The 115,343-nt window shown below is 40.2% G+C and carries 103 protein-coding genes and 5 tRNA genes (2 of these 108 only partly in view); 58 read left to right on the top strand and 50 right to left on the bottom strand.

Features of this window, described 5'->3' with window-relative positions; genetic code table 11:
* From mtnN to folE2, 3 genes are all read right to left on the bottom strand, one after another.
* Nucleotides 1–592, bottom strand: the 5' portion of a protein-coding gene (mtnN, locus tag CIK86_RS10615; protein WP_011327248.1) for a 5'-methylthioadenosine/S-adenosylhomocysteine nucleosidase. 116 nt of this gene lie to the left of the window's left edge; the window shows 592 of its 708 coding nt (coding positions 1–592); the start codon lies at nt 590–592; its stop codon lies beyond the left edge, outside the window.
* A gap of 107 nt (nt 593–699) precedes the next feature.
* Nucleotides 700–1,296 (bottom strand): DUF2726 domain-containing protein, encoded by a 597-nt coding sequence (locus CIK86_RS10610; RefSeq protein WP_011327249.1) that lies wholly within the window; start codon nt 1,294–1,296, stop codon nt 700–702.
* Between the two features lie 115 nt (nt 1,297–1,411).
* Nucleotides 1,412–2,332, bottom strand: a complete 921-nt coding sequence (gene folE2 / locus CIK86_RS10605) for a GTP cyclohydrolase FolE2 (protein ID WP_086993242.1) — start codon at nt 2,330–2,332, stop codon at nt 1,412–1,414.
* A gap of 213 nt (nt 2,333–2,545) precedes the next feature.
* Between folE2 and arcB the strand changes: the two genes are divergently transcribed.
* Nucleotides 2,546–4,864, top strand: coding sequence for an aerobic respiration two-component sensor histidine kinase ArcB (gene arcB / locus CIK86_RS10600; RefSeq protein ID WP_086993243.1), 2,319 nt, complete (start codon nt 2,546–2,548; stop codon nt 4,862–4,864).
* A 4-nt stretch (nt 4,865–4,868) separates the two neighbouring features.
* On the opposite strand, the gene arcA is transcribed toward arcB, so the two are convergent.
* From arcA to trmB, 3 genes are all read right to left on the bottom strand, one after another.
* Entirely contained in the window at nt 4,869–5,585 is a 717-nt protein-coding gene (arcA, locus tag CIK86_RS10595; RefSeq protein WP_011327252.1) for a two-component system response regulator ArcA, read from the bottom strand.
* Between the two features lie 760 nt (nt 5,586–6,345).
* Entirely contained in the window at nt 6,346–7,371 is a 1,026-nt protein-coding gene (locus CIK86_RS10590; RefSeq protein WP_011327253.1) for a methyltransferase, read from the bottom strand.
* An 89-nt stretch (nt 7,372–7,460) separates the two neighbouring features.
* A complete protein-coding gene (gene trmB / locus CIK86_RS10585) occupies nt 7,461–8,186 on the bottom strand; it encodes a tRNA (guanosine(46)-N7)-methyltransferase TrmB (protein ID WP_011327254.1) in 726 nt (241 codons plus the stop codon).
* Nucleotides 8,187–8,360: 174 nt separating this feature from the next.
* Between trmB and mutY the strand changes: the two genes are divergently transcribed.
* Together mutY and CIK86_RS10575 are read left to right on the top strand one after the other, a co-directional pair.
* On the top strand, nt 8,361–9,422 hold the full coding sequence (gene mutY, locus CIK86_RS10580) for an A/G-specific adenine glycosylase (protein WP_086993244.1): 1,062 nt from the start codon (nt 8,361–8,363) through the stop codon (nt 9,420–9,422).
* A gap of 34 nt (nt 9,423–9,456) precedes the next feature.
* The gene (locus tag CIK86_RS10575) at nt 9,457–9,729 is read left to right on the top strand and encodes an oxidative damage protection protein (RefSeq protein ID WP_011327256.1); all 273 of its coding nucleotides are present in this window, start codon (nt 9,457–9,459) and stop codon (nt 9,727–9,729) included.
* Between the two features lie 55 nt (nt 9,730–9,784).
* Here CIK86_RS10575 and CIK86_RS10570 read toward each other — a convergent pair whose 3' ends face one another.
* The gene (locus CIK86_RS10570; protein ID WP_086993245.1) at nt 9,785–12,568 is read right to left on the bottom strand and encodes a hybrid sensor histidine kinase/response regulator; all 2,784 of its coding nucleotides are present in this window, start codon (nt 12,566–12,568) and stop codon (nt 9,785–9,787) included.
* 329 nt (nt 12,569–12,897) lie between these two features.
* Here CIK86_RS10570 and CIK86_RS10565 point away from each other — a divergent pair.
* The 8 genes from CIK86_RS10565 (at nt 12,898) to CIK86_RS10530 (ending at nt 20,019) form a co-directional block, all read left to right on the top strand.
* Nucleotides 12,898–12,973: transfer RNA gene (locus CIK86_RS10565), tRNA-Phe, on the top strand.
* Nucleotides 12,974–13,045: 72 nt separating this feature from the next.
* Nucleotides 13,046–13,121, top strand: a tRNA-Thr gene (locus CIK86_RS10560).
* Nucleotides 13,122–13,425: 304 nt separating this feature from the next.
* A tRNA-Phe gene (locus tag CIK86_RS10555) sits at nt 13,426–13,501 on the top strand.
* Nucleotides 13,502–13,560: 59 nt separating this feature from the next.
* Nucleotides 13,561–13,636, top strand: a tRNA-Thr gene (locus CIK86_RS10550).
* Between the two features lie 202 nt (nt 13,637–13,838).
* Nucleotides 13,839–13,914, top strand: a tRNA-Phe gene (locus tag CIK86_RS10545).
* Nucleotides 13,915–14,229: 315 nt separating this feature from the next.
* Nucleotides 14,230–15,648 carry an efflux transporter outer membrane subunit gene (locus CIK86_RS10540; protein WP_086993246.1) on the top strand — a complete coding sequence of 473 codons (1,419 nt, stop codon included), beginning with the start codon at nt 14,230–14,232 and terminating at the stop codon, nt 15,646–15,648.
* Nucleotides 15,638–16,939: an efflux RND transporter periplasmic adaptor subunit gene (locus CIK86_RS10535; protein WP_086993247.1), complete on the top strand. Its 1,302-nt coding sequence runs from the start codon at nt 15,638–15,640 to the stop codon at nt 16,937–16,939. Before CIK86_RS10540 ends, CIK86_RS10535 begins: the two co-directional genes overlap by 11 nt.
* Nucleotides 16,936–20,019 carry an efflux RND transporter permease subunit gene (locus CIK86_RS10530; RefSeq protein ID WP_086993248.1) on the top strand — a complete coding sequence of 1,028 codons (3,084 nt, stop codon included), beginning with the start codon at nt 16,936–16,938 and terminating at the stop codon, nt 20,017–20,019. The genes CIK86_RS10535 and CIK86_RS10530 overlap by 4 nt, the downstream gene beginning before the upstream one ends.
* An 87-nt stretch (nt 20,020–20,106) precedes the next feature.
* On the opposite strand, the gene CIK86_RS10525 is transcribed toward CIK86_RS10530, so the two are convergent.
* Nucleotides 20,107–21,186 (bottom strand): mechanosensitive ion channel domain-containing protein, encoded by a 1,080-nt coding sequence (locus tag CIK86_RS10525; RefSeq protein WP_086993270.1) that lies wholly within the window; start codon nt 21,184–21,186, stop codon nt 20,107–20,109.
* 114 nt (nt 21,187–21,300) lie between these two features.
* Between CIK86_RS10525 and CIK86_RS10520 the strand changes: the two genes are divergently transcribed.
* On the top strand, nt 21,301–22,260 hold the full coding sequence (locus CIK86_RS10520; RefSeq protein WP_086993249.1) for a YihY/virulence factor BrkB family protein: 960 nt from the start codon (nt 21,301–21,303) through the stop codon (nt 22,258–22,260).
* A gap of 60 nt (nt 22,261–22,320) precedes the next feature.
* On the opposite strand, the gene CIK86_RS10515 is transcribed toward CIK86_RS10520, so the two are convergent.
* Complete coding sequence (locus tag CIK86_RS10515; protein WP_254910699.1) at nt 22,321–25,344, bottom strand: EAL domain-containing protein; 3,024 nt, start codon at nt 25,342–25,344, stop codon at nt 22,321–22,323.
* Between the two features lie 348 nt (nt 25,345–25,692).
* Between CIK86_RS10515 and CIK86_RS10510 the strand changes: the two genes are divergently transcribed.
* Entirely contained in the window at nt 25,693–26,535 is an 843-nt protein-coding gene (locus CIK86_RS10510; RefSeq protein ID WP_086993251.1) for a pirin family protein, read from the top strand.
* Nucleotides 26,536–26,638: 103 nt separating this feature from the next.
* Here CIK86_RS10510 and CIK86_RS10505 read toward each other — a convergent pair whose 3' ends face one another.
* The 3 genes from CIK86_RS10505 to CIK86_RS10495 are packed head-to-tail and all read right to left on the bottom strand — an operon-like array spanning nt 26,639 to nt 27,671.
* A complete protein-coding gene (locus tag CIK86_RS10505; protein WP_086993252.1) occupies nt 26,639–26,881 on the bottom strand; it encodes a hypothetical protein in 243 nt (80 codons plus the stop codon).
* Nucleotides 26,871–27,338, bottom strand: coding sequence for a hypothetical protein (locus tag CIK86_RS10500; RefSeq protein WP_086993253.1), 468 nt, complete (start codon nt 27,336–27,338; stop codon nt 26,871–26,873). Before CIK86_RS10500 ends, CIK86_RS10505 begins: the two co-directional genes overlap by 11 nt.
* A gap of 6 nt (nt 27,339–27,344) precedes the next feature.
* Nucleotides 27,345–27,671, bottom strand: coding sequence for a DUF883 domain-containing protein (locus CIK86_RS10495; RefSeq protein WP_086993254.1), 327 nt, complete (start codon nt 27,669–27,671; stop codon nt 27,345–27,347).
* A gap of 492 nt (nt 27,672–28,163) precedes the next feature.
* On the opposite strand from CIK86_RS10495, the gene mraZ reads away from it, so the two are divergent.
* The 16 genes from mraZ (at nt 28,164) to lpxC (ending at nt 45,910) form a co-directional block, all read left to right on the top strand.
* Nucleotides 28,164–28,622 (top strand): division/cell wall cluster transcriptional repressor MraZ, encoded by a 459-nt coding sequence (mraZ, locus tag CIK86_RS10490; RefSeq protein WP_011329161.1) that lies wholly within the window; start codon nt 28,164–28,166, stop codon nt 28,620–28,622.
* Nucleotides 28,623–28,650: 28 nt separating this feature from the next.
* Entirely contained in the window at nt 28,651–29,589 is a 939-nt protein-coding gene (rsmH, locus tag CIK86_RS10485; protein ID WP_058374125.1) for a 16S rRNA (cytosine(1402)-N(4))-methyltransferase RsmH, read from the top strand.
* Complete coding sequence (gene ftsL, locus CIK86_RS10480; RefSeq protein WP_086993255.1) at nt 29,586–29,912, top strand: cell division protein FtsL; 327 nt, start codon at nt 29,586–29,588, stop codon at nt 29,910–29,912. Before rsmH ends, ftsL begins: the two co-directional genes overlap by 4 nt.
* Entirely contained in the window at nt 29,909–31,726 is a 1,818-nt protein-coding gene (locus tag CIK86_RS10475; RefSeq protein ID WP_011329158.1) for a peptidoglycan glycosyltransferase FtsI, read from the top strand. The genes ftsL and CIK86_RS10475 overlap by 4 nt, the downstream gene beginning before the upstream one ends.
* On the top strand, nt 31,719–33,197 hold the full coding sequence (gene murE, locus CIK86_RS10470) for a UDP-N-acetylmuramoyl-L-alanyl-D-glutamate--2,6-diaminopimelate ligase (RefSeq protein ID WP_086993256.1): 1,479 nt from the start codon (nt 31,719–31,721) through the stop codon (nt 33,195–33,197). Before CIK86_RS10475 ends, murE begins: the two co-directional genes overlap by 8 nt.
* Entirely contained in the window at nt 33,194–34,576 is a 1,383-nt protein-coding gene (murF, locus tag CIK86_RS10465; RefSeq protein ID WP_011329156.1) for a UDP-N-acetylmuramoyl-tripeptide--D-alanyl-D-alanine ligase, read from the top strand. The genes murE and murF overlap by 4 nt, the downstream gene beginning before the upstream one ends.
* Complete coding sequence (mraY, locus tag CIK86_RS10460; protein WP_011329155.1) at nt 34,576–35,658, top strand: phospho-N-acetylmuramoyl-pentapeptide-transferase; 1,083 nt, start codon at nt 34,576–34,578, stop codon at nt 35,656–35,658. Before murF ends, mraY begins: the two co-directional genes overlap by 1 nt.
* On the top strand, nt 35,659–36,999 hold the full coding sequence (gene murD, locus CIK86_RS10455; protein ID WP_086993257.1) for a UDP-N-acetylmuramoyl-L-alanine--D-glutamate ligase: 1,341 nt from the start codon (nt 35,659–35,661) through the stop codon (nt 36,997–36,999). It begins immediately after the preceding gene.
* The gene (gene ftsW / locus CIK86_RS10450; RefSeq protein ID WP_041454565.1) at nt 36,996–38,171 is read left to right on the top strand and encodes a cell division protein FtsW; all 1,176 of its coding nucleotides are present in this window, start codon (nt 36,996–36,998) and stop codon (nt 38,169–38,171) included. The genes murD and ftsW overlap by 4 nt, the downstream gene beginning before the upstream one ends.
* A complete protein-coding gene (gene murG / locus CIK86_RS10445; protein WP_086993258.1) occupies nt 38,168–39,244 on the top strand; it encodes an undecaprenyldiphospho-muramoylpentapeptide beta-N-acetylglucosaminyltransferase in 1,077 nt (358 codons plus the stop codon). Before ftsW ends, murG begins: the two co-directional genes overlap by 4 nt.
* The gene (murC, locus tag CIK86_RS10440) at nt 39,245–40,696 is read left to right on the top strand and encodes a UDP-N-acetylmuramate--L-alanine ligase (protein ID WP_041454564.1); all 1,452 of its coding nucleotides are present in this window, start codon (nt 39,245–39,247) and stop codon (nt 40,694–40,696) included.
* Nucleotides 40,693–41,613 (top strand): D-alanine--D-alanine ligase, encoded by a 921-nt coding sequence (locus CIK86_RS10435; protein ID WP_011329150.1) that lies wholly within the window; start codon nt 40,693–40,695, stop codon nt 41,611–41,613. Before murC ends, CIK86_RS10435 begins: the two co-directional genes overlap by 4 nt.
* Nucleotide 41,614: 1 nt before the next feature.
* Complete coding sequence (locus CIK86_RS10430; protein WP_086993259.1) at nt 41,615–42,394, top strand: cell division protein FtsQ/DivIB; 780 nt, start codon at nt 41,615–41,617, stop codon at nt 42,392–42,394.
* Nucleotides 42,391–43,623 (top strand): cell division protein FtsA, encoded by a 1,233-nt coding sequence (gene ftsA, locus CIK86_RS10425; protein ID WP_011329148.1) that lies wholly within the window; start codon nt 42,391–42,393, stop codon nt 43,621–43,623. Before CIK86_RS10430 ends, ftsA begins: the two co-directional genes overlap by 4 nt.
* Before the next feature lie 21 nt (nt 43,624–43,644).
* Nucleotides 43,645–44,895: a cell division protein FtsZ gene (gene ftsZ, locus CIK86_RS10420; RefSeq protein WP_011329147.1), complete on the top strand. Its 1,251-nt coding sequence runs from the start codon at nt 43,645–43,647 to the stop codon at nt 44,893–44,895.
* Nucleotides 44,896–44,998: 103 nt separating this feature from the next.
* Nucleotides 44,999–45,910: a UDP-3-O-acyl-N-acetylglucosamine deacetylase gene (gene lpxC, locus CIK86_RS10415; protein WP_011329146.1), complete on the top strand. Its 912-nt coding sequence runs from the start codon at nt 44,999–45,001 to the stop codon at nt 45,908–45,910.
* Nucleotides 45,911–46,028: 118 nt separating this feature from the next.
* Here lpxC and yjjG read toward each other — a convergent pair whose 3' ends face one another.
* From yjjG to CIK86_RS10400, 3 genes are all read right to left on the bottom strand, one after another.
* Nucleotides 46,029–46,703: a pyrimidine 5'-nucleotidase gene (yjjG, locus tag CIK86_RS10410; protein ID WP_011329145.1), complete on the bottom strand. Its 675-nt coding sequence runs from the start codon at nt 46,701–46,703 to the stop codon at nt 46,029–46,031.
* Between the two features lie 14 nt (nt 46,704–46,717).
* Complete coding sequence (gene yjjX / locus CIK86_RS10405) at nt 46,718–47,263, bottom strand: inosine/xanthosine triphosphatase (RefSeq protein WP_011329144.1); 546 nt, start codon at nt 47,261–47,263, stop codon at nt 46,718–46,720.
* A gap of 76 nt (nt 47,264–47,339) precedes the next feature.
* Nucleotides 47,340–48,245, bottom strand: coding sequence for a phosphoribulokinase (locus tag CIK86_RS10400; protein WP_011329143.1), 906 nt, complete (start codon nt 48,243–48,245; stop codon nt 47,340–47,342).
* Between the two features lie 116 nt (nt 48,246–48,361).
* On the opposite strand from CIK86_RS10400, the gene CIK86_RS10395 reads away from it, so the two are divergent.
* Together CIK86_RS10395 and CIK86_RS10390 are read left to right on the top strand one after the other, a co-directional pair.
* Nucleotides 48,362–49,240 (top strand): hypothetical protein, encoded by an 879-nt coding sequence (locus CIK86_RS10395; protein ID WP_086993260.1) that lies wholly within the window; start codon nt 48,362–48,364, stop codon nt 49,238–49,240.
* A gap of 73 nt (nt 49,241–49,313) precedes the next feature.
* Nucleotides 49,314–49,679 carry a hypothetical protein gene (locus CIK86_RS10390; protein WP_011329141.1) on the top strand — a complete coding sequence of 122 codons (366 nt, stop codon included), beginning with the start codon at nt 49,314–49,316 and terminating at the stop codon, nt 49,677–49,679.
* Between the two features lie 246 nt (nt 49,680–49,925).
* Here the strand turns inward: CIK86_RS10390 and CIK86_RS10385 are convergent, their stop codons facing one another.
* From CIK86_RS10385 to CIK86_RS10360, 6 genes are all read right to left on the bottom strand, one after another.
* A complete protein-coding gene (locus CIK86_RS10385) occupies nt 49,926–52,499 on the bottom strand; it encodes a M1 family metallopeptidase (protein WP_086993261.1) in 2,574 nt (857 codons plus the stop codon).
* Between the two features lie 158 nt (nt 52,500–52,657).
* Entirely contained in the window at nt 52,658–53,338 is a 681-nt protein-coding gene (locus CIK86_RS10380; protein ID WP_086993262.1) for a hypothetical protein, read from the bottom strand.
* 167 nt (nt 53,339–53,505) lie between these two features.
* Nucleotides 53,506–53,856: a DUF2750 domain-containing protein gene (locus CIK86_RS10375; RefSeq protein WP_011329138.1), complete on the bottom strand. Its 351-nt coding sequence runs from the start codon at nt 53,854–53,856 to the stop codon at nt 53,506–53,508.
* Between the two features lie 17 nt (nt 53,857–53,873).
* Entirely contained in the window at nt 53,874–54,452 is a 579-nt protein-coding gene (locus CIK86_RS10370) for a glutathione S-transferase family protein (protein WP_011329137.1), read from the bottom strand.
* A gap of 60 nt (nt 54,453–54,512) precedes the next feature.
* Nucleotides 54,513–54,794 carry a peptidylprolyl isomerase gene (locus tag CIK86_RS10365; protein WP_011329136.1) on the bottom strand — a complete coding sequence of 94 codons (282 nt, stop codon included), beginning with the start codon at nt 54,792–54,794 and terminating at the stop codon, nt 54,513–54,515.
* 86 nt (nt 54,795–54,880) lie between these two features.
* On the bottom strand, nt 54,881–55,456 hold the full coding sequence (locus CIK86_RS10360) for a glutathione peroxidase (protein ID WP_011329135.1): 576 nt from the start codon (nt 55,454–55,456) through the stop codon (nt 54,881–54,883).
* Nucleotides 55,457–55,547: 91 nt separating this feature from the next.
* Between CIK86_RS10360 and CIK86_RS10355 the strand changes: the two genes are divergently transcribed.
* Complete coding sequence (locus CIK86_RS10355; protein ID WP_011329134.1) at nt 55,548–56,033, top strand: GNAT family N-acetyltransferase; 486 nt, start codon at nt 55,548–55,550, stop codon at nt 56,031–56,033.
* Nucleotides 56,034–56,075: 42 nt separating this feature from the next.
* On the opposite strand, the gene queG is transcribed toward CIK86_RS10355, so the two are convergent.
* The 4 genes from queG to CIK86_RS10335 all read right to left on the bottom strand — a co-directional run bounded on the left by queG (nt 56,076) and on the right by CIK86_RS10335 (nt 60,125).
* On the bottom strand, nt 56,076–57,209 hold the full coding sequence (gene queG / locus CIK86_RS10350) for a tRNA epoxyqueuosine(34) reductase QueG (protein ID WP_086993271.1): 1,134 nt from the start codon (nt 57,207–57,209) through the stop codon (nt 56,076–56,078).
* 115 nt (nt 57,210–57,324) lie between these two features.
* Complete coding sequence (locus CIK86_RS10345; RefSeq protein ID WP_086993263.1) at nt 57,325–58,545, bottom strand: methyl-accepting chemotaxis protein; 1,221 nt, start codon at nt 58,543–58,545, stop codon at nt 57,325–57,327.
* A 24-nt stretch (nt 58,546–58,569) separates the two neighbouring features.
* Nucleotides 58,570–59,262 carry a glycerophosphodiester phosphodiesterase family protein gene (locus tag CIK86_RS10340; RefSeq protein ID WP_086993264.1) on the bottom strand — a complete coding sequence of 231 codons (693 nt, stop codon included), beginning with the start codon at nt 59,260–59,262 and terminating at the stop codon, nt 58,570–58,572.
* Entirely contained in the window at nt 59,259–60,125 is an 867-nt protein-coding gene (locus CIK86_RS10335; protein WP_011329130.1) for a DMT family transporter, read from the bottom strand. The genes CIK86_RS10340 and CIK86_RS10335 overlap by 4 nt, the downstream gene beginning before the upstream one ends.
* A gap of 311 nt (nt 60,126–60,436) precedes the next feature.
* Here CIK86_RS10335 and CIK86_RS10330 point away from each other — a divergent pair, with 311 nt between their 5' ends.
* The 3 genes from CIK86_RS10330 to rlmB all read left to right on the top strand — a co-directional run bounded on the left by CIK86_RS10330 (nt 60,437) and on the right by rlmB (nt 64,648).
* Nucleotides 60,437–61,171, top strand: coding sequence for an enoyl-CoA hydratase/isomerase family protein (locus CIK86_RS10330; protein ID WP_086993265.1), 735 nt, complete (start codon nt 60,437–60,439; stop codon nt 61,169–61,171).
* 244 nt (nt 61,172–61,415) lie between these two features.
* Nucleotides 61,416–63,908: a ribonuclease R gene (rnr, locus tag CIK86_RS10325; protein ID WP_086993266.1), complete on the top strand. Its 2,493-nt coding sequence runs from the start codon at nt 61,416–61,418 to the stop codon at nt 63,906–63,908.
* Nucleotides 63,905–64,648, top strand: a complete 744-nt coding sequence (gene rlmB / locus CIK86_RS10320) for a 23S rRNA (guanosine(2251)-2'-O)-methyltransferase RlmB (RefSeq protein ID WP_011329127.1) — start codon at nt 63,905–63,907, stop codon at nt 64,646–64,648. Before rnr ends, rlmB begins: the two co-directional genes overlap by 4 nt.
* 194 nt (nt 64,649–64,842) lie before the next feature.
* Here the strand turns inward: rlmB and CIK86_RS10315 are convergent, their stop codons facing one another.
* Both CIK86_RS10315 and CIK86_RS10310 read right to left on the bottom strand, forming a co-directional pair.
* On the bottom strand, nt 64,843–66,999 hold the full coding sequence (locus tag CIK86_RS10315; protein WP_086993267.1) for a TonB-dependent receptor: 2,157 nt from the start codon (nt 66,997–66,999) through the stop codon (nt 64,843–64,845).
* Nucleotides 67,000–67,172: 173 nt separating this feature from the next.
* Nucleotides 67,173–68,018 (bottom strand): LysR family transcriptional regulator, encoded by an 846-nt coding sequence (locus tag CIK86_RS10310; protein ID WP_011329125.1) that lies wholly within the window; start codon nt 68,016–68,018, stop codon nt 67,173–67,175.
* A 127-nt stretch (nt 68,019–68,145) separates the two neighbouring features.
* Between CIK86_RS10310 and CIK86_RS10305 the strand changes: the two genes are divergently transcribed.
* The 5 genes from CIK86_RS10305 to CIK86_RS10285 all read left to right on the top strand — a co-directional run bounded on the left by CIK86_RS10305 (nt 68,146) and on the right by CIK86_RS10285 (nt 74,708).
* On the top strand, nt 68,146–68,745 hold the full coding sequence (locus CIK86_RS10305) for a hypothetical protein (protein WP_011329124.1): 600 nt from the start codon (nt 68,146–68,148) through the stop codon (nt 68,743–68,745).
* A gap of 157 nt (nt 68,746–68,902) precedes the next feature.
* A complete protein-coding gene (gcvT, locus tag CIK86_RS10300) occupies nt 68,903–69,985 on the top strand; it encodes a glycine cleavage system aminomethyltransferase GcvT (RefSeq protein WP_011329123.1) in 1,083 nt (360 codons plus the stop codon).
* Between the two features lie 59 nt (nt 69,986–70,044).
* Complete coding sequence (gene gcvH, locus CIK86_RS10295; RefSeq protein WP_011329122.1) at nt 70,045–70,434, top strand: glycine cleavage system protein GcvH; 390 nt, start codon at nt 70,045–70,047, stop codon at nt 70,432–70,434.
* Between the two features lie 164 nt (nt 70,435–70,598).
* Entirely contained in the window at nt 70,599–73,490 is a 2,892-nt protein-coding gene (gene gcvP / locus CIK86_RS10290; RefSeq protein ID WP_086993268.1) for an aminomethyl-transferring glycine dehydrogenase, read from the top strand.
* Nucleotides 73,491–74,237: 747 nt separating this feature from the next.
* Nucleotides 74,238–74,708 carry a hypothetical protein gene (locus CIK86_RS10285; RefSeq protein ID WP_086993269.1) on the top strand — a complete coding sequence of 157 codons (471 nt, stop codon included), beginning with the start codon at nt 74,238–74,240 and terminating at the stop codon, nt 74,706–74,708.
* A gap of 21 nt (nt 74,709–74,729) precedes the next feature.
* On the opposite strand, the gene CIK86_RS10280 is transcribed toward CIK86_RS10285, so the two are convergent.
* Genes CIK86_RS10280 through CIK86_RS10270 form a run of 3 tightly spaced genes read right to left on the bottom strand, consistent with a single transcriptional unit; the run spans nt 74,730 to nt 76,969 of the window.
* Entirely contained in the window at nt 74,730–76,274 is a 1,545-nt protein-coding gene (locus CIK86_RS10280; RefSeq protein ID WP_086960352.1) for an IS66 family transposase, read from the bottom strand.
* A 39-nt stretch (nt 76,275–76,313) separates the two neighbouring features.
* Entirely contained in the window at nt 76,314–76,667 is a 354-nt protein-coding gene (gene tnpB / locus CIK86_RS10275; RefSeq protein ID WP_254910727.1) for an IS66 family insertion sequence element accessory protein TnpB, read from the bottom strand.
* Entirely contained in the window at nt 76,664–76,969 is a 306-nt protein-coding gene (locus CIK86_RS10270; protein WP_013465796.1) for a hypothetical protein, read from the bottom strand. Before CIK86_RS10270 ends, tnpB begins: the two co-directional genes overlap by 4 nt.
* Nucleotides 76,970–77,131: 162 nt before the next feature.
* Between CIK86_RS10270 and CIK86_RS10265 the strand changes: the two genes are divergently transcribed.
* Genes CIK86_RS10265 through CIK86_RS10255 form a run of 3 tightly spaced genes read left to right on the top strand, consistent with a single transcriptional unit; the run spans nt 77,132 to nt 81,316 of the window.
* Nucleotides 77,132–79,309 (top strand): TonB-dependent receptor, encoded by a 2,178-nt coding sequence (locus CIK86_RS10265; RefSeq protein ID WP_086994449.1) that lies wholly within the window; start codon nt 77,132–77,134, stop codon nt 79,307–79,309.
* Between the two features lie 11 nt (nt 79,310–79,320).
* Nucleotides 79,321–79,878, top strand: a complete 558-nt coding sequence (locus tag CIK86_RS10260) for a hypothetical protein (RefSeq protein WP_086994452.1) — start codon at nt 79,321–79,323, stop codon at nt 79,876–79,878.
* Between the two features lies 1 nt (nt 79,879).
* On the top strand, nt 79,880–81,316 hold the full coding sequence (locus CIK86_RS10255) for a PepSY-associated TM helix domain-containing protein (protein WP_086994455.1): 1,437 nt from the start codon (nt 79,880–79,882) through the stop codon (nt 81,314–81,316).
* A 238-nt stretch (nt 81,317–81,554) separates the two neighbouring features.
* Here the strand turns inward: CIK86_RS10255 and CIK86_RS10250 are convergent, their stop codons facing one another.
* The gene (locus CIK86_RS10250; protein ID WP_086994458.1) at nt 81,555–81,896 is read right to left on the bottom strand and encodes a hypothetical protein; all 342 of its coding nucleotides are present in this window, start codon (nt 81,894–81,896) and stop codon (nt 81,555–81,557) included.
* Nucleotides 81,897–82,131: 235 nt separating this feature from the next.
* Between CIK86_RS10250 and CIK86_RS10245 the strand changes: the two genes are divergently transcribed.
* On the top strand, nt 82,132–83,106 hold the full coding sequence (locus CIK86_RS10245; RefSeq protein WP_086994461.1) for a transposase: 975 nt from the start codon (nt 82,132–82,134) through the stop codon (nt 83,104–83,106).
* A gap of 74 nt (nt 83,107–83,180) precedes the next feature.
* Here the strand turns inward: CIK86_RS10245 and CIK86_RS10240 are convergent, their stop codons facing one another.
* Nucleotides 83,181–83,552 (bottom strand): hypothetical protein, encoded by a 372-nt coding sequence (locus CIK86_RS10240; protein ID WP_086994464.1) that lies wholly within the window; start codon nt 83,550–83,552, stop codon nt 83,181–83,183.
* A gap of 433 nt (nt 83,553–83,985) precedes the next feature.
* Here CIK86_RS10240 and CIK86_RS10235 point away from each other — a divergent pair, with 433 nt between their 5' ends.
* Nucleotides 83,986–85,122 carry an ISAs1 family transposase gene (locus CIK86_RS10235; RefSeq protein WP_008466968.1) on the top strand — a complete coding sequence of 379 codons (1,137 nt, stop codon included), beginning with the start codon at nt 83,986–83,988 and terminating at the stop codon, nt 85,120–85,122.
* A gap of 186 nt (nt 85,123–85,308) precedes the next feature.
* Complete coding sequence (locus CIK86_RS10230; protein ID WP_086997747.1) at nt 85,309–85,923, top strand: ACP phosphodiesterase; 615 nt, start codon at nt 85,309–85,311, stop codon at nt 85,921–85,923.
* A 52-nt stretch (nt 85,924–85,975) separates the two neighbouring features.
* Here CIK86_RS10230 and CIK86_RS10225 read toward each other — a convergent pair whose 3' ends face one another.
* Nucleotides 85,976–86,284 (bottom strand): hypothetical protein, encoded by a 309-nt coding sequence (locus CIK86_RS10225; protein WP_011329115.1) that lies wholly within the window; start codon nt 86,282–86,284, stop codon nt 85,976–85,978.
* A gap of 366 nt (nt 86,285–86,650) precedes the next feature.
* Between CIK86_RS10225 and CIK86_RS10220 the strand changes: the two genes are divergently transcribed.
* Nucleotides 86,651–86,989, top strand: coding sequence for a YajD family HNH nuclease (locus CIK86_RS10220; RefSeq protein ID WP_086997751.1), 339 nt, complete (start codon nt 86,651–86,653; stop codon nt 86,987–86,989).
* 392 nt (nt 86,990–87,381) lie between these two features.
* On the opposite strand, the gene CIK86_RS10215 is transcribed toward CIK86_RS10220, so the two are convergent.
* From CIK86_RS10215 to CIK86_RS10205, 4 genes are all read right to left on the bottom strand, one after another.
* On the bottom strand, nt 87,382–88,143 hold the full coding sequence (locus tag CIK86_RS10215; protein ID WP_254910755.1) for a GGDEF domain-containing protein: 762 nt from the start codon (nt 88,141–88,143) through the stop codon (nt 87,382–87,384).
* 60 nt (nt 88,144–88,203) lie between these two features.
* Entirely contained in the window at nt 88,204–88,359 is a 156-nt protein-coding gene (locus tag CIK86_RS19390) for a hypothetical protein (protein ID WP_254910756.1), read from the bottom strand.
* Nucleotides 88,360–88,608: 249 nt separating this feature from the next.
* Nucleotides 88,609–88,935: an SMR family transporter gene (locus tag CIK86_RS10210; RefSeq protein ID WP_011329111.1), complete on the bottom strand. Its 327-nt coding sequence runs from the start codon at nt 88,933–88,935 to the stop codon at nt 88,609–88,611.
* Nucleotides 88,932–89,270, bottom strand: a complete 339-nt coding sequence (locus CIK86_RS10205) for an SMR family transporter (RefSeq protein ID WP_011329110.1) — start codon at nt 89,268–89,270, stop codon at nt 88,932–88,934. Before CIK86_RS10205 ends, CIK86_RS10210 begins: the two co-directional genes overlap by 4 nt.
* Before the next feature lie 101 nt (nt 89,271–89,371).
* Between CIK86_RS10205 and CIK86_RS10200 the strand changes: the two genes are divergently transcribed.
* Nucleotides 89,372–90,274, top strand: a complete 903-nt coding sequence (locus tag CIK86_RS10200; protein WP_011329109.1) for a LysR family transcriptional regulator — start codon at nt 89,372–89,374, stop codon at nt 90,272–90,274.
* Between the two features lie 173 nt (nt 90,275–90,447).
* Nucleotides 90,448–91,158: a VC0807 family protein gene (locus tag CIK86_RS10195; RefSeq protein WP_086997754.1), complete on the top strand. Its 711-nt coding sequence runs from the start codon at nt 90,448–90,450 to the stop codon at nt 91,156–91,158.
* A gap of 63 nt (nt 91,159–91,221) precedes the next feature.
* On the opposite strand, the gene CIK86_RS10190 is transcribed toward CIK86_RS10195, so the two are convergent.
* The 8 genes from CIK86_RS10190 to CIK86_RS10155 form a co-directional block, all read right to left on the bottom strand.
* On the bottom strand, nt 91,222–92,961 hold the full coding sequence (locus tag CIK86_RS10190) for a SulP family inorganic anion transporter (RefSeq protein WP_011329107.1): 1,740 nt from the start codon (nt 92,959–92,961) through the stop codon (nt 91,222–91,224).
* Nucleotides 92,962–93,114: 153 nt separating this feature from the next.
* Entirely contained in the window at nt 93,115–96,051 is a 2,937-nt protein-coding gene (locus CIK86_RS10185) for a TonB-dependent receptor (protein ID WP_086997757.1), read from the bottom strand.
* 850 nt (nt 96,052–96,901) lie between these two features.
* Nucleotides 96,902–97,417, bottom strand: a complete 516-nt coding sequence (gene dps, locus CIK86_RS10180; protein WP_086997760.1) for a DNA starvation/stationary phase protection protein Dps — start codon at nt 97,415–97,417, stop codon at nt 96,902–96,904.
* A 282-nt stretch (nt 97,418–97,699) separates the two neighbouring features.
* A complete protein-coding gene (gss, locus tag CIK86_RS10175; RefSeq protein ID WP_086997761.1) occupies nt 97,700–99,568 on the bottom strand; it encodes a bifunctional glutathionylspermidine amidase/synthase in 1,869 nt (622 codons plus the stop codon).
* Nucleotides 99,569–99,688: 120 nt separating this feature from the next.
* Nucleotides 99,689–100,285: a DUF6515 family protein gene (locus tag CIK86_RS10170; RefSeq protein WP_011329103.1), complete on the bottom strand. Its 597-nt coding sequence runs from the start codon at nt 100,283–100,285 to the stop codon at nt 99,689–99,691.
* 248 nt (nt 100,286–100,533) lie between these two features.
* A complete protein-coding gene (locus CIK86_RS10165; protein ID WP_086997764.1) occupies nt 100,534–101,877 on the bottom strand; it encodes a cation:dicarboxylase symporter family transporter in 1,344 nt (447 codons plus the stop codon).
* Between the two features lie 171 nt (nt 101,878–102,048).
* Nucleotides 102,049–102,411 carry a DUF1971 domain-containing protein gene (locus CIK86_RS10160; RefSeq protein WP_086997767.1) on the bottom strand — a complete coding sequence of 121 codons (363 nt, stop codon included), beginning with the start codon at nt 102,409–102,411 and terminating at the stop codon, nt 102,049–102,051.
* A gap of 40 nt (nt 102,412–102,451) precedes the next feature.
* Entirely contained in the window at nt 102,452–102,838 is a 387-nt protein-coding gene (locus CIK86_RS10155; RefSeq protein WP_011329099.1) for a lipoprotein, read from the bottom strand.
* Between the two features lie 187 nt (nt 102,839–103,025).
* Between CIK86_RS10155 and CIK86_RS10150 the strand changes: the two genes are divergently transcribed.
* A complete protein-coding gene (locus CIK86_RS10150) occupies nt 103,026–103,499 on the top strand; it encodes a VOC family protein (RefSeq protein ID WP_086997770.1) in 474 nt (157 codons plus the stop codon).
* 32 nt (nt 103,500–103,531) lie between these two features.
* Here the strand turns inward: CIK86_RS10150 and CIK86_RS10145 are convergent, their stop codons facing one another.
* The 3 genes from CIK86_RS10145 to CIK86_RS10135 form a co-directional block, all read right to left on the bottom strand.
* Entirely contained in the window at nt 103,532–104,407 is an 876-nt protein-coding gene (locus CIK86_RS10145; RefSeq protein WP_086997774.1) for an endo alpha-1,4 polygalactosaminidase, read from the bottom strand.
* Between the two features lie 88 nt (nt 104,408–104,495).
* Nucleotides 104,496–105,683 (bottom strand): GGDEF domain-containing protein, encoded by a 1,188-nt coding sequence (locus CIK86_RS10140; protein WP_254910757.1) that lies wholly within the window; start codon nt 105,681–105,683, stop codon nt 104,496–104,498.
* Between the two features lie 469 nt (nt 105,684–106,152).
* Nucleotides 106,153–107,295 (bottom strand): alkene reductase, encoded by a 1,143-nt coding sequence (locus CIK86_RS10135; protein ID WP_086997779.1) that lies wholly within the window; start codon nt 107,293–107,295, stop codon nt 106,153–106,155.
* Between the two features lie 118 nt (nt 107,296–107,413).
* On the opposite strand from CIK86_RS10135, the gene CIK86_RS10130 reads away from it, so the two are divergent.
* The gene (locus CIK86_RS10130; protein WP_217896495.1) at nt 107,414–108,331 is read left to right on the top strand and encodes a LysR family transcriptional regulator; all 918 of its coding nucleotides are present in this window, start codon (nt 107,414–107,416) and stop codon (nt 108,329–108,331) included.
* An 83-nt stretch (nt 108,332–108,414) separates the two neighbouring features.
* On the opposite strand, the gene CIK86_RS10125 is transcribed toward CIK86_RS10130, so the two are convergent.
* Nucleotides 108,415–109,686 carry a mechanosensitive ion channel domain-containing protein gene (locus CIK86_RS10125; protein ID WP_086997782.1) on the bottom strand — a complete coding sequence of 424 codons (1,272 nt, stop codon included), beginning with the start codon at nt 109,684–109,686 and terminating at the stop codon, nt 108,415–108,417.
* Between the two features lie 113 nt (nt 109,687–109,799).
* Nucleotides 109,800–111,683, bottom strand: coding sequence for a propionyl-CoA synthetase (locus CIK86_RS10120; RefSeq protein ID WP_086997785.1), 1,884 nt, complete (start codon nt 111,681–111,683; stop codon nt 109,800–109,802).
* 363 nt (nt 111,684–112,046) lie between these two features.
* Between CIK86_RS10120 and rpsF the strand changes: the two genes are divergently transcribed.
* The 7 genes from rpsF to CIK86_RS10085 form a co-directional block, all read left to right on the top strand.
* Nucleotides 112,047–112,388: a 30S ribosomal protein S6 gene (gene rpsF / locus CIK86_RS10115; protein WP_011329092.1), complete on the top strand. Its 342-nt coding sequence runs from the start codon at nt 112,047–112,049 to the stop codon at nt 112,386–112,388.
* 44 nt (nt 112,389–112,432) lie between these two features.
* Nucleotides 112,433–112,750 (top strand): primosomal replication protein N, encoded by a 318-nt coding sequence (priB, locus tag CIK86_RS10110; RefSeq protein WP_041454555.1) that lies wholly within the window; start codon nt 112,433–112,435, stop codon nt 112,748–112,750.
* Nucleotides 112,751–112,762: 12 nt separating this feature from the next.
* Nucleotides 112,763–112,990 carry a 30S ribosomal protein S18 gene (gene rpsR / locus CIK86_RS10105; RefSeq protein ID WP_002962753.1) on the top strand — a complete coding sequence of 76 codons (228 nt, stop codon included), beginning with the start codon at nt 112,763–112,765 and terminating at the stop codon, nt 112,988–112,990.
* A gap of 36 nt (nt 112,991–113,026) precedes the next feature.
* Entirely contained in the window at nt 113,027–113,479 is a 453-nt protein-coding gene (rplI, locus tag CIK86_RS10100) for a 50S ribosomal protein L9 (RefSeq protein ID WP_011329089.1), read from the top strand.
* A gap of 229 nt (nt 113,480–113,708) precedes the next feature.
* A complete protein-coding gene (locus tag CIK86_RS10095; protein WP_086997789.1) occupies nt 113,709–114,257 on the top strand; it encodes a sigma-70 family RNA polymerase sigma factor in 549 nt (182 codons plus the stop codon).
* Nucleotides 114,250–114,729 carry a hypothetical protein gene (locus CIK86_RS10090; protein WP_086997792.1) on the top strand — a complete coding sequence of 160 codons (480 nt, stop codon included), beginning with the start codon at nt 114,250–114,252 and terminating at the stop codon, nt 114,727–114,729. Before CIK86_RS10095 ends, CIK86_RS10090 begins: the two co-directional genes overlap by 8 nt.
* A gap of 9 nt (nt 114,730–114,738) precedes the next feature.
* Nucleotides 114,739–115,343, top strand: partial view of a DUF4097 family beta strand repeat-containing protein gene (locus CIK86_RS10085; protein WP_086997795.1) — the 5' portion only. 334 nt of this gene lie beyond the right edge of the window; the window shows 605 of its 939 coding nt (coding positions 1–605); it begins with the start codon at nt 114,739–114,741; the stop codon falls past the right edge of the window.

Here is a 115,343-nt window from a genome sequence, read left to right as displayed (position 1 = left end):
CTGACATCGAGCGAATAACCACAAACGGTGTATTAAGTGTATGACAGGTTTGCGCAATTGATGCCCCTTCCATTTCTACTGCAAGCATTGTAGGAAAGTCACTACGGGCTTTTTCAATGCGTATTGGGTCACACATAAATATGTCGCCGGTACAAATTAAACCAACTAAGGTTTTTACGTCACTAATTTGCGCAATAGTTTGCTCTGCGGCAGCCACTAATTTAGGGTGTGCTGCAAAACCTGCTGGCATTTGTGGTACTTGACCTATTTCGTAACCAAAGGCAGTTACATCAACATCATGATGACGAACTTCTGACGAAATAACTACATCGCCCACATTTAATGACGGATCAAAGCCGCCGGCAGAGCCGGTGTTAATTACGCAATCAGGGGCAAAGTTGTCAATAAGTAATGTAGTTGCAATAGTTGATGCTACTTTACCAATACCAGATTGAACCAATGTTACAGTGTTACCTGCTAATTCACCGGTATAAAAAGTAAAACCAGCTTTAGTTAAAGTTTGTGGATTTTGCATTGCTTCGCGCAAAATTTTAACTTCTGGCTCCATTGCGCCAATAATACCAACATTCATAGTGTTAAGTTCCTGAGTTTGAATGCGCTGATTATACGTGAAGTTAGCGCTAAAAAACAAAAAAGCGAGCAGTTTTACTTTGCTCGCTTTTTATTATGTTATTTACGTTAAATTTCGGCTAGTGCTGTAGAGTGCGCTTTAGCTTGAGAAGGTGATAGTACCGCTGGTTTTTGAACTCGGGTACGAATAGGGCGAGCTGTTTGCGTAGCCGCAGGTTTGCCAAGTTTAAACATAATAGCGTCGCGTACTTCACTTGGGCGATAGCCTGATTTTACTTTCATACGAATATGCGGGATGCCAGCGGCCTCTAATGCGCCATTAACAAACCAGTCGCGTTGTGCTTTATGGCCATCTTTATTGGCATTGTTTACTAAGTCTACGGCTGCCACTATGGTCATTTTTTCTTTATCGACTAGCACAAAATCAAGCTGTTTATTTTTAGCTTTAGCCATTGCTGCACGCTTAGACTTTGCCGATAAACCTTGTTTGCAATCAATCACGTCGATTAGTTTTACACGACTAACAATTTTATACTGATCGCCCACTGCGCGTTCTAATAAATTTAAAAAAGCACTTTCTACTTGAGTAAATACATTTTGCTTGCGGGTAAAAGGATAAGGGTTTCCGCCATCATCGTTAAACTTTGACGCAACAACAGAGGCCCCAACAACTAATACTAAAATTGATAATAAAGCGAATTCCATACGGTAACTCCATAACAACAAATTGACACTGCTTAAGTAAAGCAATTAACGTGCCTAAATTAGTTAGTTAAGTAGTATGTTTCCGTATGGATATTGAACACTGCAAAATAAGAACTTAAGCTCTATAACCGCCAGCAACGCCTTTAACTGCAATAGCGAGTGCGTCGTGCGCATGCAGCGATTCGTAATGATTTATTTGTAACCAGTAATCACTGTATTGCTGTGTTTCTAGTAGCGCTTTAATTTTACGAGCAGCATCCTCACAAAACATTAAATTTTGACCATTTAGGCGGGCAAACTCTTGTTCATCTTCACGTTTAACTGCCGCTTGTACTGGCGTTTTTAATTCATCTTCAATCGTGTTAATTAAATTAACTACGTCAAATTGAGTAATATTACTGTCGAGCTTTACTTTTACATTAGCAATTGAGCGCTGCGAGTGTGGGGTGGCTACAATACCTTGCGTAGTACCTAGCCATTCTAGTGCTTCTTTTTGACTGAGGGTTTCTTGACTGAATTTTTCGGCAAATGCATTTTGTATCAGCTGACGCGCAAGTGCCGCTGAACATGGGCAAGTTGATGAATAGGTTACATCAACACTTAGCTCGTAATTAATAACACCTTGTTCAATTGTGCTGGTTAATATAACAGGGTAGCTTTTCCAGCCAGCCTTGCCGCTTAATAACGATTTACGGCGCAGTGGTAATTCAAACTTAAATTCTATAAGTGCTTTATCACTTAAGCCTTCGTGGCTACTAATAAAAAAATCAAGCGCTTGAGCTAATGTTTGAGGATTAACTTGCTGCTCAGTAGAGAGCGTGTCGAGCGCTAAAAATAAGCGCGACATATGAATGCCTTTTGCATCTTCTTTGTGTAAGTTTACAAAAGCGCGGGCTTTAGCATTAACAGTAACTGGCGTTATGCCATGCGACTCAAAAATAAATGGCAGTTCAATTTCACCCATTCCCACCCAGTCTAATGTACCAGTTTGTAAGGCGGGAGCCGTGTTAGCTATATCGGGCATATTAGTTTGCATGGTGTGTTACTCGTTATTAGCAATAATAAAGCGCTGCATTTTACACTAAATAATTTATTGCTGGAATGATGAGTTGTAGCCAGCTAATGATTCAAACAATAAATATTAGAGTTTTTATCGCACAACATGAAAATAGCTGATAGAAAATGCTAAAATTAACCATAACATGCAATTTAAACCTTTTTGTAATTAAGCTAAGAGAAACACTGATATATGACCGATTCTTCTTTGAGCCCTTGGGCCCGAGTTCTTTCTAGTTTAATAACTCGGTTTGGTGAGTTTAAAACTGCAGCCATTTGCTATGCTTTGTTATTGGCAGTTTCGCTTGTTTTATCAAGTATGTTTTATTATGTTGCCGTTGGAGAAGTTAATCTTGTTGATATATTGGCAGTGGTATTTTTTACCTCTGTGGTATCGCCTCTGGTTATAAGCGTGCTAATAAATTCAATCAGGCAACTAGATGCCTCCTATGCATATTTAGACAGTGCGACAAAACAAGAAAAGCTACTCAATCAAACATTAAAAGATAATATAAATCGCTTAAATGTAGAAATTGATGAGCGTAAAATGGCGTTCCATGCCAAGCACCGGGCAATAGAAGAGCTAAGAAAAGAAATTGCTGAGCGTAAAAAAACACAACAAGAGCTTGCCCAGCAAAGTATGCTACAGCGCTCAATAGTAGACTCCTCCCCCGATTTATTTTATTACCGCGACAACAACGGTGTGTTTGCTGGCTGTAATAAAATGTTTGAAGAAGTAATGGGTAAAACCAGTGACGAATTAATCGGTAAGAGTGCTGAACAAATATTTCCTAATCAATTTTTATCTGAAGTTTTAAAAACCGATAAACAGGTAGAGCAAACTCATCAAGCATTAACTATAGATGTTCAATACGATGTGGGCGGCGAAACGCGTTGGTTTGAATTACGTAAATTGCCATTTATTAACGATAAAGGTGAGTACATAGGTTTACTTGCATTTGGCCGTGATATTACGAGTCGTAAAGAGGCTGCAGAAGCACTTGAAACAGCCTACAAAGATAAAGGTAAGTTTATTGCCACTTTGAGCCATGAGTTGCGTACACCACTTAATGGCATTGTTGGTTTAACACGTATGTTGCTAGATACAGAGCTTAATAAACAGCAGCGTAGTTGGTGTAATACGGTGTTTTCGAGTGCCGAAACACTAGGTAATATATTTAACGACATTATAGATTTAGACAAAATAGACAGAGAGCAGTTAGATATTGCAACTAATGCTATAAACGTATCTGACTTTATTAATGATGTGGTTAACTTTGCAGGCCTAATTGCTGAACAAAAAGATCTTTCTTTTGATATTAAACGCTTAGGCATGCTAGATATTTATGCGCAACTAGATCCAACCCGACTTCGCCAAGTTGTTTGGAACTTAATAAATAATGCGGTTAAATTTACTCATAAGGGCAGTGTAACCCTCACCTGTATTCGTGAAAATCGAGATGATGGCCCTTGGCTTACCATGAAAATATCAGACACCGGAGAAGGCATACCAGCCGAACAGCTCTCTCGTATTTTTGATATGTATTATAAAGCGCCAGATCTTAAAGGCACCAATGCTATTGGTTCTGGCATTGGCTTAGCAGTAACCAAAGCCTTAGTTGATGCAATGCAGGGGATTATTTCGGTTAATAGTACCGAAGGCGAGGGGAGCTGCTTTATAGTAGAAATACCGTTAATTTTATGTAGCGCACCCACTGAGAATAGTTATGTAGGACGCAGCTTAAATATACTGTTAGTAGAAGATGTGCCGTTAAATGCCGAAATTGCGACTAACTTACTTGAACAGCGTGGTCATGAAGTTATTTGGGCTGAGACCGGCGAAGATGCATTGTCTTTTGTAGAAACTGAAGACGATTTAGATTTGATCTTACTTGATATGCAGTTACCCGATATAAACGGTGATGAAGTAGCAAGGCAAATAAGAGCCGATAGCCATTTTGATAAATTACCTATTGTAGCGCTTACCGCAAATGTGCGCAGTGCAGAGCAAGAGCTAGAGGGGATTTCAATCCAAGGAGCGCTCGCTAAGCCTATCAATACGGTAAAACTAGATAAAATATTAGCTGATTTATTTGGTATAAAACAAACAAGAAGTAATGAGCCACAATTAAAAGTAAGTGCAGCAGCGCTTGCTGACATTAATGCACATTTACTTGATGTTGAAACTATAGAAGACTTTGTAAACTCAATGGGTTTGGTGGTGTTTAAACGCAGTAGTCAGTTATTTGAAAAACTCAACCCCCAGTATCAGCAAGAGTTACTTACCTCGTTAAACTCAGGCGACAGAGAAGAATATAAATCAGTTGCACATAAGCTTAAAGGTGCTGCGGGATCTGTAGGCTTAAATGATGTGCAATTGCATGCAAAAGTAATGGAGTATGGTGCGCTGGATGAATCTGACGAGGTATTAAAGCAGTGGTTAGATGTTTTAGCAGACAAAATAAATGAAGGACAACATGCCCTTCATTTATTCTTACAGCAATTAGAGTAACTAATTAGCTGTCGATTTTACCAATGAAGCGATAACCTTCACCATGAATGGTGCTGATCAACTCAGTTGTTGAGTTGTCGCTTTCAAAGTGCTTACGAATACGACGAATTGTAACATCAACTGTTCTATCGTTTGCACGTAGCTCACGGCCAGTCATGTGTTTAATTAATTGCTCACGGCTAAAAATACGACCTGGAGAGTCAAGCATTAAACGCAGTGCTCTGTATTCGCCTTTAGGTAGACGTTTTGCGTCTCCACCTGGAGAAGTAAGACAGCGACTGTTTTCGTCAAGTTCCCAACCGTTAAACGTAATTACACCATTTGTTTCAAGTGCAGACTCTTCACCACCTAGGGCAGTACGAGTAATTAAATTACGCGCACGAATAGTTAATTCGCGAGGATTAAACGGTTTAGTAATATAGTCATCAGCACCAATTTCTAGGCCTAAAATACGATCTACATCATTGTCACGGCCTGTTAAGAAAATAAGACCGACTTTGCGTTTTTGGCGTAACTCACGTGCTAAAATTAGCCCGTTTTTACCCGGTAGATTGATATCCATAACTACAAGATTGACGTCGTCATTATTTGTAAGCTTATCATGCATGTCATCGCCATCAATGGCTTCAATAACTTTGTAACCTTCAGCTTCAAATAAACTAACGAGGTTTAGTCTAGTTACGTCTTCATCCTCTACTATCAGAATGACTGGCGTTTGCATTTTTAATTAACCTTTTGGTGTGTTTTATTTATAAAAAAAACCGGTATAGTTTTATAAACCGATTACTAAAAGAGTATAGGATTATATCTAATTGTTAACAAGTAAAAACAATTAGAGAAAAACAGCAGGATCCGCACAGCCTACTTAAAAGGTATAGAGTAAAGCTACTGTTTAATTGATCTTTAAAATTGGATGCATATTTTGAATTATTAAAGTCAAAGCCATTTCCCTTTAGTAATTGATACATCCATCAATCAGGTAAAGATACTTAAAATAATCAGACTAATTCAAAACGAAATTATATCACTTTCCAACCTTTCATCAATGTATGTGATATCTTAAAAGCATTAAAGTTCAGAAAATATTTAACTTTAAGCAGTTAATTCACTAAATAATATAGTTGAATAACGAATGCTCTATTAATGAGGTCATAAAGTTAAAATTCAAGAGCATGCTTATAATTAATCAGTACGTTGTTTAAGCTGTGGTGTTGTTGGTGAGTGTCGTTTTTACTTTGACTATAAAAGCTGTCTTACGCTCAGAGTTTACTTGGATATTACTTAACAGGTTTGCCAGCAGATAGACGGCTTGAAATAGTTCTCGTACCTTATCCTTATTTATTTGTTATAAAAAGGTCAAATACTTGATTTTACTATTCCCCTCAATATTTTGACTATTATTGCTAAGCGGTAAAAATTCAGGAGGGTAATTAATTTTATAAATAAGTTTGAGCACGTGAGGTGCTCAAACATGAGCATTATTAACTGCTGTAAACGGCAAACTTATTATTTTTAAACACGGTTTGATAGTTATCAAATTGTGCTTCTAAAATTGGCGGGTATTTTAAAAAGCTATTAGCAACAATATTTAACTTACCTGCTTTAGTTAGGTGCTGTTTAGCATTGGCTAAAAAGGTTTCAGCCACTGTGTAGTCGGTTGCAATACCGGTATGAAAAGGTGGGTTACTAATAATAAGATCGAACTTACCTGTAATGTTAGTAAGTCCATCACTTAAGAGGGCTTCGCCTTTAATGTTATTAAGCTTAAGGGTTTGCGTTGTTGCATAGATTGCCAAAGCGCTCACATCACTACAAACAAAGCTCAATGCCGGATTTTGCAGCCCTAAATAAGTTGCAATTAAGCCAGCGCCACAACCAAAATCGAGCACAGTACCTTGCTTAATAAGCGGAGCGTTTTCAAGCAATATTTTAGTGCCAACATCTAAATTACCGTGATTAAATACCCCAGGAATACTGATAGCGGTAAATTCGCTATCGGCCACACTGACCGTAAATGGCTTATGATAATCGCTAATATTAAACTGACTAAGTTGTTTAAGCTCTGCAAATGAATATAAAACACAGTGCTTTGCTGAGTCTATTTTATTACTAAAATTAGCTTTATCAGTAAGCTGTTTTTCTATTGATTTAACACCACTCTTATTTTCGCCAACCACCAGTAACTCAGCATCTGCTGTAATTACTGCGCGTATATTATCAAGCGCCATAAGAACTTCAGGTTTTGATTTTGGATAGTAAAGAATCACTAAATCAAAGTCGTTACCGCTAATACAGTGGTTTACACATACATCAACGCCGGGTGTATTTTTGGCAAATTCGCCATTAGCATGATTGTAGCTAAAGGCGGTTATTTTACTCTCAGGGTTGCGCTTTTTAAGCTCGGCTAAAAAGCCATCTTGAACAAAGTTGACCACCAATATAGATTTCCCAACTAACTTTTCGCTATTGCGAAGTAACAGTAGGCTTGGATTGGTTAATACGCTCATAAATGGCTTTACCTTACAGATTATATAATTTACAGAGTTATGTACTTAACCTAAATGTAGGTTAAGGTATTTATTATCCGAAATACAGATTACTTAGTGCGTTCAAACATTAAATCCCACACACCATGACCTAAACGATGGCCGCGTTGCTCAAACTTGGTTAACGGGCGTAAATCAGGGCGTGGTACGTAGTCGTTTGTTGTTGACTGGTTTTTAAAGCCAGGCGCAGCTTGCATTACTTCAAGCATATGCTCAGCATAATTTTCCCAGTCGGTAGCCATATGAAAAACACCGCCCATTTTTAACTGTGAACGTAATTTTTCAACAAACTCGCCTTGTACAATACGGCGTTTATGGTGACGCTTTTTATGCCAAGGATCAGGGAAAAACAATTGTAAGGTTGTTAAACTTTCATCTGCTATACAATCGGCTAAAACTTCAACCGCATCGTGTTCAAAAATACGCAGATTAGTAATACCCGCTTCATCAGCATCCATTAAACAAGCACCAACGCCTGGGCGGTGTACTTCTATGCCAATAAAGTTTAAATGCGGGGCATTTTTTGCCATTTCAACCAGTGATTTGCCCATACCAAAACCAATTTCTAGCACTACATCATTGTTATTGCCAAAAACTTCGCTTAAATCAAGCATGCCATTTTTATGCTCTAAGCCCATTATTGGCCAGCATTTTTCGATAGCGGCAGCTTGGCCTTTGGTTAAACGACCTTCGCGCTTTACAAAACTACGAATAGTGCGGATATACTTACCTTCTTGCTTTGCTTGCTCAAGATTAGTGTTACTTGATTCACTCATATTATTGGCCTGACAAAAATAACTGGTTTAAAAAATGGTTGCGTATTATCCCTGACCAAGCCATGGATAACAAGCTCTAGCTGATTTTACTAGGTGTATAGAGGCGCTATAGCTTGATCTTTTCACTAACTGCAATAAACTGAGCCGCCATTGAGCATACGTAAAAAGTAAACTATTTTGGATTTAAATAAACAGCAGTCTGATTGGTTTTCTAACCAAGTGGTTGATTGGTATCACCTTCATGGTAGAAAAACGCTGCCGTGGCAGTTAGCAAAAACACCCTATAAAGTATGGGTGTCTGAAGTGATGTTACAACAAACTCAAGTAGTGACCGTTATCCCTTATTTTGAAAGGTTTATGCAAAGCTTTCCCGATATTATTGCTTTAGCTAACGCCGATGAAGATCAGGTGCTGCATCACTGGACTGGTTTAGGGTATTACGCAAGGGCACGTAACTTACATAAAACAGCTAAAGTAGTTCGTGACAAGTATCAGGGGCAGTTTCCTACAACGCTTGAAGAGGTTATTGATTTACCCGGAATAGGGCGCTCTACAGCCGGTGCAGTGTTATCACTTTCACTTGGGCAGCATCACCCCATACTCGATGGTAATGTTAAACGAGTATTAGCCCGTTTTTTTATGATTGAAGGCTGGTATGGTGTTAAAAAAGTCGAAAGCCAACTTTGGCATTTGAGCGAGCAGCTAACGCCTAAAAATAACGTAACCGAGTTTAATCAAGCTATGATGGATTTAGGCTCTAGCTTATGTTCGCGTAGTCGTTTTGACTGCCCTGCATGTCCGTTAAGTAGCCGCTGTGGTGCATTTAAAACGCAGCAGGTAAAAACATTCCCACACTCAAAACCTAAAAAAGCAGTGCCGAAAAAAAGCTGCCATCAGTTAATTATTAAACATGATGATAAAGTGCTCATGGAAAAACGGCCTAACTCAGGAATATGGGGCGGGTTGTTTGGCTTTTTTGAGTTTAATGAATTGAGCGAACTAGAGGTGTTTATAGCGCAGCAAGGGCTAACAGCTGACTTAGTGGCGCTTGAACCCTTTACCCATATATTTTCGCACTTTGAACTTACTATTAATCCACATGTGCTAAATGTAGTACAAATTCCAGATGTAATTAACGACCGACAATTAGTTTGGTACCCACTAGATCAGTCAATTGAGGTGGGTTTAGCAGCACCAACTAAAAAGTTGGTTAAACAAATTGCACCAATAGGTTAGACTTGTTTATAACTATCGCTAAAGAGAATTAATTATGGCACGTACAGTATTTTGTCAAAAGTTACAAAAAGAAGCTGAAGGGCTTGGATTTCAATTATATCCTGGCGAAATAGGCGAAAAAATCTTTAACAATATCTCTAAAGAGGCTTGGGCGCAGTGGCAGCACAAGCAAACAATGCTGATTAACGAAAAACATTTAAATATGATGGACCCAGAGCATCGTAGCTTTTTAGAGCAGCAAATGGTTGGTTTTTTGTTTGAAAACAAAGAAGTAGAAATTGAAGGCTACAAACCACCAGAAAAGTAATTGTTATGTGGTAATAAAAAAGGGCTAAATAGCCCTTTTTTATTACCTAAATTAATTAACACGGCTGCTCTTGCAGCTCGGCATTTTTAATCTGCTCTTTTAAAAATTGAGCGGCTTTAGAATATTCAATTTCTAATTGATCTCTTAAATCAATTAATTTATCGCTGTTTAGCTCATCTGTTTTACATTGCTCTTCAAACACTACCGCCAGTTCAGCTACGCGATGCGCCCCAATGGTTTTAGATATTGACTTTAATTGATGACACCCCTCAATAATGTCACTAATGTCACTAATGTTACTTTGCATAACACCAAAGTTAATCGACTTTATTAGTTCTTGGCTTTGCTCTAAATACATTTTAAAAAAGCGGATTTTTTTCGCGTCATCGCCATTAATGTATTTAGCTACTGAATCCATATCTATTGGCATTGCTGGCTTTTGATGTGGTATGTCTATGCTCTTGTGATTACTTTTTTCATTCCAGCGTATTAGTGTATTTTCTAAAACGTTAAGCTCAACAGGCTTAGTAATAAAGTCGTTAATACCAACAGCTAAACAGCGTTCTTTTTCACCTTTTAAAGAGTTGGCTGTCACGGCTATTATATAAGGCTGTGAAATAACCGAACCTAGCATTTCGGCCTCATTGCGGATTTTTTCGACCATATCGTAGCCCGACATTATCGGCATATGTAAATCGGTTAAAATGAGCGAATAGTTACCTTTTCGCCACATATTAATCCCTTCCTCACCGTTATTAGCTACTTCAACACCGTAACCTAAGATGTGCAGTTGATCAGTTATAACTTGCTGATTCAAAATGTTATCTTCAACTAACAAAATAAGCTTGTTAGCGGCTAAAGCTTGCTCTGTAGTTAAATAGTTGTCGTATGCTATGGTTTTTTTAATGTGCTTAGGCTGATGTAAACCTGCAGCTACAAGTATTGATAGCATAAAGTTAGACTTACATAATGGCGTTGCGTTAATATAAAAAATATTTTTATGATTAATAGCTGCATCATCTAGCTTGCTTAAAACGACAACCTGCTGATTATTATCCTCTAAAGAGTAAAGTAAACGCCTTAAAAATGCATTTATGCTGTCCATATTATCAATACCATCAACAACCCAAATGATATCTTTAGCATCGTGCAGAGACTCAATTTCTTGCTCGTTATGCACATAGGTTATTTTAGCGCCCATAAATGATAAGTAACGATAGATTACTTTTTCACGGTCAACATTATTGCTTACTACAACAATATGCCTGCCATCTAAGCTATTTTTATGTGCGAACTTAATTTTTCCTGAGGTACTAAATGGCAGTTCTACAGTGAACTCACTGCCTATACCAATATTACTATTAACCGATATAGTACCTAACATTAACTCGGTTAAACTTTTACAAATTGACAAGCCAAGGCCGGTTCCACCGTATTCTCTGGTTATTGAGCTTTCCGCTTGAATAAACGGATTAAATATTTCTCTTAATTGCGCTTGGCTCATGCCTTTACCATTATCGGTTACACAAAAACGTAAAGTGAAGTGCTCTGCAGTGTTGTGAGCTACCTCTACAGATATATTAACCTGCCCCTTATGCGATTCAGTTGTACTCGTAAACTTAATCGCATTACTGCATAGGTTATATAGTATCTGACGTACTCGAGTGTTATCACCAATAAGGTTAATAGGGATATCAGGAGCAATTGATAGGTTTAAATCGAGATCGCGGTGCTTGGCTATAGAAGAAAGTACGCGCACCACCTCTTCAATCGTATCGGTGACAGAAAATGGGATAGGGTCAATATTAAGTTTACCAGCTTCAATTTTAGAAAAATCTAAAATGTCGTCCAAAATACTCAGTAAAGAAAATGCAGATTCACGAATAATAGTACTAAGACGATATTGTGAGCCGTCTAAATTTGTTTGGCGCAGTAAATCTATAGTCCCTATAACGCCATTCATAGGGGTTCTAATTTCATGGCTCATAGTCGCTAAAAAGGTTGTTTTAGTTTCACTCGCTTTTTGCGCATTTAAAGTTTCTTTTTCAAGTGCAAGGGTTCGAGTTTGCACTTCAATTTCGAGATTGTTTTGCAGTTTTTGTAATTCTTTTTGAGTTTTTTCATTCTCAGATAAAGCTGCATGTACTTTTTTTAATAAAAAATTAATATTTAGTGCAATCACATTCAAGCCATTGCCTAACTGTTCATTTACAGTGCTGTTAAAATTACTGCTATCAGTTATAGCCTGTAATTCTTCGCTGAGTAAGCCCGTACTCTTACGTAAACGGTTATTAATATATTGATTTAATAGCAGCGCTAATACAAATAATGTAATAACCGCTATACAAGCCATAAAATAGGCGCTCAATAATGACGTTTGTTTAGTTAATGTAGGTGGGGATTTTTTTTGCTTTAAAATAAGCTCGCCAATAGGTTGATCGTTAAGCGTTAAAACCTTATGCAGTACACCTTGATCAACTAAGTGCTCGTTAAGTTTAATAGCAGCAATTGCAGGTTTGTTAGTGCTATACACTAGCTCAGTTTGTGCTGTAGCGCTAAAGCGATAGAGCGTGTATTCAAAATTGTCACTAAATATAGAGGTAAGTTCAAGCAGCTCTTGCACTTTACCTTGTCCGTAAATGGTTAAAGCGTCGACAAGAGGTGCTTCTAGCTTGTTAGCCAGTGAAGTAATATCAATAAGCGGTGTGCTTTTTTTAGTACTTGCTTCACTTTGAGAATAAAGTGAAAAGGCAATTATAAATAGTATGGTTATAATTACATTACTTAATAAAAAAAGAGGTAACAAACCTTTTATCACTGAAGAGAACTTACTCTGCATGGATTTTTCCTAATTGGTATATTAATAACACGGTAAGCCTTTACTGTGCTTTGGGATAAACAAAATAAGTGAAAATAACTCGCGGCAACTTTAACATAGTTTAGATTAAAATCATGGTGCTACTTTTTTGTAGTATAAATGAGCAGTGTTAATTAAAAAAGACCCGGGTTGCATAAAAACCGTGCAAACAGTTATAAAGAATGAAAAAAAAGTTGACTTGTAACAGCAAAACTCGTTTAATACGCCGCACGCCCAGATAGCTCAGTCGGTAGAGCTCAGTGGGAATTGTATTGAAAATCTTTGTAAAGGGTTTTATTAAACCGAGTATTGCCCAGATAGCTCAGTCGGTAGAGCAGAGGATTGAAAATCCTCGTGTCCGTGGTTCGATTCCGCGTCTGGGCACCATTATTAAATAATAGTGTTTGAAATCAAAGATATTAAACAGTATTATACGTGCCTTAGCACACAGTTTTGTGTGCCGACTTAGCTCAGCTGGTAGAGCAACTGACTTGTAATCAGTAGGTCAACCGTTCGACTCGGTTAGTCGGCACCATTTATAATGTAATTTGAATAAGGGAAGCTGTAATCAGTAGTCTGTTCAAGTTACCCGCCGACTCGGTTAGTCGGCACCATTTATAATGTAATTTGAATAAGGGAAGCTGTAATCAGTAGTCTGTTCAAGTTACCCGCCGACTCGGTTAGTCGGCACCATTTATAATGTAATTTGAATAAGGGAAACTGTAATCAGTAGTCTGTTCAAGTTACCCGTCGACTCGGTTAGTCGGCACCATTTATTTACTAAATTAGTTTAGTAAAAAGTTAGCTTAGAAAATTTAGTTAACTCGCACAGTTTATGTGCCTCGATAGCTCAGTCGGTAGAGCAGAGGATTGAAAATCCTCGTGTCCGTGGTTCGATTCCGCGTCGAGGCACCATTTATTAAAAGTTATCAATCTTTAAAATTGATAAAGTGCCTTAGCACACAGTTTTGTGTGCCGACTTAGCTCAGCTGGTAGAGCAACTGACTTGTAATCAGTAGGTCAACCGTTCGACTCGGTTAGTCGGCACCATTTATAATGTAATTTGGAAAGAAAGCTGTAATCAGTAGTCTGTTCAAGTTACCCGTCGACTCGGTTAGTCGGCACCATTTATAATGTAATTTGGAAAGAAAGCTGTAATCAGTAGTCTGTTCAAGTTACCCGTCGGCTCGGTTAGTCGGCACCATTTATAAAAGTTAAATGTAAACATCACAATTAACAGCACAGTCTATGTGCCTCGATAGCTCAGTCGGTAGAGCAGAGGATTGAAAATCCTCGTGTCCGTGGTTCGATTCCGCGTCGAGGCACCATTTATTAAAAAACCTCACATTTGTGAGGTTTTTTTGTTTCTACGGCATTATTTTTCCCAGCAGGCCATTCTATACAGCTTAAAATTGTTCCAGACTAATTTTAAGCTTATCAGTACACTACTTAGCAACCCCCTTAGTGATACAAACCACTTATAGTTACTTTCAACTTTCTTAATGATCATTAATGTCGAAATAGAGTATAAATAGTTATCCGATAGTTTATGGCTAATTATGTAATGTTATGTAAAGTAAGTTGAGCGTTTTAGTTCAAAGTGCTTGAATTACATTATAAATAGCAGTAATTCAGGTTTAATTATGATTTGGCAACAATACCAGCCAACTTTATTGGCACTCAGTATTGTGCTGCTCAGCGGCTGTGCGAGCAATATAAATTCACAGCAGCGCGAACAAGCACCTAACAATGTACCGCAGCAATGGCAACAAAAAACCTCTGCGCCGGTATTACACGTACAGCAGCAATGGCTTACACAATTACAAAATCCACAGCTGAATAAGCTTGTGGAGCAGGCACTTAAAAATAACCAGCAGCTTTTACAAAGTAGTTACGATGTAGCGATCCAAAAGCAGCAGTTAATTGTGTCGGGCGCTGCGTTGTGGCCAACTCTGGACTTATCTGCGCGTACTAGCCGTAGTAAAAATAACCGCCCAATTAGTTATAATAATGCAAGTTCAGTGAGCTTGAATTTAGGTTACGAAGTTGATTTATGGGGCAAGCTGTCAGATTCTAATCGCCAAGCTAATTTAAACTACTTAGCGCAACAGGCGCGCTTTGAACAAGCCAAACAACAGCTAGTTGCCGATGTAGTAAAGGGCTGGTTTGATGTAGTAACCGCAAAGCAATTACTTGATTTATATAAGCGCCGTGAAGCCAATGCTTTGCAAAATCTTGATATTATAGAGTCAGGTTATCGTCAAGGATTAAACGAAGCTCTCGATGTTTATTTAGCTCGCAACGAGCTAAATAATGAGCGTTCACGTATTGCTACTCAGCAAGCTAGCTTATTAACTACAGCAAGAGTACTTGAGCGTTTATTGGGAGATTATCCGAAAGGAATTATCTCGGCAAATAATGACCTACCAGTTATCAATACCGACATTCCACTAGGTTTACCCTCAGAGTTAATTACCCGAAAGCCAACATTACGTGCAAATTGGTATCAGCTTTTAGCAAGTGATGCAAACTTGGCTTATGCCCACAAGCAACGTTTTCCAAGTTTAAATTTAACGGCAAGTTTAAGTGATACTACTGATAGAGTAAGCGATTTGTTTTCGCCATCTAGCCTAGCATGGTCATTACTTGGCAGTATTTCAGCGCCTATTTTTAATGGTGGCCGGTTAAAAGCGAATGAAGAAATTGCGCGTTTAAATAGCCAAAAACAAGAGCAGCAGTATTTACAAACACTTTACGATGCTTTTAGCGACGTAGAAAATGCGATTACGCTACAGCAATCACTTAAAGCGCAATATACAAGCACGCTAGAAGCACAAGAAAATGCCCTTGCTGCCGAGCAATTATCGTTTGAGCAATATCAAAGTGGCTTGGTTAGCTACACTACAGTGCTTGATGCACAAGGGCGCTCGTTCGATGCTCAAAGCTCCTTAATTAGTATTAAAAATCAATTGATAGCAAACCGAGTTAATTTACACCTTGCCCTTGGTGGCGATTTTGCAAACACTTCAACCGAACTACAGAGTAATAGCAATGAAAACTAAAATAGCAAAAATTATTATTCCAATCGCGGTTATTATCGCCACTATTTTAATCGTCATGTTTATTAAAGGTAACCCGCCAGAAGCTAATCGCTTTGGTGCACCACCAAAAGCATCAATTAACGTAGCAGTTCAAATGTTGCAGCCGCAAAATTATCAAGTGATGGTAGACAGCTACGGCACAGTAAAACCACGCACACAAAGCTTATTAGTTGCTCAAGCATCGGGTTTAATTATAAATATAAGCGATGACTTTAGAGAAGGTGGTTTTTTTAAAAAAGGTGCGGTACTAATCCAACTCGACGATAGAGACTATCAAGCAGAGGTTAAATCGGCACAGGCTAACTTATTAACAGCAAAGCAAGGCCTTTTAGAAGAACAAGCCCGCGGGCAGCAGGCTATTACAGATTGGCAGCGTTTAGGTAATGATAAACCTGCAAGTAGCTTGGTGCTACGTGAGCCACAATTAGCTGCAGCACAAGCACAAGTATTATCGGCGCAAGCAACACTTGAAAAAGCCAAGTTAAACTTAGAACGTACCCAAATAATAGCGCCTTTTGCAGGACGAGTACTTAGTCGTAATGTAGATTTAGGCCAAGTTGTTAGCAACAATACTCAGCTCGCTACTATTTACGCAATAGACAGCGTAGAGATTCGGTTGCCAATAAAAAACAAAGACCTACCTTTTATTAATTTACCTGAGCAGTACCGCGACGGTGCTAAAAACCAGGCCGGATCCGTGATTAAATTTAGCTCTGATTTAGTTGGTGAGCAAACATGGCAAGGGCAGTTGGCGCGTACCGAAGGTGCTATTGATGAAAGTGCACAGCAACTCTACGTGGTTGCTAAAATTAATGACCCTTATAAAGCAACACAAAGTAATCAATACCCAATAAAAATAGGGCAATACGTTAAAGCGCAGATCACCGGAAAAACAGTTTCTGATGCACTTATTATTGCAAATAGCACTATTTATCAGGGGTCTTACGTTTATATTGTTGAGCAGGGAGTATTAAAGCGTAAAGATATAACGCTTGCATGGCAAAATGCCGCTTTTGCAATGATAAAAACCGGCTTAAAAGCAGGTGATAAACTTGTTATTACGCCACTGGGGCAAGTTAGTTCGGGTACACAAGTGAATATTTTAGGCGAAGATAATAAAGCGACTAAACCACAAAGTGTGAAGCAACGCCCAACAGCAGAGCAATTAGCACAACAAGCAAAAGAGCAGGGCATTAGTGTTGCAGAGCTAGTAAAAAAACGTCGCGCAGCAAAGCAAGGAGATAAACCATGATTGCTTGGTTTACCAAAAACCATGTTGCTGCCAATTTATTGTTAGTAACTTTGTTGCTGTCTGGGCTGTTTAGTTTATCGACGAAAATACCGATCGAAGTATTTCCTTCTTTTGAAACCGATATGATCAGCATTCGGGTTAGTTTACGTGGCGCGACGCCAGAGGATGTTGAGCAAGGTGTCACTATACGTATAGAAGAGTCTGTACAAGATTTAGAAGGCATAAAGAAAATATTTAGTCGCTCATCTGAAGGCTCAAGCTCTGTGACTGTTGAAGTGGAAAGCGGCTACGATCCTCGAGAACTGCTCGCTGATATAAAAAGCCGTGTTGATGCTATTAACACCTTCCCTGGAGATGCAGAAAAACCTATCGTTGCTCTAGCTGAGCGAAAACGAGAGGTTATAGCGGTAACTGTATCTAGCGATTATGGCGAAAAAGAAACTCGTGAGTATGCAGAGCAAGTACGCGATCAAATATTACGTTTACCCAGTGTAACGCAGGTTGAGTTAAGTGGCGTACGCGACAATGAACTGGCCATTGAAGTAAGCCAAGATACCTTGCGCCAATATGACTTAACACTGGCGCAAATTTCTAATGCGGTTGCCAACTCAAGCTCAGACATTTCTGCAGGTAACTTAAAAACCCAAGGTGGCGATGTACTTATTAGCTCAAAAGGGCAAGCATACCGAAAGGACGAATTTGCCAGCATAGTGGTTAAAAACCAAAGCGACGGTACTATTATTCGCTTAGGTGATATAGCCACAATTAATGACGATTTTGAAGAAACCCCAGTGCGCACTCGCTTTAACGGTAAACAAGCCGCTTTTATCGACGTATACCGAATAGGCCCACAAAGCGCAATTACAGTTGCCGATGAAGTAAAAGCCTATATAAATGCCCAGCAACCTTCATTGCCGCAAGGTTTTGCATTAAGTTATTGGGATGACGACTCAGAGCTAGTTAAAAGCCGTATTGCCACGCTCACCACTAACGCCTTACAAGGCGGTATTTTAGTGCTGGCACTGCTAACCTTATTTTTACGCCCAGCTATCGCATTTTGGGTGTTTATTGGTATTCCGGTGTCGTTTATGGGGGCATTTATTGCTATGCCTATTTTTGGCGTAACCCTTAATGTAATGAGCTTGTTTGGTTTTATTTTAGTACTCGGTATTGTGGTTGATGATGCCATAGTCACCGGCGAGAACGTTTACACCCATTTAAAAACAGCCGAATCGGGCGAACAGGCTGCCATATTAGGCACCCAAGAAGTAGCAACGCCAGTAACTTTTGGTGTATTAACCACGGTAGCGGCTTTTTTGCCATTAGCCTTTATTGAAGGTGCACGCGGGGCATTATTTGCACAAATTCCGGTGGTGGTTATTCCGGTATTATTATTTTCTTTAATTGAGTCTAAATTTGTTTTACCTGCACATTTAAAATACATAAAACTACGTCATCAAAAAGGTAAGCAGTCAAAATTTGATCTGCTACAGCAACGTTTTGCTGATGGCTTTGAAAGCGCTATTTTAAAATATTATCAGCCTATTCTTAATTTAGCTCTGCGCCATAAACTGGCAACGGTAAGCTTATTTGTTGGCGTATTTTTAATTATTTTAACTATGATCACCAGTGGTTGGACTAAGTTTGTATTTTTTCCACGTATTCCCAGCGAAACCGTACGGGTAAATTTAACCCTACCTGCTGGCACACCGTTTGAAGTAACTAATAAGTACGTGATCGATATGTCGCAAAAAGCGCAGCAATTACAAGACAAATACCGTGACCCTGATACGGGTGAAAGCGTTATTTTAAATATTTTAGCAACAACGGGCGGACGCGGCGGAGTATCTAACTCAGGCGCAGTACGCTTTGAAATTACCCCAGTTGAAAAACGTGATTCAGATATTGGCTCACGCGAGCTTGCCAGTGAATGGCGCGAATTAATTGGCGTTATTCCCGGCGCTGAAAGCCTCACCTTTAGAGCCGAAATTGGTCGTAGTTCAGATCCAATAGATGTACAACTTAGCGGTACATCGTTAAAGGTTTTACAAGATGTGGCAGATCATATTAAAACGCGTTTATCGACCTACCCAACCGTATTCGATATTGCCGATAGTATGTCTGATGGTAAAGAAGAGCTGCAAATAGAGCTTACTGAACAAGGCTTAGCGCTGGGTTTAAACCGAGTTAATGTAGCAGGGCAAGTGCGTAACTCGTTTTTTGGCTCGCAAGTACAAAGGATCCAACGCGGGCGAGACGATGTTCGCGTAATGGTACGTTTGCCTATTGATGAAAGACGCTCGGTTGCCGACTTGAAAAATATACTCATAAACACACCTGCCGGTGGCTCAGTGCCTTTATCGCATGTGGCTATTTTAATTACAGGGCAAAGCCCGTCTACTATCAATCGAATCGATCGCTACCGTACTTTAAATGTGACCGCCGATATAGAAAAAAGCAACACTAACATGACCATACTCCAAGCTGATTTATCCCAGTATTTGGATGAGCTAATGCAGCAATACCCAGGAGTTGATTATGCATTAGAAGGAGAAGCAAAAGAGCAAAGAGAGTCGTTTGGTTCACTTGCTTGGGCGTTAGTATTTGTATTTTTTATTATTTATGCGCTATTAGCGATACCGTTTAAATCGTATTTACAGCCATTAATAGTAATGAGTGTTATACCCTTTGGCATGATAGGCGCTGTAGTAGGGCATTGGATCATGGGAATGGAATTAACCATTATGAGCTTGCTTGGCATGCTAGCATTAATTGGCGTAGTGGTTAATGACTCGCTGGTATTAGTTGACTATATTAATAAAAAACGCACAGAAGGGATTGAATTAATTGAGGTAGTTAAACTTGCTGGCGCGTCACGTTTTCGCCCAGTTATGCTAACTAGCTTAACCACTTTTATAGGATTAATGCCGTTATTATTTGAAAAAGCGACTCAAGCGCAATTTTTAATTCCTATGGCTGTGAGCTTAGGCTTTGGAATTATATTCGCCACCTTCATTACTTTATTGCTAGTACCGGTAAATTATATGCTTATGGAGCGTTTTCAGGGTTGGTTTAAGTAATTACTTCTAATCATTAATCGTCAAAGAGCAGGGATAAAAAGTTGTATAGTTAAAATAGGATTCATTTTCGTATGTGATATTTTTTAACTATATAATATTTTTACCTTGCTCGGGATCGCGGGATTGATCGGCCTGCTCGCGTATTTCATCGGTGTCGCTACTTACGTCATCTAAGTTCTTAGTTTGAGTCTGTGTTTCTGATACTTTTTTAGTTGGCGCTATAGGCTCACTTTTTTCTGGGGTTACAGCTTCAAGGTTAGGATCGCTAAGTATAATGCGTTCTCTGGCATCGTCTGGCATGCTGATGTTATGACTAGTAAATTCGTTTACTAATTCTCGCATTAGCTGTGAGGCCACTTTAGCGGTACTGAACTGCTCGCTATTAACCCAAAAAAATAACGTAAAGTTAATTGTTGATGAGCCTAGGTTTTTAATTAATACCTGCGCAGGTGGATCGGTTAATACTGCGTTTTGTTGGTTTGCAATTGTGAGGGCTAGGGTTTGTGCGCTGCGTATATCGTTATCATACCCTATGCCTATTTCTACTTTGCCGCGCATTTTAGGGTTGGCAGTGAGGTTTTTAATAATATTTTTGTACACAGTGGCATTAGGTATTTGAATATGGTTACCGTCGTAGTCAACTAAAGTGGTTGCGCGAGCGGTTACTTTTTTAACTATGCCGAGGCGGCCTTCTACCTCAATTACATCATCTATTTTAAAAGGGCGTTGTATGCTTAATAATAAACTAGCTATAAAATTTTCGGCAATATCTCTAAATGCAAAACCGAGAATAAGCCCTATCAAACCTGTGCCACTCATTATAGCTACGGCAAACTGTGTCAGCCCAGCTAAACGTAAAAATAAGTAAATACCCAATAGTAGGATTAAAATACTTATACTTCGCCTTATAACCAAATGTATAAGTGCACTATCGGTTAAATATTCAATAGGTTTAATTAATAGGCGTGATAACGGCCTGGCAAGGATGTAACTTATTACAACTATAATAATCCCTAAAAATAGGGTGGGTAAGGTTTGCACTACTACATGTAGGAATTGCGTGCTTTGCTCTTGTAAAAACGCCCACGACAATACATCGGCTTTAATGCTTGGAGTAGCAGGGGCTGCATTAACTGCAGTTATAATGTTATTTAAAGCACTGAGCATGGGTGTTATCCGTGTTAAATCATCTTTATAAACAATAATAGCAAGTTTAATACCAAGCGCATTGGTGTTGGCAAACATTTTGCTCTCTTACTGCTATATAACAAAGGAGTTAAAATGAGCGATGTAAAACGTGGTCAAGATGCACAGCAACCAGTAAATATTCCGTTGCTTGGTTGGTGGGATATTACTAAGCGTATTTTTACTCAAATGAGTCGTGATAATTTATCGTTAGTGGCCGCTGGCGTGGCATTTTATGCGTTACTGGCTATTTTTCCAGCGCTTGCTGCACTTGTATCTATTTATGCCTATTTTGCATCACCTACAGATATAGGGGCGCATTTAAGTCAGGTAATTGAGCTGCTACCAGAGAGTACCGGAGAGTTAATTTTGTCGCAAATAGCCAGTATCGCCCAAAGCTCAAGTACTAGCTTGAGTTTGAGCGCAATTGGCACATTAATATTAACTATTTGGAGTAGTTCAAAGGGCAGCCAAGCATTAATTACAGCCTGTAATATAAGTTATCAGGAATATGAAAAACGCTCATTTTTTAAAGCGCAACTTGTACGCTTTCTGTTTTCGATTGGCGCTATTGTAGTGGCTATTTTTGCGCTGTTAATTATTGGTATTTTACCGGTAGTACTTAATTTAGTGGGATTAAAAGAAAATATAGATTTACTCATCACGTTTATTTCATGGCCATTATTAGCATTTACTTTTAACTTTGCCTTAGTGCTTTTATACCGTTACGCGCCGCATCGTAAACCTACTAAATGGCGTTGGATCACCTTAGGATCTGTTATTGCGACAATTTTATGGATAGTCGCTTCAATTGGTTTTTCATTTTATGTATCGAAATTTGCCAGTTATAACGAAACTTATGGCTCGTTAGGTGGGGTGGTTATTATGCTGATGTGGCTATACATTAGTGCTTATATTGTAATTTTAGGGGCGACAATTAATGCTGCCTCAGAGCAACAAACTGCAATAGATAGTACAATAGGCCCAGATAAAAAAAGAGGTGAGCGCGGAGCCTATGTTGCCGATCATCTTGATGTGAAAGAGCTTAATAGGTAAGTAACTTTACAAGTACTCATAATAGAGTACTTGGGTAATGTTTGGTGCCTAACGCTGTGGTTATTTTAGTGCAATGATTTGGCTTGTGGTTAGTAAGCTCATAAACTGCTCTTTAGGTAAGGGTTTTGAAAATAAATAGCCCTGCCCATAGTCGCAACCAGCTTCAAGTAACAGTTGCATTTGCTGCTTGGTTTCTATTCCTTCAGCAATTACTTTTAACCCTAACTGATGCGCCATAACGATAATGGTTTCGCACAATACCAGCTCCTGGCTACCTTTATTAATGTTATCAACAAAGCGTTTATCTATTTTAAGGTAGTCGGTATCCATTTCTTGTAAGTAGGCGAGAGAAGAGTAACCGGTGCCAAAATCATCAAGGGCTAATTGCATTCCCGACTGAACCAGTGCCTTTAAACGGCTTTGTGTTAAAGCCTCAGGGTTGACCATTAAGCCTTCTGTTATTTCAGCAACAATTGATGATGCAGGCAGGTTTGCTGCATTAAGCATAGCTCCCCACTCATCTATCCCGCTATCTGGGGTAGATAGCTGTATTGGCGATACATTAACGCTCAGCTGAAAATCATTGGTTATGTGTGCTTTTATATCATTGAGTGTTTGTAATGCTTGGGAGAAAACAAATTGCCCAAGTATATTTATTTGTCGGGTTTCCTCAGCTAACGGAATAAAGTCAGCAGGGCTTATTAAGCCTTTTTCAGGGTGACGCCAACGAATTAATCCTTCAGCTTTGTGTACGTGCAAGTCTTTTAGGCAGACGATAGGTTGATAAAACAATTCAAACTGCTCAAGCTCTATTGCTGTTCGTAATTCTTTAAGTAGCAGCATGCGCATTTGCGCTTTTTCGCGCATGTCATGGGAGAAAAATTCAAAGCCATTACGGCCATTAACTTTTGCTTTATACATTGCTTGATCGGCTGCTTTGAGTAACTGCTCAGTATTTTCGCCATCATTAGGGGCTGAGGCAATACCTATACTGGCACTAATAAACAACTCTTCGTTTTCAATATAAATAGCCGATGACAAGCTAAGTAAAATATTTTCAGCTATTTGCTTTATATGCTGTTCTTTTATTTTACTAAATACGATTACAAATTCGTCGCCGCCAATGCGGGCAACAAACTCGGCATTTTTTGCTGACTCTAAAATACGCTGCGACACAAATTTAAGTAAAGCATCACCATAATGGTGCCCTAAAGTGTCGTTAACGTCTTTAAAGTGATCTATGTCGAGCAACATAATAACCAGTTGCTCGGCATTATTTTCTACACGCGTAAAACATTCATTTAAACGTTTTTTTAACTCTAATCGATTCGGTAAGTCAGTAAGGTGATCAAAGTGAGCTTGTTTCCAAATAAGCGCATCGGCTTGTTTTTTTTCTGTTAAGTCTGTAAATATGGCTATACGACGAACCGGCATGTTATTGTCATCATACACAGTATCTATAGTTAACCATTCCACGTAAAGCTCACCATTTTTACGGCGATTAATAATTTCTCCCTGCCAACGCCCCGTGCTTGTTAGTTCTGCCCACAGAGCCTGATAAAATGTCTTATCGTGCTTGTCAGAGGACAAAACACTGATCGTTTTATTAATTACTTCTTCTTTAGAAAAAAGCGTGGTTTTACTAAAAGCAGGGTTAACATCGAATATAATGCCATTTTCATCGGTTATAGCCATTCCTTCACTACTGTTACCGTACACAAGCGCCGCTAAGTGTAGGGCTTCTTCATTTTGTTTGCGCTGGGTTATATCGCGTAGCACTACTACAAACTCATGGTTAGTTTGCATTGGGTTTATTCTGGCTTCAAAGTTTTTAATATCAGTTTGGCTTTGCAAGGTAAACTCTAAGTTATTTGAGTTATTTGAAGTTGAAGTAGGGAGGTTATTGAGAATTAACTGTGCATTACGCTCAGTAACAAAACTAGCTAAAGTTAAGTTGTTTACCGATTGCGTAACACCAGGAATATTAAATGAGCCCCCAATATTAGAAACCTCACCTTTGTTGTTAATCTTTAAGTAACTATCTGGCAGTGCACTTAATAAACTGGTTAACTCATCGTGTTTATTTTTAAGGTTAGCCTCAGTAGCTAAGCGAGTTTCAGCCATTATTTTAAAGCGTTGATATAAAACCTTGAGCTCGGGGCTGTTAGGAGTATCATTTTGCTCAGATGGCATAACGCCATTTGCTAAGCTGTCGGTTGCTTTAGTTAGATGATTAATAGGTGTAAAAATACTTACTTTTAGTAGTTTGTAGGCAATAAATGTTAGCAGTAATAAAAAGGTTATAAATACAGTTAAAGAGATTATAAAGTTATGATTTATTTGTGCTAAAACATCGGTGACGGGTAAACCAATATAAATATCTAAGTTGTTATTATGTGGATCGTTATAAAGAGTTGAGCGAGAAAAAATACGGGTAACACCTTGCTCATCTGTAATAAAATGAGAATCAGCCTGCATCGACTCCACATAATTTTGGGCAATGCTATTACCTATTAAAGCAGTGTTTTTGGGGTAGTGAGCTAAAATTTTAGTGTTAGAGTCAACAATGGCAACTAACGATCCATCAGGTAAGTTAATTTCATTTATTGCTGCATTCCACCAATCTAAGGCAATTACTATGACAATAACGCCTTTGGTAACCCCAGTGGTATTTTTTAACGACAGCGCAAAATTCACCGTTGTTGTTTGTAAACTTCGATCTAGCTGAAAATAGCCTACAGATAACATGTCGCTATTTAATGCATTTTTAAAATAATCTCTATCTGCAATATTTATATTTGTTACTTGCCCCGATGTGACGCAACTAACATTCCCCTGCAAGTCAATCATGCCAATATTAGCAACATTATTGTAGAGTGACTTAAATAGCTCAAAATAGTTAGGACAGGTGGTTAGCAGCTCATCATGCTTGCTTTCTTGTTGTGCGATATAGCGCGCTAAACGCTCAATATCATCAAGCATATTTTTTTGTTGTAATGAAAAACGGTTGGCAATATTGGTTGCTTGTAGCTCACTTTGCTTAATTGAATAGTTACGTTCTAGTAATAACGTAAAAATGATCACAGCGACCCCAGGAATGCTAAATAAAATAAGCAAACGGTACAGCTGATTTTTAAGTGAAGTGGTAAAAATAATAATGCCTTAATAGAGATTTACGCCAAAAATAATTGTAGCTAACTTTTTGTTTAATAACCATATAAATAATAAGGATTAAAGTGTTACTTATTAAACAAAAATCAGCTGTAATAACTACTTTAACAGCAAGTCATTTTATAACGGTTATAGCAAACTGTAATGTTTTAGAATAAAAACTAAAATTCGTTTAAAAAGAATAAATGGTACGAATTAAACATATATACGTAAATTTTCAGTGTGATTAAATAGTGTTATCTACTTTATTGGAGCAATAAAATGAAAGTAATTAAACAACTAAGTGCGCACGCAACCCAAGATGGTGATGGCGTTAATATTAGTAGAATTCCCGGTTTTGATGGCAAGCACCTAGATCCCTTTTTAATGATTGACGAACTAAAGTCAGATAATAAAAACGATTACATTGGCGGTTTTCCTGCGCATCCTCATCGTGGTATGGAAACCTTTACCTATATTATTAAAGGTGGCTTTGAACACCGTGACCAAATGGGTAATAAAAAGGCCATAAAAGCAGGCGATGTACAATGGATGAGTACAGGTAAAGGGGTAATGCACAGTGAAATGCCATTGGCAGATGCCAATGAAGGGTTACATGGTTTTCAGATATGGATCAATATGCCCAGTGCAGAAAAAATGCGCGCACCAATTTACCAAGATACAACAGCGCACCCTGCGCCAGTTGCCACCAATGATAATGGGGTAACACTCAAAGCATTGGCAGGCACATGGCAGTTTGCCGATCAGGCTTTAACATCAAGCCTACAAACGCTCGCTGCAAATGCCGCTTTAGCTGATGTAACTTTACCTGCAGGACAGCGTTTTGAGTTGCCACCACTGAGCCAGCAAAAAGTGATGCTATATATTCATACCGGTTCGTTAACTACGCAAGCAGGTAACGTTATTGCAGCAAAACAGCTGTTAATACTAGAACCAGGGAGTGACATTGACTTATATACAGAGCAAGGAGCAGGTGTGCTTATTTTAGCTGGTGATGAGCTTCAACAACCAATTGCTCACATGGGGCCATTTGTAATGACCACTGAAGCCGAAATTCAGCAAGCTATTCGTGATTATCAAAACGGTGAGTTTGGTAATATTTAGAATCGCCGATTTATGATCAATGATCAATTAAGCCGCTTAACAAAGGCTAAAGCTATCAATTAGTGCTGCGCTATTATTTATTGCGCGGCACTGGTTTTATCCATTAAGCTAATAATCTTGCTAGCCAAGCATATTTTTTGATTAAACCAGATTTAGTACTACTAGCCTGCACAACAGCACCGGCTAAAAATGCGCTTGAAATACCAACTTTGGTAACTGCAAAGCGTTTTAATCTGTACTTAAACGCCATGTGATGTTGGCGTTTTAATTCACTTTGTAAGTCCATTTGTTTACTAAGATTATTGACTGCTTTGTTTGGCGAATGAATTAAAAAGTTAACCAGCATTGTTATCTCCCTGAAGGTTAAATAACTGTTTTAAGCTACGTAATGTTTTACTAAAGCCAATTTTGTTACTTAAATAAATAGCACTTTTCCAAAGCCAAATTAAGCCTATAACTTGTAGTAAAGTTGCGGTCGCTATACTTAACCATACTGAGGCAAATAACTCATAAACTCCAAAGCCAATTGCGCCCAATAAACCAATCCACAACAAAATTAAACCGCTGGCAAAACAACCCAAAAGTATAGTAATTAGCGCAATTGATCTGAGCGACAAATGCCACTCAGCTTTTGCTAATTGTTTGGTAAGCTTGCCTTGCGTTTTGTAGTCATCCTTAATTTGCTCAGAATAGGCTAAAAGCTTAGCAATATGATCTTGCCAATCTTCCTTTTGGCTCGCGTCTTGGGCCGTTTGATTTTGAGCGTCACCATCCTTGGTCGCTGTTGTTTGTGGATTATTCATCATTGTTTACTTACGACGAAACAATGCAGTTACTAGCATACCTGCAGCAAACGCGATCCCAGCTGTTGCTAATGGATTTTCTGCGGCAAGAGTGCGTGTTTTAGAGGTGTATTCACCTAGCTTTTCACGGGCAATGAGTTGCTTTTCACTCAGTGTTTCAGCAGAGCTAGTTGCCCCTTTTCTTACGCTGCTCTCTGCTACGGCTGCTTTACTAGAAAGTGCATCTACTGCGTCGTGTGCAGCCGATGTTGCTTTTTCTGTAAAGGGTGCTTCGTTAATTTCAGGTTTAGTCGCTGTAGTTGTTGATGTTTTAGTATTTGTTGCAGTAGCCATAATCAATCCTTAATAAAAATAAAGTTAAAAAATTTATTGGTAAGTATATAGCAGCAATGATCAAACCAACTTTATAATAATTTTAACTATATGATTTATATTGATATATGTGATTTACGGTTGGCCAGCTTTAACTTGAGTCGTAACAATTGCCATATAATTGAGTAAATTTTACAAATGGCTAAATCATGCCTTAAAATTTGTAATTGTTCACTGGTTATTCAGTAAGCAAAAAGTGTAAACGAAAGGTTACTTAAAATGATAAGAAAAAATCTCACCACGAATTCCATTTTTTCCCACTTAATTCAATCGCTTTACGCTAAGCCTTATTTTTTCTAGCTTTGAGACGCGTTAAAGGAAGCCTGATTACTTGACAAAAAGCCTTGTCAAGCCCTAAACTGGAGCACTGTGGTAAAAAGTGGTTTATAGTGGATCAAAATGGATCGGGTTAATCAAAAGTGTTGATTAAAACAATTTTAAAGTAGGCTTTTTATGTTTCGTGGCGCAAGTTCGCTGAGTTTGGATGATAAAGGACGTTTTGCGGTACCCACTAAGTACCGAGACGATCTATTGTCTGAAGATCAGGGAACGGTTATTTGCACCGTCGCATTAAATGAGCCGTGTTTATGGTTATATCCATTGGCACAATGGCAAGAAATAGAAAGCCGCCTAGCAAAAATATCTAATATGAACCCACGAGCCCGTCGTATGCAGCGCATGTTGCTGGGTAATGCTACTGAATATCAACTTGATAAAAATGGCCGGATTTTGCTAGCGCCTTCGTTGCGCGCCCATGCAGATCTTGGCAAAAAAATCATGCTAGTTGGTTTAATGAATAAATTTGAAATATGGGATGAAGCGCGTTGGCATCAGCAAATGCGCCAAGATACAGAGCTTGAAAGGCTTGGTGATTTTGAACCACACCCAGATTTAGATAATTTCACACTCTAACGGCACAATAAAAGGCAAACAATAGCTAATGACAGCACAATTTGAACACGTATCCGTGCTTATGGACGAAACCATAGATGCACTTGCAATTAAGCCAGACGGTATATACATGGATGGCACTTTTGGACGTGGCGGTCATTCAGGTCAAATATTAGCGCGCCTTGGTAGTGAAGGTCGCCTACAGGCCATAGATCAAGATCCACAAGCAATTAAATCGGCTGAAAAATTTGCAGATGATCCACGCTTTGCAATTGCTCATACACGCTTTTCAAACCTATACGATGTGGCTGAGCAAAACGATCTGATTGGCAAAGTTGATGGCATTTTACTTGATATTGGCGTGTCGTCGCCACAGCTTGACGATGCACTGCGTGGCTTTAGCTTTATGAAAGATGGCCCGCTGGATATGCGCATGGATCCAACCACTGGGCGCAGTGCTGCACAGTGGCTGGCCGAAGCTGAACTTGACGATATTACCCATGTTATTAAAAAACTAGGTGAAGAAAAGTTTGGCAAACGCATTGCGCACAAAGTGCTTGAAGTTCGCGAACATACGCCAATTACCACTACTAAGCAGCTTGCCGACTTGGTAGATGAAGCGGTACCGGTTAAAGATAAATTTAAACATCCAGCTACACGTACTTTTCAAGCTATTCGCATTTATATAAATAGTGAATTAGAAGAAATTCAAACAGCATTACAATCTGCGATTAAAGTTCTTAAGCCAGGTGGTCGCTTAGTTGTTATTTCGTTTCACTCTTTAGAAGACCGTATTGTAAAACAGTTTATTAGAAAGCAAAGTCGTGGCGAGGCGCTGCCTCGAGGCTTGCCTTTAACTGACGCACAAATAAATCAAAATTTAACACTAAAAGCTGTGGGTAAAGCCATTAAGCCAAGCGCTGCAGAAGTAGAGCGTAACCCACGTTCACGTAGCTCTGTACTTAGGATTGCGCAGAGGCTGGGATGAGGAAAAAAGCGAGCTATCGTCAACCTAATTTATTTTTTGAAATAATTAAAGGCCTAGGTGCTAATAAGCTTACCTCGGCCTTATTGGTTGTGATACTCGCTTCTAGTTTAACTTTGGTGCAAATAACGCACCTTGCGCGAGGGCAACTTATCGAGCAAGACTCGTTACTGCAACAACGCGACGAATTAGATTTAGAGTGGCGTTACTTATTAGTAGAAGAAGAGTTTTACTCTCAGCATGCACGCATTGAAGAAGTTGCTATATCGCAGTTAAAAATGAAACGGCCAACCAGCCAAGATGAGCAGGTGATAATACTACAATGAGAACTCGCGGCAAAAAACCGGTTAATAATTTAATCACATGGCGCTTTACTTTAGTTTGCGCAGTGGTGTTTTTAGTGTTTGTAACACTGGTAGCCCGTGCTGCTTATTTGCAAATATTAGAACCAGATAAAGCCCGCTCAGAAAGCGATAAGCGTACCGTGCGAGTTGAAAAACTGCATGTACAACGAGGCATGATATTTGACCGCAATGGTAAAGAATTAGCGGTAAGTGTACCTGTAGTGAGTGTGTATGCAGACCCCAAAGCACTGCACAAATCATTGGTATCTAAAGTACTAAGGCAAGCACGTAAAAATGGTGAAGATCACCAAGCATTAGCAGAAAATACTGCTGAGCTAGATAAGCGTACTGCACTTTATTATAAAAACGATTTGCGCTGGCGTGAGCTTGCCGATGTTTTACGTTTAGAACCTAAAAAAATAAACTCACGCTTGCTAAACGATCCAACGCGCCGCTTTGTATATTTAAAGCGTCAAGTAACCCCCGCAGTGGCAAATTACATTGGTGATTTACGCCTACCAGGCATTCATTTACTCGACGAGTCAAAACGCTATTATCCCGCAGGCGAAGTAACTGCGCATATTATTGGCTTCACAAATATTGATGGTAAGGGGATTGAAGGCATAGAAAAGCTTTACGAAAATGCCCTTACAGGTGAAGAAGGCCGTCGTACAATTCGTAAAGACGCCCAAGGCCGTGAAGTTGCAGTACTTGACGAGCGAGAGCGTGTAGAGCCCGAAAGCATTCACTTAAGTATTGATCAGCGTATTCAAGGTATTGCTTACAAAGCGCTAAAATCGGCAGTGCTTACTTATAAAGCCACATCTGGCTCTGCCATGGTGGTAGATGTTAAAACCGGCGAAGTATTGGCTATGGTAAATAGCCCATCGTTTAATCCTAATAATTTAAATGACGCTGCCCCGCATAAGCGCCGTAACCGTGCTATTACAGATTTGTTTGAACCAGGTTCAACCGTTAAGCCTCTAGCCATTTTAGCTGGGCTAGACTACGGCGCAATTAAGGCCGATGACACCATTGACACCTACCCAGGTTGGATGCGATTAGGCGGCAGCTTAGTACAAGATACCCGTAACCACGGTGAGATGACGCTGCGCGAAATTTTAAAATATTCCTCAAATATGGGCGTTGCTAAAGTAACTCAGTTGGTACCCAAAGATTATTTAGTGGGATTATTTCAAAAGGTAGGATTTGGATCGGATTCTGGCACCGGTATGGTGGGTGAAAGCAGTGGGTTGTTTTATCCAAATCGCCGTTGGTCTGACTTCGAAATTGCTACATTATCATTTGGTTATGCTATTGCGGTAAGTACCGCGCAAATGGCACGTTTTTACACCATGTTAGGCGCAGGCGGAATTAATCGGCCATTAACCATTTTAAAGCAAGATGACATCCCTGAGGGGGAGCGTGTTTTTAAACAGAAAGACGTAGAAGCGGTTGTACACATGATGGAAAGTGTATTTGAAAAAGACGGTACAGCGCGCAGAATTAACGTAGATGGTTATCGAGCTGCTGGTAAAACAGGTACTTCTAAAAAAGCAGCTGTTGGTGGCTACGGTGACGAATATGTAGGCTACTTTGCCGGTATTGCACCTGCAAGTAATCCTAGATTAGCAGTGGTAGTGATGATTAACGAACCCGGCGGCGATGTGTACTATGGAGGTGCCACTGCTGGCCCTGCATTTGCAGAAATCGTCTCTAACGCATTAAGAATATTAAACGTAGCGCCCGATAAGGAAGAGGTAGCGTACGTAAAAGGTAAAGAGAACGATGCGTGATTTAAAAGCAATTTTAAAATATATAGAGATAGATGCCCCCTCGCAGCAGGTAGGGCACCTACGCCTTGATAGCCGGGAAGTAACGCCCGGTGATGTATTTGTGGCAATTAAAGGTCATCAATTAGATGGCGGACAATTTATTGCGAAGGCAATTGAAAATGGCGCGGTTGCAATTATTGCCGACAGATTATGCGAATTTGAAACTAGTTTTGAGCCACTTTACTTAGTGTCAGAGCTGACTAAAAAGCTCCCTGAGCTGGCGAGTCGCTTTTACCAGCAGCCAAGCCACATGCTTGATTTAATTGGTGTGACAGGTACAAACGGTAAATCGACCACCACGGCTATGATCGCTCATTTAGCGCAGTTTTGTAACAGCCAGTCGGCCATTATTGGCACCTTAGGCTATGGTCATCCAGATAATCTAACACCACTAATAAATACCACGCCATCGTCGGTTGATTTACAACGAATTTTAAATGATTTAAAGCAGCAAAATACCAAGCTAGTGGCGATGGAAGTGTCATCCCACGGATTAGTACAGCAGCGGGTTGCACAGTGTCAATTTAAAGCGGCGGTATTTACTAATTTATCGCGCGATCACCTCGACTACCATGGTGACATGGCGCGTTATGGTGATGCTAAGCTAATGTTGTTTAAAGACTTTGAGCCTGAACTTGTGGTTCTTAATCAAGATGATGGACAAACAGATCAGTGGCTCGAAAAATACAGCTTTAACAGTTTAGTGTGTTACGGGCGAAAAAACTTACCACCTAAAAATGCACAGTTTGTGTACTTTTCAGACGTTACTTATTCAGCGCAAGGCATAGCAGCACAATTAACTACAAGCTGGGGCGATATTGCTATAAAGTCGCCGTTATTTGGCGAATTTAATTTATATAATTTAACTGCGGCACTTGCAACTTTATTGGGGCTAGGTTATCCGCTAGCACAATTAATTGTAGGCTGTGCGCAATTGCAACCGGTAGCCGGACGCATGCAAGCATTTAGCGCCAAAGGCAAGCCAACCTGTATTGTTGATTACGCTCACACACCCGAGGCGCTTGCGCTTGCGCTGCAAGCATTACAGCAGCATGTACCTGGTGGAGTAAGTTGTGTATTTGGTTGTGGTGGCGACCGCGATAAAGGCAAGCGGGCATTAATGGCACAAGCGGCAGAGCAAAATGCGGATAAGGTTATTATTACCAGTGATAATCCACGTTCAGAAAATCCTGACGCCATTATTGCCGATGTAGCACAAGGTTTAGCGCAGCCAACAAAAGCTTATTTAGAGGCCGATAGAGCAACAGCTATTAGTTACGCTATAAGCAATGCCAAAGCAGACGAGGTTATTCTTATTGCTGGTAAAGGCCATGAAGACTATCAAATAATAGGTGATCAGCGCATCGATTTTTGCGATCGCCGTTACGTACAACAACAACTAAAAAAAGCAGTAAGAGGGACTCAAGCATGATCCCGATGGATTTTGATTGGCTAGCTAACGTGCTAGCAACCGATTATCAAGGTGATAATCAACCAGTGCTAAATATAAATACAGATACTCGCAGCATTTGCAGTGGTGAAGTGTTTTTAGCACTAAAAGGGCCAAATTTTGATGGTCATAAATTTATTGCCCAAGCAAAACAAAATGGCGCGATTGGCGTTATTGTGCAGCACAAAGTTGATGTTGATATTCCACAGTTTATAGTTGCCGATACCCGTTTAGCATTGGGAATTATAGGCGGCGCAGTAATGGCGCAAGTAGCCCCTAAAACTATTGCCATTACTGGCAGCGTTGGCAAAACCACAGTAAAAGAAATGTGCGCTGCAATTTTATCTGTGCATGGCGATGTACTAGCTACTAAAGGTAATTTTAATAACGATATTGGCGTACCGCTAACCTTATTACGCTTAGAGCCGCAACACCGTTTTGCCGTTATAGAGTTGGGTGCAAATCATTTAGGTGAAATTGCTTATACCACCGCTATGACCAAACCCGATGTTGCCGTGGTATGTAATGTAGCCGCCGCTCACTTAGAAGGTTTTGGCAGCTTAATGGGTGTGGCTAAAGCCAAAGGCGAAATTTTTGATGGGCTTAAAGATGATGGCGTTGCCATTGTTAATTGCGACAGTGAGTTTAGCCAATATTGGCTAGATAAACTCGATGGCCGTAAAGTAACGCGTTTTTCGAGCAGTGAAAAACTCGATATTTGGGCTGAAAATATTAGCCTAGATGAAAATGCTCGCGCTAGCTTTACCCTATGCACTAAAAATGCACAAATACCGGTTAAGCTTGCGCTACCAGGTAAGCATAATATTAGTAATGCACTTATTGCAGCAGCACTAACCAGTGAGTTTGATGTCACTCTTGAGGATATTGCCAATGCGCTGGCAACCATGGGGGATGTAAAAGGCCGCGTTAATTTAATTAATGTTTCTGACTTATTAACTGTGGTTGATGATACCTATAACGCCAATGTTAAATCGGTTAAAGCCGCCATTGATTTACTAAGTGACATGCAAGGGCATCGTATTTTAGCACTGGGCGACATGGGTGAACTTGGCGAAGAAGCACGTCAATATCATCAAGAAGTAGGCGAATATGCATTAGAGCAAGGCATCAATGAGCTGTTTACTTTAGGTGTATTAAGTCGCTATGCCAGTGATGTGTATGGCCTGCCAAATAGACACTTTTCAAACCGTGAGCAAATGCTGCAACAAATTCAAACAAGTATTAAAAAAGTAGATAAAAAAACCACCATAGTCGTGAAAGGATCACGCAGTTCTCGCATGGAGCTTTTAGTAACCGATTTAGTTAATGGCCAGCAACAAGCCATCAATGGAGTATTTTAATGTTAGTTTGGCTGGCAGAGTATTTAACCCAATATTACACGGGCTTTAATGTTTTTTCGTACTTAACCCTACGTGCGATTTTAGGGATTTTAACCGCATTAATGATGTCGCTTTATTTAGGGCCTAAGTTAATTCGCGCTTTGCAACGTATGCAAATAGGGCAAACAGTGCGCGATGACGGTCCACAATCGCATTTATCAAAATCGGGAACACCTACTATGGGTGGCTTACTGATTTTAGCGGCTATTTTTACCAGTACCTTATTATGGGCCGATTTATCAAATAAATATGTTTGGGCAACGTTATTTGTTATTGGCTCGTTAGGAGTGGTTGGCTTTGTGGATGACTACCGAAAAGTTATTCGTAAAGACCCTAAAGGTTTAATTGCTAAGTGGAAGTATTTTTGGCAATCAGTTATAGCCTTAGTTGTTGCTTGTGCATTATTTTTTACCAGCACTCAAGCCAATGAAACTTCGTTAGTTGTACCATTTTTTAAAGATGTATTACCGCAACTAGGCTTGTTTTACATTGTTATTACCTACTTTGCGTTAGTAGGAACATCAAACGCGGTAAACCTTACCGATGGACTTGATGGCCTTGCCATAGTACCCACTATTTTAGTGGCAGCAGCACTGGCAATTATTGCTTACTTAACTGGTAATGTGAATTTTTCGAATTACTTACATATTCCATATTTACCGCTGGCCAGTGAGCTTGTTGTGGTATGTACCGCAATAGTAGGCGCAGGGCTGGGCTTTTTATGGTTTAACACTTACCCAGCGCAAGTATTTATGGGCGATGTAGGCTCATTAGCATTAGGCGGTGCATTGGGTATTATTGCCGTATTAGTTCGCCAAGAGTTACTGCTTATTATTATGGGGGGAGTATTTGTAATGGAAGCCTTGTCGGTTATTTTACAAGTAGGCTCATATAAATTACGCGGGCAACGAATTTTTAGAATGGCGCCTATCCATCATCATTACGAATTAAAAGGTTGGCCAGAGCCGCGGGTTATTGTGCGCTTTTGGATTATTTCAATCGTGCTAGTGTTAGCTGGCCTTGCGACGTTAAAGATTCGATAAATGCGATACTTAAGTGAGATAAAAAACAAACAAATAACAGTGCTCGGACTCGGTGTAACCGGTCTGGGCATTGTGCGTTTTTTAGTGTCTCAGGGTTTAACACCAACCGTGGTTGATAGCCGAATAAACCCACCGGGAATTGATTGGCTAAAACAAAATACGCCAACCTTAACTACCCGTTTTGGTGATTTGGACAGTGCCGATCTTTGCGCCAGCGATATGATCATTATTAGCCCAGGCCTTAGCTTAACAATTCCAGCAATTGCTAAAGCTATAAACGCAGGCGTTGAAGTGATTGGTGATGTTGAGTTGTTTGCCCGTATTAATACTAAACCTGTGGTTGCTGTTACGGGATCTAATGGTAAATCCACAGTAGTCACACTGGCGCAGCAGGTATTACTTGCTGCTGGTTATAAAGCAGCATTAGGTGGCAACATTGGCACCGCAGTGCTTGATTTACTACAAAGTGATTTAAGTAACAACGACGTTGATGTGTACGTATTGGAGTTGTCTAGTTTTCAGCTAGATACCACAACAAGTTTACAGCCAATTAGCGCCACCGTGCTGAATGTTTCAGAGGATCACCTCGATCGTTACGCCAGTTATCAAGCTTATATAGATTCCAAGCTGAGTATTTATAATAACGCAGCTTTAGTGATAACCAATGCAGACGACGAAGCCACGCATAGTAAAGTAAAATCCCAATTAAGTTTTGGTGCTAACCAGGGCGATTACAGCCTTGGCGAATATCAGCAACAAACATATTTTATGCAGGCTAATAAAGCCTTTTTACCAGTAACTAGCTTGGCGGTAGTCGGCAAGCACAATTATTTAAATGCTCTTGCGGTAATGGCGCTACTTAGCCCGTTTAATATTAGTAAAGCACAATACAGTACAGCATTTAGCCAATTCAATGGCCTTGCACATCGCTGTCAGTTTGTTGCTGAACGTGCTGGAGTTAAATACTTTAATGACTCTAAAGCCACTAATGTGGGGGCTACTATTGCTGCAATAGATAGCCTTGCAACTAATGGCCAACAATTAATAGTTATTGCTGGTGGGGATGCAAAAGGAGCCGATTTAAACGCCCTTACACCTTACTTACAGCAGCATGTTAAAGCGCTAATTTGCTTTGGAAAAGATGCCAAAGATTTAATGGCATTAACCAATAAAAGCCATTTAACCAATAATATGAGCGAAGCGGTAACACTGGCTAAGCAATTAAGCGAGCCCGGTAATATTGTGTTACTTGCCCCAGCTTGTGCCAGTATTGATATGTACAATAACTACATGCAACGCGGCGATGACTTTATACAATGTGTTATGGCGGAACAGCCATGATGGCCTTTGCCGATATTAAAGAAGCACTAACGCCCAAGCCTTCGGCGCAGCTCTACGATGTACCATTATTGTATTGCATGCTGATGTTAATGGGGGTGGGTTTTGTCATGGTTACCAGTGCATCTATGCCTACAGCAGACAGATTATTTGGTAATATTTATCATTTTACTATTCGGCACGGTATATTTTTAGCTTTGTCGTTTTGTTTATTTTGGATCACCACTTCAGTGCCTATGAGCTGGTGGAAAAAAGCGAATCCGTACTTGTTGTTAGTGGGTTTAGGCTTATTACTTATAGTGCTTATTGTTGGCCGAGAAGTAAACGGTTCAACTCGTTGGATACCCATAGGGCCGTTTAACATTCAGGCATCTGAGCTGGCTAAGCTATTCTTTTTTAGTTATATATCAGGTTATTTGGTGCGTAAACGTAGCGAAGTCCAAGAAAACATAAAAGGTTTTATTAAGCCAATACTAGTATTTGCGGCTTATGCAGGATTAATTTTAATGCAGCCTGACTTAGGTACTGTGGTCGTTATGTTTGTAACTACCGTGGGTTTATTGTTTTTAGCTGGTGCCAAACTTTGGCAGTTTTTTGTATTAATTCTAACCGGTGTTGCCTTGGTTATCGGGCTAATAGTGCTAGAACCATACCGTATGGCGCGGGTTATTGGCTTTTTAGAGCCGTGGGACGATCCATTTGGCAAAGGGTATCAGTTAGTGCAATCGTTAATGGCTTACAGTCAAGGTGATTGGTTTGGCCAAGGCCTAGGTAACAGCGTACAAAAGCTACAATACTTACCCGAGGCGCATACCGATTTTATTTTTGCGGTAATAGCCGAAGAGCTTGGTTTTGTTGGTGTATCGAGCATATTAATAGTATTAGGCACCTTAGTGTTTAGAGCCTTACTAATTGGCCAAAATGCGCTTAAAAATGGTAAAGAATACGAAGGCTATTTAGCGTTGGCAATAGGTATTTGGTTTGCTTTTCAAACCATGGTGAACGTAGGCGCAAGTGCGGGTATTTTACCTACTAAAGGGTTAACACTGCCGTTTATTTCTTACGGTGGGTCGAGTTTACTCATGATGACAATTGCTGCTGGTATTTTATTACGTGTTGATTTTGAAACTAAAATGGCGACCAAACAAGCCACGTCAGGTGGAGCTAAGCGATGAGTAAAAAGTGTGTTGTAGTTGCCGGTGGTACTGGCGGACATATATTTCCGGGTATTGCTGTGGCCGACTACTTAAAGCAGCAAGGCTGGCAAGTAAGTTGGATAGGCACTCCCGATAGAATGGAAGCAACGGTTGTTCCTAAGCATAATATTGATATTAATTTTATTAATGTAAAAGGCGTACGTGGTAACGGAATAAAGCGTCTTATTAAAGCCCCATTCATGGTGCTTAATGCAATATTACAAGCGCGTAAGGTATTGAAAAGCGAAAAGCCCGATGTGGTACTCGCTATGGGCGGTTATGTAACTGGCCCAACAGGTATTGCAGCTAAAAGTTTAGGTATTCCGCTGGTGATTCATGAGCAAAACGCCATTGCCGGTATGAGCAATAAGTGGCTTGCTAAGTTTGCTAATCGGGTATTGGCGGCTTTTCCAAGTGCATTTGCTACAGGGCAAGCCGAGTTAGTTGGTAATCCAGTGCGAGAAAGCGTGGCAAATATTGCAGTGCGAGAAGTATCAAGCCCAATTAATATTTTAGTGGTAGGCGGCTCATTAGGAGCGCAAGTACTTAATACAACTTTGCCTGCTGCGTTTGCAGAGCTGGGTAATACCAATGCTATAAGTGTTTGGCACCAAACGGGTAAAGGGCACTTAGGCAGTGTTGAAGCTGCTTATAAGTCGCATAAATTTAGCACTGAAAATACAAAAGTAGCTGAATTTATAGATGATATAGACACAGCTTACGGCTGGGCTGATATTGTTATTTGCCGCTCGGGCGCGCTCACTGTGAGTGAAATTGCCGCTGCTGGTAAAATGGCAGTGTTTGTACCTTTTCCGCATGCGGTGGACGACCATCAAACAGCTAACGCACAGTATTTAGTTGTGGCAAATGGTGCATTACTAATGCCACAAGGGCAGTTTAATCAACAATCAATTGTTGCGCTTTTAAGCCCATATTTAGCTAAACCTTCATTAATTAAAGAAATGGCGGCAAATGCAAAACAGCAAGCCATTTTAGATGCCACAGCAAGCGTAGCTATGCACTGTGAGCAAGTAACCAATAAGAGAGCATAAGTGAAACAAACGTCAATAAGAGAGCAATATACACGACCAGCAATGCGTCGCATTGAAACCATCCACTTTGTTGGTATTGGCGGCGCAGGCATGGGCGGCATTGCCGAAGTACTCGCGTTTGAAGGTTATAGGATTACCGGTTCAGACATTGCGCACAGCGCTATGACAGACAGGTTAATTAAAGCCGGTGCAGAGGTGTTTATTGGGCATCACGAAAATAACGTAAAAGATGCCAATGTAGTGGTTGTTTCCAGTGCTATTGATGAAACAAATCCAGAAATTATAGCCGCAAAGGCCGCAAGAGTACCTGTGGTACGCCGCGCCGAAATGCTCGCTGAGCTAATGCGCTTTCGCCATGGTATAGCTATTGCGGGTACACACGGTAAAACTACAACAACCAGTTTAATTGCCAGTATTTATGCACAAGCTGGCCTTGATCCAACATTTATAATTGGTGGCTTGTTAAATAGTGCCGGCAGCAATGCAAAAGTAGGTAAAAGCGACTTTTTAATCGCCGAAGCGGATGAAAGCGATGCCTCATTTTTACACTTACAGCCAATGGTATCGGTGATCACTAATATTGAAGAAGATCACATGGAAACCTATGGCGGCAGCCTAGAAAAAATGAAAGACACTTATGTGGACTTTATTCATAACCTGCCGTTTTATGGCTTAGCTGTAGTGTGTATTGACTCTGAAGTCGCGAGCGAGCTTATACCGCGTTTTGGTCGCCCAGTGATTACTTATGGCGAGTCGAGCGATGCGGATTATCGCATGAGCGACTTTAGCCAGTCGGCAAACACGTGCAAGTTTACGGTAACCAATAAACAAGGCGAGAGCTTAACCGCAACGCTAAATATGCCAGGCAAGCATAATGCACTTAATGCCACTGCAGCTATAGCGGTAGCAAAAGATCAAAATATTGCTAATTTCGCTATTTTAGAAGCATTGCAAAAATTTGAAGGTATTGGCCGACGTTTTCAGCACTACGGTGAATTTGAAAACGAACGTGGCAGCGTAATGTTAGTTGACGATTATGGGCATCATCCGTCAGAAGTGGCCGCCACTATTACCGCTGCTCGTGAAGGCTGGCCAGATAAGCGTTTAGTTATGGTGTATCAACCTCATCGCTTTACTCGTACTCGCGACTTGTACGAAGATTTTGTAAAGGTATTAGCCGAGGTTGATCAGTTGTTACTACTCGATGTATACAGTGCTGGCGAAGAGCCAATTGTAGGCGCAGATAGTAAAAGCTTATGCCGTAGTTTACGCCAGCGCGGTAAAGAGCCCCGCCACGTAGCTAATAGCGCAGAGCTGGCAAGCGTATTAGCCGATTGCTTACAAAATAACGATTTAGTATTAACCCAAGGGGCTGGCAACATAGGGCAATTAGTAAAAACCTTAGCCGCTACGGGTATGTCGATAGAAAAACTTAAACAAGGTGAAGTATGACACAGTTAAATACGCAGTTTGGTAAAGTAGCGGTGCTGTTAGGGGGTAACTCAGCAGAGCGTGAAGTGTCATTAAGATCAGGACAAGCGGTATTAAATGCATTGCAAAATCATGGCATAAACGCCATTGCCTTTGACCCAAAAGAGCGCCCGTTATGGGAGCTAAATGAGTTAGCAATTGATAGAGTGTTCATTGCACTGCATGGTCGTGGTGGCGAAGACGGTACAGTGCAAGGTGCGCTTGAATTTATGAACCTGCCGTATACTGGCAGTAACGTACTAGGCTCAGCGCTGGCTATGGATAAAGTGCGTTGTAAGCATTTATTTAAATCGGCAGGGTTAAGTACCGCTCCTTATACCGTGGTTGATGCCAAAAAAGGCTTTGATGCAGCGGCAATAATGCAGCAATTTAAAAAAGTGATGGTAAAGCCGTCACACGAAGGCTCAAGTATTGGTATGGCACAAGCAAGCACGCCACAAGAGCTTGAAGATGCACTGAGTAATGCGTTTAAGTTTGATAGCCAAGTGCTAGTTGAGCAGTGGATCAGTGGCCGCGAATTTACCATAACGGTATTAGGCGATGAAGTGTTGCCAGTAATCGAAATGACAACCCCCAATGGTTTTTATGATTACCAAGCTAAATATCAAGCAACCACCACGCAGTATCATTGCCCGGCAGATTTATCGCCTGCAGATACCGAGCACTTACAAGCAATGGCACTCGATGCATTTGATTTAGTAGGTGCTAGCGGCTGGGGACGCGTAGATGCAATGCAAGATCAGCAAGGTAATTTTTACTTATTAGAAGTAAATACAGTACCCGGTATGACCGAAAAGTCGCTTGTACCTATGGCGGCAAAAGCACATGGTGCAAGTTTTGAGCAATTAGTTGTTCGCATTTTGGAGCAAACACTTTAATATGCATCCCCTTTTAGAAAAAACGCTACAAATCAAACCGCAACTAAACTGGTCGCTGATTTTTGGGGTGAGTTTTTTTCTAGCTGTAGTAATCGGCTTAGTGCAAATTACCACAGGTGTATCGGATTGGTTGGTAGAAAATAAAGATGCCCAAATTAAGCATTTAACTGTGCAGGGTAATCCTAAATATACCGACGAAATCGCTATTATTAGAGCGATTAAAAAAGCAGATTTAACTAGCTTTTTTGACCTTAATGTAAAGCATGTACAGCAATTGGTACAAGATTTACCTTGGGTTGCAAGTGTATCGGTGCGTAAACAATGGCCCGACACACTGCAAGTTTATGTAGTTGAGCACCGCGCTGTTGCGCATTGGAATAGTGACTTGTTACTTAATCAAAACGGCGATGCATTTGAAGCTAAAAGTAATAAGTTAAGTAAAAACTTACCTCAACTATATGGCCCAGAGGGCAGTGAGCAAGAAGCATGGATTGCGTTTCAGCAATTTGACGAAATGCTAAAAGTAAACGCATTAACGTTAAAAAGTTTAGCGTTATCGGAGCGTTTCTCATGGCAGTTGTGGCTAGATAATGGAGTGCGCTTAAATTTAGGGCGCAAAGATAAAGCTAAGCGTGTACAGCGTTTTATAGACGTTTATCCACGCATGGAAAAGCGTGCAGATGCTCAAATAGATGCAATCGATTTACGCTACGATACTGGCCTTGCAGTCAGCTTTAAGCCATTGCAAGAAGAACAATTACAAAATAAGAGTAAGGCATGACTAAGTCAGCAGAAAGAAACCTAGTGATTGGATTAGACGTTGGCACCTCAAAAGTGATTGCAACGGTAGGTGAAATCACCGCAGACAACAAACTCAGTATTGTTGGTGTAGGCACGCAAATATCCCGAGGTATGGATAAAGGCGGCGTAAACGATTTAAACTTAGTATCTGAGTCTATTCGCCGAGCCATAGACGAGGCCGAATTAATGGCTGATTGTCGTATTAGCTCAGTGTACCTTGGTATCTCTGGCAAGCACATACAGTGCCAAAACGAAAGCGGTGTAGTAGCAATTAACAACACCGAAGTAACCGATGAAGACATTGAAAATGTGATTCATATTGCTCGCTCTGTGCCTATTTCAGCAGAGCGCAAAATGCTGCATGCGTTACCACAAGAATACAGTATCGACATGCAAGAAGGGATTAAAAACCCACTTGGTATGAGCGGCGTACGTATGGAAGCACGTGCTCACATTATTACGTGCTCAAACGATATGGCAAAAAATATCGAAAAATGTGTACAGCGTTGTGGGCTTGAAGTTGACCAACTTATTTTTACTGCACTTGCCTCATGTTACTCGGTACTGACCGATGATGAAAAAGAGCTGGGAGTAGCAGTACTTGATATTGGTGGTGGCACTATGGATATCACTATATACATTAATGGTGCACTGCGTCACTCAGCGGTTATTCCGGTGGCGGGTAACCAAGTAACTGGCGATATAGCAAAAATATTTCGCACACCTATATCACATGCAGAGGCACTCAAAGTACAATACGCCTGTGCTAGTAGCCAAATGGCCAGTAATGAAGACACCATAGAAGTACCGAGTGTAGGCGGACGCCCAGCTAGATTAATGTCACGTCATACATTATCGGAAGTGGTAGAGCCAAGATTTAGAGAATTATTTGAATTAGCGATGGAAGAAATTCGTCGCTCAGGGTTAGAAGACCAAATTGCAGCAGGTCTCGTTATCACAGGCGGAACTGCTAAAATGGCCGGCGCAATGGAAGTAGCAGAAGATATTTTCCAAATGCCGGTAAGAATAGGCAAACCAATTGGGATAGTTGGTTTGACAGACTATGTGGACGATCCTTCGTACGCAACCGCTGTTGGTTTGTTACAATACGGGCGTACCATGCAATCAATGAATGCACAAAAGTTGAAAGCAGAAGGGAATAATAATTTATGGAGCCGCATTACTAAGTGGTTCCAAGGCGAGTTTTAGTACTCAAGTCGGAGAGTAAACATGTTTGATATGATGGAACAACATAGCGAAGAAGCTGTAATAAAAGTAATTGGCGTGGGCGGCGGCGGCGGTAACGCTGTTGAGCACATGGTAAAACAGCAAATTGAAGGCGTATGCTTTATTGCTGCTAATACAGACGCACAAGCATTACGTAACTCAGCAGCGCACGTTACTGTACAATTAGGCACGCAAATAACCTCTGGGTTAGGAGCCGGTGCAAACCCAGAAATAGGTCGTCAATCAGCTGAAGAAGATGCTGATACAATTCGTGCCAGCCTTGAAGGTGCCGACATGGTATTTATTGCAGCAGGTATGGGCGGCGGTACTGGTACTGGTGCAGCGCCTGTAGTGGCAAAAATTGCAAAAGAGCTTGGTATTTTAACCGTAGCAGTAGTTACACGTCCTTTTGACTTTGAAGGTAAAAAGCGAGCTGCAGCTGCTGAACAAGGCATTAATGAATTGTCAGAAATTGTAGATTCACTTATTACAATTCCAAACAATAAACTGCTTAAAGTTTTAGGAAAAGGGACTACACTTTTAGATGCCTTCGCTAAAGCTAACGACGTATTATTTGGTGCGGTTCAGGGTATTGCAGAGTTAATTACTCGCTCTGGTCTGATCAACGTGGATTTCGCCGACGTACGTACAGTAATGTCAGCAATGGGTCCTGCAATGATGGGTACTGCGTCTGCATCAGGTCCTGATCGTGCACAAGAAGCAGCAGAAGCGGCTATCTCAAGCCCATTACTTGAAGACGTAGATTTAACAGGTGCTAAAGGTATCTTGGTTAATATTACTGCGGGTATGGACATTGCGATTGAAGAATTTGAGATTGTTGGTAACCACGTAAAAGCATTGGCATCAGAAAACGCTACTGTGGTTGTAGGTGCAGTAATTGACCCTGAAATGACCGATGAATTACGTGTAACTGTAGTTGCAACTGGCTTAGGTGGCGATCGTCGTCCGCAGTTTGGCATTGTTGATAATGGCTTTAAAAAAGCATCAGGTTCTGATGTAGCCAGCACTTCAAACCAAAGTAGCAGCATGTACGTACCAAGCTTTGCAAGCCAAGGCACAAGCGCTGAAGAAAACACAGCAAAGACGCAAGTTGAAAGTGACGAAAAAACAACTTCATCTAGTGCTAACAAAAGCACAACGAGTGCTGCAGCGCCAAGTAACAAAAAATCAGATAAGTCAGAAGGCGGAGATTATTTTGATATTCCTGCTTTTTTACGTAAACAAGCTGATTAATATAAACAGTATTTCGTTTGAAATGTGAACGAATATTGCAATTGCGGCGTATTTATGTTAGTATCCGCCGTCTAACTGTAACTGAATTTAAGTGAGCGAACCTATGATTAAACAGCGAACGATTGCACAAGTAGTCAAAGCCATAGGAATTGGACTTCATAAAGGTGAGAAGGTCACAATAACTCTCCGACCTGCGAGCGCAAATACTGGGATTGTATTTCGTCGTGTCGACCTTGATCCGGTTGTTGATTTTGAAACAACACCTGAAGCCGTTGGTGATACGCAATTATGTACCTGTTTAATTAACAAAGATGGTGTTCGCTTATCAACTACTGAGCATCTTATTGCCGCTGTTGCTGCAATGGGTATTGATAATCTAATTGTAGAATTAGATAGCTCAGAAGTGCCAATAATGGATGGTAGTGCATTACCATTCATTTATTTGTTACAAAAAGGCGGTATTGAAGAGCAAAATGCAGCAAAACGCTTTATTCGTATTAAAGAAAAAGTACGTATTGAAGAAGGCGATAAATGGGCCGAGTTAGAACCGTATGACGGTTTTCATATCGACTTTGAAATTGCCTTTGATCACCCAGCTATCAATGAAAGTCGCCAACGTATTGGTTTAGATATTACGACGAAAAGCTTTATTGAAGAAATTAGCCGTGCACGTACTTTTGGTTTTATGAAAGACATTGAATATATGCATGCTAACAACCTAGCATTAGGTGGCAGCATGGATAGCGCAGTAGTACTTGATGAGTTTAAAGTGTTAAATCCAAACGGTTTACGCTACAGCGATGAGTTTGTTAAGCATAAGATATTAGACTGTGTTGGTGACATGTTTATGACAGGTCATAACATTTTAGGTAAAGTAACTGCATTTAAATCGGGTCACGATTTAAATAATAAATTACTACGTAAATTAATGGCTACTGAGTCAGCATGGGAGTGGGCAACCTTTGAAACGCCTGTAACGATGCCTGCACCCGGCCTTGAATTAGCGCCAGCCTAATTTATTGCTCACACAGTTATAAAAAATGACGCTAATTAGCGTCATTTTTTTTGCCTATTGAAAATACTTTAAGTGCGTAGCTACCTACAGCTCTAAAATACTTTAAGTGCGTAGCTACCTACAGCTCTAAAATACTTTGTAACTGCTTCAAATGAGTAACGGTATAGGTAGGCTTTATACCCTCGGGCAACTGCTCGTTTGGGTGTTGTAACCAGCAGGTATCAATCCCCGCATTATTACCGCCTAAAATATCGCTTGTGGCAGTATCGCCAACCATTAATATTTGGCTTTTATCTGGGTTACCCATTAATTCAAAGGTATGGTCAAAAATAGCTTTATTAGGCTTAGCTATGCCCACTAATTCAGAAATGACTAACCATTCAAACATATCTTTTAAACCAGTATGCTCAAGGCGCACGGTTTGTAAACGTGCAAAACCATTAGTAATAATACCCAACTTAGCGTGCGGCTTAAGTTTATTTAACAGCTCTATGGCACCGGGTAGCGGCTCGCATATTTCTGCCATAGCATCTAAAAATGCATCATTAAGCTCTTTTGCTGGCACATTTAGTTTAGTAGCCCATTCGCTAAAGCGAGTAACCTGCAAGTAGTCGGCACTAATGTCGCCATTTTGGTAATCAACCCATAGTTGCTTATTGGTTTTTTGATAATGAAGATAGTCGGCTTGGCTAAAATCTACGTTATATGTTTTAAACATGCGAGTCATGCCCGCTAAAATATCAAATCTAAACAAGGTTTCGTCTGCATCAAACAGCACGTAACTGTATTTCATTAAACTTCCTAAAATTAATTTGTTTGGCAATAAAGCGCTGAATGTAAAAAAGGTGCCATGGCCAAAGTAAGTGCCTGAGTATAGGTACTTTCACGGGTGGCGTGGTTATTAGTGAGTAAACCAATAGCGCCGCCTTGCTGCTTTATATTGGTGGTATTAAAAGCCTTATCCATAACATCGCCAAGCTCTGCACCATTAAGTAATGCGTTATACAGTATTTGCGGCAAAGGTAGGTTGCTACTGCGTCCTACAACTTGATTTACCGCGTTATCGATAACTACATAGGCAAAGGTTGCGGCACCGTAACTAAATTGCTCTGCACCGCCTTCCATGGCCACATAATAGTGGGCTTGGTAGTGCTCTTTGCAGTAATTCACTCGGTTTTGCGCGCCAATGCGAGTTTGTTCTTCACCAATAGGTTGATCAGGCACACCCGAGGGAGCATTTACACCTTGGCAGTCAATGTCACGCTCTGGAAAATACATGCTAAAAATACACTTAGCAGCATTTATTTTTACTGGGTTTTTAGAGCCCACGATAACTTTTAATGGTTGCGACATGCTGATCTCACTTTAAGCAAAATCAGCAGTGTACGTGAGTTGGCTTTAACAAAAAAGGGCTGTGGGTTATCCAATATCAAATAGGTAAATCCAGTGGTGCTAGGTTTTCTAATGCTCGTTTTTTTAAAATAATATCTTTAATGAGTGGGGTAAGTACCAACTCCATTGCCAAGCCCATTTTACCGCCAGGCACTACCAAGGTATTAATACGCGACATAAAGCTACCTTGGATCATCTGTAAATAGTACGGAAAATCGACATCTTCAATGCCCCTAAAGCGGATCACCACAAAGCTTTCATCGAGTGATGGAATGTCTTTTGCGCTGAACGGGTTAGAGGTATCTACGGTAGGGACTCGTTGAAAGTTAATATGGGTGCGTGAAAATTGTGGAGTAATATGGTTAATATAATCGTCCATACTGCGCACTATAGATCCCATTACCGCTTCGCGTGAGTGACCACGATCAGAGGTGTCGCGGATCAGCTTTTGGATCCACTCAAGGTTGATAATGGGCACCATACCAATAAGTAAATCTACATGTTTTGCTACATCCACATTGTGCTCTTGATCTACAACAGCGCCATGCAATCCTTCGTAAAATAATAAATCGGTATTTTGCTCTAGGTTTTGCCACGGAGTAAATGTGCCAGGCAATTGGTTGTAAGGCACCGCTTCGTCAAAGGTATGTAAATAACGACGCAGTTTACCTTGGCCGGTTTCACCGTAGCTATCAAATAGGGTTTCTAGTAAACCAAAGTCGTTGGCTTCGCGGCCAAAGTAGCTAATATGTTTGCCTTCTTGTTGCGCGTCACGTACTTTTTTTTCCATTTCAGGGCGAGTGTAACGATGAAAGCTATCCCCTTCGATAAAAGCCGCACTAATGTTAAGGCTACGAAAAATATGTTTAATTGCATTCGTGGTGGTAGTTGTCCCCGCACCTGAAGAGCCGGTTATTGCAATAATAGGATGTTTAGCTGACATATTAATTCTCTTTTATAAGACCCGGTTAGTTATAAAGATGTTGCTGGTCTAGGTCAAGTGACGTAATCAGCAAATAACGTTATCATGGGGTGCTTAAAAATAAAACGAGATAGAGCATGAAATTTTTAAAACCACTACTAGGGTTGTTTTCAATAAGCGCTTTAACGCTCTCAGTAGCACAGGCAAGTATGCCCAAAAGCCAAGTATTATTAGCCGATTTAAATACTCCTTATGGCCTGCAAGTTACTATTGTGAGCGACAGTGATAGTTATAATAATCAGCCTCATATACACAATAATGGTGTTTACTTTACCCATGAAGTATTAAGTATTGAGCAAAGCCAAACCGATATTGCTTACTACGACTTTGCAACAAAACAAATTATTAATATAACCAATACGCCAGTAAGCGAATACTCACCTACCGTAATGCCAAATAAACAAAGCTTATCGGCAATTGTGGTAGAGGCCAATGGCAAGCAAAAGCTATGGCAATATCCGCTTGATAGCGAAGTTGCAGCAAGTCGTATTTTTGACTGGATAGAGCCAGTGGGATATCACGCATGGGGTATAAATAACGATTTAGTAATGTTTATTTTAGGTGAGCCACATACATTACAATATAGCTTGGTTGCAGCGGCAAAAGGGCAAGTTGTGGCAAAAAACATTGGTCGTACGCTTATTTACAATCATACAATGGCGCAGTTTATATTTAGTTACACCCAAAATGAGCAACATATTGTAGCGCGTTTTAACCCACAAACTAAGCAGGTAGAAAACTTACTTAGATTGCCGCTACAAGTACAAGACTTTATCTTAAAAGACGACAGTACGCTGGCTTATGCGCTTAACAACCGTGTTTACCAACGTAACCTTAGTGGCAATAACACTGTATCGCAATGGCTGGATTTAACACCCTATTGCCATACCAATATTACCCGTATGAGTTATAACAACGACAAACTTGCTTTTGTTTGTGATGTAGCTGAGGACTAATTTAAATAAATTCAGACTTTATAATGCGTATGCGTTAAGGTTATGCGCAAATTTAACTAATAGGGATTACAACGTGGCTTATAGTGCAGACGAGCTTACTGAGCAGCTAATTAAATTAGAGTGTAGAAGTAATTTTAAAATAAAGAATATTGCCGAATACATGTTAGTTAATTCAAAAGAAGCGTTTTACACGCACAGTGAAGGCGGCAAAGGTAAAATTATAATTCGCCCAGCATTTGAAGTGTTTAGTGATGATTTTACCGATATTGATGGGGTAGTGCGTACTCAGGGTTATTTTCATAGTAGCGAAATGACGCGTTTTCCTACGCGCATTTATAAAAGTGCACAGCCGATTCATTATGGTGTCGCGTTTAAAATAAACTCTGAGCAAGCAGCAAAAGATTTTATTGCTAAACTAACGATGATTTTAGGTGGGTAATAGTAAAGGTTTATAAGTCAGCTTTCAGGCTTCAGATTTAACAAAATATCGGCCAAGCTGGGTTTAGGTTATAAGTAGGCAAGGCAGTATACCGCGCTTTTTTAAAGCCTGGTAAATTTAACACCACAGCGCAAAATGCTAGGTATTAGTAAAAAACAAACCAAGCTCGCAGTAAATTATTAGCTACGAAGCTTGGTTTTGTTATCAGCTCTAGGCTCTAAAATAAAACCTAGAACCCTAATATAGCTACTTACCTTTTAAGAAGTTATTAACCGATTCAAGCTCACGATTTTTCAGTGCAATACAATCATTAGTGCTTTCTTCTAGTTTACTTAAAGTACGAGCGTAACCTGGTATTTCAGCTAACTTAGTATTAAAGAAGCTTTGTGTTGTGGCAAAGCTATTTGCATCACAATTTGCAGTTGTAAAATACGGTAGGTTAGGGATAAAAAACGGCGGTAAGCTTGCTGTTACTTTATCGTAATTACTGTAAACCCAGTCAATAAACAGCGCTTGGCGCTCATCAGTATAGCTTTGTCCTGCTAAAATAGTGCGCATGTCGGATGCGGTTACTTCATCTGTTAAGCTGTAAGCCAATACTGCTTTTTGCAGTGCAGGTTTTGCAAAGTAGCCCATAGCCGAGAGCATATTAGTACGTACTTGTGGATCTTTGGTGGTTTTAAAGGTTGCCATAAATTGATCAAGCAACGCTTTATCGCCGTTAAAAGCAGCTAAAGTTAAATAAGTACCTGCTAAGTACGGGTCTACTTTTTGTGGATCGTTTAAATAAACCTGAGTTTGCTGTTTTGCTTTATTGATCACATTTTGATCTTCGCCATCAAAACCTAAACGCGATACAACCGCAGCTCGAAGTTGTGAAATAGCGCCATCTTCACCTACTTTTGCCTCTAAGCCGTATTTCTTAGCCGCAGGGGTTACTGCACCACGAATAAATTTAGGCCATAAGTCTTTATTGCTATCGTCTTTAAAGGTGCGTTGTTGCGATACTAAATAGCCCAGCGCGGTATTAGCAACGCGAGGGTGGCTGTCGCTTATAAATACTTCAAGCGTTTGCATTAACTTAGCGGCCGATATAACACCAGCATCAAGTAGTGCATCGGTAGCAGATAATAACGCTAAACGTTCGCGGTCATCTAGCTTGTCAGCAGCATTGTCGATAAGCGCACTAAACTGTGCATCGTCCATCACCCAGCGGTAATAACCCAATGCGCCTTGATCGGGATAAATCCACTCGGGTGCAAAATCTAAATCTAGCGTTTGGCTTTGTTTATTAAGTAATACGTTCGCTGTTTTTACTTTATCGCCCGCGCCATATTTAATTGCAACAGGCACATTCCATAATTGCTCAGGCGCATCAACACCGGCATTTACAAAGCGACTTTGCGATATAGTTATTTTACTACCTTGCTGAGCTACTTTAATCAGTGGGTAGGAAGATTGCTCAATAAACGATTTTAAAACACTCGCTACATCTTTATTAGAAGCTTTGCCAAGTGCTTGCCATAAATCGGCAGCTTCGGCATTTTTATAGGAAAATTCTTTTAAGTAATTTTGAATACCTTTTTGAAAGGCCTCCTCACCTATCCAGTTTTCAACCATAGCAAGTACCGAGCTACCTTTGCTATAAGCAAGGCCTAAACCATCCATAATATCGGCTTCGGTTTTAATTGGTTTACGAATTGGTTTAGTACTCAAACGTGCATCAAGTGGCATAACGTTATTTTGTGGTAAATCTAGGTGCGATTCAAATTCAGGGTTTAGTTGCTTGGTAATTTTTGCCGCCATCCAACTAGCAAACGCTTCGTTTAACCATAAATCGTTCCACCACTTCATAGTGACTAAGTTACCGTACCATTGGTGTGCAAGTTCGTGAGCAATAATAGACACATTGCGTTGTTTTTTACTGCGCGTAGCGGCAGCTAAATCAACCAATAAAATATCTTCTCGGTAGGTTACAAGTCCTGAGTTTTCCATGGCACCAAACGGAAATTCAGGTACAGCCACCGAATCTAGTTTTTGATACACATAAGGAATACCAAAATACGCCTCAAGTGCGCCTAGTACTTTTGGCATGTTTTCTTTTGCGTACTGGGCTAAATGAATTTTACCTTGTGGGGTAATTACGCGCCCTGGCACCGACATACCTTCAACATTAAGCTCTTCAAAAGGGCCCACAGCCATTGCTACTAAATAAGAAGGAATAGGCGGTGTTTTATCAAAAAAGTGGGTGGTCATGTCGCCATTTACTGTAGTTTTAAGCTCAGGTGTATTGGCATATACTTTTTGTGAGGTAGGCGCGGTAATAGTGAGCTGAAATGGAATTTTGTAGCTTGGCTCGTCAAACACCGGAAATGCACGGCGCGCATCACTCATTTCAAACTGAGTAAATAAGTAAGGTGTACCTTGATCTAATGTTTTATATAGCCCAACACTTTGGCGATTATATGGCGCTGAAAAATCAATTTTTAAGGTGTATTTACCCGGCTGAATTTGCTCATCACAGCTAAATTTTACTTTACCGGTTTTGAGCATTTCGCTGTTTAAGTCACAATTTTGCTCGCCAAGTAATTGTGCCATTTTAGTTGCGTAAGCCACGCCGTTTAGTTCTATGTAGTTAGTTGGCTTGAGTACTTCTAAAATAATTTCAGTCATTCCAGTAAAGGTATCTTGGCTTGGATCGAGTGTTAACGACACTGATTGACTGCTTGGTTTTGCGAGTTTTTCAATTACGAATTCGTTAGCATTTGCTGCGTTAATCGCGAATGCAACACTTACGGTTAAGAGGCTTTTAAGAAACATAGTATCCCTAGTTTATTATTGTTATAAATGACTAAAGCAGACAGCGTTACCACGCTACTTCAATAGAAACGGTATTATATGCGGATATCCTAGCAGCTTTCTTTTATGGAGTAATCGAATAACCCCGGATTTGGACGAGTAAAGAGTAACAAAGTTTGTCAGTGACTATCGCGATTGATAAAGCGCTGCCAATGCAGTTGTGAGTTAATAACGCGAATTTGCCCAATTATGCTATTTAACACTGCTACATTGCTATAATTTGGGTGTGGGTATTCGTTAAAGCCCATTAAATAATTAAACGCGTCTTTAGAGTTGGCTTGCAGTGCATAAATACGTACTTGCTGCTCAAAGTTAAGCCGCAGGCTACTTATAGCGGTTTTCATTCCGAGTTGGTCAATGTTTGGAATTGCACATTTTTGTAAGTAACCAGCGCGCTCGCCTTCGCCGCTAAACCAAATGCGAACTTTTTCGCTGTAGCGACCGGTTTTAGTTGGCAAGTCGAACATTAATCGCTGTTGGTTTTGGCTTTTTATAAATGCTAAATAGTCGTTAAAGCCAGCATTAATTAGCGCTTGATGTACAGGAATAAGTCGCGGTTTTATTTTTCCGTGGGTATGAAAACTAAAACATAAAATGTTTTGCTCAACAGTTAAGTCATCAAGTGTTAAACAGCCTATTTCGTCACTATAAGCGCCCGTATAGTAAGCAATTAATGGCAACCAAAAATGCCAATGTTTTGCTTGTTCACGCACCACGCGCATATCGCCATAAATATAGCCAGTGTAAAGTGTGTGCAGCTCCATAGCTGAAAAAGGACGGCGACCAAGATGGGTTTTCAACGGTGTACCTTGAAAATAATGACAAAATACATTTTATACCCAAAACATAGCAAGATGCGAGTATGTTTTGGGTATAAATACTTATACCTAATTAATTAAAACAAAAAAGCCAACTAGCACGAATGCAGTTGGCTTTTTTTATGCTTTATTAATTAAGCTATAGTGAATTATTCACTTAATGCGCGTGCTAAACCTACTGGTTCAATTTCTACGCATACTTGGTCGTCATTCCAGTTAAGGCCAACTAAAGCATTGTCTTCGTTTAGGTCTTCAACCCATTCATCTAAAAATTCATCAAGGCCAATTTCTACTGGGCTGTACTCTTTCCACTCGTCTTTACACTGAGCTTTAGCAGCCGCTTCGCTTTCCCAAAGTAGTAATACGTCAGTCTCGTCAAATTGATTTGAATCACACACTACAAAGCCATTATCTTCTGCACCTAGTGCCCAAATTACTTCGCTCATACGTACTTTTTCAACAAAGTTGACTAGTTCTGATTCAATCTCGATATCGCTCATGTGTTTACCTTTTTAAATTAATGACTAGGACTGGTATTTATTGCTGCTTGGCGTTGGCCATATTGCTCATAAAAAGCAACAAGCGCTGAATGCTGACTAATGTCGGTTAGTTCACGAAAGCAAATCCAATCAAGCAGGCAGTATAAACTGATGTTGAGGTATTCACAGCCTTTAAATTCATCATCAGTTAAATGATCATTTAAAAAGTGTAATGTTTCAACAATACGTTCGTTTTGCAAATTAAAAAATAACGCATCACTTTGCGTATCAAAACCAGAGCGCTGGCATAAAAGCATTTCCACTAAAGAGTCATTACAGGCATTAATAGTGGTAAGTAAGTGCTCTTGCGGCCAAGTTAATTTTGGCTGTGCTGTTTTTTCAAGTAAATAACGCAGTATTGAGTTTGAATCACTAAGGGTTAAATTGCCATCTACGAGAATAGGGATTTTGCGTGCTGGGTTTTTGCTCACCATAGTTGGGCGATCTTGCGCTGAAAAAATATCCAGATTAATAAACTCTAAATCACAGTTATTTTCCAGCGCCCATATTCTAATACGGCGTACATAAGGCGAGGTAACAGAACCAAATAGTTGCATAATTACTCCATAAAAAAGCCGCATAAGCGGCTTTTTTCAAAATTTACAGTACAGAATAAGTTACTCTGAACGGCTGGTTACTTCAAGTAAATGGTAACCAAACTGTGTTTGTACTGGGCCTTGTACTTGATTAATTGGCGCAGAGAACACCACTTTATCAAACTCTGGCACCATCATACCTGGGCCAAACTCACCAAGAGCACCGCCATCTTGACCTGAAGGACAGTTAGAGTGTGCTTTTGCTAACACAGCAAAGTCTTCACCTTGTTCAATTTTTTCTTTTAAATCTAAACACTGTGCTTCACTATCTACTAATATATGTCTTGCGCTTGCCACTGTCATAAAATCTCCTAATAATTAATCTGGTTGTTTTTTAATCATACTAACGTGTATTTTAGTTAGTTTAAACTAATTGTAACGGTTTTAACCTAGTTAATAGCTAATGTCGCTTCAATTGCTGCAGTTAGTTTTTCTGATTCGGGGGCTACTTTACTGTTAAAGCGCGTAATTGTTTTACGATCAGCAGACACTAAATACTTATAAAAATTCCAATTAGGTGAGCTGGTTTGGCTATTTAAGTGTTTAAAAATAGGGTTTGCATCGCTGCCGCGCACTGCGCTGGTGGCAAACATAGTGAAAGTAACCCCGTAATTAACAAAGCAGACTTTGGCGGTGTCTTGCTCGTTGTTTTCTTCTTGAAAAAAATCATCAGAAGGAAATCCCAATACCACTAAGCCTTGATCTTTATATTTATTATAAACCGCTTCAAGCCCTGCAAATTGCGGCGTAAAGCCACAGTTACTCGCTGTATTAACAATTAGCAGCGGTTGGTTTTCAAATTGGCATAAGTTAACAAACTCTTTTGAGCGTAGTTTACGCAAAGTAACGTTAGTAAAGTCTTGGCAGTTATTTTGTTTTTTAATGGGGTGCTCAGCCGTGCTTTGCGCTTGAGCTAATGTGGGTAAAAGTAACGCCATTAATGCTAATAATATTATTTTTATCATTTTTAATGCCTAAAGTTAAAAGGTTACATATTGTTTATAGTCTCAATGATACGCTAATATAAACGCAACTGATCAACCTTATCTAGACCTTATGACAATCCGTTTAGCACGCCCAGAAGATTTAAAAACTATAGTCGCAATTTATAACGAAACCATTGCCAGCAGAATGGTTACCGCCGATACCGAAGAGGTAAGCGTTACCGACAAGCAAGCTTGGTTTGATAGTCACACTTCTCAGCGGCCAATTTATGTATATTCTGAAAATGACCAAGTGTTAGCATGGCTTAGTTATAAACCGTTTTATGGGCGCGTAGCTTACGAAGGCACGGTAGAAATAAGTATTTATATTACCGCTAAAGCACAAGGCAAAGGTTTAGGTAAAACACTGATGGAGTTTGCCCAAACGCAAGCTAAGCAACTTAATATTAAAGTGCTGCTAGGGTTCATTTTTAGTCATAATTTACCCAGTATTAAACTATTTAAACACTTTAATTTTAGTGTGTGGGGCGAGTTACCACAGGTGGCCATTATGGATAATAACCCTTACAGCTTAACTATTTTTGGTAAGCACTTATAACCGTAGCGATTAATTAAAAGTGCTTACTCCACACCTAAACATTTAAGCGTCGCGGGGTAGGCCTTTTTCAACAATTCTGATAAGCCTTGCGGTTTTACGCAGTATAGTACCTTGCTTATTGCGTTGCTGTTGCAGCGCCCAATTTATATGCTCTAAAACCAGTTCACTGCAAGCTAAGCTTTTATCTTCTAGGGCATGAATAATGCTAGGGCTAAATTCAGCATTACCTAAGCCTACAGCCAAATTACGCAACCAACGCTCGTGGCCAATACGACGAATAGGGCTGCCTTCGGTGTTTTTTAAAAAAGTGGCTTCATCCCAAGCAAACAGCTCAAGCAGGTCTTTATCTTTTAATTGAATGCGCGGATGAAAATCATTTTCGTCGGTAAGTTGGCCATAACGATTCCACGGGCAAACTAATTGGCAGTCGTCACAACCATAAACGCGGTTACCTAATAATGTTCGGTATTGCTCTGGAATAGGGCCTTGTAGCTCAATGGTTAAGTACGATATACACTTACGTGCATCTACCACGTAGGGCTCAACAATAGCGCCAGTTGGGCATAGTGTTATGCAGGCTACGCATTTACCACAGCCTTCAAAGGTGTTTTCTGCATCTATGGGCAGCGGTAAATCAACAAATAACTCACCTAAAAAAAACCAAGAACCGGCTTCTTTATTAATAAGTAATGAGTGTTTACCGCGCCAGCCCAAGCCTGCTTTTTCAGCAAGTTGGCGCTCAAGTACCGGGGCTGAGTCGACAAAAGGCCTAAAACCGTATTCGCCAATTTCGAGCTCTATTTTTTGGCCTAATTTTTTTAAGCGATTACGCATTAATTTATGGTAGTCGCGGCCAAGAGCATAGCGACTTATATACGCTTTTTCTGAGTTTTTAAGGGTTTTGGCAAAACCTGCATCGGGGGGCAGGTAATTCATTTTTACTGAAATAACACGCTGCGTTCCGGGCACTAACTCAGCAGGGCGAGCGCGTTTCATACCATGAGCGGCCATGTAATCCATATTGCCATGGTAGCCGGCGTCGAGCCAGCGTTGCAGCTGCGTTTCATGCTTGCTTAAGTCTATATCAGTAATGCCTACTTCGCTAAAGCCAAGCTCTTGTCCCCACGCTTTAATTTGTTGGGCAAGGTTTTTATAATCAGGAACTGCGTCGCTCACATGCATCACACGGTTAAATAAATAGCTGGGTAATTTAACATATTTAGCTTATGGGTAAAACGCTTGTTATACCCATAAGCTTGTTAGCAAATACCTATTTTTAATAAAATAGGTATTACTGCACAAAGCGTTTTAGTTGTTGTTGTGTTTGTTGGCTGAGGGTTTGTGATTGTTGGCAATCATTAAGTGCTGTATCTATGGTTTGTTTGGCTTGCTCGCCAAGCGCTACAATATGCTCTACCGATTGGTGGGTTTGATTTTGTGTTTGCTCAAGTAAGTGCACAGCCTCGGCAATTTGTTGTAACTGTTGCTGGTTATGCTCAAATTCAGTAAGCATATTAGTAAAACCATTAGAAGTACTATTAATTGATTTTTGCGCATTGTGTGAGTGAGTAATTAATTGCTCTGACTCTTTATTTGTTTCGTTTACTAGCTCGTTCATTTGGTTTATAAAATCACTAATTTGCCGCGTTGCACCACTTACCTTAATTGAAAGAGTACGCACTTCATCGGCAACTACCGCAAAACCACGTCCCGCATCACCGGCTCTTGCTGCTTCAATGGCGGCATTTAGGGCTAGTAGATTGGTTTGATCAGAAAACTCTTCCACCATTTTTAAAATGCTACGAATGTTTTCACTGTTTTCTTTTAAGCCTGAAATAGTTGCCGAAAAGCCGGTTAGCATATCGGTTATTAATTTTACTTGTTGCACTAAGGCCGACAACTCTGTTGCCGAAAGCTTAACAAAATTTAAATGCTCACTATTTATTTTATGCACGCTGTCGGTATTGCTTACTATATTTTGTAAGCTCTGCGCTATTTGGTTGCTGGCATTTATAATGGTATGGCTTAAATGTATTTGTTGTCCGCTTAATTGATCAGTATGTTGCATAGACTGAGTTACTTGCGCGGTACTTTGCACGCCTGCTTGGGCGCTATTGTAGGTTGTGTTTAGTAGCTGATTTAAATGCTCAGTAAAAAGATTGTATTGCTCGCTTAGTTCACGAAACTCATCATAAGTAAAATGGGGTAACTTTGCCGATAAGTCTGCATCTTGCTGGTTTATATTTATTAGCGTGTCGCGCATTGCCTTTACTGGGCGCACCATTAAAAATCGCATATAAAATAGGGTGAAAATAAAGCCAGCCACAATCACTAAAGCTAATGCCCAAAATACCCCAGTACTTTGTTGGTTTAGGGTTAAGCTTTCATACAGCCAAAATAAAGTAATAGCCTGAAATAAAAATACAAAACTTAAATTACCCACAATTTTGCGCGTTAAGGTAAAAAAAAGTGTTTTTTCTAAAAAATTATAAATTCGCATATAGCTACTCATTATGTACAGACCATTTGGTTATTATTAATCACCTAAGTAAGCTTTAGTTTGTGCCGGATAATTTGTAAAAATACCATCCACACCTAAATCTAGCATCAGCTTTATATCTTGTTGTTTGTCTACAGTGTACGCATAAATTATTAAACCACGTTGTTTTGCATCATCTACAAAGGCTTTATTTATAAAGTTTTTATCTACATGAACACTGTACGCGCTTAAGTCTTCAGCAAACTTTGCATAATTAATTGGTATAGATGACGTTAGTGCACCCATTTTTAGCCAAGGTAAGCGTTTTTTTAACCAGGCTAGTTGATGATGATCGAACGACGACACTAAAATGTTATCTGCTGATATGCGTTTTTCTGTAATGTTTTTTTCAACTTGAGCTGCAAACTGTTCAAGATTAAAAGTATGTTTTAGCTCTAAATTTAAGAGTGTTTGATTATTATTCCAATCAAAAAGTTGCTGTAAAGTTGGTACTTTTTCGCCATTACCAGCATTGAGTTGCATAATGTGAGCAGCAGTAAAGTTACACACTTTACCTACGCCGTTAGTGGTTCTATCAAGCCAAGTGTCGTGAATGATCATGTAATCATCAAGTGCGCTTTGTACATCTACTTCAATGCCGTCAACGCCTATTTGTAAGGCCGCCATAATGGCGCTTTGGGTGTTCTCTGGAAAGTGCCCACTGGCACCGCGATGGGCAAATACTTTCATTGGCGTGATTTCCGTGCAATAGACCAAGTTTCAAAACAAGCAGCGCTAACAATTAATGCACCACCAATAAAAGTGGCGATAGAGGGGCGCTCATGCAAAATAATAATAGCTAATAATGTGCCGTAAAGTGGCTGAAGGCAAGCAATTAGCCCCGCAGTTGCCGCCGATAAATGCTTTAAACTGGCAGCAAATAATGAGTGTGGAGCTGCGGTAAATATAACTCCCGCAACTAAAATAAGCACCAAATCGTGATTAGTGGTCGCATAAATAGGCACTTCAATAAACGCGCAAAGCATTAGGCTGGCAACCAAGGTTTGATAAAACATGGTTTGCGGGCCACCGTATTGATTAAAATAGCGCTTATGAATGATATTACGAATGGCAAAAAAGAACGCCGAAATAACCCCAGTGATCACCCCAAGTGTTACATCATTCCCTAAATTTGCATTAGGTATTAATAAATAAATGCCGATTAACACTACCGCCGCACTAATAATATCTTTTGCTTTGGGCTTACTTTTATGAAAAAACGGTTCTAAAAACACGGTTATTACCGGGTAGCTAAAAAAAGCCAACATACCAATGGTGATCCCAGCAAGTTGCATTCCCGCAAAATAAGTTACCCAATGTATGCCTACTGCCACACCGAGTAACAGGGCAATTAAGTAATCTTTACCTTGGTTTAGCTTAATCGGTTTTTTTTGCATGCCGAGCAAAATAAAAATAGCGATGCCGGCTATGGCTGCACGATACACGGTAATGTCGAGTGCATTTAAACCAATTAACTTTGCAAATAGCGCAGTGCCGCCAAAGAGTAATACGGCAATGTGTAGGTAAATTAAACTTTGCTGTTGCGACTGCATGTTATTTCCTTATGTTGGCTCATCTAAATATTGCAGACAATGGTTAAGATGAATTTTTGATTTTTCGTGACAAATGTAAGCAAAGTTAGCTGTATTTAAGGTAATGTAACTAAAATCGAATTTACTTTTAATATTCGTTTAGCTTACACTCGTTAGTAGGTTACTGCGTTTAAAATTGATAAATACAGGAATTAAACGTTTATTTGTAAAGTTGTGCGTAAAAACACTAAACCAAGCTTGAGTGTATTAATAACAAAAACGCGCTGCTGAAACAGCATTAATAATTAAAATAATGAAAAATGAGGGAATAAATGACACGTTTTATAGCAATAAAAACCGAAGAAAGCACGGCCGTTTTAACCATGAATACCCCCGAAAACCGCCATAATCCAGAGTTTTTGGCTGAGTTTAATCAGCATCTTGATCAAATAGAAGCCGATAAAAATATTAAGTCGGTGGTGCTTACATCTAACAGTGAAAAAAATTGGTCATTGGGAATCGATCTAGAGTGGATGGCTAATACGAGTAATACCCCAGAAACAATTGCCGGCTTTATGAGCGATGTAACCGCGTTATTAAAACGCATTGTTACGTTTCCTATGCCGATTATTGCCGCGTTAAACGGCCATACTTTTGGTAATGGTGCAGTATTGGCCTGCGCTTGTGATTTTAGGCTAATGAAATCTGATAAAGGATTTTTTTGTTTTCCTGAAGTCGATGTGATGGTGCCATTTTTACCCTCAATGTTTCCTATTATTAATAAAGCTATTCCACAAGCCTTTTTTAACCGTTTAGCTATGTCGGGTATGCGAGTAGGGGCACAAGAGTTATTAGATAACAAAGTAGTAGAAGCTATTTTTGCCGATGAAGCTCAATTACAAGCAGGTGCGCTGGGCTTTGCACAACAGTTTAATAAAAACCGTTGGATTTACGCTCAAAATAAAACCCAAATGAATAAACAAATAGTGTTAACCATGGAAACAGAAGATCCGATCTTTATCGATAATATCAGTAAATTGTTATGGAAAAATTTACAGCAAAAATAATTCTAACTTAGCGTCAAACAGGCCTTAATGAGTTTGTTTGAACTACTAATTTTAGTTACTAATTTTAACTTATAGCAGAATAAACCCGCCACAAAATTAAGGGCGGGTTAAGCCCGGTTAGGCTAAGTTTTTAAATACAAAAAGTAAGGTAAAAGTGCTTTATTAAAAGTTTAATAGCTTTTACCTGTCTCATTTTAGCTATATGGGTTAAAATACCTACATAACCAAACTAACAAGATAGTGAATGTCAAACCAAGATCCAAATCTCAGTCGAGAACAAGAAAAGTACGAAAACCCAGTCCCTAGCCGTGAGTTTATACTTACTCACCTTCAAGAGCGTTCAAAACCTGCTAACTATGCACAGTTATGTGAAGAACTAGCGGTAAACGATGAAGAACGGCAAATCGCATTTAAACGCCGCCTTCGTGCTATGGAACGTGACGGCCAGCTGTATTTTAATAAGCATAAATGTTACGCCCTAATTGACGAAGCCGGTTTAACTAAAGGCAAAGTAGTAGGCCACAGAGACGGTTTTGGCTTTTTAGAAGTTGAAGGCGAGAATAAAGATTGGTTTATTGCTAAGCACCAAATGAATATGGTGTTGCATGGCGACATTGTACTTGCTAAAGGCACTAAACGTGGCTCTGGCTCAAAATGCGATGCACGTATTATAAAAGTACTTACCAACGAGCGAGCGCCTATTGTTGGTCGCTATTTTGTTGAGCATGGTATTGCCGTTGTGGTTGCCGAAGATCCGCGTATTACCCAAGACATAATGATTTTACCGGGAAGCGAAAACGGCGCGCGTCATAACCAAATGGTGCAAGTTAAAATAACGCAAAACCCCACCCGAAATATGAACGCGGTAGGTAAAGTAATTGACGTACTTGGCGAGCATTTAGCCCCAGGTATGGAAATAGAAGTTGCCCTGCGTAACCACGATATTCCGCACGTTTGGCCTGAAGAAGTTGAAGCGCAAGTAGCCCACCTTGGCGAATTTGTTGACGAGGCTGACAAGCAAAACCGCGTAGATTTACGCGACCTACCTTTAGTAACCATAGATGGCGAAGACGCACGCGACTTTGATGATGCCGTTTATTGTGAGCCTAAAAAGTCAGGTGGTTGGCGTTTATGGGTTGCCATTGCCGATGTATCGCATTACGTAGGTATGAACACCCCGCTAAACAAAGAAGCCATAGAGCGCGGTAACTCAGTGTATTTTCCTGAGCAAGTAATTCCTATGCTGCCTAAAGTATTGTCTAACGGCTTATGTTCGCTTAACCCTGAAGTTGACCGCTTATGTATGGTTGCCGAAATGACAGTGTCAGATTCGGGCAAGCTTTCGGGTTATAAGTTTTACGAGGCGATAATGAATTCGCATGCACGTTTAACTTACACCAAAGTAAATGCCATTTTACAAAACGATGAAAAACTACGTAAAGAATATGCGCATGTAGTGCCACATTTAACCGATTTACAGCAAATGTATTTAGCGCTTAAATCGGCTCGCCAAGAGCGTGGTGCAATTGAGTTTGAAACTCTCGAAACTCGTTTTGTATTTAACGCACAGCGTAAAATAGAATCGATAGTGCCGGTTATTCGTAACGATGCGCACAAACTCATTGAAGAATGTATGATTTTAGCCAACGTATCGGCGGCTAAATTACTTGAAAAACACGAAGCCAGCACGCTATTTCGTGTGCATGACGAGCCAGATAGCGAAAAACTAGGTAACTTTACTAAGTTTTTAGGCGAACTTGGTATTGAGAGCACGTTAAGCGACGAGCCAACACCTAAAGAAATTACTCAAGTGCTAGCTCGTTTAGGCGATCGCCCAGAAGCAGAGCTTATTCAAACCATGCTGCTGCGCTCAATGAAGCAAGCTGTGTATCAACCAGATAACATAGGCCACTTTGGTTTAGCTTTATCTGCTTATGCGCACTTTACTTCACCAATTCGTCGTTACCCCGACTTAGTAGTGCATCGTGCTATAAAAGCGGTACTAAAAGCACAAGGCCAACATACTTCAGGCGAATACGCATACACAGATGACGAAGTAGATAAGTTAGGTGAGCAGTGTTCTACCACAGAGCGCCGCGCCGACGATGCTACTCGCGAAGTAGCCGATTGGTTAAAATGTGAGTTTATGCAAGATCACGTTGGCACTGAGTTTGATGGTGTTATTTCATCGGTAACCAATTTTGGTTTATTCATTCGTTTAGATGATTTGCAAATTGATGGCCTTATTCATGTTGCCAACTTAGGCAATGAATTTTTTGCCCATGATGCCGCAAAACATTGTTTAATAGGCGAGCAAACGCACAAAGTATATCGCCTTGGCGATAAAGTAACGGTAAGTGTTGCATCGGTTAGCTTAGAAGACAGACGCATAAACTTAACCCTTAAAGGCGATAAAGCGCAAGACCGATACACGCGCCGCCGTGGGCCAAAAGGCACTGATAAATCTGAGCATGCACCTGCGAGTGTACGTTCACAGTTAAAAGCAGGCAAAGTACCGGGTAAAAAATCGCATGGCGATGAAAAACCTAAAGGTAAAAAAAGGCCAGCAAGCAAAGATAAAGGTAAACCTGCAAATAAGTCGGCAACTAAACCAGCAGACAAAAAAGCAGTAGATGCCACAGCAAATAAAAAACCGAAAAAAAAGGCCGTTAAAAAGCCTAAAAGAGTAGGCAAAAATGCCCGCAAACGTAATACCCCAGGAGCAGAAAATACGTGAGTAATGAATTAATTTTTGGTTTTCATTCTGTTGAAGCGATTTTAGCAAGCGAACCAGAGCGTTTTGTAGAAATTTACGCGCTTAAAGGGCGTGACGATAAACGCTCAACCCCGATTATTGATGAAGCACTTAAATTTGGTATTTCAGTACAGTACATGCAACGCAAAGCCCTTGATAGCAAATCAAAAGGCGAGCAGCATCAAGGTATTATTGCCAACGTAAAAGCAGCACCAACGTTTAACGAAAAAGATCTTGATGCGATTATTGCACGTGAAGATACTCCATTTTTGTTAGTGCTTGATGGCATTACTGATCCGCATAACTTAGGTGCATGTTTACGTAGTGCCGACGCCGCTGGAGTACATGCTGTAATTGTACCTAAAGATCGCTCAGCTAAGCTTAACGGCACAGCGCGTAAAGTTGCCTGTGGCGCAGCCGAAACAGTACCGCTTATTCAGGTTACTAACCTTGCACGTACATTGCGCGAAATTAAAGACGCTGGTGTTTGGGTTGTAGGCACTGCAGGCGAAACCGATAACCACGTATTTGATGCCAGCTTAACAGGGCCAATGGCTATTGTTATGGGTGCCGAAGGCGAAGGCATGCGCCGTTTAACCCGCGAACATTGCGACTTGTTAGTTAAAATACCTATGGCGGGAACGGTTTCAAGCTTAAACGTATCGGTAGCCACAGGTATTTGTTTATTTGAAGTATTACGCCAACGTAGCGTTAATAACTAAGTTATTAACTGGCTCGTTTAAGCAATAAAAAAACCGAGGTTGAAAATTCAACCTCGGTTTTTTTGTGTTCGTAATTTAATGCGGTTGTTATAAACGGTTCAATAACAAGGCAATAATTTAGATGTGTAGTGTTTCCTGCATAAAAAATTATTACCGCTGTTAGTGAGCCGTTTAACCAGCTTAAAGCTTAAAGCTTAAAAGCTGTAAGTGTAGCCCAACTGTAGGGTACGAGGCTTACCTGGTTGGATACCGCCATTAGCACGATTAGCAATGTAGGTTTTATCAAACAAGTTATCAACGCTTAAGTATACTTTTTGATTGTCGTCGATGCGGTATTTAGCGGCTAAATCCCATACCACACGGCTATTAATAGCATTTAAGCCAGAGTCGGTTAAATCTGCATGTGAGTCAGATACATAGCGCAGTTGGCTGTGTACAACAAATGCTGATAATTCAGCACCCATAGAGAGTGCTACTTGGTTTTTTGGCACGTAAGGCATAGCGTCGCCTTTTTCTACTGTGCCCCAAATTTCTGAATCAAAAGTGTTTTTAAATTCAGAATCTGTGTAGGTGTAAGTTAACTTAACCGGGAACATAACAGTATCGGTGTTAAAAGTATGGCCTGCACTAAATTCAACGCCAGAAACAGCTACTTCACCATAGTTATATTGATCGCCAATGTTCTCATCGCTACACCCTACAGCGGCAGTACAATTACCGTGCATGTTGTCGTAATCAGAATAAAATGCAATAATTTCACCATTAATACCGCTTACGTTATAGCGTGAACCAAATTCAATATTTACACTTTTTTCTTCTTCTTGGTCGGCATTACCCGGCGCGGCTGGTGCATAACCTTGTTGAATACCAGCAAGTAGAGTGATGTTGTCGTTTACTGTGTAAGTTGCACCGAGTGACGGCACTAAAATATCAGTGTCGTTCGACACATTTTTAGTTAAACCATTGCTGCGTGTAGGATCCGACTTTGCCCACTCTTCACGGGTAATCGTAATGTCTTCGAAGCGCAGGCCTGCACTGATCACTAATGCATCTAGCGTCCATTCGTCTTGAATAAATAAAGTACGTGCAGTGGCACTATCTACGCGGTTACTGTCTGAGCCCGGAACTCCGCGCTCTGTCAGTGTCATGCTTAAGTCTTGATTAAGCGTGTACTCGTCTTGCCACTGAAAGCGATCCATTTCGTCTTCATGGTAACGCATACCCACAGTTATATAGTGATTGCCAGCAGGAATATGCAGCTCAGACTGAATACCTTTAGCTTGGTAGTCGCGGTTATTTGCTTTTATAGCAATGCCTTCAATACCTTGTGCGGTAGGGTTGGCTTCAAATTCGCTGTACTGCTCAAGGTAGCTTTCGCTTACTTTACTGGCTTTATACCAGTTACGATGAAAGTCGTTTAAATATGCCGTAGCAAGTAGTTCGTAACCTGCACCAAAGCGATATGCATAGTTAAGTTGATAAGCATTGTGACGGGTATTCATTTCATCATTTTGCGATGCCGCATAACGACGGTATGGCGTTGCTTGGTAATCTGCATCGGTTAAGCCCATGTAAGTTTCGTCAGATGTTTCGTCTGAATACTTAATTTTTAGCTCAAGGTTATGCGCGTCATTTTTACCAAATGTATGGCCTAACTTTAATAGTAAATCAGTTTTTTCAAAGCCGGTGTTGTCATCGCCAACTGGCAAGTCTTTAAACCCATCTGCGCCGTAGGTAAATACTTCAATTAAACCCGCGGTATTGTTTTTTTCTTTGGCAAAATAAGCATGGCCTTTATAGTAGCCATCGCTACCTAGGGCAGCATCAAGCATACCTGTTGAGCTATTAGGCTCGGTTGGTAAGCTGCGCGATAATAAGTTTAAAACGCCACCTGTGGTACGTGGACCATATTTAACCGATGCAGCACCTTTTAATACTTCAATAGACTCCATGCGCCCCATAGTAGGGAAGTAATAAGCCGAAGGAGCCGAGTAAGGCGCAGGTGCTACAAGTACACCATCTTCCATTACTGATATTTTGTCGTTACGACCAGTGCCAGTTCCGCGCATACCTATATTAGGGCGCAGGCCGTAGCCGTCTTCTTCTTGTACGTAAACACCCGGTACAGAGGCTAAAACACGAGAAATGTCGGTAAATTCAAACTTTTGCAGCTCAGCATCCGAAATAAACGTTGCAGAGCCCGGAATATCGTTAATAGCTTGTTGTGAGCCTATAACTGTAATTTGTTCAAAGTTACGCTCTACCTTACCCATATCTTTTGCCATTGCAGTTGCACTAATAGACAAGGCAACCGCAGTTGCAAGGGTAGATACTAAAAACTTATGTGCCATTGAGACTATCCTAAATTGGGTCAATTAACTAAATTGGCGCAATTTAAACACGTTAACGAATGAGAATCAATGTTATTCAGAGTTTGCATATGTAAGTTTTTATAACTAAAAATCTTTATATATATAACTTTTAATATATGAAGATTTGTTAGCTAGTATGTGTATAAAGCAGGTTAGCCTAAGCGAAGCTTAATAAATTCGGCCAATTTAAAAACGGCGTTTTCTGGCTCACTGGCCGTTTTTACTAAGCTAATGCCAATATCACCCAAGGATGGTAAAAATTTGGTTTTAAGTTGATAATTTAGCTCGTTAGGTACAGTACTTTTAGCTAGCACTGTAATGCCTAACCCTTCTTTTAGCGCAGCAATAAGCCCGGTTAAATCGGCGTTGCTATACACAATACGATACTTTATTCCCGACCTTTCTAGCGCCTCTATAGCTCGGCGTCTGTAAATACACCCCTCGGGAGCGGTAACCAAAGTAACAGTGTCGTTTTGTGCCAGCGACAAGTCGCCCACCCATACCAGCTGATCTTGCTTAAAAATAGGAAATTGCTCCGAATCGAGCTGCTCGTTGAGTGCCAGTACTAAATCAAACTGATCTTGGCGTTCTTGCGATAATAAATGCTTACTTAAACGCGATTTAACTTCCAGTGATACTTCAGGGTATAAAGCTACAAAGTCGCCAATAATAGAGGGTAAAATACGCGCTGCAAATTCGCTTGGAATACCCAAACGTACTCGGCCGGTAATACTTTCTGAGGTAAATAGCTGCAAAATGGCATCGTTGTGTTGCATCATTTGTTTAGCCATTGGCAATAATAGCTCGCCATATTGATTAAGTACTTGGCGTTGGCCTTGTTTTTTAAATAATTTATAACCGAGCAAATCTTCTAAGCGCTTTATTTGCAGGCTAACCGCAGGTTGCGATAAGCCAAGTAAATCGCCGGCTTTAGCAAAGCCGCTGGCCTCTACTACCATTACAAAAGTGCGTAAACTATCTGTTGAAATGTTTTTCATATTTAAAATCACAATTAATATCGCCATATATATAAGCATTATTTATCAATTGATTAATAATTACAATTTGTTGTTGTACAGCGGGAGCAATATACTTTTGATATTATAAGTTTGATAGGTGTTTGTTATGACTTTTAGCCCCATTATGTTTGCCCGCCATAGCAAAGCTAACAGCGCGGTTATTAATTCTTTGCAGGCCAGCAACAACCACGTTGTAATAGACTTTAGCGGCACTGAAGCCTCGGTATTTTTAAGTAATATACTAGGCCACGATTTAACTAAGTTAACTGCCAGTGGTTTGGGTTTAATTGGCACCCTTGATGGCGATTTTAATTCCGATTATAGCTATGCCGTTTACTGCTTTAGCGAAACCGCTTTTAGATTTATATTACCGCACTGCGCAAGTCTGCAATTACAAGCACTTATAAACGAGCAACAACTGCGTTATGACATTGATTATGTGATGCGTACTGACCTAGCAAGCTTTATTTTAAGCGGCAGTAATGCCTTTGACTCAATTGTAGAAGCCTTTAAATTAACGCCGGGTTTACGTCTTTCAGATGCACAATTATGTTACGGTACGCAAAGCGGTGACGTATTTATCACAGCCATAAATAAAAACGACCAGCAACAATTTGTACTGGTGGCTAAAACTCCTGAGCTGCAAAAGTGGCAAGAGTATATGCAAGCCCAAGGCTTTGCCCTTATTCAAGGCGCTGCAGCGTAAAATATTCACCCTAACTTGGGTGCTCACAGCTTAGTATTAATATTTGGCTGTGTTTAATTACAATTTGGCAGGCGTTAAATGCAGGCCATATTATTCCCCCTCATTAAATTGAGGCCACGCCCAAATAACTGGGTTAATTTAAAAGTGAAGGAATATCATGACTTCTAAAACAGTACTTTATGCTAAGCACCTTGAAGCGGGCGCTAAAATGGTTGATTTTCATGGCTGGGAAATGCCAATTAACTACGGTTCGCAAATAGAAGAGCACAATGCAGTACGCAACGATGCCGGTATGTTTGACGTATCGCACATGACCATTGTTGATATACAAGGCGAGCAAGCACAAGCATTTTTACAAAAACTAGTAGCAAACGATGTTGCTAAACTTACCGTACCTGGTAAAGCGTTATATACCCCAATGCTAAATGAGCAAGGCGGCGTAATTGACGACTTAATAATTTATTTTTTCAGTAACACCTCTTATCGTCTAGTTGTTAACTCAGCAACTCGCGAAAAAGACTTAGCTCACCTTGCTAAAATATCAGCCGATTTTGCCGTTACCGTTACAGAGCGTAACGAATTTGGCATGATTGCAGTGCAAGGCCCTAACGCTAAAGCTAAAACTGCCACATTATTAACAGCTGAGCAAAATGCAGCAATAGAGGGTATGAAACCGTTTTTTGGCGTGCAAACAGGTGATTTATTTATTGCCACAACGGGTTATACTGGCGAAGACGGTTACGAAATTGTAGTGCCAAAAGAGCAAGCTGCCGATTTATGGCAACAACTGTTAGACGCAGGAGTTGCACCAGCAGGTTTAGGCGCACGCGACACGCTACGTTTAGAAGCGGGCATGAACCTTTATGGCCTAGATATGGACGAAAGCGTATCGCCACTAGCGGCTAACATGGCTTGGACTATTGCATGGGAACCACAAAGTCGTGACTTTATTGGCCGTGATGTACTAGTACAACAACGCGCCGACCAAAGTACTGATAAACAAGTAGGCCTAGTGCTAGAAGAAAAAGGTATCTTGCGCAGTGGCTCTAAAGTAATTGTTGATGGTGGCGAAGGTGTTATTACTTCTGGCACTTTTTCACCAACACTGGGTTACAGTGTAGCGCTTGCACGTGTACCACGTTCAACGGGCGACACCGCTCAGGTAGAAATGCGTAAAAAATTAGTTACCGTAAAAGTAGTAAAGCCTGGCTTTGTACGTAACGGTAAATCAATACTTTAAAGTATAAATAAATTTAATTTTGGTGCTATCACCCAATATAAACCAAAGGACAAAACAAAATGAGCAATATCCCTAGCGAGTTAAAGTATGCCTCTTCACACGAGTGGGTTCGCAACGAAGGTGACGGTACGTTTACTGTTGGTATTACTGAACATGCGCAAGAGTTACTTGGCGACATGGTATTCGTAGAACTTCCAGAAGTAGGCGACGAAGTAGATGCAGGCGAAGAGTGTGCAGTAGCAGAATCGGTAAAAGCAGCATCAGACATTTACGCACCAATTGGTGGCGAAATTGTTGCAATTAACGAAGAGCTAGAAGACGCACCAGAAACAGTTAACACCGACGCGTTTGGTGACGGCTGGTTATTTCGCATTAAAGCATCAGATGAGTCTGAGCTTGAAAACCTACTAAATGCAGAAGACTACGCAAACACTATTGACGAAGATTAATCTTTAGTGAGTAAAAAGCCCCATTATTTAAAACATTGGGGCTTTTATGATTTTGCTGCTTACCTTTCCATACACTGTAAGTTATTAAATCATATTAATTTTAAGTTATTGCTGGTTACCCATTAGTAATAATCACATTTTTTGGATCATAGGAATCTGGACACATGTCAAACGCCAAATCTCTTGAGCAGTTAGAGCAAACGCAAGATTTTATTCGCCGCCATATTGGGCCAAGCCCAGCGCAAGTAAGCGATATGCTTAGCGCGCTTGAAGTATCGAGTGTTGAAGAGCTGGTCGGTCAAACTGTACCTGCAGGTATTCGCCTTGAGCAGCCTTTAACCGTGGGCGAAAGCCGCACCGAAGTTGAAACACTAAGCTACTTAAAATCAGTAGCAAGCAAAAATAAAGTTTTCAAATCGTATATTGGCCAAGGCTACCACCCAACACATGTACCGCACGTAATTTTACGTAACGTACTAGAAAACCCAGGTTGGTATACTGCGTACACTCCATATCAGCCAGAGATAGCGCAAGGGCGTTTAGAGTCGTTACTTAACTTTCAAACTATGACCCTAGATTTAACCGGCCTAGATTTAGCAAGTGCATCGTTACTTGACGAATCAACCGCTGCAGCAGAGGCTATGGGCCTTGCAAAACGTGTATCTAAAGCGAAAAAAGCCAATGCATTTTTTATTGCCGACGACGTACACACACAAACAATTGACGTAGTAAGCACCCGCGCCGAGCAGTTTGGTTTTGAAATAATTGTTGGCAAAGCAGCCGACGCTGTTAACCATGAGATTTTTGGCGCGTTATTTCAATACCCATCAACAACTGGTGAAGTGGTAGACATTACCGACCTAATTGCTGGCGTACAAAGCAAAAAGGCAATTGCCTGTGTTGCTGCCGACATTATGAGTTTATTACTATTAAAAGCACCGGGTAAATTAGGCGCAGACGTAGTATTAGGTTCGGCGCAGCGTTTTGGTGTACCTATGGGTTACGGTGGTCCACATGCTGCATTTTTTGCAACACGTGACGCGTACAAACGTTCATTACCAGGTCGTATTATTGGCGTATCTAAAGACCGTTTAGGTAACGATGCACTGCGTATGGCAATGCAAACGCGTGAGCAACACATTCGCCGCGACAAAGCCAACTCAAACATTTGTACCGCGCAAGTATTACTTGCCAACATGGCAGCGTTTTACGCTGTGTACCATGGCCCACAAGGCTTAAAAACTATTGCTCAGCGTATTCATCGCTTTGCCGATATTTTAGCTGCAGGCTTACAAGCTAAAGGCGTGAGCCTTAAACACAACACCTGGTTTGATACCCTAACGGTAGTAAGCGATAGCAAAGCCGACGTTATTGCGCGTGCACTAGCAAGCGGTGTTAACTTTGCTACTAACCGCGATGGCGAATACTCAATTGCCGTATCAGAAACCACCACACGTGCAGACGTAGCGCAGTTATTTGATATTGTATTAGGCGAAGGCCATGGCCTAAGTGTTGATGCAATTGCAGCCGATATTGAAAACAATGGCAGCACGTCAATTCCAGCAAGCTTAGAGCGTGATGACGAAGTATTAACGCACCCTAACTTTAATTCGTACCACAGCGAAACTGAAATGCTGCGTTATATTAAGCGCCTAGAAAACAAAGATTTAGCGCTTAATCACTCAATGATCTCGTTAGGTTCATGTACCATGAAACTAAACGCGACTGCTGAGATGATCCCAATTACCTGGCCTGAATTTTCAAACTTGCACCCATTTTGCCCGCTAGATCAAGCACAAGGTTACCAAATCATGATGGGCGAACTGCATGACTGGCTAGTAAACATTACCGGTTACGATGCGGTTTCATTGCAACCAAACTCAGGTGCTCAAGGTGAATACGCAGGCTTAATTGCCATTCGTAAATACCATGAGTCACGCGGCGACGCTCACCGTAACGTATGTTTAATTCCAAGCTCAGCACACGGTACTAACCCAGCGTCGGCACAAATGGCCAGCATGAAAATTGTGGTGGTTGATTGTGATAAAAACGGTAACGTAGACATGGCCGATCTGAAAGCAAAAGCAGAAGCGGTAGCCGAAAACTTATCGTGTATTATGATCACTTACCCGTCTACTCACGGTGTATACGAAGAAACAATTCGTGAAATTTGCGACATTATTCATCAGCACGGCGGCCAAGTTTACATGGACGGTGCGAACATGAACGCGCAAGTGGGTGTAACGAGCCCAGGCTTTATTGGTTCAGACGTATCGCACTTAAACTTGCATAAAACCTTTTGTATTCCACACGGTGGCGGTGGCCCAGGTGTTGGCCCAATTGGTGTTAAATCGCACCTTGCGCCATTTATGCCTAACCACAGCATTATTAACGTACCAGGTACTAACGAAAGTAACGGAGCGGTATCGGCAGCGCCATATGGTTCAGCGTCTATTTTACCTATTTCGTGGGCTTACATTACCATGATGGGCTCAGAGGGCTTAAAACAAGCCACTGAAATGGCAATTGTAAATGCTAACTACTTAACGCATGAGCTAAGCAAGCACTTTCCAATTTTATACCGTGGCCGTAACAACCGTGTTGCGCACGAATGTATTGTTGACTTGCGTCCGCTTAAAGAGTTGTCGGGTATTACTGAAATGGACGTGGCTAAACGCCTACAAGACTACGGTTTCCATTCACCTACTATGTCGTTCCCAGTAGCGGGCACGTTAATGATAGAGCCTACCGAGTCTGAGTCTAAGGTTGAGATCGACCGCTTCATCGAAGCAATGGTGTCAATTAAGAGCGAAATCGACAAAGTAATCTCTGGCGAATGGTCAATCGAAAACAACCCGTTAGTGTTTGCACCGCACACCCAAGGCGACGTGTTAGGTAACGAATGGGACCGTGCATACGACCGTTTTTACGCAGCATTCCCAGTGCCAAGCGTGGCTAAAAACAAGTTCTGGCCAACCGTAACACGTATTGACGACGTATACGGCGACCGTAACTTAGTGTGTTCTTGCCCACCGGTTGAGACATACCGCGATTAATAATTGTTAATCTTTTATGGTAAGTAAGTTCCCATTATAGATTGGGAATTTATCAAAAATTAAAAAGCCGTTGCAGCAATGCAACGGCTTTTTTGTGTGTATGTTTTTCGTAATCTTAATACTTACGTAGGTTGGGTTGAGTGAAACGAAACCCAACGAATCACAAATATACTTACTCGCTCAAAAGCCAAGAGTATGTGCTATTTAATGTAGGCGTTAAGCTTGCTGGCGCGCGGGCGCCAGCCCGAATAAGTATTTGAATAGGTGTTTGAGGTTATCATCACCGATAATGCGAATACGTTTCGCGTTTCACGCTTCTAGAAATTAGAAACCTTATTCAAGGTTTTGTCGCGCTGGCTTGGTGAGCCAAAGAGGGGCTATAGATTTTTAAATTTTACTCTGCTGCAAGTAATTCATCCTTGAAGCTGGGTTACTGTCGGCATCCATGCCTTCACTTCCTCATACTGCGAAGCTGCGCTTCGGTTATTCGTCACCTCTCAGCGCCACCCGAGCATCACGCTTGATCCTTCAATGCACAATTGATGTGAACGTAAACGCCATGAAAGCACATCCATGTGCAAGCATGGCTTTCATTTCATCCATGAAAAATGCATTACTCATCAATTGCTTATTTTCAGGGCGTGATGACGGGGGAGGGTGTTAAACGTGAGATTAGTGCTTGGTCTTGGCAAGAAGCAAGATTTATCAGCTAATACCTTAATGTATGAAGTCAAGATTTGACCCCCTTTGATTCTTTCAAAGTTAGTTCAAAAGCTTGAAGATATTTATTCCAGAATTAAAAGTAAAGAAATACATATTGGGAAACTGAAAACTGACTTTAAGCGAGTAGAGTCTCAATTAGTATCTACAGACGATATAATTGAGAAGCTTTCTACACATTATAAAAGTCTAATGGATAGCTCTAAGCTGACCAGAATTTACGGTTCCTCTATAGACAAAAAGTTTATGCCTAACTTTAGAGAAAGAACTTACTCTAAAATCTCGTCGGGTGGTGTTAGGACTTTAATGTCGGTGTATTTGTACATTTCTAGATTAAAATACCTCCTTGAGAATGGAGGATACTTACCAACAACTTTATTGTTGGACACTCCAGGACAAAATATAGGAAAATATTCAAGAGAAGATGGAGATGATAGCAGTCTATCAGCCCCAGCTATTTACGAGCAAATTTATAAATCAATGGCTGATTTAAAGTAAGCGCGCATTTAAGCAGTGCGCTTAGCTATAATCGAAGTCTAGCTGCACATTCCACGGCATTAGGTCGGTAAAATCATCATCACCCTCATCTCGATTCGGCAACGTTTTAAATAAATGCACAAAGTAGTAATACGGATTGATGTCATTAGCACGACACGTCATCACAATACTATAAAGTATCGCGCTGGCCTGAGCACCATTAACCGATTTTGAGAATAGCCAGTTTTTTCTACCAGTGGTAAACGGCCGAATATCTCGCTCAGTAATATTATTATCAATCCCTAGTTCGCCATCTTCACTATACCGCATTAATTTCGGCCATTGATTAAGCGTGTATTTTATCGCTTTGCCAATATAACTCCCCGCCGTTACTTTACCTTCGGCTTCATCAAGCCACGCTTTAAAGTGCATTAATATGGGTAAGGCTTTTTCTTGTCGTAACTGATACCGCGCTTGAGGAGATAACTGTTTGTTTTTAGCGTGGGTTTCCAGTTTATATAATTGGCTGATAAAGCTGATGGCTTTATGCGCTCGACCTTTGTTTTTCGACTCTGCTTTTAAGGCATCGTTATATTTGCGTCTAGCGTGTGCCCAGCAACCAACAGGGGTAATGCCTTCAATACCGTCATAAACACGGTAACCGTCGCACTGTAAATAGCCTTGATAACCGGCAAGAAATTCTTTTGCGCAAGCGCGACTTCGACCTGCTTGGTAATCGTAAATCACGACAGGCTCACGGCTGACCTCATTGCTGCGATAAACCCACATGTAGGAATTGCTGCTAGGGTTGTCACCTTCATCTAACACTTGTGTACGGGTTTCATCGGCACATAAACTGTGCTCACTAAGCAAGTGACGTTGCATGGCTGCCACTAAGGGGCTGATTAGCAGGCCCGCTTTAATACACCAATTAGCTAATGTTCCGCGCGATAGTTCAAGGCCGCCACGGCCCAGTATGTCAACGAAACGATAAAGCGGTAAGGCATCGCAGTATTTGCCCGTAACAACCGCCGATAACGCTTCTGGACTCGCAATGCTGCCAGGAATAGGCTGCTTGGGTTTAGGCGCGGTGATTATTTTACTGGCCAATTGTTCATGCTCGCAATGTCTGCAAGCATATTTAAATTGTTTGTGCTTAATGACACTGACTTTCGCCGGAATAATCTTCACTTGCTCGCTGTCTTCACTACCACATTGATGTAGTTGTTCACCGCAACACTGACACGTTAACTCGGTTAAGGTGTGCTCAACCTCTTCTCGTTCAAAGTGCTCAGCCAGTATTTGTTTACCTTTCTTATGGTGTTTAGGCGGCTCAGTCGTTTTATGCTGCTCCGCTTCATTGAAGGTGCCCCGTGGGGCTTTTTCACTTTTTTTACCGTATTTTTGGGATTTACTTAACTTAAGCTCAGCAAGCAAGTGGTCAATCCGCGATTGCATTTCAACCTTATCTTCTTGCAGTGAAATTTTATCTTTTTCTAAGCCATCAAGCTTAGCCTGCATAAGTGCAAGCTGATTTTGTAGTTCGGTGATGAGAATAGTGTCTGGCATTTTAATAGCATGACACATGGGAAAGATCGTTCAAGTAAAAAAAACGTTCTGGTTAATTTATATCACTGATAACCCTGATAAAGTTGAGTGGCGGGTTTTATTATTTACCGGTAAGCCAGATAATAACCATTGTAACTGCCGTTGTTCAATCCCCATGGCTACGTGTGCTTGAGCATGATTTGGCCATTGAAATCGTCCTTGCTCTAAGCGACGATAATAAAGCCAAAAACCATTGGTATCCCAAAACAAAATTTTTAATTTATCGCGTTGTTTATTACAAAAAACGAACCACGCTTGGCTTAAAGGATCGAGAGATAGGGTATCGCTGACAATAATACTTAACCCATTGATTGATTTTCGCATGTCGGTGAATCCCGTGACCAAGTAAACTTGGTGGGTGCAAGGTGTCACAGTACGCTCAATAATTTGGCTAGCGTTTGGTTAGCTAATGTCGACTCGAAGTCTATTTGATAGCCGTTTGGTGTGGTGAGTTTAATGATTGAAGGGTGTGTAAAGGCTTGCTCATGAATAACAAACGGGATCACCTGTTGCTTTTTAACCCTTATCGTTTCGTCAGAAAGGCGTTTACGCCAAACATAGAAAGTCGATGCGTTAATGTTGTTATCACGACAAAATTGAATGATGGCTAAACCACTCGATTTTTGCTGCTCAAAAATGCCTTGCCAGTGTTTTATTTTTTGCTGTTTATTCATAATTACCTCAGGTTAATATGCTGAGTAAATTATGCATAGGTAGCATTAATATTGGTATGTGAGTTTAATTGCGCGCTTACACATATAAAATTGAAGATGAAAATGAAAACAGTTATCATAAATGATATTGTAATAATATAATTCTTATCTCGGAGCCCCCCAATGAATTTACGTAAAAGTGCCTTAGCAGTAATGGCTGGCCTAATTTATGTGAGTGCACCTGCATATGCTAAAACAGAACAAAGTAATCAAAATAACAATGAAGATCTTGAGCATATTACCGTTGATGCATCACAAGTTAAGCTGCGCGACAGCTTCGCCGGTGGGCAAGTATCTCGTGGTGGTAGAGCAGGGATCTTGGGTAACCTAGATATGATGGACTCACCTTTTAACAGCACTAACTTTACTGCTGATCTTATTCGTGAACAACAAGCGAAAAGCGTCGCCGATGTGCTACAAAACGATCCCGTGGTACGTGTTGCAAAAGGCTTTGGTAACTTTCAAGAGCTCTATGTAATGCGTGGCTTCCCTGTTTACTCTGACGATATGACCTACAACGGCCTATACGGTATTTTACCTCGTCAGTATGTTGCTGCTGAGTTATTAGAGCGTGTTGAAGTGTTTCGTGGCGCAAGTGCTTTTTTAAATGGTGCCGCACCAGGAGGAAGTGGGCTAGGTGGCTCTGTAAACATTGTTCCTAAACGTGCAGGCGATGAGCCACTTAACCGCGTTACACTTGGTTATGAGTCGCAAGGTCATATGTATGGCGCAGCCGATGTCAGCCGCCGTTTTGGCGATGACAATAACAGCACTGGTGTACGCGTAAACTTAGTCCAACGTGGCGGTGAAACCAGTGTTGATAACCAAGACCGCGATTTGAGCGTAGCGTCAGTAGGGGTTGATCACCAAAGTGAGAAATTTCGCGTGTCGCTTGATTTAGGTTTTCAGGATCACCAAGTCGACGCTCCTCGTCCTGCCGTGACTCCATCAGGTGTTATTTTAGATGCACCCGATAGCGATACTAACTTTGCCCAAGATTGGACTTACACTAATGAGCGCCAATTCTTTGGTGCCGTGCGTGGTGAATACGACTTTACCAATAATATCAGTGCATGGGCAGCTTATGGCTTTAGAAGTGGCGAAGAAGATAACCGCTTTGCAAACCCTACCATGCAGGACAACGGCGATTTGAGTGCATACCGTTTTGATAATGTACGTAATGAAGATGTGCAGTCGGGCGAAGTGGGCATCAATATTCAGTTCGATACTGGCTCAGTTGGGCACACGTTAATTTCATCGGCGTCAGTGTTCTCCCTTGAGGCAGAAAATGCCTACGCATTTTCAAGCTTTGCTGGCTTTAATGCTGGCATGCTTTACAACCCAGAAACGGCCGATATGCCAGATGCTGACTTTTTCATTGGTGGTGATTTAAATAACCCGCTGGTAACTGAAAAAACCGAGCTATCAAGTTTTGCACTCGCTGACATGCTGTCATTCAATGACGGTAAACTACTTGTTACCTTAGGCGGTCGTTTTCAAAATATTGAAACCAATACCTATGACTACAACACAGGCGACGAGTTATCGGGCTACGATGAGTCGAAATTTACGCCAGTTGCAGGTGTCGTATACAAATCTTCGGAGCAGCTTTCGTACTACGCAAACTACATTGAAGGCTTATTACCGGGTGAAGTTGCGCCAACAACAAGCGGTGGCGAAGTCGTTGAAAATGCAGGTGAAGTGTTTGACCCGTTCCGTGCAGAGCAAATTGAAATTGGTTTAAAATACGATGCTGGCCAATACGGCGGCTCGGTGAGTGTGTTTAATACCTCAAAGCAAACGACAGTTATTAATAATAGGGTGTTTAGCACTGATGGTGAACAAGAAAACCAAGGCCTTGAAGTCAGTGTATTTGGTATGCCAGCAGATAACCTGCGTGTGATTGGTGGCTTCACTTGGATTGACGCTGAAATGAAAAAAACACAAGACGGCCTGCTTGATGGTAAAACCGCCATTGGTGTGCCTGATTTACAAGCCAACGTAAACGTTGAGTGGGACGTGAATGCACTACCGGGTCTAATCCTTGATGCTCGTGCTGCTTACACTTCAAAGCAATATGCAAGTGCAGATAACAGCTTAGAAGTTGATGCATCAAACCGTTTTGATTTAGGTGCACGTTATAACTTCTTAGTAGGTATGACTGATGTAACAATTCGTGCACGTGTAGATAATGTTTTTGACAATAACTACTGGGCATCAGTAGGTGGTTACCCAGGTTCAAACTACCTGGTTCTAAGTGAGCCGCGCACCGTTAAATTATCTGCATCATTCAGCTTCTAATAGGGTAATTTATGTGGGAGTCTATCGCTGCCTTTATTGGCAGCGCAATGGCGATTGGCTTGTTTTACCGAGCATGGCAAAGCAACCTCATAGCCTTTAAACGTATAGCCAAACTCGGTGCATTGGTACTGATGTTTGGTTCTTTCATGCTATGGGTTAAGCAGCACGGCCCAGAGTTGGGTATATGCTACGGCGTCGTGGCGTTTTCTTTACAAGCGTGGAGTTGGATTTATTTTGCCCGCCAGCGTATTGATAAAGATATAAAGCGTGTTAGCTTGCCTTTTGTAGGTGACTTACCCCAGCCTCGTTTAGCCGTATGCGTTAATGCATTGATAAAAGCGGCTGCGTGCGTTGGTTTAAGTGCCGTGTGCGCCATGCTAGTAACGGTTGTATGGACCACCGGATTGAACATGAGCAAGGTGAATCAAATCGCCCTAGGTATTTATACTATGCCTGTTTTATGGGGAGCTGCGAGTTATTGGCTTTGTGCCGATAGCAAATTATGGCGTCCAATTTGTGCGTTAAGTGGCCTCAGTGTGCTAAGTTATTTGTTTATTTATAGTGTGTAGTATGAGTATATCTATTTCTCCAAATACCAATAAAAGCGCGTTAAAAAGCCATGCTTGGATAGGCCTTGCTGTGAGCGTACTGATGTATTGGGTGTGTTTTTCGGGTGCTTTGTCTGTTTTCTCTCAAGAGTTATTACGCTGGGAGCAGCCACACATTGCTGACGACTTAAATTACACACCAAGCAGTATTCAAACTGCTTATGAGCGCTTTTTAGAAATGAAAGGCGGTAGCACCAACGGTAACATCGTGGTGCGCTTGCCAACGCAAGATTTACCCAGAGCGCGTATCAGCGCCGAGGGAGAGGCGTGGAATATATCGCCCACCGGTGAGTTAAGCGAGCCATCAACTACACCCATTACTGATTTAATTGTAGATTTGCACACAGCACTGCATTTACCTGAAGATCTCGGTATGATGCTTGTAAGCACACTAGGTGCAATTTTAAGCGCGTTGATTATTTCAGGCCTAATTGCCCATAGACGTATATTTAAAGATGCCTTTCGCTTACGCACAGGCAATAATGAACAACTCACGCAAGGTGATTTGCACAATCGAATGAGTGTCTGGGGTTTGCCATTTCACTTAATGATAGCGTTAACCGGGGTGTATTTTGGTTTGGCGTCGTTTTTAACACCTATTTACGCCGATACCTTATACAAAGGTAACAAACTGGATTTATTCGCTGATATTTATGGTTCTTCTATTGAAGTTGAAAACCAGCCCAAAGTGGCCAACATGACCCGCGCCATTAATGAAATTAGAGCAATGGAACCTAACACTCAACCAGTTTTCATTACCTTAGAAAATGCCACCAAAGACAATCAATACATTTTACTTGGCTCGCAGCACCTCGATAAGTTGATTTACTCTGAGCAATATCGTTTTGATTCATACGGCCAATACATCGATAAAGTAGGCTATTCAGACGGAGACATAGGGCAGCAGGCTATTTTTTCTGTGTACCGTATTCACTTTGGTCATTTTGGCCCCGAAGTGATGAAAATATTTTTTGGTTTAATGGGCTTTGCACTGACTATTATCTCAGTCACAGGCATTAATCTATGGTTGGCGAAAAGACAAAAGCAAGACGCCCTCAATCAATTATGGATGGGGTTTGTATGGGGCACACCCATTGCTTTTATAAGTGCAGCTTTATTAGGACTAGCATTAAATATCCCCACTAAGCCGGTATTCTGGCTAGTGTTAATGGTCATCTTAATAGGTTCTTTAATGCAAAAAGTGCTAGTAAAAACGCATTTAACCTTGCTTAAAATGTTGGCGATGCTGTTAGTTATGCTGCCAATTACGCACTTTTTGGTGCATTACCCTAATGCCTTAGTGCCTAATTCAGTTGCCATAAATATCGCGTTTATCGCATTCGCTTTATGTGTGTGGCGATACCGTTATTCACGAGTGAAAAAAGGCTGGGGTAGCTAATTAAAAGGAGAAACAATTACGCAGCGCCCTTTACGGATGATAAGATCCACTTTGCTTTAGGGGTTATTTGAGATGGATTTTAGCCAAGTATGTTTATGAACTTAATTTAAACACCAGAGGTTCGACACGGTATGAAATTGGCGGGATAAAGTAAATACGGTGCTTCAAATTAGCACCGCTATTCAAAGTAATATTATGAATTTTATTGTTCACCCACAGTAATAGGCGCTTACGACTATTATTGATGCCCTAAGCTTTGTTTGATAATTTCAATATCACTGCCGGTATCTTTAATATCAAATAACTGTATACGAGTATGGGGTTGTTTAAAATAACGGTGTAGTGACATCATTAACTTGCCGTCAAAAGTTGTAAAAATATTGCCATGACCACGGTCATCAGAAATTATAGGCTCTGATTTATGTGACCAGTTACCCGAAAGTTTTCCATTATCTGAATAGGCTAATGAGGTCGTATAAGCTTTATTTTTATCGGCATTCCAGCTTGACCACATTAGAATTAATTTACCGTCTTTACTTTTATATGGCCAAACACCATCTGATACCGTTGCTTTGATCATCTTGCCGTTATACTTCGTTTTTTTAGCAGTCCAATCAATATCTGCTGCACTAAATAAAAACCAAAGGGGTCAAATCTTGACTTCATACATCAATGGTCTAGATTTATAGTTTATTGCTCATTGAGTTTATTATTATGTCTAGACCACTGCGAATAGAGAAACCAAAGGGGTCAAATCTTGACTTCATACATCAATGGTCTAGATTTATAGTTTATTGCTCATTGAGTTTATTGTTATGTCTAGACCACTGCGAATAGAGTATGAAAATGCGTTTTATCATGTGATGAATCGCGGAAGAGGGCGTGAAAATACCTTTTTGAGTGATGACGATTTTAAGTGTTTTTTATACTGCATTGAGCAAGCAAGCCTTCGTTTTAATATTGAAGTACATTCGTATTGTTTAATGACCAATCATTACCACCTGTTAATAAAAACCCCAGATGCAAATTTAGGCAGAGCCATGAAGCATATTAATGGCCTCTATACGCAATATTTTAATAGAGCACATAATACAGATGGTGCACTGTTTAGAGGTCGCTACAAGGCGGTGCTGGTGGATGCTGATAATTACTTACTACATGTTAGCCGTTATATACATCGTAACCCAATAGAAACAAGTACACCGTTAGTAGATGTACTCATTGACTATAAATGGTCTAGCTATTCAGCTTTCATCAAAAAAACAGCGACGCCAAAATGGCTAGTTCGAGACTTTATATTTTCGCTTCAAGGAAAAAATCGTAAATATGCTGCGTACAAACAGTTTGTTGAATATGAAAATAATAAAGAGGTAAGTACGTTTTATGGCGCTAAAAAGTTACTTTCAGTTTTGGGTTGTGACGCATTTATTGAAAAAATAAAGGGGTATATAGCAATACCAGATAGCGAAAGAAGTATTGTTATTAAAAAACGCTCAACGGATGATGTAATTGATTACTTAGCTAAATATTTTTGTATAGATACACATGATATTGTAACGGTTAAAAAAGGGCGAAAAGAGAAAAACTTGCCACGTATGTTTGCTATTAAATTATGCCAAGATTTAACTGGGCAAAATTTAAAAGCGTTAGCCGTTATTTTTAATGTTCAACATTATTCAGCCGTATCTCAAACGGTATGTAGGCTAAATAAGTTAATAATTGAAGATGATAAGGTCAAATTACAATTCGTAAAACTGCGAGATAGCTTGATGTGTGAAGTCAAGATTTGACCCCAAACCCACCAAACCCACACACAGCCGTGCCATCCGACAGTTCACATAATTGCTTAAATAAACTTAAGAGCTTACGCTTCAGCCCCCAGTAAACTATCAATATAAGTGAGTTCTTCGCTAAAAATACCACTAATGAATGCACTTTGTTCGCTAATTACAGCGTCATGAGGTTGGGCTTTATAGTCTTGTTGGCACCTGACAAGTTCGGTGGCTAACCATTGGCATGTGTTGTTTGCTGTATTTATGGCTGTTTTTAAAAAAGATGACCATTTTATTTTTTGTAGATTAAAGCGGTATAGCGCGACAGCAATTAAGCTATAGGCTTGTTGCTTGGGCGATGGTGCGTTATTGCTCTTTAATGTGTAGCTGTTTAAAAGCTTGGTACTGATAAGGGCTTGTTGCAGTGCGACTTGCTGTAATTGGCTTAAAAAAGTAGTTGTCATAACGTGTTGTGCCTCTGTGAGCTTAATAACCTGAGCTCCGGATAATAAACTTATCTCAAGCAGCTATTTTCAGCGCTAACTGCGTTGAATTTACTTGCAATAGGCCAGCTATTGACGCGTAAATTCGCCTTGTTTTCACTGAAAGCCTTTGGCTAGAGAAAATAAAATTAAATATCAATATGATTTAATACGTTAGTAAATCTCTTAACCAAAGTTCAGGTTTAATAGTTAAGGTTAAGCAAGGCGTTTTATGACTCATGCAGTACCGAAAAATACAGCAACATTGATAGCAAAATAGGGCTGACTCTTTACTGAACTAATCAAACATAATTGTAATTGGGTGGGGAGCAGGCACGGCAAGATCATTATAAATTGAACTTATAGAGCAAGTAGTGATCAGATCAAGGCATAATAATTACTTGGTCGCATAAATATGAGCACTACTTTTCTGAAACATTTTAATTCAATTACAGATCCTCGCATTGAACGTTGTAAAAAGCATGAACTTATCGATATTCTTCTCCTTGCTATTAGCGCTGTACTCTCTGGTGCAGAAGGATGGGAAGATATTGAAGACTTTGGGCACCTAAAGCTTGATTGGTTAAAAAAATACGGTACGTTCAACGCAGGAATTCCAAAACATGACACGATTGCTCGCGTCATGTGTCGGTTAAAAGCAAATGAAATAGAAAGGGCATTTCAATCTTGGATATCATCACTGATTGAAACCACAGGTGCAGATATCATCGCTATCGATGGCAAAACCGCACGGCGTTCATTTACCACAAAAGACAGAAAAAGTGCCTTACACACGGTCAGTGCATGGAGTTGCCAACACCAGTTAGTGCTTGGGCAGACGGCTGTTGATAATAAAACAAATGAAATCACCGCAATACCAGAATTACTCACCCTGCTCGATATTGAAAACAGTATCATTACGTTAGATGCGATGGGATGCCAACAAGAAATAGCAAAACAAATCATCCAACAAAAAGCAGATTATATTCTTGCACTTAAAGGTAATCATTCAGGCATGCAAAAGGAACTAGAAGCGTGGTGGCACAAGTGCGAGCGTGAAAGGTTAACTAAGCATAATTGTGATGAACATACCGAAATAAGCTCAGGACATGGGCGTGTTGAAACACGTACATGCCAGCAGTTACTTATAGATAAAAGCTGGCTAGGCAAGGATTATCGTTGGCCTGGCTTAACGAGTATTATTAAGGTCAGGGCTGAAGTTCATGATAAGTCGGCAGGGTCGGATACCACTGAAACACGCTGGTATATAAGTTCATTAGACTTAAATGCAGCGCAAGCACTCAATGCGGTACGCAGTCACTGGCAGGTTGAAAGCATGCATTGGATGCTTGATATGAACTTCAGAGAAGATGAATCGAGAATACGCAAACTTCAAGGGCCATTAATGTTTAATGTAATGCGAAAGATAGCCATGGCGCTTTTTAAACAAGATGCATCTAAGTCAGCAAGTATGGCGAGGAAAAAGAAAATGGCAGGGCTAGACGATGATTACCGCTCAACCCTGTTAGAGTCTGGGATTAAAATGCGCTAGCCGTGGGGGAGCAGGTTTGTGTTGTCTTTTTTATGGGGAGCGCAGGAGCCTGTGTTTTATTGGTGAAAAAATCACGAACTAAAATATCATTCCCTTGAAGCTTAAAGCCTTTCACTTTTCCTTTATATGAATTTCATCTACAACTGCGTTATTATCTAAAAGGTATTAACCAAACCCGAGAACACGTTGAATTATTTAGCTCATCTTTATTTAGCACAGCCTACGGCCGATTCGCACTTTGGTAATTTACTGGGCGACTTTGGTGGTCAACGGCATTTAAACCAGATACCTATAACGGTAAAGAATGCGCTCGATAATCACTATTTAGTGGATAAATTTACTGACTCTCATCCTATAGTTAAAGAGGCTAAACAGTATTTTTCATCTAAGCGTAAGCGTTTTGCAGGGGTGGCTATTGATGTGGTGTTTGATCACTTTTTAATTATGCATTGGCAAAAATATAATCTACAGCCATTAAACGACTTTAAACAAACTAGCTTTGCGCTTTTGCATAAGCGTATGCCTGTAATGCCGCCGCGAATGCAGCACGTTGTAAAGCACATGACCGACAACGATTGGTTTAAAGAGTACGAAACCCTTGATGGGGTAGGGCTAGCACTTGATAATATAGCCAAGCGCATTCGCTTTACTAATACCTTTGCTGGTGCTGTTGATGATATAGCAAAGCATTATGATGAATTGAATGTTGTATTTTTAGCATTTTTCCCTGAGCTGATTACGCATGTAAATCAGTTTAATCTTGAAAACGCTAAAAACATCCGTGGGTTTTATACTTTATAGCCGGGGGATTTAATCCCCGAATCTACTTTTTATCCTCGGTAATAAACCTGATTTAGCTATCGGGTGCTTCTAATGTAAATACTAAATGTTTACGCATATCTTTTAAAACAACGCCTTTTTTTAGCATGGCTGCGCTTAAGCGTTTTTGCCATTTTAATAACTCTGGTTTTGCTGCAGCTAAGGCTTGCTCGTTGTCAAATTGAAAGCACAGTAATAAGGAGCCAGGGAATAAGTGATATTGAACGTCAAACCAGCATTGCAGCATACCAGGGAGTTCTGCTAGGCCTTGTTTTTCGAGTGTATCGGCAATATTAAGGACAAGCGCTTGCTGTTTTATTTGCACTGCAGAGAGTTTTTTCATTGTTTTATCCAAGTTGTAGGCTAACAAATACAGCCATAAGTGCTCATTATACCCAAGCTTTTAGGTGAGCAACAACTTTGAGGATAGTTAACCTAAACTCTGGATAATAAATTTATCTCAAGCAGCTATTTTCAGCGCTAACTGCGTTGAATTTACTTGCAATAGGCCAGCTATTAACGCGTAAATTCGCCTTATTTTCACTGAAAATCTCTGGCTAGAGAAAATAAGTTTAAACATCATTATTATTATTCAATGTGTTAGTAAATATCTTAACCAAAGCTCGGTGGTTAAAATAAAAGGCGCTGTTCAAAGTGGTTTTTAAAGGCTAATCTGGGCTTATTGTAAAAAGACGGTAGTAATAAGTTAATGAGTAAAACCACGAGTGGTATGCAGGCTTATCAGCAGCAAGAAGAAGGTTATCGAATTAAGGCGTTAAGATTGTACCCTTGGGTATGTGGGCGCTGTGCACGTGAGTTTGAGTATTCTAATTTACGAGAGTTAACGGTGCATCATATTGATCATGACCATAATAATAACCCTGATGATGGTAGTAACTGGGAGTTATTGTGTATTTATTGCCATGATAATGAGCATAATAAATATCACGAATATGTGTTGTACGGCGGCACTACAGAGCAAAAAGTGGTGGCGGCTACACATAACCCGTTTGCCGACTTAAAGGCGCTGCTAAACAAAGATAAATAATGGGTAAACCCATTTTGGCCAAGTGGTTAGTTTGGCTTACTTATTTCAAAGCTTTAGGGTCTGTTTATCTTTCAAGGTTAAATTTGCAGCAGTGTGTTTGGTATTTAGGCAAGGCAGAGCCTATGTGGTGTGGTTATTCCCCATAAATAGGCGATAACGTAGCATCAATGCCAAACATGCGCTGCCCGAAGGGGTCTTAGGGGCAATTAACTCTTTGTTAGGGGCATGAGCAGGATGCAAAAGCTTTGCTCGGTTTTTACTTATTCTTACATGGATGTAAGCCAGTAGAATAACGCAGGAGCAGTTATCGAGCCCACTAGGTTACAAACCTCGCGCCGTGATTAACTCGCCCCTAGTTTGAACGAATTTTAATCCGCAAAGGTCAGCAGAACCTAATCTTTACTAAATACGGCGCAGTCGCGGCCTTGTTTTTTTGCTTGATACATAGCATCGTCGGCGCGTTTAAACCAGCTAGCAACTTTGGTGCCCGGTACCCAAGCTGCAACACCAAAAGATACAGTAACTGAGTTACCTGTAGGTGTTTTCAACTCGTTTTTTATTGTTTCGCGTAGCTTGTTTATAAAGCTAACTTGCTCTTTGGACGGGATTTCGGGAATTATTAGCACAAACTCTTCGCCACCAAAGCGGTATAGCTTATCTGATTCTCTTATATGTGAATTGGTAATTGACACTAACTGCTTTAGTACTCTGTCTCCTTCGGCGTGGCCGAATTCGTCGTTTACCTTTTTGAAAAAGTCTAAGTCTAAAAACGCTAATAAATAAGTGCTGTTATAACGCTCTGCTCGCGAAATGGCGGCTAGTGTATCATCGTTAAGCGCACGGCGATTTAATGCGCCGGTTAAAGGATCGGTACTGTTTAGTTCTGCAAGTAAAGCAAGCTGCTTGTTGCCAAAAGAGGCATATACAAAAGCACAGGCAGCTAGCATTAAGTTGGTTGTAAAGTAAGAGTTTAGTGGCATAACATCGAATAAATTAGGTATGCTCGCAATAATTGCCATATTGCTAAGGGTGAGTATGAGCGCTTCTATTGGTTTAACTAAAAAAAACGTAACGGCTACTACCGGATAAACCCATAGCATACTGTTAATGCCGTTGGTAATTATAATGGCAATAACGCTAATATTAACAAGCAATGCAATAACGGCGCTAATAACACGCGGCTTTTTAGTGTAATGGGCATAACCGACTAAGGTTTAAATACCGCTTACAATGGCTAAGTCAATTAGCGCTGCGACTATGTTATTTTCTATAAAACGAATAATAATAAATGGCGTAATACCAAATACTGACACAATACTGAGTATAAGCAGAATAGAAAGCTGATGTTTTTCTTGTAGTTGCTTGAACATAAATGCCTCAAGGTAATAAATATAATAATGCCAAACCTAAACTAGTGATAGCTTAAGCAAGCGGTGCGCTTTTAAGTTTTTATTTACTACTTTGTAGGTTGGCACAGCGCAACGTGTTACAAGTTATAGCGTTGCGCTATAAAATAGTCAACTAAGTTAGAAGTTTAGCCTAAAGTTAACTAAGGCAAAACAGCAGGAAAAACTAGCTTGAACTGCAGAGCACTTTAGCTAGTTTTTAATAAGAGGTATTTACGCGGGGCCAACTAATTGCATTGTCACAATAGATAAAATAAGTACTGCTAAACCAAAACAAACAACCCAGTTTAATTTATGACCAAACAACAACCAAGTTGCCAGCGCAGTACCGCTAATTGAAAGAGCTCCCCACGTGGCGTAGGCAATAAACAGTGGGATGCCTTGCACAGCGAGGGTGAGTAAGGCAAACGCGGCCATAATAAAAACAATGGCAAGTATGCCAAAGCGTTTATGTTTAAATCCGTGCGACATTTCTAAAAATACGTTGGCGGCAATGTCAAAAATTACTGAGCCAAGAATATAAAGCCAATATACTGTCATTGTTTTTGCTCTTGCATAGCGTGGCCGCTGTTAATTATAACAATGCCGATAATAGCTAATAAAAGTGCAAACATTTGGCCAATAGAAATAGCTTCGCCTAAAAATACAAATGACACAGATGCAATTAATATCATCCCCAAACCTTCCCAGAAGGCGTTAGCAAGTGCGATAGGAATTTTGCTGGTGGCTTGGCTAAGAGCAAGATAAGCTAAGCCAACCATTAAAGTTACAAATAAGCTACCTAATAGTAACTGGTCTTCGTTTACCAGCCACTTCATTACTGTTGTACCTATAACCTCAAGAGTTACAGCTATTATTAAATATATCCAATGCATTTTTCCTGCTCTTAATACTAAAACATTGTGCGTATAATACTGCTTATTATTTTTATACTATAATTGCTCAGAGTCAAAATAATTGACACTAAGGGGGCTTGATGAAATTAGAGTCGTTACAGTACTTTGTGATGATTGCACAAACCGGCTCTATTGCTAAGGCGGCAGCGCGCTTGTCGGTTAATCGTAGCACTATGAGTATGGCGCTATCGACGCTAGAGGATCAGTTGGGTACAGCGCTATTTATTCGCACTGGTAATAGTATGCAATTAGCCCCCGCGGGTGAAAAAATTATTGACGATAGTATTCGCTTAATTAACCTTGCAGAGAGTATTAAGCACCGCTGCCTGCACGATGACGAGCAACTGCCACACCGCTTAGTTATTGGCCGTGATGATGCTTTACCCGAAGCCTTTTGGCGCGAAATTATTCGCAGTATTCGCAAGCGCTACCCAGGTATATCGTTAGAAATGCACTATGCGAGTGCAAATGCGTTGCAGCAAATGGTTGAAGAGGGCTTTATGGACTTAGCTTGTTGCTTAGATCAGAGCTTGTATGCAAATACTCAGCTACCTTTACAAGTTTTGGGCTGGGTGGCATTGCATATGGTTATTGCCAAAGATCATCCGTTAACGCAAATGCGCTATGTAAGTAATGAAGACTTAGCCAGTGTGCCGCAAATTGCTTATTTAGATTTAAGCCAAAGTGACATTCAAACTAATGTATCTGAGCGTTACGATATTGCGTTAAGTAGCTTTGAGTTAATTAGAGATGCAATACGCGACAAGCTAGGTTGGGGTTATGTGCCAGAGCCATTATTAAAAGGGTTTCAACCACAAGAGGTGGCGCGCATTGCTCATGGCTATAATGTTTCGTGGCATGGGTATGTGGCTATATCGCAGCAAGTAGTTGAAAACGAGCAGCCAATAATTCGTGATATTCGCCGCCTTATTAGCGATCAGATGGTGGCTTTACCTGGCATCGATATGAGTTTGCCTGCGTAATAGAGGGCTGTTTGTGCACTTATACACAAAAAATAATTGCTCCCTTTCGGTTTTTTAATCAATACAAAAACGACAAGCTAGAATGGCGAAGGTATTGCGAGTATTATAGCCTTTGGCAGTAGCGAAGAGGTGCTCTTTTCGTCTTAGCAATAATATATTAATGGAAGTAACGAATGACAACCAGTGGTCAAAATAACAGTAAAGGTAAAAAAAACAATCCATTATTTGAGGTCGTTTTTAATATTATAGTGCCTTCAATTATTTTAATGAAGTTTTCGGGGCCTGAATATTTAGGAACCGTTGTAGGGTTAATTGTCGCGCTTATATTTCCTGTGGGTTACGGTATTTATGATTTTATTAAAGCACGCTCGTTAAATTTTATTTCATTATTAGGTTTTTTAAGTACTTTATTAACGGGTGGCATTGCGCTGTTTGAGCTTAATGTAGAATGGTTGGCAATAAAAGAAGCGGCTATACCGGGTATTATTGGCCTGACTGTTTTAATGTCGGGTTTTTTTGGTAAGCCATTATTGGCAAAGGTGCTGTTAAACTCGATTTTATTTAAGTTAGATGTAATTTACAATACGTTAGATGCGCGCGGTAATACCCAGCGTTTTAAGCAGCAAATTACCAAGGCTAATTATATTTTAGCGCTTACTTTTGCTTTTTCATCAACTATGAATTACGTGCTTGCTAAGTGGATAGTGACCAGCCCTGCGGGTACGGTAGAGTTTAACGAGCAGCTTGGTGAAATGACCTTGCTCAGTTACCCTATTATTGCTATTCCGTCTATGTTGGCAATGATTGGTATTTTCTTTTATGTGATTAAAGTAATTACTAAATTAACCGGCATGAAGTTTGAACAAATGGTTCATTCACAGTAATTTAAGTTACTAAGTTTTTAGTATAAAAAGGCTTACAACTATGTGTTGTAAGCCTTTTTGCGTTTATAGCGGCTCGGGTTTTGCCTCATTGGTATGAGCTTCAAATAAGGCGACTTCGTCGGTAGGCTGGCTTACGCTATTTTTTTGTAGCGCAACATATAGATCGGAGTGAACATAAATGCCATTTTTACCCGATACCATTCCGGCAATTTCAAACCACGATAGAAGCTGGCGTTTTCTACCTGCTAGCTCAAGGCTAATGCCACGCTTTTTAAATATAACGTCTAAATCGGCAAGCATGGCCATAACGCTTAAATCTAAATGGGTAAAGCAAGGTACGGCATCAATAATAACGCATTGGGTATCGTCTTTTTGTTTTGCGTATTGCTCAAGTAATCTGCGTTTAAAGTAACTGGCATTAAAGTAAGTTAATGGCGAATTAAAGCGGTAAATAAATACCCCTTGCACGGCTTTTGCTTTATCGGTGGCATCTAAGCTTCTTACCACGCCTTTTATGTCTACGCCTAATATGTTGTCGGTAGGGCGCATTACGGTGCGAATAAATTGAAATAAACCCAGTAATACAGCAAGCGTAATACCCGGAATAACACCAATAAACAGCACTGCAAACAAGGTGGCTAAGGCAAGGTAAAACGCCTGCTTATCTTTAAACTTTAGTTGCCATACCGCTTTTAAATCTAACAAATGCACAGAGGCAATAATAAGTACCACGCCGAGTGCTGCACTAGGTATAAACTCGAGCGGGGCGGTTAAAAAAATAGCAATAATAGCAATAATAGTGGCGGCTATAATCGACACTAATTGCGTTTTACCGCCATTAGCGTCGTTAACCGCGGTGCGAGAGTCGGCGCCACTTACAGCAAAACCTTGCGACAACGCAGAGGCGAAGTTGGCAATACCTAGGGCTCTAAACTCTTTATCTGCATCTATGTCGTAGCCATTTTTTGCGGCAAAACTACGCGCTGTTAGCATCATACTTACAAAGCTCACTATGGCTAAGTTAAGTGCCGGCACAACTAGTTCACGAATAATACCAATATCAAATACAGGGGTGTTAAATACCGGCAGTCCGCCGGTTACTGTGCCTATGGTTTTAATATTAAATTGCTCTAAATTAAAAAACCACACTAATATTGCGCCCAAGGTAATGGCAAACATTGATGCGGGCCATGTAGGCTTTAGTCGTTTCATAACAAAGTAAATAACCACAGTAAATAAGGCCATTAATAAAGTGGGAATATGGGTTTGTGATAAATAAGTGGGTACACCCCCTAAGCGTTCAAGTAGGTATCTTTCATCAAAGGTAAAACCAAATACTTTAGAAAACTGACCCACAATGATAGTTATGGCTACACCGTTTAATAAGCCCATTAAAATAGGCTTAGATAAAAAGTCTGCTAATACACCTAATTTAAATTTACTGGCTATAAAACACCAAAAACCGGTCATGGCGGTCATGGTTACAACTAGCTGCCAGTGCTTAAAACTGTCGCCTGCGGCAAGCGGGGTTACTACTGCAGCTATAACTGCACAGGTTGCGGCATCGGGGCCAACTATTAATTGTTTTGAGGTGCCAAAAAGTGCATATAGCATCATGGGTAGTATGCAGGAATACAGCCCAACTGCAGCATTAACACCAGTTAACTGTGCATAAGCAATAGCAACGGGTAGCGCCACGGCGGCAACCGATAATGCCGCTCTTAAATCATCAGCAAACCATTGTCGTTCATAATGAAGTAAAGTATTTAAACCCGGCATAAAATTATATAAACGCGACAGCACTACCTTTCCTTATTAATAGTAATTGCTCTTTGATATTAAGTTTTATATTAAGATAAGTATAGCTAGGGAGTGGGTTTTTTATGCAATATAAAGCTACTTTTATTTAGGCATAAAAAAGCCTGCATAAAAGCAGGCTTTAGCCTTCAGGGAAAATTAAAATTTAGCGCGAATGCCTAAGCTATAACGGCGATCCGCCTCAGTGTACTTCCAAGCACCGCCTAGTTCAGATAGGTAGATTGAAGGTTCACCGGTTAAGTTTGTTGCGTTACCTACTAGGGTAAAGTTTTCGTTTATGTCCCAACTTGCAGAAAAGTCTAATTGGCCTCTGTCATCGCGGTAGTTATTACCATAAACAGTACCGTCTTCTGAAATGCTGCCGTTAGAGTTAATGTTTTCTACGCGTTTTTCGTTTTCAGTACTTAAGAAACCGTCACGGTAGTTATAAGCAAGGCGAGTAGAGAAACCTTCGTGTTCCCAAAATACTTGTAAGTTATAAGTATTTTCAGAAATGTCTAATAGTGGGTTGCCGTTTGGCTGTTCGCTGTCTGCGTAGGTGTAGTTTGCATTAATACCTAAACCAGAAAACGCACCCGGCAGGCTTGTAAAGAACTGCTGGTAACCTACTTCAAAACCTTGAACAGAGCCGTTTTCACCGTTAATGTTTTTAACGGTATCGATGCCGGTAAGTCCTGCATCTCTAAGGCCCGCAACGTGATTAAAACCATCAGCATCTACAGGATAGTTAGTTGCATCAGAGTAAACCATATTATCTTGAGATACGCCGGCAGTATCAAGCTGACATACTTGGTTCCACTGTGTTACGTTTTGCAGTGCAGCGGTAGTTGATGAGGCAACACACGTGCTTTCGTTGCTTAAAAATGACTTAACATCTTTATAAAATAGTGCAAAAGACAATACGTTACCTTCGTCAAAGTAATGCTCTACAGATAAGTCGTATTGGGTTGCGCGGTATGGTTCTAAATCAATAGCTCCTTGAGTTGCACCCGTTCGGTCGTTATTTACGTCAAATGCTGGGCTTAGCTCGCTAAAGTCGGCTCTGCGCATAACTTTTGCTGCAGCAAAGCGAAATAGTGTTTCGTCTGAATAGTTATATGTCACGTTTAAGCTAGGTAAAAAGTCTGTGTAATCATTTTCACCCGTCACTTTCACACCGTTTTGATAAACACTTGACTCAAGATCTGTTGTTACATAACGAGCGCCAACAATGGCTGTAACGCTATCAAAATCTAAATATGCCGATATATAAATTGCAGCGGTGTCTTCAACTACATTTTTGTATGCGCTTTCTTGAAACTCTTGATTGTCGTGTAAGCTCCCAGTAGACGCTAAATTAGTGCCTGCTAATAGTTGTTGTAATTGAGCATACGTATTACTTGGGTTAGATAAGCCATTATAAGTAAGGAATGTTAATAGATCGTTTTGACCAGAGTGACCCAGTTGATTAAAAGAATTATCGTGGCTCATAGTTGCAAAGCTGCCAGGGAACAGCGCGTTATAATCATCGGCCCATAAAGTTGCTAATGACCCATCTGAGTCGTTAATAGCGTTTTTATAAATATCTTTAATTTCTACTTTATATTGCTCATATTCGTAATCACGTTTAGTAAAACGTACACCCGACTTGAGCTCAGTCAACCAACTAACACTGCTTAACGGCTCAAACATTTCAATATCAAAACGAACAGCTGTTTCATCATTATTGGTTTTTCTATCTTCACTTTTGAATGTTCTTAATGCTAAGTTTTGTGGGTCAGTAAATGCAGTTGGATCTGAATGTATAATGCTTGGTAAGCGATTACCGTCTTGTGAAAATGCGCCATCATATAAATGGTTTACTAAATCAACCCCGCCACTGGCTTCAAACGTCGATTTTTCGATTGGACGTAATGTAAATTCTGAGTCAGGTCTTATGCTTTCAGAGGATGCAACAGCAACTTCACCAGAAATTTTGATGCTATCGGTAAGACTCCATTCTGCACCAAGTGCATTTGAAAACGAGTCAGTATCACGAAAGTCACTGTATGTTTTAGGAATACCAAATTCGTTAGTTAACGTATAGTTATTTACGCCGTTAGCGTCTTGTGTGGTGTTTGCATCTGTTGATAGTGAACCTGCTACACCTAAAATAGAGTTACCAGCTTGCTCACCAGAGCGCTTAGTACCACTTAAATCAAGGTATACCATGCCATTACCCGACTGTGGTGCCCACTGAAGTGACAAATTTACAGCAGTACGTTCACGTTTTTCTACATATTGCTCAATACTGTGCTCATCTCTGACGATGGCGTTACCGCTTGGTGTGTTTCCTTCTTGAGCGTTAATTACTATGTCTTGAGGTTTTACGCGGCTAGACGTTTCGTCTTGGCGAATTTCGCGATCTTGATATGAAAACATAGCAATGGCGCCAAACGTACCCATTTCATCAAAGTCCCAATTATTACCAACAGAGCCACTGAAAATAGGCGCTACGTTTTCGGTTTTATCTGCATATTCTGCATCTAACGACATAGCTGCTGTTAGTTTATCTAATTCTAATGGGCGCACTGTTCTTAAACTAACCGTACCACCCAGTGCTCCTTCAATCATATCGCCAGTTGGCGACTTAACAACTTCTACTGTTTTTAAGAAACTTGATGGAAAATCTTGAAGGCTAATGCCATCACGAGAATCGCCAATAGTAGAGCGACCATTTAATTCAACCCGGTTTTGCGGTAAACCACGAATCGAAACACTATCACCCACACCAAAGTCAGAATTAATAGATACACCAGTAATACGTTGCAAGGCTTCGGCAATGTTATTGTCTGGTAATTTACCAATATCTTCAGCAACAACAGCATCAACAATACGACCGTCAGTACGTTTAAGCATTGCAGCGGCTTTCATACTGTTAAGTATGCCTGTTACTTGAATAACTTCTATATTGTCATCAGTTGTTGAAGTGCTTTGAGTTTCTTGTGCAGCTAAAGCCGATGATGTCATTAAAATAATTGCAGCCGCGCTAATAAGTGCAGGATTACTTTTATGTTGTTTATTGATTAGTGAGGAAGTAATTCGATTAAGCTTCATGTATCTCTCCCGTTTGGGTAATTGTGTGTTGATGATGTGCTTTGGTTTACCAATTTTTCAGTGTTTTACTTTTTTTGGTAATGCGTAAAGTGTGGTTAAAATTAGTCCAATTAAGTTTTAATTTCAAGCTTTGCTTACCAGTTATGTGAATTTGGTATTACATTTTTGGTGTTTTTATGTTTAATATTTAACAGATTTAACAAGTTATGTTTTTAATTTATTTTGTAATCGCAGTTAAAAAGTTTAATTTAATGCTGGTATATAGGTTTGTTATTGCTATTTATTAATTATAATTTTTAAAAGCAAGATGAGTTTAACCTTACTTATTTGGGAAAATTGGGGTTTTAACCTATAAAAAATTCATTGTTTTAGGTAAGAAAGTGCTGATTAGTACCAAGGTGATAAAAAGAAATTAACTTACTGAGGGGGTATGAGGCTTTTATTTAAAATAAGAAATGTAAATTACTTACTGGTAATGGCTTTGTAGTTTTTATTTTAAGTTTAAAATAAAGTTGGCTAACCAATTTCATTGCTAATATAAATAAAATATCGACTGGTAATAATAGTATAAAATTTAAATGCAGATGTACGAGGGGTTAATCGGGGGAAGTTCTTTTTTATGCATTTGCTGAGCGTGACATTATTTAATGGCTACTTGGGGGTAAACTTTTTAAGAGCAAAATGCAGATACTTTGCTATGTATGATGTGCAATTATTTTAGTAGGTTATTATTTTAGTAAGTTATTAGCACTTAAAAAGCCCGCATTATTAATAATGCGGGCTTTTCTTAATTTTAAATTATTAACTAACAATAAATATTTAGCTATGTATGCCAGTTATAATAGTGCACCTACTTTTGTAGTTCACCTGTTGATGATTCAAGGTGGGCACGAATAAACCATTGAAATTGCTCTAGCTCGGCTAGTTGGCTGGTGATCATATCCTCAGAAACCGGATCAAGATCAGCAAGCGTATCTATGGCTTTACGATGATCGCTATTAATACCGCTATATACATTATCGAGTGCACTTAAATGCTCGGTAACGAGGGCTTTACCAATTGAGTACTCGTCCCATGTACGGCGATCAACAATTGATTTTGGCGTACCAACAGGTACTCCACCTAGCGTTGCGATGCGCTCAGCAATGGTGTCTGTCATTTCGCGTACAACCGCAACTTGTGGGTCTAGCATTTCATGCACGCCAATAAAATTAGGGCCAACCACGTTCCAGTGAATATGTTTAAGGGTAAGTTGTAAGTCAATTAGCGCAACCATACGGTTGTCGAGCGTAGCGATAGTTTTTTCTGCTGAATCGTTACTCATACCTGGAACGGTAAATTTAGCTGTTTTGTTACTATTACTCATAATTTCTCCTACTTAATTATTTTGCCCATTAATTACTATATGAACATACTTTACTTTATTTAAAGCAATCGCCATGCCGGGAAGGGATTTTAAATAAAGTTGTTTATATACAATCAGATAGAGTTTTTATTTGAGGGGGAGAGTGATGTTAAGTATTACATATTTGAAAACTGTGCACTTTTTTGTAAATTATGCACAGTGTAATAAATATCATAGTTAAAGGGCTTAGTTATTATATTTAATTGCTAAGCCATACAAAGTACTGTTAATTAATTTTACGAGTTACTCAATTCGCAGCGCCATACAGTCACTATGACCATTAATAATCATGCTTTTATCGACTCGCACACCCGCACCAGAATATTTTCCTGCTGTGGTAAAACTACATATTTGTACAAAGTAATCGTCTACTTTTGGTAGCGCAAATAATTGCTGATATATTTGCTCTTGGGATGCAAAGTGTCCGGCGGTTTCCTCAATGGTTTGTTGTTGCTGATCGACTAGTTGAATATTTGCTCCGCAGCGGCCAACAATGGGTTTTACTACATAGCCGGTTTGTAATAATTCATCACTGAGCTCAAACGCGGTATTGAGCAAATATTTATGATTAGGAAATAAACTCCACAGCACCGGTAAGATTGCTTTATTACTGGGGATCAGTGTCCATAGTGGTTCAAAAACCATGACATTTTTACGCAATAATACATCAGCCAACCGCGGGGTTGCTCCTGCTTGCCATTGCGGCTCAAAATTATGATTTTGAGCTTGATCAGCCTCGCATTCTTCACGAATTTGCTCAAGTGCAGTTTCCCATGACCAGGTTTTCCATACATAATTAAGTTTATTGCCATCGGCATCAATAATATTGCCAAAGGCATCCCAAGACAGAGTATTTAAACCAATAATAATTTTGCACTCAAAACCTGCTGCCGCAATTGTTTCTTTCATAAATAAAGCGTGGTAATGCTCTTCTGGGTCGTCATCTTGAAGAATATGAACTAAACCTTTTACTTCACTTTTTCGCCATGCTTTTACTAAGTCTTTAAATAAGTCTTGGCCTGCATCAATACCCGTTTTAACCCCAAAGTGCCTTGCCCATTTACCCTGAACTTTACCGCTTTCCATATAACACGAAGCGGAGTCGCAGTTGTATTCATACACTTTTAAGCCTGCGGGGGTTAGTGCAAAGTCAAAGCGACTGGTGATCAATTGATTTAAGCGGTTATCCCACGATTGACGAATTTTATTGAGTACTACTTCAGGTAAATTAAACTTTTTTAATAGCTCAGGGTGCTGTAACACATAGTCGGTGGCATGCATAAATAAGCCATGCAGCTCATTAGTGGCGTGCTCAATGGCTTGTTGGGCTGTGTGTGAAATAGTAAAGTAGCTATGTTGATCCTCAGTATTGGAGGTAAGCTTGTGGCCTTGCATCATGTCTACATAGGCGGCTTCGTCATCATTAGCAATATTTAACCATGACTTTGCAGCTTGGCCTGTATCGGCAATGTAATTAGATTTTATTGTAAATAAATCTGTGTTTATTTCAGCTGTAGGTTCTGCGTGTTCAATTTGATCAGTTTGGGTCATCCAGCCTAAAATAGTTGCATCGTTATAAGAGCATTCAATCCAATAGTCGCCATCTTTGGTTATTTTAGCTTTAAGCTCGCGGCACCAATTTTGACCTTGTGGCCATGTTTGATGGCCAACATTTTGCTCAGCAAGACGAATTTTATCAGGGTGAACTTCTACTACAATGGCAACATGGCCGGTTTCTTCAAACTCACCACCTTCTTCCCAAATAAGTAAACTACCAACTTGAGGGTGATGCTTTGCGCCATTTTTAAATGCTTGTAAGGGAAGTCTATTTTGGCTGTTAACTTCACGTACTGAGCGTAGCTCAAAAATATCGTAAGCCATGGCTATGTCATCAAAAATATAACCATGATTGAGATACATCCAGCGCCTAGCAAATTCAACGCACTGCCATTTATAACCCATATAAATGCCATCTAAATAACTGCGATAGGCACTGCGGTTAGGGTAAATGCTTTCGTCGGCAGAGTCATAGTCAGACGAGTAAACAGCAACATTACCAGGTGCGTAACCTAATAGTTCACCAAAATCACGAGCTGGAGTGCTAGTTTTCATAACAAGTTTGTTCAAAATAAAGGCCTATAATCTGCTGACTATAGGAGCGAAGTAGCTTGATAGCAAGATAAAATGCTATGCCCTTATTTAGGTTTTTATTTGCGACAGATAAAGACAGTATTAATTGAGTTTAACAGCGAGATATTTAATTACATCATCACTAACTTGCGGTAAAAAATAAATGTCATCATATTTAAAGTACTGCACCGAGCTAATAGTTACGGGCTTTGCTGCCGTTGGTAGCGAGTCGTAAAACAGCCCAAGCTTATAATTGTTGCTGTTATTTACTTTGATTGCTCGGTTAACCTGTATTTTAGGCGTATCTACTACTGTGTAGCCGTTATTTTCGGCAATATAATATACATTTTGATAGGTATAATAAGTGTTATTGCGATGCCTTAAACGTGAGTGGTATCTAGGCAGTGATCTAATATGTAAACCTCTTGGTGGCATTACCTCTCGATAGCCTCTGCTGTGTTTACGATAGTAAGTGCCATTATGGGTATTAAATACTGCACCATTAAAACGTACCGATACACTATTACTAGGAATATGACGTATCACTTTACCTGGTTTATGGTGTTTGTTATGTACATTTTGCGGATTTGCAAAGGCGTTACTTGAGAGCATAGTAAGTGTTAAAAACACTGCTAACAAAACAGTTAAGTTAATAGTGTTTAGCTTTATAGGTGTTAGTTTCACAGTTATTTGTTTCATAGTAATGTCTCGCTTATGTTTTTTATACATAACCGATATTAGAGCCTGAAACTGAATAGCAACTGATAGCGGCTGTAATTACACAAAGCTTTACATATGTTTACATAACTAAAATGCTTGTTGGTAGGGTTTTGAGCATGCTAGATGAGCAGAGAAGTGGTTGATTATGGGCTGTTTTGCGGGTTTTATATATAACTGTAGCGCAGTATAAAAAGCCCAGCAAAGCTGGGCTTAATTATTAATTAGTCTTACTGTGGCGTTTTCATTATTTTACTGGTGATCACACCTGAAGTAATAGAGCCTGACACATTAAGCGCAGTACGTGCCATATCAATTAATGGTTCTATTGATATAAGTAACGCAACAATTTCTATGGGTAATCCCATTGTTGGTAATACCACTAGCGCAGCAAAAGTTGCGCCGCCGCCTACACCGGCAATGCCAAAAGAGCTAATCACTACAATACCTATTAAGGGTAGAATAAACTCAAAAGTCATCGGGTCTATTCCCACACTAGGTGCAACCATCATTGCTAGCATTGCAGGGTAAATACCTGCACAGCCATTTTGTCCAATCGTAGCACCAAAAGAGGCTGATAAATTAGCAATAGCTGGGGGAACTTTAAGTTGGTTTACTTGTGTATCTATGTTCATTGGAATTGATGCCGCTGAACTGCGCGAACTAAAAGCAAAGGTCATTACTGGCCAAATCTTAGTAAAATAATGTTTTGGACTAACCCCAACTAGGCTTAACAGTATGCCGTGCACAACAAACATTAATAAAATAGCGACATAAGAGGCGATAATAAACGCCAATAAATTAAGAATGTCGTTACCACTTGAGTTTGCGACTACATTCGCCATTAATCCTGCAACACCGTAAGGCGTTAAAGCTATAACCATTTTAACTAAGCTCATTACAGTGGCTTGTAAAGCGTTTACACCAGTACGAATAGGCGCTGTAAGTTCGCTGCGCTCTAGCATTACTTTACGTGCTGCAATGCCTATTAACACGCCAAAAATAACGACGGCAATAATAGAGGTTGAACGTGTATTACTTAAATCGGCAAATGGGTTTTCTGGAATAAAGCTAAGCAACATTTGTGGCACATTTAAGTTAGCAACATTAGCCGCTTTACTCTCTAAAGTAGTCATTTGTGCCGCTTCACGAGTGCCGGCCACTAATCCTTCTACGCTTAAGTTAAAGCCATAAGTAACCGCAATACCAACCAATGCAGCAAGGGCTGTGGTAACCAGTAAAATAGAAATACTTACAAATGAAATCTTACCTAAAGAGCCTTGGTTTTCAAGTTTGACTACCGCGGCAATCATAAACACTAATACCAAAGGCATAATGACCATTTTTAATAGCCCAACATAGCCTTTACCAACGACGGCAACCCAACTTAAAACATGGTTAATAACTTGGGGTTGTTCGGCAAATAAAAACTGTAAAGCCAAACCAAAAGCACTGCCCAGTACTAGGCCAAATAAAACGGTGCGTGATAACGTTTTACTTTTTTGCGAAAAAAGATAAATCGCGAATAACAGACCAACAAACAATGCCAGCATTAATAGTACAGCAAGCGACATAATATCCTCTTCATTAGCTGTGATTTAGCGGCGCACTTTAACGCTTTAAACTTATTTAAGAAAATACACTTTCGCTATGACTTAGAAGAAATTGTTATGCATTGCTAATATTTGGTTATAAGGGATAGCAAAGCAGTAAGATTAATAGGTTAGCAGTGTAACAATGATTGCTTAATCTAAAATTTGCTTAGTATGAATACGTGAACTTTTAAACAGGGCTTTATTGCCTGTATCGGCTTCGGCCCAAAAGTTGATATTAAATTGCGCGTCGTCGCTTAGCTCTACTTTATGCCAGTATTGTGGCGGGCTGGTAGCAAATTGCCCCGCGTTAATTACAATAGTTTGCTCAGGCTCTGTGGCGGCTTCATTTGCAAATCCGTAAAAGGTAACAGTGCCTTGCATAACGCAAATTTGGCCAAACACACCCTCGGCTGTGTTGTGGTGAGTAAGTAACGCTTTTGGAATGTTGTCTTTAGTAAAAAAGTGAGTGGAGCGTTTTATTTTCCAGTGACTTGGTATAGTTAAGTGACTCATAACAATTCCTTTTTTGTATTAGTGAAACAAATATAAAAGTTTAAATCATTTCAGCATCAATATGGCGCATTAAATTAGTTACCCAATTAATATACTGACGGTGTATTTTACTACCGTTGTAATTAAGGTTAGTCGAATCTTGGTAATTGATAGAATAGGCTGTTTTGTCATAATTAATATTAACGATTAATTGATGAGTACGAATATTAAGAATTCCCTTTATTTTACCTTCACTAACAGGAGCACACTGCCAACCTAGTTGAATGCAGGCTTTTAAAATACCTGTTTCAACATCTGCTGTGTTATTAATTATTTTAGATGTTTGTGGAATAAGGTTTTGTTCAAAGTTTTTAATTGGCACTGAAGTTGAACAACCCGCGAGTGCGAATAACGCAGTGGCTATAAAAAGTGTTGTTTGCTTTTTCATGTTAGTCCTTTTGTTTAAATATGCAGCGTATCAGTAAATATTATTAAGTGATAGATACTAGGCAAAATTTACTAATAATTTTGCAAATAAGTGCCACTAATATTGATAAATAAATACGTGTTTATTTTATATTGTTTGCCACTTTAGACTAACCTTTGTAAGGAGAGCATATAACGAGGAGCACAACATGGCGGTATCAGCTATTCCAAAAGGGTATCATTCAATAACCCCTTATTTAATTATAAACGGTGCGCAACAAGCAATTGATTTTTATTGTGCCGCTTTTGATGCGCAGCTAGTTATGCAAATGCCTATGCCTGAAGGCGGCATTGCTCATGCAGAAATTAAAATTGGTAATTCACATATTATGATCTCAGATATGTGCCCAGATGTTCATTTTAAAAGCCCTACAGAGCTAGGCGATACACCCGTAAGCATAATGTTGTATGTTGATGATGTAGATACGGTATTTGCAAAAACCATTGCGTTAGGAGCGAAAGAAATACGCCCCGTTCATGATCAGTTTTATGGTGATAGAGCAGGTACGCTGCAAGATCCTTTTGGCCACGTATGGACCATTGGCACTCATAAAGAAGACATTAATGAGCAAGAGCTCAGAAAAAGAATGGTAGATCTTATGAGTAAAGATCAAGATGCTTAGCTTTATAAAATAAAGGTAAGTAAACAAGGCTTTTACAAGCAGCTAATCCTGAATTCGTCATCTAGGTTTATTGGCAAAACCAGTGTATTAAATTGCCTATTAATAGCATCATCACACATATTGTTCAGTTCAGCGCTACCATTACTATACTTACTATTATATTCAACATGAAAAACAGCTTTATTGTTATTTATAAAAGGGGTGAGTAATTCGCACTCTTGATACTCGTAGCATTGCTCGTTTACTGCAAAATCAAAATAACTATGCAGCTCATTTACCTGATGAAGATTGTTTTTTAAGCCAACCGCCAAGCCACGAGTATGCGCCTGATTTGCTATAAAGCGAGTAAATACAAGCTGATCGTTTGCAGTTAAATTAAAGCCCGAATTATTCATATAGCCGTCAACGTTATCGGGCTCTACGCCATCACATCCTTTTTGTACTGCTAAATCTAGACGACTAGCCATTATTGCTTGCACATTAGGTGAGCGAATATCTAACCAACGCTCTCCTTGCCAATTAGCTAAAGAGTTACCTAATTCGTTGATTAAAAATTGGCTTTTATCACTTCGCCACGATTCATAAGAACCCGCTGAAAAATAGCAAATAACCCGCTTACCTTGAGCTTGTAATGTTTGTATTAACTGTACTGGGGAATCGAATAGGTCTATGTCGTAAATATTAACATTGTAGTTAGTATTTATTGTGCCAGTTAGCTGCCATTGCCAGGTGCTCCCCAATGCGGGTTTATACCAGTTACCGGTAGTAATAGGGGCAATTGTAGGCTCGACTTGGCTAGAGGGAGTTGCTGGTGTATTGTCATTTTCACCGCAGCTACTAATACTGATTAGCAGTAAAAATATAACACAGTGGCCTGCGGTTTGTTTATTAAATAAAGACAAAAACATAACATACTCAAACGGTATTAGTAGTTATTAATTTAGCTTAAAGAGGCTAATAAATATATTGAAAATTATGATCTTCTAAAATTCACCGTTACTGACTAACGTTATTACGACCTTTTTTCTTGGCTCTGTATAAAGCTAAATCGGCATTTTTTAAAGCCTGATCAAAGCTCTCCTTGGGCTCTCGCTGAGCTACGCCAATTGAAACTGCTACATTGACCGTTTTATATTCATCAGATTTTTTGTTTTTTCTAGCTGTTTTATCAGTCCGCTTTGGGTTTCTAATCACCATATCGTAGGTTGCAATATTTTGTCGCAATATCTCAAGCTCAGGGATTGATTGTGAGACTGTTTTTCTGGGGAATACAACAGTAAACTCCTCACCGCCATAACGATAAATTTTTCCCCCACCTTTTACTTCACTCATTTTAGCAGCAACAAGCTTTAAAACTTGATCACCAATATCATGGCCATATGTGTCATTAAACTTTTTAAAGTGATCAATATCTAGCATAGCAACTGTATATTTTCTACCTAGCGATAAGGCCAGTTGGTTAAGCGCACGGCGTGTAGGCAAGCTGGTCAAGTCATCTCTATAGGCTAAATAATATGAATCAGTGCTTACTGCTAATAAATACAATGAACACATGGCTACGGCTATTAACGACCAAGGAAGTGCTATGAAATTTAGCTGATTTAAACACCAAACAATAAGAGTAATTAATAATGCTGTTAACGTTAAGCTATTATTACGTAAACTTCGCCAAACAAGTAATAGACCTATTAAAGATAAAGGTAAAGTGACTGCAATATAAGGTTGTAGCTGTAACCAGAATTTGGTTTTTGGCAAAAAACTATCTATATTTTGGCTGGTTTTCAACCATAGAAATGTTATTACGCCACACAGAAGAATAAATATAAGTCGAGTTATAGTGTGTACCGAAATAATTGCACGATCTTTTATCAAAGCTAATAGCATTAATAAGCTTGCACCACATAAAACTACCCACTCGACATTTGCTGTTAACCACTTAGACCAAAGTAAGTTATAGTTTATAGATAATAAATAGAGCGTCCAAAATAAACATAAAATGGCAACACGACTTCGGTTAAATTGAGTTGCAAAAATAGCCGTTATAATTAGTAACGGGTACACTAAGTAATTAATAATTATTAGTTTATCTTGCCACTGAGCTTGAAATTGAATGAGTAATGAAAACAAGCCCAAAACAATTATAAGACTTAAAAAAGTAGATTTAATCCCTTTTAATTTGAACAACCAATACTCCAAAGACTTATATCTAAAAATAAAAGCGTTATTGTATTGATATAAAAAATATTTGCTACTTTAACATGGGTTTAAGATTGTAAAATCATATTTTATGGTTAGTTTTAGTGACTGGTGCTATATGCTTATTAAAATAAAAATCGATTTAAGATTATTAAGAAAGAACTAAAATAATAGGCGTAATTAGGTTTTGTATTTATTACAGGGATATAAAATTACAGCAATTATGATTCGAGACAGTTTATTTTAAGTGTTTACAGTAAGTTATGTTTCGGCTCATGTAGTGGTAGTGGCTGCGTATGTTTGACATTTTGTAGAGTTATTATTTATAAATAGGAAAAACTTGCTTAAATATTCAGCAGGCTGTTAAAAAGTAACCCTCTAATGTTAAGGAGGGAGTGATAATGTGTGCACTTAACAAGTTCAACTTTAATATTAGGCCTTCCGTGGCCTGCTTAAATTAAATGTTTTTATAGTATGGATAATCACTATAACCAACCTCTGTGCCGCCATACATAGTGGCTGCATCAGCTTCATTTAAAGGCCATTGTTGTTTAATACGCTCAGGTAAATCGGGGTTCGCAATAAAAGGCCGACCAAAAGCAAACAAGTCACCGTAGCCATTATTTAAAATACGCAGTGCTTTATCTACCGTGTATTTTCCTGCATATATAATTCGACCAGAGAACTGCGCTCTAGCTGCTTTATAAAACTGCTCAGGTAAATCAGGTGCGTTATTCCAATCGGCTTCAGCAATCGATAAGTAAGCAATACCAGCTTGTTCAAGTAACTTAATCGCTTCTATGTAGGTGTTTTGTGGATCAGACTCGACCAAACCCAAATAAACGCGGGTTTCATCTGTGCTGCTAAATAGTGGTGCAAAGCGAACGCCTAAACGATCAGCGCCTACAACTGCGCTCACAGCAGTAACAATTTCTTTTAAAAAACGCAGACGATTAGTAAGTGAGCCGCCATATTGATCGTCACGCATATTAGTGTGCTCTGAAATAAACTGATTAACTAAATAACCATTAGCACAATGTAGTTCAACGCCGTCAAAGCCGGCTTCTAATGCATTTTTTGCAGCTTGCGCATACATATTAACTAACTCGCTCACTTCATCAGTACTTAAAGCGCGCGGTGTACTTGGTTCACTTAAAGCACCTTGGCCTGGGCCGGTTTCAATAAATACTTTAACGTTGTCGGCTGTAATTGCCGAAGGAGCTATTGGGCTGGCTTCATTAGGTTGTAAACTGGTATGCGATACGCGGCCAACATGCCACAGTTGAGCAAATATAATGCCGCCTTTAGCATGCACTGCTTGAGTTACTTTTTTCCAACCTTCAATTTGTGCTGCAGAGTGTATACCCGGAGTCCATGCATAGCCTTGGCCTCTAGGCTCTATTTGCGTACCTTCGGTAACCATAAAGCCAGCGCTGGCACGCTGCGCATAATAGGTTGCCATTAAGTCGTTTGGAATATTACCTGGCTGCGTGCTACGAGAGCGTGTAAGTGGTGGCATTACAATACGGTTCTTAAGTGTATAAGGGCCAAGTTCTACAGGTGAAAATAACGAGCTGGTATCAGAAATAGATTGATTCATTAAAACTCTCTCTTAAAGCAAACTTAGTGGCTTATTACCTCGTAATTAACAAGGCAAAGTATGTTGATGCTTAGCTGTTTAAGCAATGTTGGTAAGCGTAGAGCTTTATGGGTACAATTTGAAACAACACTTTATTGTTTTAGATACAATTATGAATGGTATTAATAGGCTCGATATTAAACAGCTCAGGGTGCTAAATGCCTTGCTTGATTTAAAAAGCTTGTCGCAGGTTGCACGTAAAATGGGCCTAACCCAGCAAGCAATTAGCGAGCAGCTGCGTAAACTACGTGACTTATTTGACGATCGTTTGTTTATTCGTCAAGGAAATAGCATGGTGCCAACGCCCAAAGCGTTATCTATGCAGCAACCTATTTGCCATATTTTAAAGCAACTTGAAATGCTGTTAGAGCCCGAAGTATTTACACCGCAAACATATAAAGGTGTATTTACTATTAGCGCGACAGACTACGCAACGCAAGCCTTGTTACCGCAGCTTTTTAATATAACGAGACGAGAAGCACCCGGGTTAAAACTAATCGTGCGCGACTTTGCCTCAGATAATGTTAACCAGCTAATTACGGCGGGCGAGCTTGATTTACTGATTAGCTTCCCTGAATTTATTCCAGATAACTTAGCTTATGTTACTTTGCTTGAAGAGCAGCATTTATGCGTTACAGGTTGTGGCAACAAGCTAGCAAATGAGCCGTTAACACTGGCACAAATTGCAGCTTATCCGCAGCTAGTGGTATCACCTTCGCGTGCCAATTTACGTGGTTCTCACGATCAGTGGTTTGCAGCAAAGGGCCTTAAACGCAATATTGTTATGTCGGTACCTAGCTTTTCGGCAGTACCAAACATTCTTCATACAACCGATATGATCGCGTTTTACCCGGCGCGATTACTACCAAACAATAAAGTACAAGAGCTAACCGTGGAAGCATTGCCGCCGCCTTTTAAAGTAATAGCTGCATGGCATCCACGTACCAGTGAAAGCCCAATTCATCGCTGGATACTGGAGCAATTAAAAGTAATTTGAAGTGTGAATAAATTTTAGCGAGCAACACTCGTTTATAGTGTTACTCGCTAATATAGGAGCTAACGATAACGTAAGCCGTAATTTTAGAGCTTACCTATCGACAAAGAGCGGACATCGTTACCTGTTGGCGACTCATGTGCTTTAAGGTAAAACACCGGTAAAATAGCCAGTATATGGTCAAAAATATCAGCTTGAATACCTTCGTACTCTGCCCACACTGTGGTGTTGGTAAAGGTGTAAATTTCGATAGGTAAACCTTTATTCGTTGGCTCTAATTGCCTTACCATTAGGGTCATATTTTGATGGATTTTAGGGTGTTGTTTTAACAGCTCTATTAAATAATGCCTAAAGGTTCCTACGTTAGTTAAGCGGCGGCCATTAAGTAGGCAGCTCATGTCTTTAGTGGCGTTTTCGGCGCTAATAGATGATATTGTGGTATCTATATATTTGGTGAGTAAATTTGCTTTTCTAAGCTCACTGAGCTCTTGTTCATTTAAAAAGCGCACGCTGTTCATTTCTAAATGAATGCTACGTTTTATTCTTCGACCGCCCGATTCTGACATACCGCGCCAGTTTTTGAATGAATCAGAAATAAGCGCGTACGTAGGAATTGTAGTGATGGTTTTATCCCAGTTTCTTACCTTTACCGTGGTAAGTGCAATGTCAATTACATCGCCATCAGCGCCATACTTGGGCATTTCTAGCCAATCACCTACCGCTAACATATTATTAGCAGAGAGCTGAATACCTGCCACTAAACCTAAAATAGCATCCTTAAACACCAACAGCATAACGGCTGATAACGCACCTAAACCACTTAATAAAATTAATGGTGATTTATTCATTAATAACGACACAGCTAAAATACCGGTTAATACACTGGCAATTAACTTAATGGTTTGTAATAACCCTCGTATCGGGAAGTGGGCTCTGACTGCGCGCCGATCAGAAATAACCTGAAAAATATCGAGCAACGAAAACAGTGATAGTAAAGAGAAGAGAATGATCCATTGGTCGGTAACCATTTCAATAATATGTAATAAGCCACTCCCTTCGGGTAACCAAAGCCTTGCTTGGATAACGACAACCGCACCTTGAATTACAAAAGAGATATGTTTTGCAAGTTTAAATGCTAACTCGGCAGGAGTTTTTGCATCAGGCTGAACAATTCTTTCGCTAAAGCGACCTTTAAGAAAGTGCTTAGCTGAGTTTCTGATAATTAAATGTAAAACTATGGCAAAAATGGCGAGCCAGCAAAGTACTAAAATGTCGTACCATAAAAGAGGGTTGGCGGGTAAATATTGGCCAAACCACCCCAGTAAATACTCACGTAGTTCAGCTCTTATATCTGTCATTTAATCTCCGTTTACATCATAAAGTTATTTATTCCAAGGTTATTTAAGCAGAAGGCGTAGTTAAAGTCTATCTTCACTCGGTGCCGATAGACTTTAACTATAAACAGTTAGTTTTATTTTTCAGCAAGTTGTTCACTTAACTCGGCAAAAATACTGGGGTCGTCTATCGTTGATGGAATTTGCAGTTCTTCGCCATCAATAAGCTGGCGCAAGTTTTTGCGTAAAATTTTCCCTGAGCGTGTTTTAGGTAAGCGCTCAACACACATAATATTTTTTAAACACGCGATAGCACCAATTTGGTTACGTACAGATTGCACAAGCTGTTGTTGTACTTCTTGATGAGAGCCGGTAAAGCCGTCTTTCAGCACTATCATCGCCATTGGGTTTTGCCCTTTAAGCGCATCGTTTACACCAAATACAGCACATTCTGCAACCGCAGGGTGGGCGGCAACAATTTCTTCCATTTCGCCGGTAGATAGCCTGTGGCCTGCAACGTTAATTACATCATCGGTACGACCCATAATAAATAAGTAGCCGTCTTCGTCTATGTAGCCACCGTCTCCCGATAGGTAATAGCCTTCATATTCGCTCAGGTAACCTTGTTTATAACGCTCGGTATTTTGCCAAATTGTTGATAAACAACCCGGTGGTAAAGGCAGCTTTATTACTACAGCGCCACTTTCGTTAGGGGCGCATTCTTCGCCATCCATATTTAAAATACGTACGTCAAAGCCCGGTGTAGGCACGGTTGAACTACCTGCTTTGGTTTCTAAATGTTCAATGCCAATAGGGTTGCAGACAATAGCCCAGCCGGTTTCTGTTTGCCACCAATGATCAAGCACAGGTAGGCCGGTTTTTTCTTTTAACCAATCGTAAGTAGCTGCATCAAGGCGCTCACCGGCTAAAAATAACCGTTTTAAGCTAGATGTATCATATTTTTTAAAGCCCTCAGCTTCAGGGTCTTCTTTTTTAATTGCTCTAAATGCAGTCGGCGCGCTAAACAGGGCTGTTACTTTATGCTCCTCTACCACTCGCCAAAATGCACTGGCATCTGGGGTGCGCACTGGTTTGCCTTCGTAAAGTACAGTTGCACAACGATACATTAACGGCGCATATACTATGTATGAGTGACCCACCACCCAGCCAATATCAGACGCAGTCCAAAAAACTTCGCCAGGCTCCATACCATATACGTTTTTCATGCTGTAATTAAGGGCAACAGCATGGCCGCCATTTTCACGTACTACACCTTTAGGTAATCCTGTGGTGCCTGAGGTATATAAAATATATAGCGGATCACTACCACTTACAGGTACAGGGTCAACAGCTTGTGCTGTTTGCATAGCCTTTGCCCAATCAATATCTTGGCCACTATTGAGTGTTGCAGTTGCTTGTTCGCGTTGATAAATTACGCAGTGATCAACTTTATGTGTGGCGCGCTTAATGGCATCATCTAATAAGGGTTTGTATTCAATAATATTACTTACTTCTACACCACAAGAAGCACTTAATACTAATTTAGGTTTAGCATCATCAATACGCACCGCTAACTCATGAGCTGCAAAGCCACCAAAAACCACAGAGTGCACTGCACCTAAACGAGCACAAGCTAGCATGCCAATCACTGCTTGTGGGATCATGGGCATGTAAATAACCACACGGTCGCCTTTTTGCACACCTAGCGATTGCATTACACCGGCAAACTTAGCCACTTCTTGTTGTAGCTGTGAATAATTATAAGTTTGTTTAGTATTGGTAACAGGAGAGTCGTAAATAAGCGCAGTTTGCTCGCCAAAGCCGGCTTCAACATGTTGGTCAAGTGCTAAGTAGCTAGTATTAAGCTGGCCATCATCAAACCAATGGTATAAGTCATCGCTGTCTTGTGTATAGGCATTTTGGGGTGTTTTATACCAAGGAATACACTTACTTTGTGCTAACCAAAATTCAGCTGGGTTTTGTTTGAAGGCGTTATAGTGCTGTTTATATTGACCTGACATAAATGATCCTAAAACTAAAAAAGAGTGTGAGAGACATTAAAAACTAAGCGTTTTTGCTTAATTATTATATTAGACCTTGGTCGGCTAAAAGCTGAGCAAGGTGGTTGTTTTTTAGTTTGTTTTGCAAGGCCTAATTACGACTTAATACATAGCAAGCTAATTGAAATTGTTATGTTTTTATAAAAAACGTCAATTAAACTCTATTTGTACGGCTTTTTCTTTATTTTCGATAGAAAACTGGCTTGCTTAATTATCAAACTAAGCGTAAAATGCGCGCTCATTTCGGCTTTTAAACTATTAATTCCTTGCCTTAAACCGACCGGCCGAAACGGTAGAAGGCTCTATTAACCGTAAGGAATATCCATGCGTCATTACGAAATCGTATTCATGGTTCACCCTGATCAGAGTGAGCAAGTAACTGGTATGATCGAACGCTATACTGGTTCTATCACTGAAGCTGGTGGTGTTATCCACCGCCTTGAAGACTGGGGCCGTCGTCAACTGGCTTACCCAATCAACAAGCTTCATAAAGCTCATTATGTTCTTATGAACGTTGAAGCACCAACTGAAGTAATCAGCGAGCTAGAAACTACTTTCCGCTACAACGATGCAGTGCTTCGTAACTTAGTTATGCGTACTAAAAACGCGGTAACTGAAGCGTCTCCTCTTGTAAGAGAAGAGAAGAAAGAAGCACCAGCTGCTTAATTGTTTTGAGTCCTAGCATGGCGTTTAACTGGTGATGAATATAAATGGTTAGCCCTTTTATGAATCAACTGGTTTTATCTGGGGTAGTTTGTAAAACTCCCAAGTTAAGCCAAAGTCCTGCTGGTATACCGCATTGTATTTTTGTTATTGAACATAAATCAATGCAAACAGAAGCAGATCTTAACCGTAATAGTTACGTTCGGCTTCAAGTGGTTGCCAGTGGAAAGCAAATGCAACAACAGACTCAACATTTGCACGTTGGGCAGGCATTGCAAGTGAGTGGTTTTTTAAATCGCCACGAAGGTCGTAACGGCCTTAGCCAATTGGTTTTGCATGCTCAGCATATCGAAAGAATTATTTGAGGAATTAATCTCATGGCACGTTATTTCAGACGTCGTAAGTTTTGCCGCTTTAAAGCGGAAGGCGTACAACAAATCGATTACAAAGATCTAGCTACTCTTAGAAACTATGTTACAGAAAGTGGCAAAATCGTACCTAGCCGTATCACAGGTACTAGCGCTAAATACCAGCGCCAGCTAGCAACTGCTATTAAGCGTGCTCGCTACTTAGCCCTTCTTCCATACACTGACTTACATAAGTAAGCAGCGGATTAACACGTTTTTAAAAGGTGTAGAAACATGCAAGTTATTCTACTAGATAAGATCGCTAACCTAGGTGGCCTAGGTGACCAGGTTGTTGTTAAATCTGGCTTCGCACGTAACTTCCTTTTCCCGCAAGGTAAGGCAGTTCCTGCAACTAAAGCAAACATTGAAACATTTGATGCTCGTCGCGCAGAACTTGAAGCGAAAATCGCTGATCAGTTAGTTGCTGCACAAGCACGCGCTGACAAACTTGAAGCATTAGCAGAAGTTACATTAGTATCTAAAGCTGGTGACGAAGGTAAATTATTTGGTTCAATCGGTACTCGTGACATCGCTGACGCTATCTCAGCTGTTGGTGTTGAAGTTGCTAAGTCTGAAGTTCGTCTACCTCTAGGTACTATCCGTGAGACTGGCGAATTTGACGTATCAATCGCAGTACATTCAGAAGTAACGGCTACTATTAAAGTAATCGTTATTGCTGAAGCTTAATTTTTAATTAAGCAAAAAAAGCCGTGCTATTTAGCGCGGCTTTTTTGTGCCTAAAATTTAACTAGCTGTAGATCTAAAAACACGCTTAATAAAACCTCTTCTAAATCATCTTTCCTTTTTGCAATTATTTTTTCATTTCATTTAAACCTTTTCAAACTGTCATTACGTCTAACTTATCAATACACTTAAATGCTAACCCAGTAATTATAATTTAAAGGCGACATTACGGATGTTACACGTTAAACCCGAACAGTCGCAATTGTGCGAAGCAGCACTCATTAAGCGTGTTAAGTCGGGGGATCAAGCTGCATACACACTACTTTGTGAACTACACATAAAACGAGTATACGGGATATGTTTACGTCTATTAGCTGATCAGTCGCATGCAGAGGATGCGGCCCAAGAAGTGTTTGTACAGGTGTGGCACAAAGTAGCGCAGTTTGATGGGCGCTCGCAGTTCTCTACTTGGCTTTACAGCGTAGCGAGTAATGTTGCGATTAATTACTTACGCAAACAAAAAAATTGGCTGCAAAAAGTGGTGAGTATTGAGCACAGCGGTATGGATGAGCAATCAGTTAACGACTGTAAAGGTTTAAATGGCCTAGATAAATTAATAGTAAGGCTTCCAGAGCGAGCACGTATGGTATTTGTGCTGTTTGCCATTGAAGGCTACAGACACGAGGAAATAGCCGAGCAACTAGGTATGGCTGTTGGCTCAAGTAAGTCGCAATATCATCGTGCTAGGCTGTTATTACAAGAGTGGTATAAAAATGAGTAAAGAAAATTTTGATGACTACTTAAACGAGTCACTCAATACACTTGATAAAGACATAACGCCACGCAAAAATTTATGGCCAGGGATTGAGCGAGCGATTATTAATGCTGAACGCTCTACACAAAAACACACTACTATTTGGCCAAAGTTAACGGCAGTAGCCGCATGCAGTGTTGCGGTTTTAATTGCAGTAAACATCGTTTTTATAACGCCTGAGCCAAAGCCTGCCGTGGCGATAAGTGATTACTTTTTAGCGCAAAAAAACAGTTTGTTAGTTGCGTATAAAAATCAAGACGCACTTACCAGCAATTGGCAAGTGCAATTGCAAGAACTCGAAGAAGCAGAGTTAGCCATAAAGCAGGTTCTTGAAAACGAACCACAAAACCAAGCGCTATTAACTATGTTAGCGCAAATATATCAACAACAACTTGATTTGATTAATAAGGTGCACGCACCTCGTTGGCAGCATATTTAGGAGCATAACATGAAAGCGATTTTACTAGGGTTGAGCTTATTTCCACTGGCGGTATTAGCGGGTGAAAAAATAGATAAGCAAATAGAGGTAGCCAATGGCGGCACTATTTATATTGAAAACCAACGTGGTGATATAAACATAACGGGCTGGGATAAAAACGAATTTAAAGTGTCGGGCGAACTTGATGACAAAGCCGATGGCTATGAGCTTAAAACCAGTGGTGATAAAACCCAGTTTATTGTAAACATGCCACGTAATACGGATTGGGGTAACAGTGGTGATGGTTCAAGGTTAACTATATTTATGCCCAGAAGTAGTGCGCTTGAGTTTGCTGGTGTGAATGTATCTGTCAGTGCAAAAGAGCTACAAAACAGTGCAGAAATAGATGTGGTTAATGGTGAGATAAGCGCAAGTAATTTAGCGGGTAATATTAAACTTACCAGTGTTAATGGCGATGTAAAGGCGCAGAACTTAAGTGGTAATATTGCATTTGAAACCGTAAATGGCGAAATTAACGATAAAAACTCAAGCGGGAAGTTGCGCTTTAGCGCCGTAAATGGTGATATTAAATCAAACTCAACGGCAAGCGATGTTCGCCTTGAAAACGTAAATGG

It is taken from the genome of Pseudoalteromonas sp. JB197, from assembly GCF_002332205.1.
GTDB classification, from domain to species: domain Bacteria; phylum Pseudomonadota; class Gammaproteobacteria; order Enterobacterales; family Alteromonadaceae; genus Pseudoalteromonas; species Pseudoalteromonas nigrifaciens.
Note: the sequence above shows the minus strand (reverse complement) of the source record. Positions and strands in the feature narration are given on the sequence as shown.

Excerpts from the sequence above, each read along its gene's own strand:
- CIK86_RS10610 (WP_011327249.1), bottom strand. The coding sequence starts at position 1,296 with ATGGAATTCGCTTTATTATCAATTTTAGTATTAGTTGTTGGGGCCTCT.
- folE2 (WP_086993242.1), bottom strand. The coding sequence starts at position 2,332 with ATGCAAACTAATATGCCCGATATAGCTAACACGGCTCCCGCCTTACAA.
- arcB (WP_086993243.1), top strand. The coding sequence starts at position 2,546 with ATGACCGATTCTTCTTTGAGCCCTTGGGCCCGAGTTCTTTCTAGTTTA.
- arcA (WP_011327252.1), bottom strand. The coding sequence starts at position 5,585 with ATGCAAACGCCAGTCATTCTGATAGTAGAGGATGAAGACGTAACTAGA.
- CIK86_RS10590 (WP_011327253.1), bottom strand. The coding sequence starts at position 7,371 with ATGAGCGTATTAACCAATCCAAGCCTACTGTTACTTCGCAATAGCGAA.
- trmB (WP_011327254.1), bottom strand. The coding sequence starts at position 8,186 with ATGAGTGAATCAAGTAACACTAATCTTGAGCAAGCAAAGCAAGAAGGT.
- CIK86_RS10575 (WP_011327256.1), top strand. The coding sequence starts at position 9,457 with ATGGCACGTACAGTATTTTGTCAAAAGTTACAAAAAGAAGCTGAAGGG.
- CIK86_RS10570 (WP_086993245.1), bottom strand. The coding sequence starts at position 12,568 with ATGCAGAGTAAGTTCTCTTCAGTGATAAAAGGTTTGTTACCTCTTTTT.
- CIK86_RS10540 (WP_086993246.1), top strand. The coding sequence starts at position 14,230 with ATGATTTGGCAACAATACCAGCCAACTTTATTGGCACTCAGTATTGTG.
- CIK86_RS10535 (WP_086993247.1), top strand. The coding sequence starts at position 15,638 with ATGAAAACTAAAATAGCAAAAATTATTATTCCAATCGCGGTTATTATC.
- CIK86_RS10530 (WP_086993248.1), top strand. The coding sequence starts at position 16,936 with ATGATTGCTTGGTTTACCAAAAACCATGTTGCTGCCAATTTATTGTTA.
- CIK86_RS10525 (WP_086993270.1), bottom strand. The coding sequence starts at position 21,186 with ATGCTCAGTGCTTTAAATAACATTATAACTGCAGTTAATGCAGCCCCT.
- CIK86_RS10520 (WP_086993249.1), top strand. The coding sequence starts at position 21,301 with ATGAGCGATGTAAAACGTGGTCAAGATGCACAGCAACCAGTAAATATT.
- CIK86_RS10510 (WP_086993251.1), top strand. The coding sequence starts at position 25,693 with ATGAAAGTAATTAAACAACTAAGTGCGCACGCAACCCAAGATGGTGAT.
- CIK86_RS10505 (WP_086993252.1), bottom strand. The coding sequence starts at position 26,881 with ATGCTGGTTAACTTTTTAATTCATTCGCCAAACAAAGCAGTCAATAAT.
- CIK86_RS10500 (WP_086993253.1), bottom strand. The coding sequence starts at position 27,338 with ATGAATAATCCACAAACAACAGCGACCAAGGATGGTGACGCTCAAAAT.
- CIK86_RS10495 (WP_086993254.1), bottom strand. The coding sequence starts at position 27,671 with ATGGCTACTGCAACAAATACTAAAACATCAACAACTACAGCGACTAAA.
- mraZ (WP_011329161.1), top strand. The coding sequence starts at position 28,164 with ATGTTTCGTGGCGCAAGTTCGCTGAGTTTGGATGATAAAGGACGTTTT.
- rsmH (WP_058374125.1), top strand. The coding sequence starts at position 28,651 with ATGACAGCACAATTTGAACACGTATCCGTGCTTATGGACGAAACCATA.
- ftsL (WP_086993255.1), top strand. The coding sequence starts at position 29,586 with ATGAGGAAAAAAGCGAGCTATCGTCAACCTAATTTATTTTTTGAAATA.
- CIK86_RS10475 (WP_011329158.1), top strand. The coding sequence starts at position 29,909 with ATGAGAACTCGCGGCAAAAAACCGGTTAATAATTTAATCACATGGCGC.
- murE (WP_086993256.1), top strand. The coding sequence starts at position 31,719 with ATGCGTGATTTAAAAGCAATTTTAAAATATATAGAGATAGATGCCCCC.
- murF (WP_011329156.1), top strand. The coding sequence starts at position 33,194 with ATGATCCCGATGGATTTTGATTGGCTAGCTAACGTGCTAGCAACCGAT.
- mraY (WP_011329155.1), top strand. The coding sequence starts at position 34,576 with ATGTTAGTTTGGCTGGCAGAGTATTTAACCCAATATTACACGGGCTTT.
- murD (WP_086993257.1), top strand. The coding sequence starts at position 35,659 with ATGCGATACTTAAGTGAGATAAAAAACAAACAAATAACAGTGCTCGGA.
- ftsW (WP_041454565.1), top strand. The coding sequence starts at position 36,996 with ATGATGGCCTTTGCCGATATTAAAGAAGCACTAACGCCCAAGCCTTCG.
- murG (WP_086993258.1), top strand. The coding sequence starts at position 38,168 with ATGAGTAAAAAGTGTGTTGTAGTTGCCGGTGGTACTGGCGGACATATA.
- CIK86_RS10435 (WP_011329150.1), top strand. The coding sequence starts at position 40,693 with ATGACACAGTTAAATACGCAGTTTGGTAAAGTAGCGGTGCTGTTAGGG.
- CIK86_RS10430 (WP_086993259.1), top strand. The coding sequence starts at position 41,615 with ATGCATCCCCTTTTAGAAAAAACGCTACAAATCAAACCGCAACTAAAC.
- ftsA (WP_011329148.1), top strand. The coding sequence starts at position 42,391 with ATGACTAAGTCAGCAGAAAGAAACCTAGTGATTGGATTAGACGTTGGC.
- ftsZ (WP_011329147.1), top strand. The coding sequence starts at position 43,645 with ATGTTTGATATGATGGAACAACATAGCGAAGAAGCTGTAATAAAAGTA.
- lpxC (WP_011329146.1), top strand. The coding sequence starts at position 44,999 with ATGATTAAACAGCGAACGATTGCACAAGTAGTCAAAGCCATAGGAATT.
- yjjG (WP_011329145.1), bottom strand. The coding sequence starts at position 46,703 with ATGAAATACAGTTACGTGCTGTTTGATGCAGACGAAACCTTGTTTAGA.
- yjjX (WP_011329144.1), bottom strand. The coding sequence starts at position 47,263 with ATGTCGCAACCATTAAAAGTTATCGTGGGCTCTAAAAACCCAGTAAAA.
- CIK86_RS10400 (WP_011329143.1), bottom strand. The coding sequence starts at position 48,245 with ATGTCAGCTAAACATCCTATTATTGCAATAACCGGCTCTTCAGGTGCG.
- CIK86_RS10395 (WP_086993260.1), top strand. The coding sequence starts at position 48,362 with ATGAAATTTTTAAAACCACTACTAGGGTTGTTTTCAATAAGCGCTTTA.
- CIK86_RS10385 (WP_086993261.1), bottom strand. The coding sequence starts at position 52,499 with ATGTTTCTTAAAAGCCTCTTAACCGTAAGTGTTGCATTCGCGATTAAC.
- CIK86_RS10375 (WP_011329138.1), bottom strand. The coding sequence starts at position 53,856 with ATGAGCGATATCGAGATTGAATCAGAACTAGTCAACTTTGTTGAAAAA.
- CIK86_RS10370 (WP_011329137.1), bottom strand. The coding sequence starts at position 54,452 with ATGCAACTATTTGGTTCTGTTACCTCGCCTTATGTACGCCGTATTAGA.
- CIK86_RS10365 (WP_011329136.1), bottom strand. The coding sequence starts at position 54,794 with ATGACAGTGGCAAGCGCAAGACATATATTAGTAGATAGTGAAGCACAG.
- CIK86_RS10360 (WP_011329135.1), bottom strand. The coding sequence starts at position 55,456 with ATGATAAAAATAATATTATTAGCATTAATGGCGTTACTTTTACCCACA.
- CIK86_RS10355 (WP_011329134.1), top strand. The coding sequence starts at position 55,548 with ATGACAATCCGTTTAGCACGCCCAGAAGATTTAAAAACTATAGTCGCA.
- CIK86_RS10345 (WP_086993263.1), bottom strand. The coding sequence starts at position 58,545 with ATGAGTAGCTATATGCGAATTTATAATTTTTTAGAAAAAACACTTTTT.
- CIK86_RS10340 (WP_086993264.1), bottom strand. The coding sequence starts at position 59,262 with ATGAAAGTATTTGCCCATCGCGGTGCCAGTGGGCACTTTCCAGAGAAC.
- CIK86_RS10335 (WP_011329130.1), bottom strand. The coding sequence starts at position 60,125 with ATGCAGTCGCAACAGCAAAGTTTAATTTACCTACACATTGCCGTATTA.
- CIK86_RS10330 (WP_086993265.1), top strand. The coding sequence starts at position 60,437 with ATGACACGTTTTATAGCAATAAAAACCGAAGAAAGCACGGCCGTTTTA.
- rnr (WP_086993266.1), top strand. The coding sequence starts at position 61,416 with ATGTCAAACCAAGATCCAAATCTCAGTCGAGAACAAGAAAAGTACGAA.
- CIK86_RS10315 (WP_086993267.1), bottom strand. The coding sequence starts at position 66,999 with ATGGCACATAAGTTTTTAGTATCTACCCTTGCAACTGCGGTTGCCTTG.
- CIK86_RS10310 (WP_011329125.1), bottom strand. The coding sequence starts at position 68,018 with ATGAAAAACATTTCAACAGATAGTTTACGCACTTTTGTAATGGTAGTA.
- CIK86_RS10305 (WP_011329124.1), top strand. The coding sequence starts at position 68,146 with ATGACTTTTAGCCCCATTATGTTTGCCCGCCATAGCAAAGCTAACAGC.
- gcvT (WP_011329123.1), top strand. The coding sequence starts at position 68,903 with ATGACTTCTAAAACAGTACTTTATGCTAAGCACCTTGAAGCGGGCGCT.
- gcvH (WP_011329122.1), top strand. The coding sequence starts at position 70,045 with ATGAGCAATATCCCTAGCGAGTTAAAGTATGCCTCTTCACACGAGTGG.
- gcvP (WP_086993268.1), top strand. The coding sequence starts at position 70,599 with ATGTCAAACGCCAAATCTCTTGAGCAGTTAGAGCAAACGCAAGATTTT.
- CIK86_RS10280 (WP_086960352.1), bottom strand. The coding sequence starts at position 76,274 with ATGTGTCATGCTATTAAAATGCCAGACACTATTCTCATCACCGAACTA.
- CIK86_RS10270 (WP_013465796.1), bottom strand. The coding sequence starts at position 76,969 with ATGAATAAACAGCAAAAAATAAAACACTGGCAAGGCATTTTTGAGCAG.
- CIK86_RS10265 (WP_086994449.1), top strand. The coding sequence starts at position 77,132 with ATGAATTTACGTAAAAGTGCCTTAGCAGTAATGGCTGGCCTAATTTAT.
- CIK86_RS10260 (WP_086994452.1), top strand. The coding sequence starts at position 79,321 with ATGTGGGAGTCTATCGCTGCCTTTATTGGCAGCGCAATGGCGATTGGC.
- CIK86_RS10255 (WP_086994455.1), top strand. The coding sequence starts at position 79,880 with ATGAGTATATCTATTTCTCCAAATACCAATAAAAGCGCGTTAAAAAGC.
- CIK86_RS10250 (WP_086994458.1), bottom strand. The coding sequence starts at position 81,896 with ATGATCAAAGCAACGGTATCAGATGGTGTTTGGCCATATAAAAGTAAA.
- CIK86_RS10245 (WP_086994461.1), top strand. The coding sequence starts at position 82,132 with ATGTCTAGACCACTGCGAATAGAGTATGAAAATGCGTTTTATCATGTG.
- CIK86_RS10240 (WP_086994464.1), bottom strand. The coding sequence starts at position 83,552 with ATGACAACTACTTTTTTAAGCCAATTACAGCAAGTCGCACTGCAACAA.
- CIK86_RS10235 (WP_008466968.1), top strand. The coding sequence starts at position 83,986 with ATGAGCACTACTTTTCTGAAACATTTTAATTCAATTACAGATCCTCGC.
- CIK86_RS10225 (WP_011329115.1), bottom strand. The coding sequence starts at position 86,284 with ATGAAAAAACTCTCTGCAGTGCAAATAAAACAGCAAGCGCTTGTCCTT.
- CIK86_RS10220 (WP_086997751.1), top strand. The coding sequence starts at position 86,651 with ATGAGTAAAACCACGAGTGGTATGCAGGCTTATCAGCAGCAAGAAGAA.
- CIK86_RS19390 (WP_254910756.1), bottom strand. The coding sequence starts at position 88,359 with ATGTTCAAGCAACTACAAGAAAAACATCAGCTTTCTATTCTGCTTATA.
- CIK86_RS10210 (WP_011329111.1), bottom strand. The coding sequence starts at position 88,935 with ATGACAGTATATTGGCTTTATATTCTTGGCTCAGTAATTTTTGACATT.
- CIK86_RS10205 (WP_011329110.1), bottom strand. The coding sequence starts at position 89,270 with ATGCATTGGATATATTTAATAATAGCTGTAACTCTTGAGGTTATAGGT.
- CIK86_RS10200 (WP_011329109.1), top strand. The coding sequence starts at position 89,372 with ATGAAATTAGAGTCGTTACAGTACTTTGTGATGATTGCACAAACCGGC.
- CIK86_RS10195 (WP_086997754.1), top strand. The coding sequence starts at position 90,448 with ATGACAACCAGTGGTCAAAATAACAGTAAAGGTAAAAAAAACAATCCA.
- CIK86_RS10185 (WP_086997757.1), bottom strand. The coding sequence starts at position 96,051 with ATGAAGCTTAATCGAATTACTTCCTCACTAATCAATAAACAACATAAA.
- dps (WP_086997760.1), bottom strand. The coding sequence starts at position 97,417 with ATGAGTAATAGTAACAAAACAGCTAAATTTACCGTTCCAGGTATGAGT.
- gss (WP_086997761.1), bottom strand. The coding sequence starts at position 99,568 with ATGAAAACTAGCACTCCAGCTCGTGATTTTGGTGAACTATTAGGTTAC.
- CIK86_RS10170 (WP_011329103.1), bottom strand. The coding sequence starts at position 100,285 with ATGAAACAAATAACTGTGAAACTAACACCTATAAAGCTAAACACTATT.
- CIK86_RS10165 (WP_086997764.1), bottom strand. The coding sequence starts at position 101,877 with ATGTCGCTTGCTGTACTATTAATGCTGGCATTGTTTGTTGGTCTGTTA.
- CIK86_RS10160 (WP_086997767.1), bottom strand. The coding sequence starts at position 102,411 with ATGAGTCACTTAACTATACCAAGTCACTGGAAAATAAAACGCTCCACT.
- CIK86_RS10155 (WP_011329099.1), bottom strand. The coding sequence starts at position 102,838 with ATGAAAAAGCAAACAACACTTTTTATAGCCACTGCGTTATTCGCACTC.
- CIK86_RS10150 (WP_086997770.1), top strand. The coding sequence starts at position 103,026 with ATGGCGGTATCAGCTATTCCAAAAGGGTATCATTCAATAACCCCTTAT.
- CIK86_RS10145 (WP_086997774.1), bottom strand. The coding sequence starts at position 104,407 with ATGTTTTTGTCTTTATTTAATAAACAAACCGCAGGCCACTGTGTTATA.
- CIK86_RS10135 (WP_086997779.1), bottom strand. The coding sequence starts at position 107,295 with ATGAATCAATCTATTTCTGATACCAGCTCGTTATTTTCACCTGTAGAA.
- CIK86_RS10125 (WP_086997782.1), bottom strand. The coding sequence starts at position 109,686 with ATGACAGATATAAGAGCTGAACTACGTGAGTATTTACTGGGGTGGTTT.
- CIK86_RS10120 (WP_086997785.1), bottom strand. The coding sequence starts at position 111,683 with ATGTCAGGTCAATATAAACAGCACTATAACGCCTTCAAACAAAACCCA.
- rpsF (WP_011329092.1), top strand. The coding sequence starts at position 112,047 with ATGCGTCATTACGAAATCGTATTCATGGTTCACCCTGATCAGAGTGAG.
- priB (WP_041454555.1), top strand. The coding sequence starts at position 112,433 with ATGGTTAGCCCTTTTATGAATCAACTGGTTTTATCTGGGGTAGTTTGT.
- rpsR (WP_002962753.1), top strand. The coding sequence starts at position 112,763 with ATGGCACGTTATTTCAGACGTCGTAAGTTTTGCCGCTTTAAAGCGGAA.
- rplI (WP_011329089.1), top strand. The coding sequence starts at position 113,027 with ATGCAAGTTATTCTACTAGATAAGATCGCTAACCTAGGTGGCCTAGGT.
- CIK86_RS10095 (WP_086997789.1), top strand. The coding sequence starts at position 113,709 with ATGTTACACGTTAAACCCGAACAGTCGCAATTGTGCGAAGCAGCACTC.
- CIK86_RS10090 (WP_086997792.1), top strand. The coding sequence starts at position 114,250 with ATGAGTAAAGAAAATTTTGATGACTACTTAAACGAGTCACTCAATACA.